At 66.9% G+C, this 113,956-nt stretch carries 104 protein-coding genes (2 of these 104 cut by a window edge); 32 read left to right on the plus strand and 72 right to left on the minus strand.

What is annotated here, in order from left to right:
* Both LOC60_RS03275 and LOC60_RS03280 read right to left on the minus strand, forming a co-directional pair.
* Nucleotides 1–1,192: the 5' portion of an MFS transporter gene (locus LOC60_RS03275; protein WP_230021954.1), read on the minus strand. 407 nt of this gene lie to the left of the window's left edge; 1,192 of the gene's 1,599 nt are visible here — the first part of the coding sequence; its start codon is at nt 1,190–1,192; its stop codon lies beyond the left edge, outside the window.
* A gap of 207 nt (nt 1,193–1,399) precedes the next feature.
* Complete coding sequence (locus LOC60_RS03280) at nt 1,400–2,179, minus strand: SGNH/GDSL hydrolase family protein (RefSeq protein ID WP_230021957.1); 780 nt, start codon at nt 2,177–2,179, stop codon at nt 1,400–1,402.
* 130 nt (nt 2,180–2,309) lie between these two features.
* Between LOC60_RS03280 and LOC60_RS03285 the strand changes: the two genes are divergently transcribed.
* On the plus strand, nt 2,310–3,272 hold the full coding sequence (locus tag LOC60_RS03285) for a diacylglycerol/lipid kinase family protein (protein WP_230021960.1): 963 nt from the start codon (nt 2,310–2,312) through the stop codon (nt 3,270–3,272).
* 87 nt (nt 3,273–3,359) lie between these two features.
* Here LOC60_RS03285 and LOC60_RS03290 read toward each other — a convergent pair whose 3' ends face one another.
* The 9 genes from LOC60_RS03290 to LOC60_RS03330 all read right to left on the minus strand — a co-directional run bounded on the left by LOC60_RS03290 (nt 3,360) and on the right by LOC60_RS03330 (nt 13,361).
* Nucleotides 3,360–4,355 (minus strand): M23 family metallopeptidase, encoded by a 996-nt coding sequence (locus LOC60_RS03290; RefSeq protein WP_230021962.1) that lies wholly within the window; start codon nt 4,353–4,355, stop codon nt 3,360–3,362.
* A 325-nt stretch (nt 4,356–4,680) separates the two neighbouring features.
* Complete coding sequence (locus LOC60_RS03295) at nt 4,681–5,766, minus strand: FecCD family ABC transporter permease (RefSeq protein ID WP_230021964.1); 1,086 nt, start codon at nt 5,764–5,766, stop codon at nt 4,681–4,683.
* Nucleotides 5,763–6,860: a FecCD family ABC transporter permease gene (locus LOC60_RS03300; protein WP_230021966.1), complete on the minus strand. Its 1,098-nt coding sequence runs from the start codon at nt 6,858–6,860 to the stop codon at nt 5,763–5,765. Before LOC60_RS03300 ends, LOC60_RS03295 begins: the two co-directional genes overlap by 4 nt.
* Nucleotides 6,844–7,869, minus strand: coding sequence for an iron-siderophore ABC transporter substrate-binding protein (locus tag LOC60_RS03305; RefSeq protein ID WP_230021968.1), 1,026 nt, complete (start codon nt 7,867–7,869; stop codon nt 6,844–6,846). Before LOC60_RS03305 ends, LOC60_RS03300 begins: the two co-directional genes overlap by 17 nt.
* A gap of 69 nt (nt 7,870–7,938) precedes the next feature.
* Complete coding sequence (locus LOC60_RS03310; RefSeq protein ID WP_442860365.1) at nt 7,939–9,045, minus strand: siderophore-interacting protein; 1,107 nt, start codon at nt 9,043–9,045, stop codon at nt 7,939–7,941.
* On the minus strand, nt 9,042–9,965 hold the full coding sequence (locus tag LOC60_RS03315; RefSeq protein ID WP_230021970.1) for an ABC transporter ATP-binding protein: 924 nt from the start codon (nt 9,963–9,965) through the stop codon (nt 9,042–9,044). Before LOC60_RS03315 ends, LOC60_RS03310 begins: the two co-directional genes overlap by 4 nt.
* 1 nt (nt 9,966) lies before the next feature.
* A complete protein-coding gene (locus LOC60_RS03320; protein WP_230022866.1) occupies nt 9,967–10,938 on the minus strand; it encodes a FecCD family ABC transporter permease in 972 nt (323 codons plus the stop codon).
* A 95-nt stretch (nt 10,939–11,033) separates the two neighbouring features.
* Complete coding sequence (locus tag LOC60_RS03325; RefSeq protein ID WP_442860372.1) at nt 11,034–12,092, minus strand: FecCD family ABC transporter permease; 1,059 nt, start codon at nt 12,090–12,092, stop codon at nt 11,034–11,036.
* A gap of 198 nt (nt 12,093–12,290) precedes the next feature.
* A complete protein-coding gene (locus LOC60_RS03330) occupies nt 12,291–13,361 on the minus strand; it encodes a glutathione S-transferase family protein (RefSeq protein ID WP_230021973.1) in 1,071 nt (356 codons plus the stop codon).
* Nucleotides 13,362–13,499: 138 nt separating this feature from the next.
* On the opposite strand from LOC60_RS03330, the gene LOC60_RS03335 reads away from it, so the two are divergent.
* A complete protein-coding gene (locus LOC60_RS03335) occupies nt 13,500–14,546 on the plus strand; it encodes an NAD-dependent epimerase/dehydratase family protein (RefSeq protein ID WP_230021976.1) in 1,047 nt (348 codons plus the stop codon).
* Between the two features lie 7 nt (nt 14,547–14,553).
* Here LOC60_RS03335 and LOC60_RS03340 read toward each other — a convergent pair whose 3' ends face one another.
* Nucleotides 14,554–15,528 (minus strand): NAD(P)/FAD-dependent oxidoreductase, encoded by a 975-nt coding sequence (locus tag LOC60_RS03340; protein WP_230021978.1) that lies wholly within the window; start codon nt 15,526–15,528, stop codon nt 14,554–14,556.
* 65 nt (nt 15,529–15,593) lie between these two features.
* On the opposite strand from LOC60_RS03340, the gene LOC60_RS03345 reads away from it, so the two are divergent.
* A complete protein-coding gene (locus LOC60_RS03345; protein WP_230021988.1) occupies nt 15,594–16,964 on the plus strand; it encodes an APC family permease in 1,371 nt (456 codons plus the stop codon).
* 107 nt (nt 16,965–17,071) lie between these two features.
* Here the strand turns inward: LOC60_RS03345 and LOC60_RS03350 are convergent, their stop codons facing one another.
* The 8 genes from LOC60_RS03350 to LOC60_RS03385 form a co-directional block, all read right to left on the minus strand.
* A complete protein-coding gene (locus LOC60_RS03350) occupies nt 17,072–18,145 on the minus strand; it encodes a YihY/virulence factor BrkB family protein (RefSeq protein ID WP_230021990.1) in 1,074 nt (357 codons plus the stop codon).
* A gap of 95 nt (nt 18,146–18,240) precedes the next feature.
* Nucleotides 18,241–18,552: a PRC-barrel domain-containing protein gene (locus LOC60_RS03355; RefSeq protein ID WP_230021992.1), complete on the minus strand. Its 312-nt coding sequence runs from the start codon at nt 18,550–18,552 to the stop codon at nt 18,241–18,243.
* A 108-nt stretch (nt 18,553–18,660) separates the two neighbouring features.
* The gene (locus LOC60_RS03360) at nt 18,661–19,884 is read right to left on the minus strand and encodes a mechanosensitive ion channel family protein (protein WP_230021995.1); all 1,224 of its coding nucleotides are present in this window, start codon (nt 19,882–19,884) and stop codon (nt 18,661–18,663) included.
* Between the two features lie 161 nt (nt 19,885–20,045).
* On the minus strand, nt 20,046–21,089 hold the full coding sequence (locus LOC60_RS03365) for an iron-siderophore ABC transporter substrate-binding protein (RefSeq protein ID WP_230021996.1): 1,044 nt from the start codon (nt 21,087–21,089) through the stop codon (nt 20,046–20,048).
* A 170-nt stretch (nt 21,090–21,259) separates the two neighbouring features.
* The gene (locus LOC60_RS03370; protein WP_230021998.1) at nt 21,260–22,498 is read right to left on the minus strand and encodes an NAD(P)/FAD-dependent oxidoreductase; all 1,239 of its coding nucleotides are present in this window, start codon (nt 22,496–22,498) and stop codon (nt 21,260–21,262) included.
* Complete coding sequence (locus LOC60_RS03375; protein WP_230022000.1) at nt 22,498–22,842, minus strand: bifunctional 3-phenylpropionate/cinnamic acid dioxygenase ferredoxin subunit; 345 nt, start codon at nt 22,840–22,842, stop codon at nt 22,498–22,500. Before LOC60_RS03375 ends, LOC60_RS03370 begins: the two co-directional genes overlap by 1 nt.
* A 54-nt stretch (nt 22,843–22,896) precedes the next feature.
* Nucleotides 22,897–23,388, minus strand: coding sequence for a MarR family winged helix-turn-helix transcriptional regulator (locus tag LOC60_RS03380; protein ID WP_230022002.1), 492 nt, complete (start codon nt 23,386–23,388; stop codon nt 22,897–22,899).
* A 109-nt stretch (nt 23,389–23,497) separates the two neighbouring features.
* A complete protein-coding gene (locus LOC60_RS03385; protein ID WP_230022004.1) occupies nt 23,498–24,127 on the minus strand; it encodes a TIGR03085 family metal-binding protein in 630 nt (209 codons plus the stop codon).
* A gap of 209 nt (nt 24,128–24,336) precedes the next feature.
* Here LOC60_RS03385 and LOC60_RS03390 point away from each other — a divergent pair, with 209 nt between their 5' ends.
* Nucleotides 24,337–26,307, plus strand: coding sequence for an acyl-CoA dehydrogenase family protein (locus LOC60_RS03390; protein WP_230022007.1), 1,971 nt, complete (start codon nt 24,337–24,339; stop codon nt 26,305–26,307).
* 9 nt (nt 26,308–26,316) lie between these two features.
* On the opposite strand, the gene LOC60_RS03395 is transcribed toward LOC60_RS03390, so the two are convergent.
* Entirely contained in the window at nt 26,317–26,928 is a 612-nt protein-coding gene (locus tag LOC60_RS03395; RefSeq protein WP_230022009.1) for a TetR/AcrR family transcriptional regulator, read from the minus strand.
* Between the two features lie 115 nt (nt 26,929–27,043).
* Between LOC60_RS03395 and LOC60_RS03400 the strand changes: the two genes are divergently transcribed.
* The 3 genes from LOC60_RS03400 to LOC60_RS03410 are packed head-to-tail and all read left to right on the plus strand — an operon-like array spanning nt 27,044 to nt 30,239.
* The gene (locus tag LOC60_RS03400) at nt 27,044–27,850 is read left to right on the plus strand and encodes an SDR family oxidoreductase (RefSeq protein ID WP_230022011.1); all 807 of its coding nucleotides are present in this window, start codon (nt 27,044–27,046) and stop codon (nt 27,848–27,850) included.
* 32 nt (nt 27,851–27,882) lie between these two features.
* Nucleotides 27,883–29,136: an acyl-CoA dehydrogenase family protein gene (locus LOC60_RS03405; RefSeq protein WP_230022013.1), complete on the plus strand. Its 1,254-nt coding sequence runs from the start codon at nt 27,883–27,885 to the stop codon at nt 29,134–29,136.
* A 5-nt stretch (nt 29,137–29,141) separates the two neighbouring features.
* Nucleotides 29,142–30,239, plus strand: a complete 1,098-nt coding sequence (locus LOC60_RS03410; RefSeq protein WP_230022015.1) for a phosphotransferase family protein — start codon at nt 29,142–29,144, stop codon at nt 30,237–30,239.
* A gap of 10 nt (nt 30,240–30,249) precedes the next feature.
* On the opposite strand, the gene LOC60_RS03415 is transcribed toward LOC60_RS03410, so the two are convergent.
* Complete coding sequence (locus LOC60_RS03415; protein ID WP_230022016.1) at nt 30,250–31,287, minus strand: NAD(P)-dependent alcohol dehydrogenase; 1,038 nt, start codon at nt 31,285–31,287, stop codon at nt 30,250–30,252.
* Nucleotides 31,288–31,408: 121 nt separating this feature from the next.
* Between LOC60_RS03415 and LOC60_RS03420 the strand changes: the two genes are divergently transcribed.
* Nucleotides 31,409–31,924 (plus strand): hypothetical protein, encoded by a 516-nt coding sequence (locus LOC60_RS03420; protein WP_230022018.1) that lies wholly within the window; start codon nt 31,409–31,411, stop codon nt 31,922–31,924.
* Here the strand turns inward: LOC60_RS03420 and LOC60_RS03425 are convergent.
* From LOC60_RS03425 to LOC60_RS03430, 3 genes are read right to left on the minus strand one after another with little or no spacing between them, the layout of a single operon-like run.
* Entirely contained in the window at nt 31,912–32,346 is a 435-nt protein-coding gene (locus tag LOC60_RS03425; protein WP_230022019.1) for a DUF5956 family protein, read from the minus strand. The two genes, LOC60_RS03420 and LOC60_RS03425, sit on opposite strands and share 13 nt — an antisense overlap.
* 23 nt (nt 32,347–32,369) lie before the next feature.
* Nucleotides 32,370–32,471 carry an MFS transporter small subunit gene (locus tag LOC60_RS16375; protein ID WP_442860366.1) on the minus strand — a complete coding sequence of 34 codons (102 nt, stop codon included), beginning with the start codon at nt 32,469–32,471 and terminating at the stop codon, nt 32,370–32,372.
* On the minus strand, nt 32,468–33,868 hold the full coding sequence (locus LOC60_RS03430; RefSeq protein WP_230022021.1) for an OFA family MFS transporter: 1,401 nt from the start codon (nt 33,866–33,868) through the stop codon (nt 32,468–32,470). Before LOC60_RS03430 ends, LOC60_RS16375 begins: the two co-directional genes overlap by 4 nt.
* Nucleotides 33,869–34,251: 383 nt before the next feature.
* Between LOC60_RS03430 and LOC60_RS03435 the strand changes: the two genes are divergently transcribed.
* Nucleotides 34,252–36,093: a hypothetical protein gene (locus LOC60_RS03435; RefSeq protein ID WP_230022023.1), complete on the plus strand. Its 1,842-nt coding sequence runs from the start codon at nt 34,252–34,254 to the stop codon at nt 36,091–36,093.
* Between the two features lie 119 nt (nt 36,094–36,212).
* Here LOC60_RS03435 and LOC60_RS03440 read toward each other — a convergent pair whose 3' ends face one another.
* From LOC60_RS03440 to LOC60_RS03455, 4 genes are all read right to left on the minus strand, one after another.
* Nucleotides 36,213–36,968: an IclR family transcriptional regulator gene (locus LOC60_RS03440; RefSeq protein WP_230022025.1), complete on the minus strand. Its 756-nt coding sequence runs from the start codon at nt 36,966–36,968 to the stop codon at nt 36,213–36,215.
* A gap of 80 nt (nt 36,969–37,048) precedes the next feature.
* The gene (locus tag LOC60_RS03445) at nt 37,049–37,678 is read right to left on the minus strand and encodes a dihydrofolate reductase family protein (protein WP_230022028.1); all 630 of its coding nucleotides are present in this window, start codon (nt 37,676–37,678) and stop codon (nt 37,049–37,051) included.
* Between the two features lie 91 nt (nt 37,679–37,769).
* Entirely contained in the window at nt 37,770–38,318 is a 549-nt protein-coding gene (locus LOC60_RS03450; protein WP_230022031.1) for a thioesterase family protein, read from the minus strand.
* A gap of 94 nt (nt 38,319–38,412) precedes the next feature.
* Nucleotides 38,413–39,516, minus strand: coding sequence for an NAD(P)-dependent alcohol dehydrogenase (locus LOC60_RS03455; protein WP_230022033.1), 1,104 nt, complete (start codon nt 39,514–39,516; stop codon nt 38,413–38,415).
* Nucleotides 39,517–39,661: 145 nt separating this feature from the next.
* Between LOC60_RS03455 and LOC60_RS03460 the strand changes: the two genes are divergently transcribed.
* Nucleotides 39,662–39,958: an EthD family reductase gene (locus tag LOC60_RS03460; protein WP_230022035.1), complete on the plus strand. Its 297-nt coding sequence runs from the start codon at nt 39,662–39,664 to the stop codon at nt 39,956–39,958.
* Here LOC60_RS03460 and LOC60_RS03465 read toward each other — a convergent pair.
* The 6 genes from LOC60_RS03465 to LOC60_RS03490 form a co-directional block, all read right to left on the minus strand.
* The gene (locus tag LOC60_RS03465) at nt 39,942–40,535 is read right to left on the minus strand and encodes a DUF3592 domain-containing protein (protein WP_230022038.1); all 594 of its coding nucleotides are present in this window, start codon (nt 40,533–40,535) and stop codon (nt 39,942–39,944) included. The two genes, LOC60_RS03460 and LOC60_RS03465, sit on opposite strands and share 17 nt — an antisense overlap.
* Before the next feature lie 114 nt (nt 40,536–40,649).
* A complete protein-coding gene (locus LOC60_RS03470; RefSeq protein ID WP_230022040.1) occupies nt 40,650–41,336 on the minus strand; it encodes a DUF6308 family protein in 687 nt (228 codons plus the stop codon).
* A 10-nt stretch (nt 41,337–41,346) separates the two neighbouring features.
* Nucleotides 41,347–42,348 carry a glycine betaine ABC transporter substrate-binding protein gene (locus LOC60_RS03475; protein WP_230022043.1) on the minus strand — a complete coding sequence of 334 codons (1,002 nt, stop codon included), beginning with the start codon at nt 42,346–42,348 and terminating at the stop codon, nt 41,347–41,349.
* Complete coding sequence (locus LOC60_RS03480) at nt 42,348–43,127, minus strand: ABC transporter permease (protein ID WP_442860367.1); 780 nt, start codon at nt 43,125–43,127, stop codon at nt 42,348–42,350. The genes LOC60_RS03475 and LOC60_RS03480 overlap by 1 nt, the downstream gene beginning before the upstream one ends.
* The gene (locus tag LOC60_RS03485) at nt 43,124–44,407 is read right to left on the minus strand and encodes an ATP-binding cassette domain-containing protein (RefSeq protein ID WP_230022046.1); all 1,284 of its coding nucleotides are present in this window, start codon (nt 44,405–44,407) and stop codon (nt 43,124–43,126) included. Before LOC60_RS03485 ends, LOC60_RS03480 begins: the two co-directional genes overlap by 4 nt.
* Entirely contained in the window at nt 44,400–45,041 is a 642-nt protein-coding gene (locus LOC60_RS03490) for an ABC transporter permease (RefSeq protein WP_230022048.1), read from the minus strand. The genes LOC60_RS03485 and LOC60_RS03490 overlap by 8 nt, the downstream gene beginning before the upstream one ends.
* A 1,018-nt stretch (nt 45,042–46,059) precedes the next feature.
* Between LOC60_RS03490 and LOC60_RS03495 the strand changes: the two genes are divergently transcribed.
* Together LOC60_RS03495 and LOC60_RS03500 are read left to right on the plus strand one after the other, a co-directional pair.
* Nucleotides 46,060–47,241 carry an acyl-CoA dehydrogenase family protein gene (locus tag LOC60_RS03495; protein ID WP_230022050.1) on the plus strand — a complete coding sequence of 394 codons (1,182 nt, stop codon included), beginning with the start codon at nt 46,060–46,062 and terminating at the stop codon, nt 47,239–47,241.
* A gap of 41 nt (nt 47,242–47,282) precedes the next feature.
* Nucleotides 47,283–47,936, plus strand: coding sequence for a nuclear transport factor 2 family protein (locus tag LOC60_RS03500; RefSeq protein WP_229950596.1), 654 nt, complete (start codon nt 47,283–47,285; stop codon nt 47,934–47,936).
* Nucleotides 47,937–48,000: 64 nt separating this feature from the next.
* Here LOC60_RS03500 and LOC60_RS03505 read toward each other — a convergent pair whose 3' ends face one another.
* The 14 genes from LOC60_RS03505 to LOC60_RS03570 all read right to left on the minus strand — a co-directional run bounded on the left by LOC60_RS03505 (nt 48,001) and on the right by LOC60_RS03570 (nt 62,675).
* Nucleotides 48,001–49,221 (minus strand): acetyl-CoA C-acetyltransferase, encoded by a 1,221-nt coding sequence (locus tag LOC60_RS03505; RefSeq protein ID WP_230022052.1) that lies wholly within the window; start codon nt 49,219–49,221, stop codon nt 48,001–48,003.
* A complete protein-coding gene (locus LOC60_RS03510) occupies nt 49,218–50,795 on the minus strand; it encodes a bifunctional 3-(3-hydroxy-phenyl)propionate/3-hydroxycinnamic acid hydroxylase (RefSeq protein WP_230022058.1) in 1,578 nt (525 codons plus the stop codon). The genes LOC60_RS03505 and LOC60_RS03510 overlap by 4 nt, the downstream gene beginning before the upstream one ends.
* Entirely contained in the window at nt 50,792–52,747 is a 1,956-nt protein-coding gene (locus LOC60_RS03515) for an acetoacetate--CoA ligase (RefSeq protein WP_230022060.1), read from the minus strand. The genes LOC60_RS03510 and LOC60_RS03515 overlap by 4 nt, the downstream gene beginning before the upstream one ends.
* On the minus strand, nt 52,744–53,595 hold the full coding sequence (locus tag LOC60_RS03520; RefSeq protein ID WP_230022063.1) for a fumarylacetoacetate hydrolase family protein: 852 nt from the start codon (nt 53,593–53,595) through the stop codon (nt 52,744–52,746). Before LOC60_RS03520 ends, LOC60_RS03515 begins: the two co-directional genes overlap by 4 nt.
* 3 nt (nt 53,596–53,598) lie before the next feature.
* The gene (locus LOC60_RS03525; protein WP_230022069.1) at nt 53,599–54,291 is read right to left on the minus strand and encodes a VOC family protein; all 693 of its coding nucleotides are present in this window, start codon (nt 54,289–54,291) and stop codon (nt 53,599–53,601) included.
* A gap of 74 nt (nt 54,292–54,365) precedes the next feature.
* Nucleotides 54,366–54,890 (minus strand): flavin reductase family protein, encoded by a 525-nt coding sequence (locus LOC60_RS03530; RefSeq protein WP_230022071.1) that lies wholly within the window; start codon nt 54,888–54,890, stop codon nt 54,366–54,368.
* A 40-nt stretch (nt 54,891–54,930) separates the two neighbouring features.
* The gene (locus LOC60_RS03535) at nt 54,931–55,584 is read right to left on the minus strand and encodes a nuclear transport factor 2 family protein (protein ID WP_230022073.1); all 654 of its coding nucleotides are present in this window, start codon (nt 55,582–55,584) and stop codon (nt 54,931–54,933) included.
* A gap of 41 nt (nt 55,585–55,625) precedes the next feature.
* Nucleotides 55,626–56,813, minus strand: a complete 1,188-nt coding sequence (locus tag LOC60_RS03540; protein WP_230022074.1) for an acyl-CoA dehydrogenase family protein — start codon at nt 56,811–56,813, stop codon at nt 55,626–55,628.
* A gap of 113 nt (nt 56,814–56,926) precedes the next feature.
* Nucleotides 56,927–58,447 (minus strand): MFS transporter, encoded by a 1,521-nt coding sequence (locus tag LOC60_RS03545; RefSeq protein ID WP_230022077.1) that lies wholly within the window; start codon nt 58,445–58,447, stop codon nt 56,927–56,929.
* A 92-nt stretch (nt 58,448–58,539) separates the two neighbouring features.
* Nucleotides 58,540–59,910, minus strand: a complete 1,371-nt coding sequence (locus LOC60_RS03550; RefSeq protein ID WP_230022080.1) for a hypothetical protein — start codon at nt 59,908–59,910, stop codon at nt 58,540–58,542.
* Between the two features lie 35 nt (nt 59,911–59,945).
* The gene (locus LOC60_RS03555) at nt 59,946–60,557 is read right to left on the minus strand and encodes an NADPH-dependent FMN reductase (RefSeq protein WP_230022083.1); all 612 of its coding nucleotides are present in this window, start codon (nt 60,555–60,557) and stop codon (nt 59,946–59,948) included.
* Between the two features lie 3 nt (nt 60,558–60,560).
* Nucleotides 60,561–61,082 carry a nuclear transport factor 2 family protein gene (locus LOC60_RS03560; RefSeq protein WP_230022086.1) on the minus strand — a complete coding sequence of 174 codons (522 nt, stop codon included), beginning with the start codon at nt 61,080–61,082 and terminating at the stop codon, nt 60,561–60,563.
* A 272-nt stretch (nt 61,083–61,354) separates the two neighbouring features.
* Entirely contained in the window at nt 61,355–61,951 is a 597-nt protein-coding gene (locus tag LOC60_RS03565) for a TetR/AcrR family transcriptional regulator (protein WP_230022089.1), read from the minus strand.
* A 25-nt stretch (nt 61,952–61,976) separates the two neighbouring features.
* The gene (locus LOC60_RS03570) at nt 61,977–62,675 is read right to left on the minus strand and encodes a TetR/AcrR family transcriptional regulator (protein ID WP_230022092.1); all 699 of its coding nucleotides are present in this window, start codon (nt 62,673–62,675) and stop codon (nt 61,977–61,979) included.
* A 154-nt stretch (nt 62,676–62,829) separates the two neighbouring features.
* On the opposite strand from LOC60_RS03570, the gene LOC60_RS03575 reads away from it, so the two are divergent.
* Nucleotides 62,830–64,149 (plus strand): acyl-CoA dehydrogenase family protein, encoded by a 1,320-nt coding sequence (locus LOC60_RS03575; RefSeq protein ID WP_230022095.1) that lies wholly within the window; start codon nt 62,830–62,832, stop codon nt 64,147–64,149.
* A 126-nt stretch (nt 64,150–64,275) separates the two neighbouring features.
* On the opposite strand, the gene LOC60_RS03580 is transcribed toward LOC60_RS03575, so the two are convergent.
* The 9 genes from LOC60_RS03580 to LOC60_RS03620 form a co-directional block, all read right to left on the minus strand.
* A complete protein-coding gene (locus tag LOC60_RS03580) occupies nt 64,276–65,052 on the minus strand; it encodes an ATP-binding cassette domain-containing protein (protein ID WP_230022097.1) in 777 nt (258 codons plus the stop codon).
* The gene (locus LOC60_RS03585; RefSeq protein ID WP_331460780.1) at nt 65,049–65,516 is read right to left on the minus strand and encodes an ABC transporter permease; all 468 of its coding nucleotides are present in this window, start codon (nt 65,514–65,516) and stop codon (nt 65,049–65,051) included. The genes LOC60_RS03580 and LOC60_RS03585 overlap by 4 nt, the downstream gene beginning before the upstream one ends.
* Complete coding sequence (locus LOC60_RS03590; RefSeq protein ID WP_230022099.1) at nt 65,425–66,069, minus strand: ABC transporter permease; 645 nt, start codon at nt 66,067–66,069, stop codon at nt 65,425–65,427. Before LOC60_RS03590 ends, LOC60_RS03585 begins: the two co-directional genes overlap by 92 nt.
* A gap of 29 nt (nt 66,070–66,098) precedes the next feature.
* Nucleotides 66,099–67,070, minus strand: coding sequence for a sugar ABC transporter substrate-binding protein (locus LOC60_RS03595; RefSeq protein WP_230022101.1), 972 nt, complete (start codon nt 67,068–67,070; stop codon nt 66,099–66,101).
* Between the two features lie 333 nt (nt 67,071–67,403).
* Nucleotides 67,404–68,099, minus strand: coding sequence for a DUF6308 family protein (locus LOC60_RS03600; protein WP_230022103.1), 696 nt, complete (start codon nt 68,097–68,099; stop codon nt 67,404–67,406).
* A gap of 133 nt (nt 68,100–68,232) precedes the next feature.
* Nucleotides 68,233–68,700 carry a hypothetical protein gene (locus tag LOC60_RS03605; RefSeq protein WP_230022104.1) on the minus strand — a complete coding sequence of 156 codons (468 nt, stop codon included), beginning with the start codon at nt 68,698–68,700 and terminating at the stop codon, nt 68,233–68,235.
* Between the two features lie 128 nt (nt 68,701–68,828).
* On the minus strand, nt 68,829–69,599 hold the full coding sequence (locus LOC60_RS03610) for a hypothetical protein (RefSeq protein WP_230022106.1): 771 nt from the start codon (nt 69,597–69,599) through the stop codon (nt 68,829–68,831).
* Nucleotides 69,600–70,103: 504 nt separating this feature from the next.
* Nucleotides 70,104–70,565, minus strand: a complete 462-nt coding sequence (locus LOC60_RS03615; protein ID WP_230022109.1) for a DoxX family protein — start codon at nt 70,563–70,565, stop codon at nt 70,104–70,106.
* A gap of 59 nt (nt 70,566–70,624) precedes the next feature.
* Complete coding sequence (locus tag LOC60_RS03620; protein ID WP_230022111.1) at nt 70,625–71,800, minus strand: M20 metallopeptidase family protein; 1,176 nt, start codon at nt 71,798–71,800, stop codon at nt 70,625–70,627.
* A 297-nt stretch (nt 71,801–72,097) separates the two neighbouring features.
* Here LOC60_RS03620 and LOC60_RS03625 point away from each other — a divergent pair, with 297 nt between their 5' ends.
* The 4 genes from LOC60_RS03625 to LOC60_RS03640 all read left to right on the plus strand — a co-directional run bounded on the left by LOC60_RS03625 (nt 72,098) and on the right by LOC60_RS03640 (nt 76,578).
* Complete coding sequence (locus LOC60_RS03625) at nt 72,098–73,501, plus strand: sensor histidine kinase (RefSeq protein ID WP_230022113.1); 1,404 nt, start codon at nt 72,098–72,100, stop codon at nt 73,499–73,501.
* Nucleotides 73,502–73,572: 71 nt separating this feature from the next.
* Nucleotides 73,573–74,364 carry a response regulator transcription factor gene (locus LOC60_RS03630; protein ID WP_230022115.1) on the plus strand — a complete coding sequence of 264 codons (792 nt, stop codon included), beginning with the start codon at nt 73,573–73,575 and terminating at the stop codon, nt 74,362–74,364.
* 106 nt (nt 74,365–74,470) lie between these two features.
* The gene (locus tag LOC60_RS03635; RefSeq protein WP_230022117.1) at nt 74,471–75,352 is read left to right on the plus strand and encodes an ABC transporter ATP-binding protein; all 882 of its coding nucleotides are present in this window, start codon (nt 74,471–74,473) and stop codon (nt 75,350–75,352) included.
* Nucleotides 75,349–76,578 carry an ABC transporter permease gene (locus LOC60_RS03640; protein WP_230022127.1) on the plus strand — a complete coding sequence of 410 codons (1,230 nt, stop codon included), beginning with the start codon at nt 75,349–75,351 and terminating at the stop codon, nt 76,576–76,578. The genes LOC60_RS03635 and LOC60_RS03640 overlap by 4 nt, the downstream gene beginning before the upstream one ends.
* A 67-nt stretch (nt 76,579–76,645) precedes the next feature.
* Here the strand turns inward: LOC60_RS03640 and LOC60_RS03645 are convergent, their stop codons facing one another.
* The 4 genes from LOC60_RS03645 to LOC60_RS03660 form a co-directional block, all read right to left on the minus strand.
* Nucleotides 76,646–78,232: an acyl-CoA synthetase gene (locus LOC60_RS03645; protein WP_230022134.1), complete on the minus strand. Its 1,587-nt coding sequence runs from the start codon at nt 78,230–78,232 to the stop codon at nt 76,646–76,648.
* 4 nt (nt 78,233–78,236) lie between these two features.
* On the minus strand, nt 78,237–79,250 hold the full coding sequence (locus tag LOC60_RS03650) for an ABC transporter substrate-binding protein (protein WP_230022136.1): 1,014 nt from the start codon (nt 79,248–79,250) through the stop codon (nt 78,237–78,239).
* A 231-nt stretch (nt 79,251–79,481) separates the two neighbouring features.
* A complete protein-coding gene (malQ, locus tag LOC60_RS03655; protein ID WP_230022138.1) occupies nt 79,482–81,644 on the minus strand; it encodes a 4-alpha-glucanotransferase in 2,163 nt (720 codons plus the stop codon).
* Nucleotides 81,645–81,707: 63 nt separating this feature from the next.
* Nucleotides 81,708–82,034, minus strand: a complete 327-nt coding sequence (locus LOC60_RS03660; RefSeq protein ID WP_230022140.1) for a DUF6221 family protein — start codon at nt 82,032–82,034, stop codon at nt 81,708–81,710.
* A 112-nt stretch (nt 82,035–82,146) separates the two neighbouring features.
* Here LOC60_RS03660 and LOC60_RS03665 point away from each other — a divergent pair, with 112 nt between their 5' ends.
* Nucleotides 82,147–82,380: a hypothetical protein gene (locus tag LOC60_RS03665; RefSeq protein ID WP_230022142.1), complete on the plus strand. Its 234-nt coding sequence runs from the start codon at nt 82,147–82,149 to the stop codon at nt 82,378–82,380.
* Between the two features lie 21 nt (nt 82,381–82,401).
* Here the strand turns inward: LOC60_RS03665 and LOC60_RS03670 are convergent, their stop codons facing one another.
* On the minus strand, nt 82,402–83,166 hold the full coding sequence (locus LOC60_RS03670) for an SDR family NAD(P)-dependent oxidoreductase (RefSeq protein WP_230022144.1): 765 nt from the start codon (nt 83,164–83,166) through the stop codon (nt 82,402–82,404).
* A gap of 152 nt (nt 83,167–83,318) precedes the next feature.
* Between LOC60_RS03670 and LOC60_RS03675 the strand changes: the two genes are divergently transcribed.
* Entirely contained in the window at nt 83,319–84,980 is a 1,662-nt protein-coding gene (locus tag LOC60_RS03675; protein ID WP_331460772.1) for an AMP-binding protein, read from the plus strand.
* Here the strand turns inward: LOC60_RS03675 and LOC60_RS03680 are convergent.
* Complete coding sequence (locus tag LOC60_RS03680; RefSeq protein WP_230022145.1) at nt 84,977–88,441, minus strand: bifunctional proline dehydrogenase/L-glutamate gamma-semialdehyde dehydrogenase; 3,465 nt, start codon at nt 88,439–88,441, stop codon at nt 84,977–84,979. The genes LOC60_RS03675 and LOC60_RS03680 overlap by 4 nt on opposite strands.
* A 138-nt stretch (nt 88,442–88,579) precedes the next feature.
* Between LOC60_RS03680 and LOC60_RS03685 the strand changes: the two genes are divergently transcribed.
* Nucleotides 88,580–89,509 (plus strand): LysR substrate-binding domain-containing protein, encoded by a 930-nt coding sequence (locus LOC60_RS03685; protein ID WP_230022147.1) that lies wholly within the window; start codon nt 88,580–88,582, stop codon nt 89,507–89,509.
* Between the two features lie 263 nt (nt 89,510–89,772).
* Here the strand turns inward: LOC60_RS03685 and LOC60_RS03690 are convergent, their stop codons facing one another.
* The 5 genes from LOC60_RS03690 to LOC60_RS03710 form a co-directional block, all read right to left on the minus strand.
* Nucleotides 89,773–90,600 (minus strand): hypothetical protein, encoded by an 828-nt coding sequence (locus tag LOC60_RS03690; protein WP_230022149.1) that lies wholly within the window; start codon nt 90,598–90,600, stop codon nt 89,773–89,775.
* 707 nt (nt 90,601–91,307) lie between these two features.
* A complete protein-coding gene (locus LOC60_RS03695) occupies nt 91,308–92,261 on the minus strand; it encodes a YsnF/AvaK domain-containing protein (RefSeq protein WP_230022151.1) in 954 nt (317 codons plus the stop codon).
* Nucleotides 92,262–92,480: 219 nt separating this feature from the next.
* Nucleotides 92,481–94,169 (minus strand): long-chain-fatty-acid--CoA ligase, encoded by a 1,689-nt coding sequence (locus LOC60_RS03700; RefSeq protein WP_230022154.1) that lies wholly within the window; start codon nt 94,167–94,169, stop codon nt 92,481–92,483.
* A gap of 81 nt (nt 94,170–94,250) precedes the next feature.
* Complete coding sequence (locus LOC60_RS03705; RefSeq protein WP_230022155.1) at nt 94,251–95,216, minus strand: ATP-grasp domain-containing protein; 966 nt, start codon at nt 95,214–95,216, stop codon at nt 94,251–94,253.
* Between the two features lie 117 nt (nt 95,217–95,333).
* The gene (locus LOC60_RS03710; protein WP_230022156.1) at nt 95,334–96,086 is read right to left on the minus strand and encodes an SDR family NAD(P)-dependent oxidoreductase; all 753 of its coding nucleotides are present in this window, start codon (nt 96,084–96,086) and stop codon (nt 95,334–95,336) included.
* Between the two features lie 134 nt (nt 96,087–96,220).
* Here LOC60_RS03710 and LOC60_RS03715 point away from each other — a divergent pair, with 134 nt between their 5' ends.
* The 3 genes from LOC60_RS03715 (at nt 96,221) to LOC60_RS03725 (ending at nt 99,197) form a co-directional block, all read left to right on the plus strand.
* Nucleotides 96,221–96,898 carry a phosphoribosyltransferase gene (locus LOC60_RS03715; RefSeq protein ID WP_230022157.1) on the plus strand — a complete coding sequence of 226 codons (678 nt, stop codon included), beginning with the start codon at nt 96,221–96,223 and terminating at the stop codon, nt 96,896–96,898.
* A 164-nt stretch (nt 96,899–97,062) separates the two neighbouring features.
* The gene (locus LOC60_RS03720) at nt 97,063–97,659 is read left to right on the plus strand and encodes an HdeD family acid-resistance protein (RefSeq protein ID WP_230022166.1); all 597 of its coding nucleotides are present in this window, start codon (nt 97,063–97,065) and stop codon (nt 97,657–97,659) included.
* Nucleotides 97,660–97,910: 251 nt separating this feature from the next.
* Complete coding sequence (locus tag LOC60_RS03725) at nt 97,911–99,197, plus strand: ammonium transporter (protein WP_230022168.1); 1,287 nt, start codon at nt 97,911–97,913, stop codon at nt 99,195–99,197.
* An 86-nt stretch (nt 99,198–99,283) separates the two neighbouring features.
* Here LOC60_RS03725 and LOC60_RS03730 read toward each other — a convergent pair whose 3' ends face one another.
* Nucleotides 99,284–101,077 (minus strand): thiamine pyrophosphate-requiring protein, encoded by a 1,794-nt coding sequence (locus LOC60_RS03730; RefSeq protein WP_230022171.1) that lies wholly within the window; start codon nt 101,075–101,077, stop codon nt 99,284–99,286.
* 200 nt (nt 101,078–101,277) lie between these two features.
* On the opposite strand from LOC60_RS03730, the gene LOC60_RS03735 reads away from it, so the two are divergent.
* The 9 genes from LOC60_RS03735 to LOC60_RS03775 all read left to right on the plus strand — a co-directional run bounded on the left by LOC60_RS03735 (nt 101,278) and on the right by LOC60_RS03775 (nt 111,694).
* The gene (locus tag LOC60_RS03735; RefSeq protein ID WP_230022173.1) at nt 101,278–102,288 is read left to right on the plus strand and encodes a helix-turn-helix domain-containing protein; all 1,011 of its coding nucleotides are present in this window, start codon (nt 101,278–101,280) and stop codon (nt 102,286–102,288) included.
* Nucleotides 102,289–102,436: 148 nt separating this feature from the next.
* Nucleotides 102,437–103,555, plus strand: coding sequence for a sugar ABC transporter substrate-binding protein (locus LOC60_RS03740; protein WP_230022175.1), 1,119 nt, complete (start codon nt 102,437–102,439; stop codon nt 103,553–103,555).
* Nucleotides 103,556–103,640: 85 nt separating this feature from the next.
* Nucleotides 103,641–105,200 (plus strand): sugar ABC transporter ATP-binding protein, encoded by a 1,560-nt coding sequence (locus LOC60_RS03745; RefSeq protein ID WP_230022177.1) that lies wholly within the window; start codon nt 103,641–103,643, stop codon nt 105,198–105,200.
* 45 nt (nt 105,201–105,245) lie between these two features.
* Complete coding sequence (locus LOC60_RS03750; protein ID WP_230022180.1) at nt 105,246–106,304, plus strand: ABC transporter permease; 1,059 nt, start codon at nt 105,246–105,248, stop codon at nt 106,302–106,304.
* An 85-nt stretch (nt 106,305–106,389) separates the two neighbouring features.
* Nucleotides 106,390–107,847, plus strand: a complete 1,458-nt coding sequence (locus tag LOC60_RS03755) for a benzaldehyde dehydrogenase (RefSeq protein WP_230022182.1) — start codon at nt 106,390–106,392, stop codon at nt 107,845–107,847.
* Between the two features lie 76 nt (nt 107,848–107,923).
* Nucleotides 107,924–108,466 carry a dihydrofolate reductase family protein gene (locus tag LOC60_RS03760; protein ID WP_230022184.1) on the plus strand — a complete coding sequence of 181 codons (543 nt, stop codon included), beginning with the start codon at nt 107,924–107,926 and terminating at the stop codon, nt 108,464–108,466.
* A 222-nt stretch (nt 108,467–108,688) separates the two neighbouring features.
* A complete protein-coding gene (locus LOC60_RS03765) occupies nt 108,689–109,504 on the plus strand; it encodes an alpha/beta fold hydrolase (RefSeq protein ID WP_230022185.1) in 816 nt (271 codons plus the stop codon).
* Nucleotides 109,505–109,511: 7 nt separating this feature from the next.
* On the plus strand, nt 109,512–111,074 hold the full coding sequence (locus LOC60_RS03770) for an ATP-binding protein (protein ID WP_230022186.1): 1,563 nt from the start codon (nt 109,512–109,514) through the stop codon (nt 111,072–111,074).
* A gap of 143 nt (nt 111,075–111,217) precedes the next feature.
* A complete protein-coding gene (locus LOC60_RS03775; protein ID WP_230022189.1) occupies nt 111,218–111,694 on the plus strand; it encodes a GtrA family protein in 477 nt (158 codons plus the stop codon).
* A 39-nt stretch (nt 111,695–111,733) separates the two neighbouring features.
* Here LOC60_RS03775 and LOC60_RS03780 read toward each other — a convergent pair whose 3' ends face one another.
* Both LOC60_RS03780 and LOC60_RS03785 read right to left on the minus strand, forming a co-directional pair.
* Nucleotides 111,734–113,113, minus strand: a complete 1,380-nt coding sequence (locus tag LOC60_RS03780; RefSeq protein ID WP_230022191.1) for an NAD-dependent succinate-semialdehyde dehydrogenase — start codon at nt 113,111–113,113, stop codon at nt 111,734–111,736.
* A 145-nt stretch (nt 113,114–113,258) separates the two neighbouring features.
* Nucleotides 113,259–113,956 carry the 3' portion of a trimeric intracellular cation channel family protein gene (locus LOC60_RS03785; RefSeq protein WP_230022192.1) on the minus strand. 67 nt of this gene lie beyond the right edge of the window, so 698 of the gene's 765 nt are visible here — the last part of the coding sequence; its start codon lies beyond the right edge, outside the window; the stop codon is at nt 113,259–113,261.

Here is a 113,956-nt window from a genome sequence, read left to right on the forward strand (position 1 = left end):
TGGCGGCCAGGTTACCCACATAGAAGGTCACCGGGACGGCGAGCAGCAGCAGGCCCAGCAGCGTAGTGGCAACCGGTCCCTGGTCAATCAGCACAAAGGCAGGAACAGCCAGCACGATGGTGGATCCCGCACCGATCCACAACACGGGGCGGCGGCCGATCCGGTCCGACAGCTTACCGGCGAGCGGAATGCACAGGGCCATCAGCACCAGGACGGGGATAGTCAGCAGGGTGCCGTGGACCGGGTCGTAGCCCTTGGAATCGGTCAGGTATGACGGCATGTAGGACGTAAGCGCGTAGCCCACCGTGTTGACGGCGGCCACGAGGACCATGGCCAGCACGATCGGGCGCCAGTAGGCACGGAAAATTCCCATGGTGCCGAGGGAACCGGTTTCGTCACCGGCCTTGGCGCTGGCTTCCTGGGCGTCCATCGTGGCCTGGAAAGCCGGGGACTCCTCGATTTTCAGCCGGAAGTAGATAGCGATGATGCCCAGCGGTCCCGCAATGAGGAAGGGAATGCGCCAGCCCCAGCCCAACATGTCGGACTCGGAGAGCAGCAGCTGCATCACCGAAACGACGGCGGCACCCAGGGCAAAGCCCATGTAGCTGCCCAGATCCAGGATGCTGGCCAGGAAGCCGCGCCGCTTGTCGGAGGCGTATTCCGAGACGAAGGTGGTGGCACCGGCGTACTCGCCGCCGGTAGAGAAGCCCTGCAGCAGCTTCATAAGCACCAGCAGGATCGGAGCCCAGATGCCGATGGTGTTGTAGCTGGGCAGCAGGCCGATGGCAAAAGTGGAAGCGGCCATCATGATCAGCGTGATGGCGAGGGTTTTCTGCCGGCCGATGCGGTCGCCGAGGCGTCCGAAGACGACGCCGCCCAGCGGGCGGGCGATGAAGGTGGCTGCGAAGACGCCGAGGCTGAAGAGCAGCTGCGCGTCCTTGTCGGCGTCGGACAAGAAGACGGCACCCATGGTGACGGCGAGGTAGCCGTACACACCGACGTCGAACCATTCCATGGTGTTGCCGACGACGGTTCCGCCGACGGCCTTCTTCATCATGGTTTTGTCGACGACGTTGACATCGTCCACCTCGAGGCGGCGGCGCCGCAGGTGGGGCCTGCGGATCTTACGGGCCGCCTGTGCGGACGGTGAATCCGGGGTTCCGGAAGCGTGGGGCGGTGCATCTTTCGACATGTGGGCCTTCCCTCGATAGACGTCGGCTGCTGGAGACAAAAGCAACCACCCGAGCACCACACGGTGCCGGGCGACATACAAGTTTAGGAAAGGCACGGCGCATCCACCGAATCGGGGAAGCGGATTTTCCGCGTCAGGGCAGGGACTAAGGCCGGTTTTGGTATATAAACACCGAACTTGCCGGGGGCGATGTGATTTACCGCACGCCTACTGCTGGGAGGGCAGGATCGGCTGCGTCAGCTCGGGATACCGGGGCTTGAGGTTGTCCCCGGAAGAAACGCCCCGGAGCCGGCGGCTCACCCACGGGCCGAGGTATTCGCGGGCCCACTGGGCATCCCGCCGAAGCTGTTCCACCCGGTTGCGGGCGGGCTGCTCCTCCAGTTCCGGGGTATCAATGGCATCGGTGCCGCGGAGCACTTCCAGCACCTTCTTGGCGGTAAGCATGTGTCCGGCCGGGGACATGTGCAGCCGGTCCACTGCCCAGTACCGCTCATCCTGGAGGTTTTTCATCCGCCAGTAGTCCACCAGCACGGCGTCGTTCTTCTCCACTGCCTCGCGCACCAGTTCGTTGTAGATGGCGGTGCGTCCGCGGGTGCGCCCGAAGACCGGGGAGTTGCCGGAATCGAATCCCGTGAAGACCAGCACCGCGGCACCGCTGGAGCACAGCTTGGCAATCCCGGCGTCGTAGGCGGCCACAATGGCGTCAATGTCCACCTTGGGACGCAGGATGTCGTTGCCGCCGGCATAGATGGTGACGAGGGTGGGTGACAGGGCGATGGCAGCATCCACCTGCTCGTTCAGGACCTGGTGCAGCTTCTTGCCGCGGATGGCGAGGTTCGCATACCCCCAGGAACTGTCGGCCAGCACCAGCTGCTCGGCCACGCGGTCCGCCCAGCCGCGCACGCCGTTGGGGCGGGACTCGTCCTCATCCCCCACGCCTTCCGTAAAAGAATCACCCAGGGCCACGTATCGCTGCTTAAAAGTCACCACCTCAGATTACAAGCTTCTTCGAACAGCCCGCGTTCAAACCGGCAGCCACCGCAGCCTCCGCAGATCCACCCGCCGGGCTAGACTCAGAGCCGGAACAAAAAGTTCGCATACTTACGATAAGGACACCATGACCAGCCCAGCCACCCAGCCGCGCCAACGTGCCGCCGTCATTGTGAACCCCATTAAGAAGACGGACTTTGACGTCCGGGTGCGGGTGGCTGAAATCTGCGCCGACGAAGGCTGGGACGAGCCGCTGTTCTTCGACACCGAGGAAGCGGATCCGGGACACTCCATGGCCCGCAAGGCCATGGAGGCCGGCGTCGACCTGGTGATTGCCGCCGGCGGCGACGGAACCGTACGCTGCGTTGCCGCTGAGCTGGCCGGCACCTCGTTCCCCATGGGCCTGCTGCCCCTGGGCACGGGCAACCTGCTGGCGCGGAACCTGGACATCGGCGTCGATGACCCGGAGCAGGCGGTCCGCGCCGCCCTGAACGGAACCGAGCGGCGCATCGACGTCGTCCACGTGACCGTTGACGAAGCAGTGGACAGCGACACCTTCCTGGTGATGGCCGGGCTGGGTTACGACGCCGGCATGATGGCGGATACCAAGGACACACTCAAGGACAAGATCGGCTGGCTGGCGTACGTTGACGCCGGCATCCGGAACCTTCCCGGCAAACCCGTGAAGACCACCATCTCGATCGACGGCGGCAAGCCGATCCACCGCCGGCTCCGCAGCGTCATGGGCGGAAACTGCGGCAAGATCACCGGCGGGCTGGAGATCTTCCCCGGCGCCCGCCTCGACGACGGCCTGCTGGACATCCTGACCCTGGCACCCAAGGGCAAGCTGGGCTGGGTTGGTGTGGTGACCGGTCTGCTGCGCCGCGGCAAGGGCAGCAGCACCGCCGTGGAGTACTACCAGTGCAAGCGGGCCGAGGTGTGGACCGAGTCCCCGCTGGACTTCGAAATGGACGGCGACCATCTGGGCAACGCCACCCACATCCTCTTCGAGATGGACGCGAACGCCCTGCGGATCCGGATGCCCCACGGCAAGAAGGACCCGGCGGTCCTCACCAACCCGGTGCCGTAGCCCTTTTCGGGGCCGCCTGCGGGCCGGCCGCTGTAGCGCGGCCGCCTGCGGGTCTGCCGGTTGCAGCGGCCGCTGTAGCGCGGCCGGTTACAGCCAGCCCATCGGGTCTTCGTAGTTCCCGTGGCGCAGCACCTCAAAGTGCAGGTGCGGTCCGGTGGAGGCGCCGGTGCTGCCGATTCCGCCGACCACGGCGCCGGCGTCCACCGGCTGACCCACACTCACATCGATGCTGTGGAGATGGTTGTAGGTGGTCTGCACGCCGTCCCCGTGGTCGACGACCACGCGCAGCCCTCCGCCGCCGGTGGTATGCCAGCCGGCCTCGGTGACGGTCCCGCCAAGCATGGCCTTCACGGGAGTCCCGGTCACCGCGCCGAAATCCGTTCCGGTGTGGAATTCCAGGGCCCCCGGCGCCAGCGGATTGTTCCGGTAGCCGAACGGAGATGTGAGCACCATGTCATCCACCGGCGAAACAGGTTCCTGGACCGGTTCGGGGACCGGCTCCGGAGCGGGTTCGGCGGCAGTTTCAGCGGCAGCCGGTTCGGCATCCGGTGCCGGCCCGGATGCCGCGGGCTCCGGGGCGCCGCCGTCGTCCGCCGAGCCGCCGTCGGGCGCGTCTCCGCCCTGGGCGCCGGCCACCTCGCTGACCACCACCTGGCGTTCAATCTGCAGGTCCGGGTCGACTGAGCCGGAGGTGCCGGTGATAAGCCCGCCGAGAGCGACGGCGGCGGCAACGGACAACGCGCCGCCCCGCCGGTTGGGGGTGTCGTGTTCTTCAATCCAGTTCCTGGTGGAGGCACCCAGCTCCCTGGTGCGGGAACCCAGGTCCCTGCCCGCCCTGCTGCCCAGCTCTGCAGCCCGGGCACGGAGTGTTCCGGCGTGCGTGCGCAGGTTCTCCGCGTGGACCCGCAGGCTTTCAGCGGAGGTGCGGAGATCAAGGGGTTTTCGGTCGGGTGCAGGCTCCCCCGAAGGGCGCCGTTCCACCCGCGCCACCGTCCAGTCCCGGGCATTGGCGAGTGCGCGGAGCCAGGCCGGGGAATCGGGGGCTTTCTTTGAACGTGCGGAGTCTAAAAAGTGCTCGGTCAACAGTCACCTCAGTGTGCGTTGGTCAAGGACTCTTCTGTGATTGGCGGACATTCTGCCGTCCGCTGTGTTCCGGGCCCGGGCAGCCTTCACCGGGTCCCTCGGATATTACGAGCCGAAGGAATCGACCATGCCCGCGGAACACTTCCGGTCCGCCGAACAGCACTCCGGCCCGTTTTTAATTTTAAGAACCGGCAGGGCCGCCGTCCGCTCTTTGTGGCCAATCCCAACTCCCCCGGTGACCTGCGACCGGCACCCCTGTGTCCGCCGTCTCGAACTCCCGGCGGTCACCGGGGGTGCTGCGCAGAGCAGCACCCGCTTACCCGGCTCAGAGCACGCCCTTCCGTGCCTCCCCGAACAACAGGTAACCCAGGTAGAGGCTACCCAGGGCCGCAGTGAAGATGCCCACGGGCAGGGCTGCACCAATGTCGATCTGCTGCACCGTGAAGTCGGACAGGGTCAGCACCAGTGCCCCCACCAGCGCCGGGGCAACAACCCCGGGCGAGGACACTCCGAGCAGGCGCAGGGCGATCTGCGGGGCAACCAGGGCCACGAAGGCCACGGGTCCGCAGACGCTGACAGCCACGGCTGCCATCACCACGGCCAGGAGGATGGCAATCGTGCGGGTACGGGCCACCCGGACGCCGAGCGCCTCGGCCATGTCATCGCCGAGCGACACCACGTTCAGCTGCCGCTGCAGTGCCGCGGCAGCCGGCAGCACCAGTACCAGCGCGACGCCGAGCGTCGCCACATGGGACCAGGAGCGGGACGCCAGGGATCCGTTGAGGTAGAAGGCCAGCGTCTGCGCCTGCTGTTCACCCACGGTCGTCATGGCCAGCGAGGTCAATGCCGTCGCTACGGCGGATACGCCGATCCCGGCCACAATCAGCTTCCCCGGACGCGCGAAGCCACGGCCCGTGCTGACCCAGACCAGGCCCACGGCGATGGCCCCGCCCAGGATCGCGGCGATCGGCACCGGTACGTAGCCCGGCCAAAGCGTGGTGGCGGCGGCGCCGGCAGCCGCTCCGCTGGTCAGTCCAACCACCTCGGGGCTTCCCAACGGGTTGCGGGTAACCGTCTGGAAAAGGGATCCGGCCACACCGAAGGCAATACCCGCGCCCACGGCGGTCAGGAAGCGCGGGCCGCGCAGCCGCTCGAGCACAAAGGAAGCGCTTCCCTCCGGTGGTGACACGGCGAGGCCGAACAACTCGCGCCAGGTCAGCCCCAGGTCCCCGGCGGTCAACGTGAACGCTCCCACCAGGAGTACTGCAGCTGTCAGAAGAAGGGAAACCAGGACGCTGCGCCCGCGGTACCGGAAGCTCACGCGCTTTCCCACACGGAAGGTCCGGGACCCGGACGCGGTGCGGAGACGGGACGCGGTGCGGAGACCGGACGCGGTGCGGGGACCGCTCATGCCACTGCCCGCATCCGGCGCACGGCCAGGATCAGCAGCGGTGCACCCAGCAGGGCGGTGATAACGCCGGTCAGCATCTCCCCCGGCTGTGCGACGAGCCGACCGGCAACGTCTGCGAACAACAGCAGCGCAGGACCGACGACGGCGCTCAGGACCAGCAGCCAGCGGTGATCCGGGCCGGTGAAGCTCCGCACGATATGCGGCACGGCAAGGCCGACAAAGCCAATGGGTCCGACGGCGGCCGTCGCCGACGCGCAGAGTACTGCGGCGGCAAGTGCACCGGTGATTTTGGTTGTCTGCGGCCGCAGGCCAAGCGAAGCTGCTGCCTCCTCCCCCAAGGCGAGGGCGTTCAGGGACCGGCTGGTGGCGAGGGCTGCAGCCAGCCCCACCAGGAAGAACGGAAGGACGTCATAGGCCTGCTCCATCGTCCTTCCACTGAGTGATCCCACGGCCCAGAACCGGTACATGGTGAACACATCGGGCCGGGTCAGGGCGATGGCCTGGATAAAGGACATCAGCACCGCGGAAATCACCGTGCCGGCCAGGACCAAACGCACGGGCGTCGAGCCGCGCCGCCCGGACGCCAGTACATACACCACCAGCACGGTGAGCAGGGCCCCCGGGAGGGCAACCCAGACATTCGCGCTGGTGGCACCAAGACCGAAAAAAGCCATCCCCGTAACCATGGCAGCGGCGGCACCGGCGTTCACGCCCAGGATCCCGGGATCGGCCAGGGGGTTCCGGGTCAGGCCCTGCATAATCACGCCGGCCACGGCCAGGGCGGCGCCCGCGATCAGGCCAAGGACGGTCCGCGGCACCCGGCTGGCCACGACGTCGTCGGCGTAGGTGCTGCCCGTGCCGGTGATTTCGGTCCACAGGGACGCTGCGACCTCCGTGGGGCCCAGTTGATGGGCGCCGACGGCCAGGCTGGTGACGACGGCGAGGAGCAGCACACCCAGCCCGGCGGCCAGCAGCGCCGTCCCGCGCCCGGCGCCCAGCAGCGGACGCCGAAGAGCGGCCGGTGCATCCGCACCGGCCGCTCCCTGGTGGCCGGCTTCCGCCGGAACCAGGCCCGAACTAGTCGACCTTGGCAACTGCTTCTTCGATCATCGGCTCAAACCGATCCAGTACCCACGGAACGCTGAGCGGCGTCAGGAAGCTGGACGCCATGCCGACCTGGCGGTCCAGGCTGCGCACCACGGAACCGCGTTCGACGGCCGGGATCTGCGCGAACAGCCGCTGCTCTTCGGTGCGCTGCTGTTCGGCTTCGTCGTTGTACCAGGTGAACAGCACGTCGACGTCGTCCAGTTTGCCCGCGCTCTCCAGTCCCAGATCCGAGGTGAAGCTTCCCTCGCTCGAGGGGATGTCCTGGACCTCGGGAGCCACGGTCATGCCCAGGGCGGTGAGGATGTCCACCCGCGCGTCGCCCTCGTTGTAGAGCACCAGGGAACCGGGTGCACCGCCGCCCCAGACGTAGGCGAAGGTCTTCCCGGCGAACTCGGGATGCTCCGCGGCGCTGTCCGCCAGGGCCTGTCCGATGCCGTCAACTGCGTCCTCGGCCGCATCGGGTTCGCCCAGGGCCTTGCCGATGAGCGAGATCTGGTCATCCCACTTGATGTTCCACGCCTGCTCGGGATAGGCCACGGTGGGGGCGAGGTCGTTGAGGATATCGAAGTCCTCCTGGGTGATGCCGGAGTTCGGGGCCAGGATCAGGTCCGGCTCCAGGGCAACAATGGCGTCAATGTCAATGTCGGTGCCTCCGGTGAAAGTAGCGGGGAAATCGTCTCCGCGCTCCTCGATGGCTTCGCTTACCCACGGGTAGTTGCCGTGCTCATCGTTGCCCCAGGTCACCTCTTCTACGCCCACCGGTGTGGTGCCCAGCGCGACGGCGGTGTCCGCCGAGCCCCAGCCGATGGTGACCACGCGTTCGGGCTTCTTCTCGATGACGGCCTCGCCCAGGGCGGAGTCGATGGTCACCGGGAATTGCTCCGACGCCGTTTCACCCGATTCGGGTGCCGTGCTGTCTGCGGCATCGCTGCCGCAGCCGCTCAGTGCCAGCAGGACCGCCGGCACCGCCAGCAGGGCGATCGGAGCTCTTTTCATGGTTTTTCCTCTCAGAAGGACCGGCCCGCCATCTGGCGGACCGGTCATAACAAAATCTATTCGCCGGAGCTAGGACAGCTCGGCGCGGCCCTTGCGCCAGTAGCCCATAAAGGCCACCTGCTTGCGGTCGATCCCGACGTCGCGCACCAGGTAGCGGCGCAGGCCGCGCACCACGGCCGCCTCGCCGGCAATCCATGCGTAGAACGGAAGGGCACCTGACGGGGCGTTCGGGTTCCGCGAGGCTTCCACCACTGCCGGATCCAGCCGCTGCGGGGTTTCCCACAGGATGGCCTCGTCCACGTTGACTTCCTCGGGTTCCCCAAGGGAGGGACTGGGACGGAACGGTGCGCCGTCGGCGGTCTCCACCGAGGCCCAGCCGGGAAGCGCCACGACCTGCCGCACCGCGGCGTCGAGCAGTTCGCCGTGCGGCCGGGAGCCGCGGGCCAGCCAGATCATCTGCACGCCGGAGCTGGTACGCACGTCCTGGCGGTCCCCGGTGGAAGGGATTTCCATCAGGGCGTGGCCGGTGACGTCTTCGGGCAGCGATTCCAGGATCGCGGTGATGGCGGGAACGGCGGTTTCGTCCCCGGCGAGCAGCACGTGCCGGGCCATGCCCGGACGCCATTCGATCCCTCCGTAGGATTCAGCGGTGACGCACTGGGCGGCGTTGGGGCCGATAATGCAGACCCGGTCCCCCGGCTCCGCGGAGGCGGCCCAGCTGGACGCCGGCCCTCCCTTGCCGTCCTCGTCGAAATGCATCACGAAATCGACGTCGATCTCCGGTTCCGGGCCGGAGCAGCGGGCTCCGCGGACGGTGTAGGTCCGCATGTAGCCGCGGGTCGCCGGATCCAGCTTCAGCCAGTCCTGGTACCAGCCGGCGCCGAGCGTGGAGAGGTCCGGCAACGGAAGGGAGGTGCCGGCGGCGTCGATGCAGGGCACAATCACCTTGATCCGCAGATCGTGGGTCTGTCCCTGGACGCCGAAGTCGGCGAGGCAGGGTCCGGCGAAGGTGACGCGCTGGAAGTTGGCACCCATCCGGACAATCCGTTTGACCTCAACGTCAAAGGACAGCACGGCACCGGCGCTGCGGCTCCGGCGCCCGGGACGGGCGGGGACGGCTGCTGCAGCTTCGGCGGACGCGGCCGTTGCCCCGTTGGCGGAACGGACGTGCGTCATGATGCGGCCTCCATGGGCTCGTTGATGCCGGAGGAGCGCTGGCCGTCTCCCGGATTGGGCAGGTAGCCCCGTGGCTGTTCCGGTTCGGGCGCGGGTTCCGGTTCCGGTTCCGCTTCCGCTTCCGGCTCGGCGCTGTGGTGGCGTCCGAGCGGGACCACCATCGGCGTACCGGAGACCGGATCCGGGATGACGCGGCTCGCCAGCCCGAAGACGCTGCCCACGAGTTCCTCGGTCACGACGTCGGCCGGGGCGCCTTCCGCGGCGATCTTCCCGTCCTTCATGGCCACCAGGTGGTCCGCGTAGCGGGCAGCCAGGTTCAGGTCATGCAGCACGATGGCCACGGTGGTGCCCGACCGTCGGTTGAGGTCGGTGATCAGGTCCAGGACCTCGATCTGGTGGGTGACGTCCAGGAAGGTGGTGGGTTCATCCAGCAGCAGGATGTCCGTCTCCTGTGCCAGGGCCATGGCAATCCAGACCCGCTGGCGCTGGCCTCCGGAAAGCTCATCGACGTTCCGGCCGGCCAGGTCCACCGTGTCCGTGGCGGCCAGCGCAGCGGCCACTGCGTCGTCGTCGGCGGCCGTCCACTGCCGGAACCAGCCCTGGTGCGGGTAGCGGCCACGGCCCACCAGGTCCGCCACGGTGATCCCCTCGGGTGCGGTGGGCGTCTGCGGCAGCAGCCCCAGCGTGCGGGCCACCTGCCGGCTGGGTACGGAGGAGATGTCTTTGCCGTTCAGGTAGACGGTGCCCCCGGAAGGCTTCAGCAGCCGGGCCAGTCCGCGCAGGAGGGTGGACTTTCCGCAGGCATTGGCGCCGACAATGATCGTGATTTTCCCGGCGGGCAGGGTGAGCGAGAGCGAGTCCACCACTTTGCGCTCGTCGTATCCGAGCTCCAGCTTTTCAGCGGAAAGCAGGTTCTCCATGTCAGCCTCCTTGGCCTACGCGGTTTGACGTGACCAGCAGCCACAAAAGAAAGGGTGCCCCGAGCGCACCGGTCACTACGCCCACGGGCAGGGTGACGTCGGGGATAAGGTTGGCGCCGACGAAATCCGCCGCCAGGACAATGCAGGCACCAACCAGGCCGGCAGTGAGCAGGGTGGCCTCCCCGTGCATCAGCCGGCGGGCGATGGGTCCGGAGAGGAACGCGATGAAGGCCACCGGGCCGGCGGCAGCGGTCGCGGCGGCGGCCAGGCCTACCGCCACGATGATCAGGGCCAGCCGGGCCGTTTCCACCCGGATGCCCAGGCCCGCGGCGGCGTCGTCGCCCAGTTCCAGTCCGCGCAGCGCCCGGGAGAGCACGGCAGCGGCGGGAAGCAGCACCAGCAGGAAGACGGCCAGGACGGCCGCACGGTCCCAGCTGCTGTTGTTCAGGGAACCGGTGAGCCACACGAGGGCTTCGGAGGCGGTGCGGATGTCCGTCCGGGTCAGCAGGAAGTTAACCAGTGCCTGCATTACTGCGGCAAAGCCGATGCCCACCAGCACCAGCCGGTATCCGGCCACGCCGCCGCGGCGGGAAAGCAGGTAGATGGCCAGCGCCACCAGCAGGGCGCCGATCAGGGCGACGACGGACACGGTGGTTCCGGCGGCGCCGAACAGCACGATGGCACACACCGCGCTGGCGCTGGCGCCGTAGCTGATGCCGATGATGTCCGGGCTGGCCAGGGGATTGCGCAGCAGCGTCTGGAACACGGCGCCGGCAATCCCGAAGCCCACCCCGATCAGGGTGCCGATGACGGCGCGGGGAAGCTTGCTCTCCATCAGGATGTAGCTGGCGCCGGGAATCCGTTCGCCGAAGAGGATCCGGAAGAAATCCGGAACGGTGAAGGTATAGGTCCCCAGCAACACGTACACCGCAAACAGCACCAGCACCGCGGCGGCCAGCAGCGCCGGCACCAGGACGCGGCGTCGTCGTCCCTGCTTCCGGGCGGCGCGGACGGCGTCTGCTGCTCCGGCGGGGGCGGCGCGGGGACCGCGGGTCTCGACCGCGGCGTTCACAGCTCGGCCAGCTTCCGCCGCCGCACGAGCCAAATGAAGACGGGAGCACCGATCACGGCTGTGGTGACACCCACGGGGATCTCCCCCGGCGGCAGCAGGACACGCCCCACAACATCCGCGGTGACCAGCAGTGCCGGGGCGAGGAACAGGGAGAAGGGCAGGATCCAGCGGTAATCCGGGCCGGTAAAACTGCGCACCACGTGCGGGATGACCAGGCCGATGAAGGCGATGGGTCCGGCGGCCGCGGTGGCGGCCCCGCACAGCAGCACCACGCCCAGCGCAGTGATCCCCCGGCTGAGCCCAACATGCTGGCCGAGGCCGCGGGCAACGTCGTCGCCCAGGCTCAGGCCGTTCAGGGCGCGGCCGGCGAAGACGCAGATCAGGGCACCGGCAGCCACGAACGGCAGCACCGCCGCAATGGTGTCCCAGTCGCGTCCGGACACGCTGCCCACCCGCCAGAACCGGAAGGTATCCAGGGTCTGCTGGCTGGAGACCAGCACGGCGCTGAGCAGGGACATCAGCCCGGCACTCAGCGCGGCGCCGGCCAGGGCCAGCTTGACGGGCGTGGCACCTTCCCGGCCGAGGCTCGCCACCAGATAAACGACGACGGCGGCCAGCGCAGCGCCCACCAGCGAGAACCAGACGTAGCCGCTAAGGTTGGTGACGCCGAAAATGTAGATGCCCAGGACCACGGCGAACGCGGCCCCGGCGTTGACGCCCAGGATGCCGGGATCCGCCAGCGGGTTCCGGGCCACACCCTGCATGGCCGCTCCGGCCAGCCCGAGGGCGGCACCGGCGACCAGGCCCAGGACCGTGCGGGGAATGCGGGACTGGACAACTGCGTGGTCCCCGTTGGCCGGATCGAAGGCGGTGAAGGCGTCCCAGATAACACCGGGCGCTACCGGCCGCGCACCGACGGCGACGGACGCTGCACAGGCTACGGCCAGGACCGCAATGGTCAGGAGGAGAAGTCCGGCACGCCGTCCGGGGCCGTGCTTTCCGGCGGTGCCGGGTCCGGAACCCGGCAGCGCGGAGCCGCTGCTCGCGGGGCCGATGCCGGCGTTGGGTGCTGCCGCCTCGGTGGAGGCCGGGGCCGCGCGGGAGCCTGCCTGTCGGAGAACGCCTGACGGGCGTGCGGCAACACTCACGTAGGCACCTCCCTTGGGCAACTGGCAATTTCTTAAGTAAGGCTAGCCTATGGTCCGTGCCTTTAAGAAACGTTTATGTTGCGTAATAGGGAGCCTGCCGCGGCATTAGCTTGCGGCGCCGTGTCCGGGAGCAACCCGCTCTGATTCCCGCACCGGTCCAGGCGCGGTTCCGTTCCCGAACGGCCTGCCGCCCAGCGCCTCACGGCCGTGCGCGGACAGCCAGTTGGACAGGTCCGGCCCCCTGGGGACAATCCCGGTGGGATTGATGTCCTCGTGCACAACGTAGTAGTGCGCCTTGATCTGCTCGAAGTCCACGGTGTCGCCGAAGCCGGGGGTCTGGAACAGGTCCCGGGCGTAGCCCCACAGGGCCGGCATCTCGGTGAGCTTGTTCCGGTTGCACTTGAAGTGGCCGTGGTAAACGGGATCGAACCGGACCAGGGTGGTGAACAGCCGGACGTCTGCCTCGGTAGTGGTGTCGCCAACCAGGTAGCGCTGCCGGGAAAGCCGGTCCTCCAGCCAGTCCATGGCCGTCCACAGCCGGTCATAGGCGGCGTTGTAGGCCTCCTGCGAGCCGGCGAATCCGCAGCGGTAGACACCGTTGTTCACCTCGGTGAAGATCCGCTTGTTGACCTGCTCCATTTCCTCCAGGTGCTCCGCTGGAAGCAGGTCCGGTGCGCCTTCGCGGTGGAAGTCCTTCCACTCGGTGGAGAAGTCCAGGGTGATCTGCGGGAAGTTGTTCGTCACCACGGCGCCGGTGGGAACGTCGACGATCGCCGGAACGGTGATCCCGCGCTTATAGCCGGGCACCCGCTTAAAGAAGGCCTCCTGCAGCCGCTCGATGCCCAGCACCGGGTCCCGTCCGTCCGGATCCAGGTCGAACGTCCAGCTGCGGGCGTCGTGGGTGGGTCCGGGCAGGCCCAGCGAGATGGCGTCCTCCAGGCCGAGCAGCCGCCGGACAATGATGGTCCGGTTGGCCCACGGGCAGGCGCGGGCTGCAACCAGCCGGTAGCGGCCGGCCTCCACCGGGTAGCCGTCGCGGCCGTCCCGGGTGATCCGGGTTTCGATGTAGTTCGTGTCCCGGGTGTATTCGGTTCCGCCGGTGACGTAGGAACCTTTGGTGCTGTGCGCAGAGCCGTTCGCGGAGCCGGTCACATGGGCTGTTCCTTCAGTGGTCATGCCAACCAGATTAGCGCGTTACGTTCCGCTGCGGCCGGTCCGGGAGGGCACCTCCGGACGGTCCGGGGCTGCCGGAAAACCGGGGCGGCGGTAAAGTCGATTCAACGCGGGCGGCAGTGCAACGGAAGGATCTGGACCATGCGAGTAGCGGTTATCGGAGCAACCGGAAATGTCGGGACGGCGGTCCTGCGCCGGCTTGCCCAGGCCCGCGACGAACGCGGCGACCTCGAGGTGGCCGGCATTGCCCGTCGGGTCCCGGACACCTCCGAGCCTCCCTACACCGGCGTGCAGTGGCACAGCATCGACGTCGGCGACGCAGGGAACGTGGACCGGCTGACCGAGGCCCTGCGCGGCGCCGATGCGGTCATCCACCTTGCCTGGCTGATCCAGCCCAACCGCGATGAGGCCGAGCTGCACCGGGTCAACGTCTCCGGTACGGAAAACGCCCTGGCCGCCGCGGCCGCCGCCGGGGTCCGGCAGTTTGTCTGCGCGTCCTCCGTGGGAGCGTACAGCCCGGCCCCGAAGGACCGGCTGACGGACGAGTCCTGGCCGGCCCGCGGCATTGCCAGCTCGCACTACAGCCGGCACAAGGGCGAACAGGAAGCCCTGCTCGACCGGTTTGAACTGGAGTACCCGGAAATTGCCGTGGCCCGGCTGCGGCCGGGACTCATCTTCTCGTCCGGAGCCGGAAGCGAAATCGGCGGCTATTTCGTGGGCCGGGTGATCCCCAAGTTCTTCCTGAACAAGCTGCGGCTTCCACTGATCCCGCTGCCCCGTGAGTTCGTTTTCCAGGCGGTCCACGCCGACGACATAGCCGACGCGTACTGGCGCGTGGTGGACCAGCGGGCCGAGGGTGCCTTCAACATTGCCGCCGATCCGATCATCACTCCCGAACTGCTGGCCGGGGTCCTGGGCGCAAAGCGGATCCTGAACGTGCCCGTGAAGCTGGTGCGCGCCGTCGTCGGGCTCACCTGGGCAGCCCATCTGCAGGCCACCGATCCCGGCTGGATCGACATGGCCGCCGGCGCGCCCGTCATGGACACCACCCGGGCGCGCGAAGAGCTGGGCTGGCAGCCGCGGCGCACGTCGCTGGAATCCCTGCGCTTTGTGCTGGACGGGATGAGCACGGGCGACGGCGTGGCCGGCTCGCCGCTGCTGGCACCCCGTAGCCGGACCCGCGCCTAGCCGGTAGCTAGACCGCTTCGCGCAGGTCCGCGGCGTCGACCATTCCTGCTTCCGGCGCTGAGGCCACCGCCCGTCCGAGATCCTCTTCGAGCAGCTTGGCGTTGACCACCACGGCCAGGCGGTACGCGTCTCCGGCGGCGGCGACAACCTGGGCGGAGGGATCGGTGGCATTGCCCACGGCCCAGATCCGCTCCTGGCTGGTGCGTCCGAGCTCGTTGGTGACAATGCAGCCGTCGTCATCCGTTTCCAGGTGTTCGGTCAGCCCGGCGTCCATCTCGGCGGCGGGCTCCAGGAACATGGCTTCGCAGGGGACGGTCTGCCCGTCGGCCAGCACCAGGGCCGCCAGGGCATCGTTCTCGACGCTCACCTCCGCCACCGGGCCCTCCACCACACGGATACCCATGGCGGCCAGGCCGGAGGCGTCCTCTTCGCTGAGGGTAATGTCCGAGTGCAGCACCAGCACCACATCCGGGGAGAAGGTGCGCACCAGCTGTGCCTGCTGGATGGAGGTTTCCCCGGTCCCCAGCACGGCAAGCTGCTTGTCCACTGTTTCGTAGCCGTGGCAGTAGGGGCACTGCAGCACGTCGCGGCCCCAGCGCGGACGCAGGCCCTCGATTTCCGGCAGGACGTCCCGCAGGCCGGTGGCGAGAATCAGCTGCCGGCCGCGGAACCCGCGGCCGTCGCCGGTTCGGACCGTACCGGAGGGTTCGACGGCGGCCACCGTGGCCTCCGCCAGTTCCACGCCGTAGCCGCGCACCTCGGCCCGGGCGAGTTCCAGCAGTTCGGCCGGCGGCATGCCGTCGCGGGTGGGGAAACCATGCACATGGCCGGCAGGAGCGTTGCGCGGGGACCCGGCGTCGAGCACCACCACCCGGCGGCGGGCCCGTCCCAGGACCAGCGCAGCGGTGAGGCCGGCTATGCCGCCGCCCACGATCACCACGTCGTACTCGGGCACAGGAAGGGAAGATTCAGAACTGGTCATACGTATTTTTTACAGGATCCGGGAGGAATCATCAGCATTCTTACTATCCTGCATAAACTTTTCCTATGGAAGAAACCACGCAGGGAAAGCCTGCCTCCAAACTCAAGCAGGGCATCACCGGCCCCATGCTCTATCTGTTCATTTTAGGAGACGTCCTCGGCGCCGGCATCTACGCGCTGGTGGGGGAAGTTTCGGGTGAAGTCGGCGGTGCCATCTGGGTTCCGCTGCTGGTCGCCCTCGTCCTCGCACTGCTGACGGCTGCCTCCTACGCCGAACTCGTGACGAAGTACCCCAGGGCGGGCGGTGCGGCAGTGTTCGCCCAGCGTGCCTTCAAGGTCCCGGCCATTTCCTTCCTGGTCGGCTTCGCCATGCTTGCCGCGGGCGTGACCAGCGCCGCGGGCCTGGCGCTGGCGTTCACCGGTGACTACCTCAGCCCGTTCCTGGACGTACCCTCGGTCCCGGCAGCCATCGTGTTCCTGCTGCTGGTGGCGCTGCTGAACGCCCGCGGCATTTCCGAGTCGGTGCGCAGCAACGTGGTCATGACCGTGATTGAACTCTCCGGCCTCGTACTGGTGATTGTGCTGGTAGGCCTGATGCTGGGCCAGGGCGAGGGCCACCCCGAGCAGATCACCGAGTTCCCGGTAGGCGTGAATCCAGGCACCGCCGTCCTTGGCGCGTCCGTCATTGCGTACTACTCCTTCGTCGGCTTCGAGGTTTCGGCCAACGTTGCCGAAGAGGTCCGCGACGTCCGCCGGGTCTACCCGAAGGCCATTTTCGGAGCCATGCTCACCGCCGGCCTGGTCTACGTCCTGATTGGGCTGGCCGCCTCGGTTGCCCTGCCCACCGCGGACCTGACGGGATCCTCCGGCCCGCTGCTCGACGTCGTCAGCGCCACCGGATTCGGCGTACCGGACTGGCTCTTCAGCCTGGTGGCCCTGGTCGCGGTGGCCAACGGCGCCCTGCTGACCATGATCATGTCCTCGCGGCTGACCTACGGCATGTCGGAGCAGGGTTTGCTCCCCGCCGTCTTCGGCCGCGTACTGCCCAACCGGAGGACTCCGTGGGTGGCCATCATCGCGACCACCGCCGTCGCCATGATCCTGACCCTGACCGGCGATCTGTCGGAGCTGGCCGAGACCGTGGTCCTGCTGCTGCTCTTCGTCTTCCTGAGCACCAACGTTGCAGTAATTGTGCTGCGCAAGGACAAGGTGGAGGAGAAGCACTTCAAGGCCCCCATCGTGGTGCCGTACCTCGCCATCGCGTCCTGCCTGCTGCTGCTGACCCAGCAGGACGGCACGGTCTGGCTGCGGGCCGGCGCCCTGATGCTTATCGGGCTGCTGCTGTTCGGAGCCCGGCTGCTGGCCAAGGGCAGGAACCTGGGCGACAAGGGACGCCGCGGCCGGAAGGCTCCGGAGAGCTCCGCACCGGAAAAGTAGGCGGCCGGCCGGACCGCTCCCCCGACCCTGCACCACCACGCAAAAGCGCCCCGGACCAAACGGTCCGGGGCGCTTTTAGGTTTGCACGGGTGATGCTGCGCTAGCGGTTACTCGTGCAGGTCGTCGTCGTAGTCCTTGCCGGCGTGCTGCTGGCGCAGCTTCCGGCCCTCGGCAATGTCCTTCTCTTCCTGCTCCTGGCGCTTCTCCGTCTGGCGGGTGTCGCGCGGGGGAAGCTGCACGGATTCCTCGGCCTGGATGCCTGCCTGCAGTTCGCGGCCGCGCTCCACCTCGGCGTCGAACTCTGCGCCGAAGAGCAGGGACACATTGGCCAGCCAGATCCACAGCAGCAGGACGATGACGCCGCCGATGGCGCCGTAGGTGGCGTTGTAGTTGCCGAAGTTCGCGACGTAGAAGCTGAAGCCAAGGGTCACGATCGCCAGGATCACGAGGGCGATCAGCGAGCCCATGCTCATCCAGCGGAACTTGGGCTGCTTGACGTTCGGGGTGGCGTAGTAGAGGACTGCGATGATCAGCACGGCGAAGATCACCATGACCGGCCACTTGGCGATGTTCCAGATGGTTACCGCTTCACTGCCCAGACCGATGACATTGCCGATCGCTTCGGCGATCGGGCCGGAAATCACCAGCATCAGCATCAGTGCGGCAGCCATCAGGACCAGCACCAGGGTCACGAGCAGCTGCGTGGGAAGCAGTTTCCAGGCGGGCCGGCCTTCCTCGACTTCGTAAATGCGGTTCAGGGAACGGCCAAACGCCTTCACGAAGCCGGAGGCGGACCAGAGGGCACCCAGGATACCGATAATCAGCGTGAGGCCGGCAGCGCTGGAGTTGGTCAGCTGCTCGATGGGTCCTTGAATGACCTCGGCCGCCTCTGCGGGCGCAAACTGCTTAACGAAGTCCAGCAGGGCATTGGTGGTGCTTTCGCCCTGCCCCACGACCCCCAGGATGGAGACCATGGCCAGCAGTGCCGGGAAGATCGCCAGGACTGTGTAGTAGGTCAGCGCCGCGGCCAGGTCGGTGCACTGGTCCTTGGAAAACTCCCGGACGGTCTTCTTGAGGATGTATTTCCAGCTGGGTTTGGAAACCTCGGTGGGTTTATCCGGCTTGCTGGCATCGTCCGGACTGGGTGCTGTCTCGGCTTTGCTGTTCGTTTCCTGCGCCACTGCGGCCTCCTGGGGATGAATGTTCTGATCCCCATGCTATTAGTAAGCGTTCTTAGCAACAAAGGGATACCGCTGATGCACCTGGGCCGAGCACCTCAGCGCAGGCTGTAGTAGTCCATCAGGATGCCCTCTTCCCGGGGGCTGAGCGGGTTTTCCGGGTTGGCGCCGGGTGAATGGGCCACCTGGTCCCTGGAATAATTCACGAAAATATCCTGCCCGTCCCGGCGGGCGCCCTCCAGCGGAACATAGTGTTCCTCGGGTTCGAACAGGCCCAGGTCAACCGTGATCCAGACAGGCTCCGCGGTGTTGCGGTCCAGGTGCACTTCGCCCACCAGGCCCAGCCGCTCGCCGTCGACGGCCCAGACGCTTGAGCCCTGGATTTCGTGGAGCACGTAGGCGTCAGCCATCTTTTCGTCCCTTCGCCGGGCCGGCCCATCTGCCGGGGCTTTTATTGCCGCCCGCCGCAGTGCCTGCTGTCAACACCCCGGGTGCACTGCGGCCGGGGAACGGCTCAGTCAGCGCGGATTGTCGTCGACGGCGTTTTCCTCCCGTTCGGCGAAGACCTCTTCACCGGGGCCGGAGAAGTTCACCCGGCGGTCCACGGCGTCGATGCTGCCGGTGAACAGCTGGGAGTCGCTGGTGTCCTCGCTGCGCGGAGCCGAAGCAGTGCGGGGTCCGCGGTGCACCTCACGGGCGGGCGGGCGGACTTCTTCCCAGCGCTGGCGGGGCAGGGCCTCCGGATGCCATTCCTGGAGATGGGTCACCATGGTTTCGCGGATGAGGCAGCGCAGGTCAAACAGTGTGCCGCTGTCCACGGCGCTGACGAGGATGCGGATCCGGACCAGGCCCTTCACCGCGTCCGTCACCTGCAGGACGCTGGTCCGCTGGTCCCACAGGTCGGTGTTGGCCAGGATCTCCTTCAGCAGCGTGCGCAGCTCCCCCACCGGGACCCGCCAGTCCAGGTCCAGTTCCACCGTGCCCAGGATGTCCGACCGGCGCCGGGTCCAGTTTTGGAACGGCGTGGTGGTGAAGTAGGTGGAGGGCAGGATCAGCCGCCGGTCATCCCAGATGTGGAGCACCACATAGGTCATGGTGATTTCCTCGATGGTGCCCCATTCGCCTTCCACCACAACGACGTCGTCCACGCGGATCGCGTCGGTGAAGGCCAGCTGCATCCCGGCAAAGACATTGGTCAGCGTCCCCTGCACGGCAAGGCCTGCCACGATGGACAGCACGCCGGCGGAGGCCAGGATGCCGGCGCCGAGGGCACGGACCTCGGGAATGGTCAGCAGCACGCAGGCCACGGCCAGGCTCACCAGGATGGCTATGCCCACCCGCCGGCCCAGGATGACCTGCGTCTTGAGGCGCCGGTACCTGCGGTTGTCGCGCGTATCGGTGCTGTACTTCGTGAGGATCATGGCCTCGATGACCAGCAGCACAACCACCGCAAGCCACGCCACGGCGGCGATCAGGCCCAGCACGAGCACATAGTCCACCGCCGGCAGCCAGGAGGCACCGGCTGCCGTGGCCCCGAGGGCAATCCTCGTGCCGATCAGCGCAAGCCCCAGCCGCAGCGGGTTCCGGGCCTTCACGGTGATCTCCCGGATGCCGGGGGTCCTGCGGAACGCCCGGTGGACCACCTCCCGCAGGATTCGGGCCAGGATCAGGGCGGCGCCCACGGCCACCAGCACGGCAAAGAGCGGTTTAAAGCCGGCGGCAAGGGATAACAGGTCTTCCATAGGTTCGATGATTGCAAACTGCCGTAGGCGGCTTCCAATCGGTGCGCCCCGTCGGGACCTCCCGCCGGGACCACCCGTGCGTTGATCCGCCCGGTTAAAGCAGCGGACACCCCGGAATGTTCCGGGGTGTCCGTTCCGCCTCCGGGGAGGTGGCTGTTTTCTTACGTCGCGTCGCCCGCAGCGGCCTCGGCGATCATCGGCACTACGTTGTCCAGGGCGTAGGGGATGCTGAGCACGTTGATGGCCGAGGTGGAGAAGACACGCGTGGGATCGGCGTCGGCTACGAGTCCCCCGTTCTTCACCGCCGGGATCTGGCCCAGCAGCGGATCCGAGGCGATGCTGTCCGCAACCTCTTCGCTGGCGACCCAGCTGACGAAGATGTCCGAGTCCAGCTGGTTGAGGTTCTCATCCGACCACGGGATGTAGAACTCGCCTTCCTTGGAGTTCTCCTCCACCACCGGTGCCTGCGTCAGGCCGAGCGATTCCATGAACTTGGGCCGGTTGTCCAGGGCTGTGTAAACGGAGTTCTCGGCGCCGGGCGCGAGGTTGCCGTAGATGAAGGTCTTACCTTCCAGCTCCGGGTATTCGGCAGCCTTGTCGGTGATGGCCTGCTCGGTGTCCGCAACCAGCTGCTCGGCTTCATCGCTCTTGCCCAGGGCTTCGCCGATCATGGTGGCGGTGTCCTGCCAGGACGTACCAAACGCAACTTCGGGGTAGGCCACCACGGGGGCAATCTTGCTCAGCTTGTCGTAATCCTCCTGGGACAGGCCCGAGTACGCAGCGAGGATCACGTCAGGGTTGGTGGCGGCGACGTCGTCAAAGGCAATGCCGTCGGTTTCCGCGTATTGCGCCGGAGCGTTCTCCGAACCGATGGGGGCATCCAGGTCTTCGAGCGCCTCGTCAATCCAGGGGGTGGTGCCCTGGTCATTGCCGCCGAACTCAATCAGCGGCATACCGACGGGAACCACGCCCAACGCCAGTGCCGTTTCGGCGTTTGCCCAGGAAACGGCGGCCACACGCTCGGGAACTCCCTCAATGGTGGTCTCACCGAAGGCATGCTCGATGGTCACCGGGAACTGGTCTTCCGCAGCTGCAGCGCTGCCGGAGGATTCGTTTTCCCCCGTGGCACCGGTGGAGCAGGCGGAAAGGGACAGAACAGCGACGGCGGCCGCAGCGGCAACGCGGCGCATCCGGGACAGGGCCATGTGGGGCTCCTTGGATCACATAAACGAACGGAACGGACCCGGCGGTTGCGGATCCAAAAGTAAGGTTAACCCAGCCCCCACCCAATTACGCAACGCAAACCTTGCGTAATCGACGGAGACCGACGGAACTGCCGCTGAAACCGCTGCCTCCGCGCCTTTATTTCCACTTTTCAGGGCTTGCCGCGCGCCAGCCTGCGCAGGTCCGTGCCGGGATCCCGCAGCAGTCCCGGATCGAGGATGCGGCCGGATTCGATGAGCTTCCGGGCAGCCCGAACGGCGGTTCCGCCGTCGACGGCGGCCACCCCGGCCAGGATCCCGTCCACACCGAGGCGGAAGGCCGTAAAGCCGGCACCGGGTTCACCGCGGAGTACGGTCCGCCCCGGTACGGCCATGCTGCCGGCCACTTCCAGGTGCACGCCGTAGCGGTCGGACCAGAACCAGTCCACCGCTTCGGCGGGAGGGTCGACGCCGAGCATCCCGGCCGCGGCTGCCTCACCCGTGCGGCGGGCCGCGTCCCAGTGCTCAAACCGGCGGCCGGGCACACCGTCCGGACCGATCCGGCGGGAGGAATCACCGGCGGCAAAAATGCGCGGATGCGAGGTACGGCCTGCCGCATCCACAAGCACTCCCCCGTCCACGGAAAGTCCTGCGGTCTCGGCGAGCGCCGTTTCGGGTTCACTGCCGGCCGCCACCAGGACGGCGGTACCCCGCAGCGTGCCGCCGTCCGCCAGCTCCACGAGCAGGGACTTCCCGGCCCCGGTGACCGCCGCCGCTGCACCCCGCACGTACTTTGTTCCATGCACGGCGTGGAGGTGATGCAGATAGCCCGCCATATCGACGCCCACGGCGGAGGCGGCCGGCAGCTCCGCGGGATCCACCAGGGTGACGGCGGCCCCTAATCCGCGGGCCGTTCCTGCCACTTCGGCGCCGATCAGTCCCGCCCCGAGGATAACCAGATGGGCGTCGGCATCCAGGTACGCCTGCAGGGCCTGGGCATCCCCGGCGCTGCGCAGGGTAAAGACGCCGGGCAGGTCCATGCCTGGCAGTGGCAGCCGGCGGGCGCGGGCACCGGTGGCAAGCAGGACGGCGTCGGCGGCCAGTTCCCGGCCCGAGGCCAGGGCGAGGACGGGAGCTTCGGTGCCGTTGCCGGCGTCGAGCTTATCCACGGTGTCGGCGATGACCGTGGTGCGGTTGTCTGCGTACCACTGGCCGGGGGCTAGCTGCAGGCGGAGCCGGTCCAGGGTTCCGGCGAGGAAGGCCTTGCTCAGCGGCGGCCGGTCATAGGGCAACCCGGCCGGGTCCACCAGCGACAGCTCACCGGCGTAACCGTGCCGGCGGAGTTCGCGGACGGCACTGAAACCGGCAATTCCGCCGCCCACCACGGCGATCGACGCGGGGGCAGCAACCATCAGGCGTCGAGCGGGCTCACGTTGGGGTATAGCCAGACGCCGCCGTCGCGCACGTCAACACGGTGCGCCTTGGTGTTGATAAGGGCCGGCAGGCACAGGGCTTCGCCGGTGCGGAGGCAGAACCGTGCCGAATGGATGGGGCATTCCACCTCGTCGCCCTCGATCCACCCGTCGGCAAGGGAAGCGTCCTCATGCGTGCAGGTGTCATTGAGCGCATAAAACCGCCCGTTGTCGCTGTGGAAGACGGCAATGTCGTCTGCCGTGCCCGCCGTCTCCGCATCCACCGTGAGGGCCTCGCCCTCATCTATCTCGTCGACATCGGCAACGCGAATACCCTCGCTCATGCCCTTCCTTCCCCGGCGCCAGGCCAAATAACGTGCTGCTCTTAGGTCAACACGTTACCCCGGCAGCGGAGGGACGAGCGGCCCCTCATGCTGTGCACCCGCCGGAGCCGGTCTGTGCGGGGCCTGCTGCTGCCTGCCGCGTTCCAGCGCGCGGATGAGCGTGATCAACTCCGACCGCAGCTCCGGGCCGATTCCGGCAGTGGACGTGTCCTGCTCCAGGTTTTCGGCGTCGGCGAGCAGTTTCTGCCCGCGCTCCGAGATGGCCATCCATCGTCCGGACCGGCCAACCGTCTCGCCGGGCACCTCCTCCACAAGGCCCTGAGCGACCATGCTCACCAGTGCCGTGCCCAGGGTCTGCGCGGTAACGCGCAGGCGCCGGGCCAGTTCCGCACGCCGCATGGGTCCGTCCGCCAGGAGGATCCGCAGCACGGTGACGCGTTCCTGGGTCAGCCCCACGGCACGCAGTTTGTTGTCTACTTCTCGTCTTACCAGTCTTGCAGCCGTTGAGAGCAGCCGCACGGGTTCCCAGTCCCCCTCGTTCTGCATCTTCCTGCTTCCCTGATACGTCATTGGTAGGCGGTCCTGCTCCGCTGAAACAATCAGTGTGCTTACTATTTCAACGCCAAAGAGGGGGTACTTGTCAAGCCGGGTCAAGTTAGCGGGCTGCCCACTGGCGGAACACGCGGACGGCGTCACCGCCGCCTTCGATGCTCACATTGGCCGCGGCACGCCGTCCCATGGCGTGCAGTGCGAGGTCCACCACGTCCCCGGAAACCAGCACCGACGGGCTGCCCTTCTTCACCCGGCGCCGGCCGGAACCGGGCAGGGCCAGCTCCACGCCCACGGGGCTGCCGCGGTATCCCATCCGCGCCATCAGGCCCAGCTGCTTCCACAGCGCCTGCTGCTCCCCGGCGGGAAGCACCCGCGGTGCTGCCATGACGCCTGCACGGCGGATGTCCTCGTGATGAATGACGTATTCCACCAGGTTCGCCGCATCCAGCCGGTACGGCGAGAACCGGGCCGGCCCGGCAGCGAACCGGTCCACCAGTGCGGCATACCCGTCCGGGGTGCCCGCGGCGTCGGCTTCGGCACCCAACTGCTTTTCCTGGCCGGGCTTGGGCCGGCGCACCGCATCGGCGGCGATCTTCCAGGGCGCGTGTTCCCGCAGCACCAGATGGGCCAGCAGCCGGCGCACGTCCCATCCTTCACACAGCGTCGGCGCCAGCGGATCGGCCTCCCGCAGCGTCCGGACCAATTCCGCGCGTTCCGTCTCCACCCATGCCATAACAATCTCCTTCACGTTGAACCTGCACCGGTTTTCCGCCTTTTCCAGGCGGCTCCCTCCGGCTTTGCGGCCTGCGGCCAACATTAGCCATCCAACCCCCTTTACCCCTACCTACTGACGCGTAGCATGGTCCCCACAGTGAGCCGAGGTTGCTACGCCGGTACCGGTATCGGCGTATGGCGGCGCGGCCGTGACCGAGGAGAAATCCCATGAGCACCACTGACATTCATGACGCCAGCCGGAACCGAAGCGCCCGCAGAATCAAAGAGCGCGTGGTAACCGAGCAGGACGCCCGCAACGCCACAGAAGCAGCCCGCGATACCGGGGAATCCCGCCCGAGTTTCGCCAAGGGAATCTATCTGGGAAATTACAATCTCGATCTGGTGGGCTCGCTGCCGCCGGCGGACCTCGATGAGGAGGCCCGCGCCCAGCTGTTCCTGGAAGCACTGACCGAGTACTGCCGGACCATGGACGGCCTGGCCATCGAGCGGACCGGCGTGATCCCGGATGAGAACCTGCGCGGACTCGCGGACCTGGGGGTATTCGGTATCAAGATCCCCCAGCACTACGGCGGGCTCGGGCTGTCCCTGCTGAACTACGGACGCGCGCTGATGATCCTGGGCACCGTGCACCCCAGCCTCGGGGCGCTGGTCTCCGCCCACCAGTCCATCGGCGTGCCGGAGCCGGTGAAGGTCTTCGGCAACGAGGCGCAGAAGGAGGAGTACCTGCCGCGCTGCGCCGCCGGGGCGGTGACCGCCTTCCTGCTCACCGAGCCCGACGTCGGTTCCGACCCGGCGCGGCTGCGCACCACGGCCATCCCCTCCGAAGACGGCAGCGAATACGTCATTGACGGCGTGAAGCTCTGGACCACCAACGGCGTGATTGCCGAACTGGTGGTGGTGATGGCCGCCGTTCCGCCGCACGGCGAACATAAAGGCGGCATCAGCGCATTCGTGGTGGAGATGTCCGCCCCGGGCATCACGGTGGAGAACCGCAATAACTTCATGGGCCTGCGCGGCATCGAGAACGGCGTCACCCGGTTCACCAACGTCCGCGTTCCGGCAGCCAACCGTTTGGGCCGCGAGGGCCAGGGCCTGAAGATCGCCCTGACGACGCTGAACACCGGGCGCCTCTCCATTCCGGCCATGTGCGCGGCCTCGGGGAAATGGTCGCTGAAGATTGCCCGCGGCTGGTCCGGCGCCCGGGAACAGTGGGGACGGCCGATCGGCCGGCACGAGGCCGTGGCCAAGAAGCTCGCCTTCATTGCGGCCACCAGCTTTGCCCTTGAGGCAGTCTTCGAACTCGCCGCCGAACTGGCCGACGCCGGCACCAAGGACATCCGCATCGAGGCGGCCCTGGCGAAGCTCTGGGCCAGTGAAATGGCCTACAACGTTGCCGACGAGCTGGTGCAGGTGCGCGGCGGACGCGGCTTCGAGACGGCCGATTCCCTCGCCGCCCGCGGTGAGCGGGCGGTCCCGGCGGAGCAGCAGCTGCGGGACCTGCGCATTAACCGGGTGTTTGAGGGCTCCACCGAGATCATGCACCTGTTCATTGCACGGGAAGCCGTGGATGCGCACCTTTCCGCGGCCGGGGACCTGGCGGTGGCGGATGCCCCGGTGGGCGCCAAGGCACGGGCGGCGCTGAAGGCCAGCGGCTTTTACGGCAAGTGGCTGCCGACCCTCGCGGCAGGCAAGGGCAACGTGCCCACGTCCTACGCCGAGTTCGGCCTGCTTGCCCGGCATCTGCGCTACGCCGAGCGGGCCTCGCGCCGGCTGGCCCGCTCCACCTTCCTCGGCATGGCGCGCTGGCAGGCCGGACTGGAACATCATCAGGTCTTCCTGGGCCGGATTGTGGATATCGGCGCGGAGATCTTCGCCATCTCGGCCTCGTGTGTCCGCGCCATGAAGATCCGGCGGGAGGATCCGGCCGAGGGTGAAAGCGCGTTGGAGCTCGCGGACGCCTTCAGCCGGCAGTCCCGGGTGCGGATCGAGTCCCTGTTCGACGGTCTCTGGAACAACTCCGACGCCGCCGACCGGCAGCTTTCCAAGGGAGTCCTGGACGGACGCTACACCTGGCAGGAGGACGGCGTACTGGACGGGTCCGAGGGCACCGGGCCGTGGATTTCCGAGAATGCCCTCGGCGACGCACCGAAGGAGAACCTGCACCGCCGGTACCGGTAGGTCCGGCGGTTAGGCCGCACCCACCGCGCCGCGGCAGATCTGCACGTAGCGCACCGCCAGTTCCTCCGGGCTGAGCGGGCCGCCGGCGCGATACCACTGGGCCACTCCGGTGCACATGGTGGTAACCGCCCGGCTGGCGTCCTTGGGATAGCCGGTGGCGAAGCGGCCGGTGCGGGCGGCTTCGGCGACGACGTCGTCGAGCAGTTTCTGCTGCCGGTCGCGGGCGGCGATATGCCCGGCCCGGGCGGGGCCTTCCAGGCTGCGGATCTCGCTGGCCGCGATGAAGGCGTGTTCCCAGCGGTAGGCGTGGACCAGGACCAGGCATTCGACCAGCAGGGCAAACCGTTCCTCGACGTCCCCGCCTGCCTCGGTGAGGGCGGCGGTGCTGCGCGCGTAGAGATCCGCCATGGCGGATTCGGCTATCCCCACCAGCAGCGCCTGCTTGGACGGGTAGTGGTGGTAGATGCCGGGCACCGACAGCCCGGCGCGGGTGGCGACGGTCCGGATGGTGGTGCCGTGGTAACCGTGCTCCACGAAGCAGTCCAGTGCGGCGCGCAGCAGCGGCGGCAGGGCCGGGACGGAGAAGTCCCGCCAGGCGGGCGGCATGCGGGCCTCGGTCATGGTGTCCCCTTTGAAGGTGGATATGTGACCCTTGACACTTTTCGGGGGCCTGCACCAGACTAACCATACCGAGCGGTCGCTCGGTAGAAGCTGGAAACGGAAGTTGGCGCCACACATGACGGAACAGACGCCGGAGCAGGCGCCGGAGCACGGCATAGCCAGGCCCCGTCTCGAAGGCAAAACCGCCGTTGTCACCGGCGCCAGCTGCGGCATCGGGCTGGCCATCGCCCGGCGGCTGGTCGCCGAAGGCGCGAAGGTCTGCATCACCGCCCGCAACATCGGGCCACTGAAGGAAGCCGCCGCCGAATTCCCGGAAGGCACGGTGCTGGCAATGGCCGGCAAGTCCGACGATCCGGAGCACCGTGCCGAGGTGCTGGACGCCGTCGCCCAGGCCTGGGGCCGGCTGGACATCCTCGTGAACAACGCCGGGGTGAACCCGGTGTACGGCCCGCTGAGCGAGCTGGACCCGGAGGCCGCCCGCCGCATCCTGGACGTCAACGTGCTCGGCACCCTCGCCTGGGTGTCGGCCGTCTGCGCCCACGAAGCCCTGGACTTCCGGGGCCGCGGCGGTTCGGTGCTGAACCTCTCCTCGGTCTCGGCGCAGACCCCCGCCGCCGGCATCGGCTTCTACGGCATCAGCAAGGCCGCCGTGGAACAGCTCACCCGCACCCTCGCCGTCGAGCTGGCCCCCACCGTGCGGGTGAACGCGCTGGCACCCGCCGTCGTCAAGACGCAGTTTGCGCGCGCCCTGTACGAGGGCCGCGAGGAGAAGGTCAGCTCCGCCTACCCGCTCAAGCGGCTCGGCACCCCGGAGGATGTCGCCGGGGCAGCCGCCTTCCTCGCGTCCGACGATGCCGCCTGGGTCACCGGGCAGATCATCAACCTCGACGGCGGCCTGCTGGTGGCCGGCGGCTCGGCCTGACCGTTTCCACCGCACCCCCTAAGGACACCTTCATGAGCACCCTTACGCCGGAGATCGAAGACCTGCGCCTGCGGACCCGCGAATTCATCCGCGGCACCGTGATGCCCGCCGAACCCCGGCCCGGCGCCGTCGTTCCGGATGCCCTGCTGGAGGACCTCCGCACAGCCGCCAAAGCCGCCGGCGTCTTCGCCCCGCACGCGCCCCGGGAATACGGCGGGCAGGGCGTTCCGCTGGAACACTGGTCCCCCATCTTCCAGGAGGCCGGCTATTCGCTGATCGGCCCCTCGGCACTGAACTGCATGGCCCCGGACGAGGGAAACATGCACATGCTGCACCTGATCGGCAGCGAGGAGCAGAAACGCCGCTACCTCGCCCCGCTCGTCGCCGGCGAGGCCCGCTCCTGCTTCGGCATGACCGAGCCGCACCCGGGCGCCGGATCGGACCCGGCCGCCCTGCGCAGCAGCGCCGCGAAGGTGGACGGCGGCTGGCTGATCAACGGGCACAAACGGTTCACCAGCGGCGCCAACAACGCCGCGTTCTGCATTGCCATGGTGCGCACGGACGCCGTGGACGGCGCCCCCGCCGGAGCCACCATGCTCCTGGTGGACATGGACGCCCCCGGGGTGCGGATCGGCGAGCAGCTGCACACCATGGACCGCGCGATCGGCGGCGGACATCCGCACGTGCACTTCGAGGACGTGTTTGTGCCCGACGGCGCCGTGCTCGGCGCACCCGGGGAGGGCTTCCGCTACGCGCAGGTCCGGCTCGGGCCGGCCCGGCTGACCCACTGCATGCGCTGGCTCGGCCTGGCCCGGCGGTCTCTGGACATTGCGCTGGACCGCACCAACCGGCGGGAAATCTTCGGCTCGGTGATGAACGAGCTCGGCCTGGCCCAGGAGATGATCGCCCAGTCCGTCATCGATATTGAAACCTCCGACGCGATCATCACCAAGACCGCCGCCCTGCTGGAGGCCGATGCCAGGGCCGGCTCGGCCCTGTCCTCGGTGGCCAAGGCGCACACCTCCGAGGCGGTGTACCGGGTGATCGACCGCAGCCTGCAGCTGTGCGGCGGCGACGGCGTCACCGACCGGCTGCCGCTGGCCTCCTACCTCAACGAGGTCCGTGCCTTCCGCATCTATGACGGCTCCAACGAGACGCACAAGTGGGCCATCGCCCGCCGCGCGTCCGCCGGCCGCCGCCGCGAGGTGGAGCGCGGCGCGCAGGATCTCGCCGATGTGTCCCGCCCGGCGAACGACGCCGGTTTCCCCGCCGAAGCGAAAGCCTGAACCCGATGCACACCACCGCCGACGGCGCCGAAGTTGTCGCCACCCGCTCCGATGCCGAAGCGCTTGCCTCTCCGCCGCTGCTGATCCTGGACGAGGTCACCGCGTTCTTCGACGCGCACGGCCTGGGGTCGGGGCCGCTGTCCTGGCAGCAGATCGGGGACGGGCAGTCCAACATCACCTACCGGATCCGGCGCGGAAACGAGGACTTCGTGCTGCGCCGCGGCCCGCGCCCGCCGCTGCCGCGCTCCACCCATGACATGGTCCGCGAGGCCCGGATCCAGCAGCTGCTGCGCGTCCAGGGTGTGCCGGTGCCGGAAATCCTGGCCGTGTGCGAAGACGAGTCGGTGCTCGGGGTGCCGTTCTACGTGATGGGTTTCCTCGACGGACTGGTCATCACCAAGACCATCCCGCCCGCCCTGTCCTCGAGGGAGGACCGGCGGGCCACCAGCGCCGCCGTCGTCGACACCCTGGTGCGTATCCATTCCGTGGACGTGAGCGGCGGGGACCTCGCCTCGTTCGGCAAGCCGGAGGGCTACCTGCAGCGTCAGGTGGCCCGGTTCTCCGGGTTGTGGGAGGTCAACACCATGCGCACCCTGCCCGAGGTGTCCCGGATCGGCAGCTGGCTGGCGGACAACGTCCCCGACAGCCAGGCCGCGGCTGTGCTGCACGGGGATTACCGGCCCGGAAACCTGATGTTCGCTCCGCACTCCCCCGCACGCGTTATTGCCGTTCTGGACTGGGAGATGTCCGCCGTCGGCGATCCGCTGGCGGACCTGGGGTACCTCACCGCCACCTATTCCGAACCCGGCAGCGCCGCCACCCCGCTGGAGCTGACCGGGGTGACCCGCAACCCGGGCTATTACACCCGGGCGGACATCATTGAGGCGTACCGCGAGCGGATGGACGTGGACCTGGAGGCCCTGCCCTGGTACCAGACCCTGGCGCTGTGGAAGGCGTCGATTTTCTGCGAGGCCATCTACACCCGCTGGCTCAAGGGCGAGCGCCCCAATGACAAGGTGTTCGGCCCGTCGCTGGAGGCCGGCGTGCCGCAGCTGTTGCGCGCTGCCGCCGGGTTCGCCGGGCTGGCGCCGGCACCGCTGTAGCTTCCGGCTGTTACGGCACAACGACGGCGCGGCCGAGGAGCTGGTTGTTCTTCAGCTTTTCATAGGCCGCCGGGGCTTCGTCCAGGCTGAACACCTCGGTGTGCACGTTGATGCCTTCGCCCCGCGCGAGGTCCAACACCTCGAACAGCTCCGACCGCGAGCCCCAGTACGGCGCCCGGATGGAGGTTTCCCACGCTGCGGTGGCGCTCAGGCCCACCGGCAGGGTGCCGGCGCCTACGCCCACCAGCACCTGGTCGCCCTGTGATCCCACCATCGCCTGGCCCAGGTCCAGCGTGGCCTGGTTGGTCACGAAGTCGAAGACGGCGTCCACGCCCCGCCCGCCGGTCAGGTCCCGGACCATGTCCACCGCGCCGGGCTCGGACGGGAAGGTGTAGTGCGCGCCGACATCGGTGGCCAGGTTCAGTTTCGCCTCGTCAATGTCCAGCGCCACCACGGTGGCCGCGGTCATGGCCCGCAGGATCTGCACGGCCACATGCCCCAGCCCGCCCACTCCGATGACGACGGCGGTCGCACCGGAGGGCAGCTTCTCCAGCGAGCCTTTGATCGCGTGGTACGGGGTGAGCCCGGCGTCGGTCAGGGACACGTTCTGCACCGGATCCAGGTCCCCGAGCGGGAGCAGATGCCGGGGGCTGTCCACAATCAGGTATTCAGCCATGGCCCCCGGCGCACCGAGCCCGGGCGGAACAATGCCGAATTTCGCGGCGTTGCGGCAGTAGTTTTCCCGGCCGCTGGAACACTCATAGCAAAGCCCGCAGCCCCAGGGCCCGTAGACGGCCATGGACGTACCTTCTTCGATGTACTGCACGCCGTCACCCACCCGGTCCACCACGCCGGCGCCCTCGTGCCCGAGTGTCAGGGGCAGCCCGTAAATGTACTCGTTCTCCGGCAGGCTCATGATGAATTCGTCGGAGTGGCAGACACCGGCAGCCGTCACCTTCAGGCGCACCTGCCCGGGTCCGGGTTCGGGGGTGTCGATCTCCACGACTTCGGGCGGCTGGCCGATGGTGCGGTATTGAAGGGCCTTCATGGCATGCTCCTGCTCTCCGCACCGGCGCGGATCCACGGCACGGGTGGATGGACTTTGCCCTTTAAGCGTTGCACCCGTGCCTAAGTTCCACAGCCCCTTAACGGCAGGTACGGTATGGGCCATGAAGAATCTTCCGCTCTCCCTCGCGCTCGCCGCTGCCGTCGGCGGTTTCACCCTGTCCCGGCCGGCCGACTGGTCCCCGAGGGTCCGCCGCGCCTACGTCCTTGGTTCCGGCGCAGCCGTGGGCACCGGCGTCGCGCTGGTACTCCGAAAAGGCAGACGAAAAGGCAGGGAGCTGGCTGCTGCCGGAACCGTTGACCTCGTCACCCCGTTCACGGCCGGGGCCGGGGGTGATTCCGCAACCGTGCCTTCCTACGTTGCCGCGCGCACGGCCGAGTCCCAGACGCGGAGGCCGGAAATTGCGATGACGGGTCTGGCTGCACTGATGGGGGTAACCGTCAGCGGGATCACGGCACTGACCCTGGTGCTGGATGAGGCTGTCGAAATGTGGCTGGTTCGGCGCGGGGTGGCCCGTCCCCGTCGCGTCATGGCAATGGCGATGGCACTCCATTCCCTCGTCATGGACCAGGTGATGGATTCGAAGGACGCCAAGAAGGCCGCCCATCAGTCTTCGTAGAGCCGGCGGACCGCTTCCGCGATGACCGGATAGGCACCCGTTATGTAGGCGGGGCCGTCGAAGTGGGGTATGCCTCCCACCTCATTGATAAGTTCGTTCAGCCGCTGCCAGAAGGCCTCGTCCGAGCTGATTCCCGTCGGTCTGGCCAGGAACCAGACGTATCCGGGCGGAATCGGAGGGATTCCCGCCCCCGCCAGATAGGCGTTGGTGAGTTCGTAGATCCATTCCTGGTCCTCGGCAGTCAGGACCTCCTGCGACTGCAGGGTTTCGTTGAGGGTGCCGAGCCTGCGGCAGGTGTGTTCCGGTCCCGCCGCCCAGCCCATCGTCAGGAACCAGCCGGTAAACGGAAGCTGCGTGTATCCGTCTACCGGCTGTTCCTGCGGCAGAACAGGGATTTCGTCCCAGCTGCCGGACGTGCTCATCCGTGCAGTCCGCTCAGACCGGTTCAGCCGAAGAGCGCAGCGGCCCGGGTCAGGGTCTGGAAGACTCCGTAGGCGAGCGGAACGCCCACCAGCAGCCAGCTAACCGTCAACTTTGCCTTCGTCATGAGTGGTCTCCTTGTCCCGCCTGGGCCGTGGCCGGCTTCGCGGATTGCGGTTCGTGGTATTTGGACGCCACCGGTGTCACCAGCAGGTTGGCGACGAAGCCCACCACCAGCAGCGCCACCATGGTCAGAAGCGCGGGCTGGTACGCCGCGGCAGTGAGTTCCCCGGGGGTGCCCTGGGAATCAAGGAATGAATTGACGATCAGCGGACCGGCGATGCCGGCGGCAGACCAGGCGGTGAGCAGCCGGCCGTGGATTGCTCCGACCTGGTACGTGCCGAAGAGATCCCGCAGGTAGGCCGGGGCCGTAGCGAATCCTCCACCGTAGAAGGAGAGGATGATGAACGCCAGCGCCACGTAGAGGAAGGTGGAACCGCCGCCGAAGAGGGACAGCAGGATGTACAAGGCGGCACCGAGGCCGAGGTAGACCATGTAGATGCGTTTGCGGCCCACCACGTCCGATGTTGCGGACCAGACAAAACGCCCGCCCATGTTTCCAATGGAAAGCAGGCCCACGAACCCACCTGCAACTGCGGCGGAAACCAGGGAGACGCCGTCGGGCTGGCGGAAGAAGTCCTGGATCATCGGGGCAGCCTGTTCCAGGATGCCGATGCCGGCGGTGACGTTGCAGAAGAGCACAACCCAGACCAGCCAGAACTGCTTTGTCTTGATGGCGTTGGCCGCGGAGACGTGGTTGGTGGTGACCATGGACTTGGCCTTGACCGTGGAGGGGTCGAAGCCCTCGGGTTTCCAGTCCGCCGCGGGCACCCGGATGCTCCATGCCCCGTAGAGCATGTACACCAGGTAGAGCGCGGCAAGGGTGAGGAACAGCTTGCCGACGGCGTCGCCGCTGGCCACCCAGCCCTCGGTGCCGGAATCCGGGTCAAAGAAACTCAGGAGGGCCGAGGACACCGGGCTGGCGATCAGCGCGCCGCCGCCGAAGCCCATGATGGCCATGCCGGTGGCAAGTCCGGGCCGGTCCGGGAACCATTTGATCAGGGTGGAGACCGGAGAAATATAGCCGATGCCCAGGCCGATTCCGCCGATGAAGCCGTAGCCCAGGTACAGCAGCCAGAGCTGTCCGGTGAAGATGCCCAGGGCACCGATCAGGAATCCGCCCACCCAGAACATGGCGGAGACGAACATCGCCTTGCGGGGTCCGTTGGCGTCCACCCAGGTGCCCATCACGGCGGCGGAGAGGCCCAGCATCACGATGGCGATGGAGAAAATGATGCCGATCTGGGTGAGGCTCGCATCGAAGTAATTCACCAGCGCCGTCTTGTAGACGCTGGTGGCGTACACCTGGCCGATGCACAGGTGCACGGCCAGTGCAGCCGGCGGGATCAGCCATCGATTAAATCCGGGCGGGGCGATGGTTCGTTCGCGGTCCAGCCAGCTCATACAGACTCCCTATTTAAGTAACGCAAAACTTGTCTGCTCTTAACGATGCCGGTCGTGAACTGGGTTACCACGGTCCGACACGCAGTTTCGCTAGGGCAGCAAAACATACCGCGCAACCTACCGGTCGGTAACTAATTTGGAAAAAGCCTTGCTTTGTTACTCACGGGTAGCTTAGATGTAACAGACATCACACTGGTTCCGCCCGGATGCGTCTCGTTGTTGCGACGGTTCCGGGTCACTTGCATCCGCGAAGGTAACGCCCACAGGCCTGTTACTCGCCGCTTAGTCAGTCTCATCCGTAAGAAGCAGAAGAAGGATATTCAATGACGAGTTCCACGTCCGGGCGCGCCTCCAGCCGCCCACACACACTTTTAACCGTACTTTTGGCGTTGTTCCTGGTCCTCCTCCTTGCCTTCTTCGTGCTCTTCACGGGCAAGGTTGCCAGCGGGGCATCGGAACTGAGCGACGGCGCCGAGCGCGCCTCCACCGGGGCGGGAGACCTGAAGGCCGGCGCCGAAAAGGCACAGACCGGCGCCAATGACCTCTCCGACGGCGCCAAGAAGGTCGACACCGGCGCCAACACCCTAGCCAACGGAATCGGCTCCGCCAAGGCCGGCGTGACCACCCTGAAGGAAGGCGCCACCACGCTGGATGAAGGAGCCGTCCAGCTTCTCACCGGCGCAGAGGCCGCCAACACCGGTGCCAACAAGCTTGCTGTCGGTGCCACGAATGCCCGTACCGGTGCCGGTACGCTGGCCGCCGGTGCCTACAGCGCTGCCGACGGCGCCAACCGGCTCAATGCCGGCGCCGGTGAATTGGCAGCAGGCATGGCCCAGCTGAATGACCCGAAGACGGGCGTTCCATTCCTGGCAGCTGGCGCACAGCAGTTGGCTAAGGGCACCGACGAGGCTGTAGTGGGCGTTGACGAACTCGACGCCGGCGCCCTTCGGCTCAAGAACGGCGCATTGGTTCTCCAAGCCGGCGTGAATCAGCTGGCAGCCAAGGATGCAGCGCCGGCACTCGCAGAGGGTGCCACCAACCTGAATAACGGAATCCAGCAGCTTGCTACTCTCAGGCCAACTCTCGTCAGCGGTGCCAATAAGCTCGCTGCCAGCGCTCCGACCGTTGCGGGCTCTGTCCAAGCCTTCCAAGGCGGCGTGAAGACCTTCGCCGGAGCAGCAGCACCGGCAGCCGATGCTGCCAAGGCGACATCGGGCGATATCTCCCGCCTTCGCGCCGACATTGCGGCAGGCACGCTCACTACTCAGCAGATTGCCGACCGCCTTGCCGCAATACAGGGTACGGCTGACCAAGCGGCCATCAACACCGCGACGGCCAAGGCGGGCTTTGAGGGTGCAACTGCTTTGTATTCGCCCGACGTCGCCGCGAAGTTCACCGAGTTCACCCAAGGCGCGACACAAATCGGAAGCGTCGCCGGAGCTCCTGCCTTCGCCGGGGGACTCGACCTGCTGGCGCAGGGAGCTCCTGCTCTGGCCGCGGGTGCAGAAAAGGTGAATGCAGGAATCACCCAGGTCAAGATAGGAATCGACGAAGGCAAGCGCACCGAGCTGGAACCCGGTCTGGTTCCCGGAACGACGAAGCTCTACGCGGGTACCCAGAAGTTGAAGGCCGGCTCCGCCGACCTGAACAAGGGTGCTTACCAGGTTGCGGGTGGTGCAGGCAAGGTCAAGGCCGGCGTCGACAAGCTCTCCGCAGGCGTGCAGACACTCCGCGCCGGTGCAGGCACGCTGGCCGACGGCAACGGCCAACTCGCCACCGGCGCAGGAACCCTCGCCACCGGCCTGGACACCCTGGAAACCGGCGCTTACACGCTGGCCGACGGCAACTACAAGATCTACGACGGCACCATCAGCCTCTCCGACGGCACCAGCCGCCTGGTCACCGGCACCGAGTCCCTGGACGAGGGCGTGGTGAAGCTCGACGAAGGCGGCAAGACGCTGACTGCCGGCACGAGCGACCTGAAGGAAGGCGCCGAGAAGCTGGCCGACGGCAATACCGAACTGGCCGAAGGCAGCAAGACCCTGGCCGACGGCAACGGCAAGATCTCCGAAGGTGCAGACACCATGCAGGCCAGCACCACGGCGCTGACCCCGGGCGAAATCTTCACCTCCCCGAAGATCCTGGCCGTGCTCATCCCGCTGCTGCTGCTGCTGGTTCCGATCGGCATGCTGATCGCCAGCACCCGCCGCGGCACCCAGCACTAGGGTCCGGGCAGCACACAGCTAGAGCGCACCGCATCACCTCGCATCACTAAGAAAAGGGCAGGTACCGCAACCGCGGCACCTGCCCTTTTCCGTGCCCGGGAAAAGTCCCGGGGACGGCCCTACCCGTTCAGCTCGACGGAGATCTTTTTCACGGCCTCGCGCAGCAGCGGCACCGCCCGGTCCGCGAAGCCCTCGTCCACGCGCGAGACCGGACCGGAGACGGACACCGCCGAGGGCGTGGGCGCGTTGGGAACGGTCATGGCGAAGCAGCGCACCCCGAGTTCCTGTTCCTGCTCGTCCACGGCGTAACCGCGTTCCCGGATGCGCGCCAGGTCCGCCAGGAGCGCCTCGACGCTGCCCAGGCTGTGCCCGGTGGGCGTGGGCATCCCCGCCCTGCCTACGATGCCGCGGACCTGTTCATCCGGCAGCTGCGCGAGGATCGCCTTGCCGACGCCGGTGTCATGGGTATGCGCCCGGCGGCCCACTTCAGTGAACATCCGCATGGAATGCCGTGACGGGACCTGGGCAACATAGACCACCATGTCGGCGTCGAGCACGGCCATGTTGGAGGTCTCCCCCAGATCGTCCACGAGGCCTTTGAGCTGCGGCATGGCCAGCGCACCCAGCTGCAGGTTGGCGCCTTCGCCGAGCCGGATCAGCTTCGGCCCGAGGGCGTAACGCCGGTTGGGCAGCTGCCGGGCGTAGCCCAGGCCCACGAGCGTGCGCAGCAGCCGGTGAATGGTGGGCAGGGGCAGGGCCGTGGAGGCGGCGAGTTCGCTCAGCGTGACCGCCCCGCCGGCGTCGGCAATCAGTTCCAGCAGTTCAAAGACGCGTTCCACGGACTGCACGCCGGATCCGGCGGCACGTTCAGCCATAGTTGACCCTCCCCGACAATTTGCCCCACTTTATCGCAGAGCGGAAACTTTCTTCCTTATTCGGGTCTGACTGCACGCCCTCAGACGGACATTCCGGAGCCGGCGTCGGATCCCGTGCCGGCCGGCAGCGCCGCGGGGTGCAGCGTCACGGAGATGGCTCCGGACCGCGTGGTCTGCGGCTGGGACACACTGTAGGAGGCGGCCTCACGGATGTCTTCGAACAGCCGCTTGCCCTGGCCCACCACCACCGGAAAGATCAGCAGGCGGTAGGCGTCCACCAGCCCGGCGGCCGCCAGGGCCTGGACCAGCTGGTAGCTTCCGTGCACCTGGACCTCGCCGCTGCGCCGGGACTTCAACCGTTCGACGCCGGCCACCAGGTCCCCCTGCAGCAGCCGCGTATTGTGCCAGGGCACCGTCGGCATAGTGGCGGAGACCAGATACTTCGGCAGTCCGTTCAGTACTGTGGCGAGAAAGTCCCCGGGATCGGTCACCGCCTCCCAGTAGGGCTGCATCATGTCGTACGTGTTGCGTCCCAGCAGCAGCGCATCCGCCATGGCGTACCACTGGGTGACAATCTGCTCCAGGTCCGGATCCGCATGCGGGGCCAGCCAGCCGCCTCCGGTGAAACCGCCGGACGGGTCCTCCTCGTTGCTGCCCGGAGCCTGCATCACGCCGTTCAACGTCAGGAAAGTGTTGACCGTCAGCTTCACCGAGCACCCCGTTCCTAGGTCCCCCTGCTTCTAGGTTCGGCCCGCTATCCGGGGGTGTCAACGGTCCCGGGTGCCGGGACGGAAAGTTCGCCTAGGCCCAGGTGTGCGGGGCGGGACGGCGGGTGCTCGGCAGCGCGACGGCGGCACGCCACTCGCTGATCCACTCCGGCAGTTCCAGGTCCGACGGCGGGACGGCACCTACGGCCTCGAAGATCTCCTCGTTGCTCACCGGGCCCTTCTTGGACACCAGGCGGGTGCAGATGACGGCGCTGGCATAGATCTCGCCGTCCGCCACCATGCGCTGCTCAATGTAGATGGCGCGTTCATCGAAGCCGATGACCCGGGTTTCAATGCTGTACTGCTGGTGCAGCTGCAGGGACTTGCGGAAGCTGATGGTTTCGTTGTTCGCCACCGGGCTCCAGCCGCGCTTTTTCATGATGTCCCAGACGCCGCTGCGGACCAGCAGGTCAAAGCGGCCCAGGTCCATCAGCGAGAAGTACATGCCGTTGTTCAGGTGCATGGCAAAGTCGATGTCCGTGACCAGGACCTTCATGGGCACGGAGGAGGTCTCGAAGAAACCAAGCTTGGGCCGGCGTCGGGCGCGGAAGAGAGTCAGGATGGTGCGCAGTATCAGGTGCATGGCCGCTATATTACCGCTCAGTAACATAGTGTCTAGTTGCGACGCGGGACTTTCTTCAGCGGGCACCGGTCCGAACCGCTACACCGCTGCCCCGTCAGCGCCACGGCTGGACCATGGCCTTGAGCGCGCCCGGCTCCTGCCCGGCGTCGAGCGCCTCCTGCACCTGGCCGAGCCCGAACTGATGGGTGACCAGCACGTCCAGATCCACCTTGCCCTCGGCGGCCAGCGCAATGGCCGTCGGCCAGGTGTTGGCGTAGCGGAAGACGCCGGTGAGCCAGATTTCCCGGTTCTGAATGACTCCGACCGGCAGTTCGACGTCCTCGGCGCCCATGCCCACCAGCACGGCCCGGCCGCCCGGTGCCACCGCCCGGATGCCGGCGCGGACGGCACGGGGCGCACCGGAGGCGTCGATGAACGCATCCACTCCCAGCCCGTCCACCGGATGGGAGGCGTGCAGGGTGTGGGTGGCTCCGTGCCGGGCCGCGAAGTCCAGCCGATCCTGCGCGATGTCGCTGATGTAGACGGCACTGGCCCCGAAGGCCCGGGCCACCTGGGCAATGATGACCCCGATGGGACCGGCACCGGCTACCAGCACCCGCTGGCCGGGTCCGATGCCGGCCTTCCGGCAGGCCCAGATGCCCACCGACAGCGGTTCCAGCAGGGCAGCGGCCTCGTCGGAGACGGTGTCGGGGACGGCGTGGGCGAAATCGGACTCGATCGCCACGTATTCGGCGAACGCGCCGTCGACCGGCGGGGTGGCATAGAAGGCCATGTCCGGGCAGAGGTTGTAGCGGCCCTGCTTGCACTGCTCGCAGCGGCGGCAGGGTTTCTGCGGCTCGATGGATACCCGCTGGCCGATCCGGGCCGGATCCACGGCGGCGCCGACGGCGGCAATGGTCCCCGACGCTTCGTGCCCGAGCACCAGCGGTTCCTCCACCACGAACTGCCCGATCCGTCCATGCCGGAAATAATGCACGTCGCTGCCGCACACGCCGACGGCGGCCACCCGGACCAGCACCTCGTTCGGTTCCAGCTGCGGAAGCGGGCGTTCGTCGACGGACAGCTGGGTGGGAACGGGATTGTCTGCATTTTCGATGTTGCCGATGCTGCCGGCCGGGACGCGCAGGACCGAGACGCGCATGGTGTCCGGAAGCCCCGGCGTCGGCGTTGAGGCGGCGGGACTGGTGAAAAGCGACATGGCGGTTCCTCTTCGTTGCGGGTCTGCGGGATGGATGCCTCCGGCGTACTGAGGACTCTAGCCCGGTGCGGATGCACGTGTCCTTAACCGGCACCGGACCGCAGCACCCTGTTTCGCCGTGGCCTGCCGCGCTACGTTGTCCGGCATGCACACCCTCGTTGTCCTGTTCGGCCATCCCCGGGATCCCGGCGCCTTCCGCCGGCACTACCGCAGCGTGCACCTGCCGCTCGTGCGCAACATTCCCGGGATCCGCGCGCTCCGGGCCTCGCAGGAGCTGGGCTCATCCGCGGGTACACCGCCGTATTTCGCGCTGTTTGAAGCCGATTTCGACGATGAGCCGGCCATGCAGGAGGCCCTGACCACGGCCGAGGGGCAGGCGGCCAACGCTGACATTCCCCATTTCGCCACCGGCGGGCTGACCGTGTTTACGTACCGGAACTAGTGGCGGCTTCCTCGGCTGCTGCAGGAGTACTTTCTGATGCTGCTGCCTTTCGTTTTTTCCTAAAGCCCCGTATCGCCGGGACCAGGAACATGGTGCTCATTAGTACAGCGCCCCCTCCGCGCAGTGACGCTCCGGAAAATGAGCGTTCGTCGCCCTCTACAACGGCTTTGCCGGGATGGGCAGGGTCGTAGAAAAGCGGCACTTTGCTGCCGACCATCTCCCAGTAGACGTCTGAAGTGGATCCTTCCTTCTTGCGGCGGTACCGCTCGCTATAACTCGTGGAATGGGTGCGTCCGCTTTCAACGTCGTACGCAACGGAGATGACTTTCCGCATGCTCCTCTTGCGCATCCGCTCGAAGTCCACCTCCGTGACGACGCCCTGGGTGCGCACCCCGTCGGCCATCAGACGGTGGTCCTCCCGTGCGTCCCCAAGGTCAATGACTCCGAAAACGATTCCCACGATCAGGAGAAAAGCGCCGATCATCAGGTTGGTCGCCGGATGCTCCTTAGCCGTGCCCTTCCGCCTGCCGCGTCGATTCGCTTTCCGCGGCTCGGCCGGATCAATCTCTGCTTGCATTACTAAAGCCCCCAGGCCAGTTGATTTGCTTCAAGCACCCTACCCCTGAATTTACGGCGGGAGCTGTCTTCTCCCCGCCGCCCTCCGTGAAGTCCGCGCCCTGCTCCTTCAGGCTCAGTCGCCGTCGCCCGGCGCGGACCGGAAACCGCGCCGCTTCGCGTCCATCCACAGCACCACGTCCATGGCGCGCAGGGTGGACACCCGCGCCGGCAGTGCCGCCCGGTCCTGGACGGCGTCCAGGCACCGGACCAGTTCCCGGTCATTGGCGGTCAGCAGTGCATGCCATTCCTCCCACTGTGTGAGGGAGCTGCCCGCCCCGATGCTGCGGGCCACCAGGGGATCCCAGATCGGAATCAGTTTCGGCCGCTTGCGGGCCAGCAGCTTGCTGGTTTTCGAGGCGCCCATCCTCCACTGGCCACCCCGGTAACCGCGGAAAATGTCCCAGAGCAGCCACGCCGGGCTTTCCTTACCGAGCACGTGAAAGTATTCGACGCCGGTGACATCCGCCAGTTCCAGGGTGACCGGGATCAGTTCCAGCAGCTCGCCGATCTCCGGCGCCTTGGTTTCGAGCAGGCCCACCACCGCCGGGCCCTTGACGTCCTCCCCCAGGAGCGCCAGCGCCACCAAATCATCGGCGGTGATCCGGTTGGCAGCCCCCGGGGAGTCCCCGCCGCCGGCCCAGGTGTCGAACCGTGCCCCGGTCCGCACGTGCCCCGAGGTCAGCTTCTGCGTGTAGTAGCGGCGCAGCAGGTCGGCGGCGTCGTCGACACGGCCGGCGTCGAGGATGGCTGGCAGCTGCACGGTGTCCACCTCACTCGGGAGCGGTGATCAGGCCCTTCTCAACCATCCAGTCGAACGCGACGTCGGCGGGTTCCTGGCCGTTGACATCCACGGCAAGGTTCATCTTGCGCAGTTCCTCGTCGGTAAGCAACGGAGATACCTGCGCGAAGATGTCCACCAGCTCGGGATACTCCTCCAGTGCCTCCGTGTTGAAGACCGGGGCCGCGTTGTAGGCGGGGAAGTAGGCGAGGTCGTCCTCGAGCACGGTCAGTTCGAGCGAATCGATCCGCCCGTCCGTGGCAAAGACCTCGCCGAAGTTGCACTCCCCGGCGTCGGTGGCCGAATACACGGCACCCGTGTCATAGATCCCCACGTTGGCGTCCGGCACGCCGTTCGGGGACCCGCGCGGGATGCCGTACTTCTCCAGCATCGGGTTCATGCCGTCAGGGCGGGAGTTGAATTCCGCCTCCAGGCAAAAGGTGCGTTCCCCCACCGGCAGGGCAGCGATGTCGGAGATGCTGTCCACCCCCAGCTTCTCGGCGGCTTCACTGCGGATGGCGAAGGCGTAGGTGTTGTTCAGCGGCGCCGGATCCCCCCAGGTGACGCCGTTGGCCAGGTCGGCGTCATGCACGGCCTGCCACTGTTCCTGCTTGTCGGGAATGCCTTCACTCTGGCCCAGGTAGGCGATCCACCCGGTGCCGGTGTATTCCCAGGTCATGCCTGCCTGCCCGGACAGCAGTAGCTCCCGCGCCGGCTGGCTGCCGGGCACGTTGGTCAGGTCGGTGACATCGAAACCGGCTACCTTGGTGGCCAGCACGGCGATCTTGCCCAGGATGAGCTGTTCGGTGAAGTTCTTGCTGGTGACGGTGAGTTTCGCGTCGTCGGGCAGTCCCTCGACCGGCTGGATCAGCCCGGGGTCCGCCTCCGGCACGTAGGAGGCGGCAGGCTGCAGTCCGCAGCCCGAAAGCAACAGTCCGACGGCGGCGGCACCGGTGGCGGCCAGACGGATCCGGATGTTCGGCTGCTTTTTCATCAGAGTCCCTTCGGCCGGGCGATGTGCTCGACCAGGCGGCCGATCCAGTCGACCACCAGGGCCAGCAGCGCCACCAGCAGGGCACCGGCAACCAGCACGGTGGTCAGGTTCAGGTTCACGCCGGTGGTGATGAGGATGCCCAGCCCTCCGCCGTTGACGAAGGTGGCCAGGGTGGCCGTGCCGACCAGGAGCACCAGGGCGGTCCGGACACCGGAGAGCATCACCGGTACCGCAAGCGGCAGCTCCAGCCGGAACAGCACCTGGGCGTTGCTCATGCCGACGCCGCGGCCGGCCTCCACGATGCGCGGGTCCACCTGCTGCAGGCCCACCATGGTGTTCCGCATGACCGGCAGCAGGGCGTAGACCACCAGGGCGCCGATGGCGGCCCAGAAGCCGAAGCCGACCCAGAAGGCCAGCAGCACCAGCAGCCCGATGGCAGGCGCGGCCTGGCCGATGTTGGCCACCGCCATGATCGGTCCGGTGAAGCGGCGCATCCGTCCACGCGTCAGCAGGACACCCAGCGGAATGGCGACCACCAGCACAATCACTGCGGATATGCCGGTGAGCAGCAGGTGCTGCACGGTGTAGTCCCAGAGGGCTGCGGGGTCCAGGGTGGTGCGCTCGGTGACGCTGAGCTCGGCGGTGGTCAGCCAGAGCATCAGCAGCCCGAAGGCCACCGCGATACCTGCCAGCTGCAGCAGCAGCGGGCGCCACGACGTCGGGCCGGCACCGGTTTCCGCTTCGGCCCGGGCCTGGGCGGCCGTGGGGACGGCGGTCATCGGGTGCCCTGGCCGGCGGCAGCACCGGCGTCATCCTTCACGGGGGCCTGGGCTTCGGTCCCGTTGCCGCGCTGGATGCCACCGCTGTTAATGCCCACCGGTGCGCTGGAGGAACCCAGCTGCGCGGCGTCGTTCGCTGCCGTGATCGCCTCCATCACGGTCTGGACGGTGACCGTTCCGAGGAATCTGTCGCGGGGTCCCGTGACAAGCGCGGCGCCGGTGCTGGAGACCAGCATGGTGTCCAGGGCGTCGTTGAGCGTGGACTGCTCGCTGATCACCGGAAGCTTGGGATCAACGATGTCGGTGTGCCGGTCCAGCCGGCTGAGCTGACGGCGGGAGAGCCACTGGATGGGCCGTTCGCGTTCGTCCAGGACCACGGCGTTCTGCTCGCCGGCGCCCTGCAACCGGGAAAGGGTATCGCTGGCCAGGCCGCCGATGTCCGCCGTGATCGGCCTCGTCAGCTCCACCTCGTTCACCCGGGTGAGGGTGAGCTGTTTCAGGCCGGCGCCGGAGCCGATGAAGTTTTCCACGAACTCGTTGGCGGGGTTGGCCAGGATGCGTTCCGGGGAGTCATACTGCACCAGCTGGGCGCCCTCATCGAAGATGGCGATCCAGTCCCCCAGCTTCACCGCTTCGTCGAAGTCATGGGTCACGCAGACGATGGTTTTGTGCAGTTCGGACTGGATGTGCAGCAGTTCGTCCTGCAGTCGCTGGCGGGTGATGGGGTCCACGGCGCCGAACGGTTCATCCATCAGCAGCACGGGCGGATCGGCGGCCAGCGCACGGGCCACCCCCACGCGCTGCTGCTGCCCGCCGGAAAGCTCCTTCGGGTAGCGGTCCCGGTAGAGGGCCGGGTCCAGGGAGACGAGTTCGAGCAGTTCGTCCACCCGGGCCTGGATGCGGTCCTTGTCCCAGTTGAGCATCTTGGGCACGACGGCGATGTTCGCCGCCACGGTCATGTGCGGAAAGAGGCCGCCGGCCTGGATGACGTAGCCGATGCCGCGGCGCAGCTGGTCGCCGTCGATCCCGGTGACGTCTTCGCCGTCGAGGATGATCCGCCCGCTGGTGGGCTCGATGAGCCGGTTGATCATTTTCAGCGTGGTGGTTTTGCCGCAGCCCGACGGGCCGACCAGCATCACGATGCTGCCCCGCGGGATTTCCATGGTCAATCCGCCGACCGCCGGTTTGTCCTGCCCGGGGTAGCGCTTGGTCACGTCTTCGAGCAGGATGCCGGTGGCGGTGGCTTGTGCGCCGGTGGAGGGGGAAACAGTCTCAGACACGGATACCTCGCGGGGTTGTGAGCCGGCCGAGGCCGACCAGGAGAAGGTCAAGGATCAGGGCCAGCAGGATGACGCCGACGACGCCGACCACCACGGACTCGAGGGAGTTGGCGCCGCCCAGGCGGGACAGGCCGGTGAAGATGAAGCCGCCCAGCCCCGGGCCGAGGGCGTAGGCCGCAATGGCGGCAATACCCATCACCATCTGGGCGGACACCCGGACACCGGCCAGGATGACCGGCCAGGCAAGCGGCAGTTCAATGCGCAGCAGCGTGCGCATCCGGCCCATGCCGACGCCGCGGGCGGATTCGACGACGGTCGGGGAAATCCCGGCCAGTCCCACCACGGCGTTACGCAGGATGGGCAGGGTGGCGTAGAAGGCCACCACGATCACTGCCGGCACGGCGCCGAACCCGAAGGGGGCGATCAGCAGGCCGATCAGGGCGAAGGACGGCAGCGTCAGTCCGACCGCGGAGACGCCGTTGGCCACTCCGCTGAGGGTTTTGCTGCGGTACACCAAGGCCGCGATGACCACGGCAATGACCGTGGCCAGGACCAGGCACTGGATCACTAGGCTGAAGTGCTGCCATCCGGCGAACAGGATCTGCTGATACCGGTCCGCTACGAATTCCCACACATCAAGACCTCTTAACTCTGGTTACGTATGCTTCTTGTCGCCGCCCGGGGTTTGGTGTCCGGGGTTTGGTATCCGGGCGAAAACTACCAAGCAACCTTACCGTTACCTCCTTCACATTAAGCGCCGAAATGGCCCCAACCGGAACAACGTGATGCTTTCGGAACGGTCCGGCGCGCGGTTTGCCTGCAGCTTTGCCGGGGTGCTGGCGGGGTGTTCCGGGGTGGGCTTTCGGGGCTGTCGCCTTCTGTACAGCTGATGCTGCTGCCTGGGAGGCCTCTGCCTCCGCCTTCTGTACAGCTGATGCTGTCTTGCGGAGTGCTATCGCGGACCGGCCCCGCCTTCTGTACAGCTGATGCTGCCTGGCGGGCCCCTGTCCCCGCCTTCTGTACAACTGATGCCGTCTGGCGGGCTTCTGCCTCCGCCTTCTGTACAGCTGATGCCGTCTAGGAGGCCTCCAGAGCGCATTTGCTGTACAGAAGGTGGCGACTTCGGGCCAGCTTGAGCAGGTTTTCCCACCCGCTGTGACTGTTGCGACTGCCGTTGTCCCAGCAGCAACAGCTGCACCACGGGCTGGACGCTCTGCCGGAATCGAGGGCTCCTGGGCAGTTCATAGTGCAGCAGATGCCCCCTCGCCGGTAACGTCCGGACCGGAATCTAGTGAGCAGATGACGGGCTTACCCGGAATCTACTGAGCAGATAACCGGGCTACCCGGAATCTAGTGAGCAGATGACGGGCTTACCCGGCGCCGATGAGCCCGTTATCTGCTCAGTAAACGCGATTCGGGGCTAAGCCCGGTCGGGGTTTGAGGCGCTCCGCCACCGCTGCCGCGCATCCACAGGGACCACGCCCATCGCCTGGAGCCGGGAAATCCGGCGGGAGGTCCCGCCTGCTCGGTATGCCGCTGGACGAAGATCAATGCCCAACACTCAGTGCCAGCCGATGATTGTGCACTACTGAACTGGTACGTACAGTATAGTTCCGGTTATCACGTCACCCACGAGAGGTATACCGATGTCGATGACGACAACGACCGCCCCCACAGCAAGCGAGCTCATCGCCCGCGCGGAAAAGCTGGTCCCGCTGTTGCGGGAGCGCGCATCCGAGGCCGAAAACCTCCGACGGCAGCCCGATGAGACCATCGAAGATTACAAATCAGCCGGGTTCTTCACAGCGATGGTGCCCGCCGAACATGGAGGCTCCGCACTCGGCCTCAGCGAGTTCGCCGACCTCGTCCGCGTCCTCTCGCGGGGTGACGCCTCTGCTGGCTGGATCGCCGCATTCCTCATCTCGCACTCAACCCTCCTCTATCGCTACGGCGCCGAGGCACAGGGCGAGTTCTTCGCGGAAAAACCGTACGGCCTGACCGTCGCAGCTGCGGGCCCGCCCGGAGCCGCAACCCCTGTGGAGGGCGGATATAACCTCTCCGGCACCTGGCGCTTCGGTTCCGGTGTTCTGCACGCCGAGTGGGCCGCGCTCAGTGCAATGTCCCCCGATGGCCCTCTCAGCGTTGTGGTACCCGTCAGTGAGACCGAGATTGTCGACACCTGGCACGTCCCCGGAATGAAGGCGACGGGCTCCAACGACATCAAGGTAGAGGGACTCTTCGTTCCCCGCCACCGCACGGTTCCCTTCCCCAAGTACTCGTCGGAGCACAACGAGGGTGCGGCACTGACTGAATACCCGCTCATCGGCTACCCCATGAACCGCACGCTCAACCTCATCCATTCCGCCGTCGCGATCGGCACCGCAGACGCAGCCCTCGAGCTGTTCGCGGCCGGTCTCGGTAAGCGGGTCCGGATGCAGACGCGGCAGAAGCAGATCGACGAACCGATCACCCGCCAGACCTACGGCAAGGCATGGGACCTCGTACAGGTCGCGGGTCTCCAGTTGCACGACGCACTTGCGCACACTGACCGGGTTTACGGCAGGCACTCGACCGGTCCCGCGACGCTCGCAGATCGCGCCCGCATCAATCTGGGGCTAACCGGATCCGGGCAGAAAGCTTTCCAGGCCATCGACCTAGTAGTACGGGCAGCCGGCGCCTCCATCTTCCGCACCGGGGACCCTCTGGAACGGATCGTCCGCGACACGCAGGTCATGCGCAACCACGCCGCAGTCGACTTCGAGACCATGGCATCGGTTGCCGGCGGAGCGCTGCTCGGTGTTGGCATCGGCGACTACGCCGAGCCCATGTTCTAAGTCGATCCGACCGACCTCCACCAACTGAAAAGGAAGACCGCATGACCGACATTGCTGCACTTGAACGCCGGATTTCCCGAACCGAGGCCTACATCGAGATCTCGAACATCATGGGAAGGATTGAATTCCTCCACTCCGCGTACGCGAACGAGCCGATTGTGCCCTACTTCAGCACACGGCCCGACACCGTGATCGAGCTCCCCTTCGGCCGCTACACCGGTTCCGACGCCGCGCAGCGCTGCTTCGTCGGCGCTCTCGATGAGGGCCTGCCGCCCCGCGACCTCAGCGGTGAGTACGTCGAGCACCTCTTGTCCACGCCCGTCATTGAGGTTGCCGATGACCTCGAAACGGCGAAGGCAGCGTGGATCACGCCGGGCGCCGAGGCGCACCACCTCGGTTGGGTTGAGGGCAATCCCCTCCACGGGTTCTGGTACTGGGGTCGCTACCATCTGGTCTTCCGCAAGGAGGACGGCGCCTGGAAGATCTGGAAGTACCGGAACTCCCTCACGTTCGTGGCCGACTACTACAAGAGCTTCACGGACGGCAGCCTCCCCCGTCCCCCCGCCCCGATCGGCAACGGCGGACCGGACAGCGCTCCGCGATTCCAGGTCGAGTACACCCCGTCGTGGGATCCCAAGGAACTCGTGCACGCGCCCGAGCCCTATGCCACGTTCGTCGACGAGGACGAGTTCTAGCCACGCAGGAACACCAAAAAGCGGCCGGGTGAACAATTCACCCGGCCGCTTTCCGTTCTGCCGATCAGCTGAGGCGTTCCAGCACGATTGCCATTCCCTGCCCGCCGCCCACGCACAGCGTGGCCATGCCAAGCGTCTTGTCCTCAGTCGACAGGCCGTTGATCAGCGTACCGATGAGGCGGGTACCGGTCGCACCGAACGGATGCCCGATGGCGATCGCCCCGCCGTGCGTGTTGAGCTGACGGTCCACGTCGATCCCGAGCTCCCTCGCAGAAGCAACGACCTGGACGGCGAATGCCTCATTGATCTCGATCAGGTCGAGGTCAGCGATGGTCAGGCCGGCCCGACGAAGCGCCCGCCGCGACGATTCCACTGGTCCGAGCCCCATGATCTCCGGCGACAGACCCGAGACAGCGGTAGAGACGATGCGTGCCAGTGGCTGCAGACCGTGCGCCTTCGCATACCGCCCGGAGACGACCACTGCGGCGGATGCACCGTCATTGAGCGGGCAGGCATTGCCGGCCGTGACCGTTCCGACGGGCGAGAACACGGGCTTAAGCTCGGCCAGGGCCTCCGCCGTGGTTCCCGGACGGAGCGAGTCATCCTGATCGAAGATCGACCCGTCCGACCGCACCACGGGAACGATCTCCCGCGCCAGGTAGCCGCTGGCCTGCGCTTCCCCCGCCAGACGCTGCGAGCGTGCAGCAAATGCGTCCTGCTCCGCGCGGCTGACGCCGGTCAGCCGCGCCACATACTCGGCCGTGTGACCCATTTGGATATAGGCGTCCGGCATCCCGCCGTCGGCGCGTGGGTCATGCCACGGCGCCCCCGACAGCATCGCCTGTGCCGTGCGTTCTGCAGCTGCGTCGAACGCGGCATTGCCCGCCCCGGCCGGCGGGGCCGCGTGGGATGTCGACTCGGTGCCTCCAACAAGGAACGCATCCCCTTCGCCGGCCTTAATGGCGTGGAAGGCCATCCGGGTGGTTTGGATCGAGGACGCGCAGAAGCGGTTCACGGTTGTGCCCGGCAGCGTGTCGTAGTTGAGCAGCGTTGCCACGACGCGGGCCATGTTGAACCCCTGTTCACCGTCGGGGGCCGCCGTGCCGAGCATCAGGTCGTCGACGTCGTCGATTGACAACCCAGGTACACGGTCGATGACGCCGGCGAAGACCTGGCGCGCGAGTTCATCGCCGCGCACATCGGCCAGACCGCCCTTGCGGGCACGGCCGATGGCGGTACGGGCGATGGAGACGATGACGGCGTCGTCGTCGGTAAGAGTGGTCATGCGGACTCCCGTAGCTGGGCCGATTCAAGGGCGGACATGAGGTGGATGGCGTCGTCGACGGTCTTTGCAGAGGCGAACCCGTGGAAGTCGGGACGGTAGACGACGGCCACGGCCGTATCGAAGACCTCACCGTATCGGCCGTCGACGTCACTGCCGCTGTGCCGGTTACGGGCCGCGGTATCGGGGGGCATGACCTCGATGACCTTGCACGGGAATCCGGCGGGTTTGGCCGCGCGGATACGCTCCGCTTCGTCCTCGCCCACCACGCGCCCGTCGACGAAGGCCACGAACTCACCCCAGGTAATTTGGTCTGCGGCTGTCTCGCTGCCGTCGAGGCCGCGCAACCGTCCCTGCACGCCGATTCGGCCGGCCACCGGATCGGCCCCGGGCGCACCGCCGGGGAAGAAGCCCGGCCCGAGGATCTCCGGCGGCATGGGGGGAAGTGCATTCCAGGGGAACGGCCCGGTACTGAGGAAGTGGGCGTCCCGCGCCTCGACCTTGGCGGGGTCGGTCTCGCAGATCATCCGCCCGAGTTCGAGTGACATCATCAGCGCATGCTGCACGTGTGCACCCCGCTCGCTCCCATAGGTGTCGAGCAGGCTGAGCGGCGCGAGCCCGCTGAGCACGTGGTCAATCTTCCACACGAGGTTCGCGACATCGCGGACCCCCGACACCATGCCCCGCCCGAAGAAAGGCGGCATCTGGTGCGCGGCGTCGCCGGCGACGAACACGCGCCCGCGGCTCCATTCGGTGACGCACCGCGCGTTGAACGTGTACATCGCCAGGCGCTCGAGGTCCGCGTTCTCGGGAGTGACCTCCCAGGGAGCGACGAGTCCCCAGGCGTTCTCCGTGCTGGTGAATGCCGCAGCGTCCTCGCCGGGCATCAGCATGAATTCGAAGCGACGCCGGCCAGGACCGCCGGAGACGACAGATGTCGGACGCAGGGGGTCGCAGATCTGGCCGTTCTCGGGCGTCCATTCACGCTCGGCCATCTGGAGATCCATCACCAGCCAGTCCGAACTGAAGTCCAGATCCGTCATCGCCAGACCGGCGAGTTCCCGCACGGCCGAGTTGGCGCCGTCGCATCCCACGAGGAACTTGGCCCGGACCGTGGCCCCGCCGGCAGGTCCGTCGATGACCGCCGACACCCCCTCGGCATCCTGGTCAAACCCGGTAAGAGCGGTTCCCCAGCGAATCTCGAGCCCTTCGGCCACCTCCTGGTGCCGCCGCAGCGCGGCTTCGAGGTCGGGCTGGGCGAACATCGTGGACTCCGGCCAGCCCTGCGGCCCGTCGAGGGGCGCCGGGAAGGTCAGCAGGAGCTTCCGATCGGCAGTCAGCCAGTCGTAGCTCAGGGCAGGCTCGCTGAACCTGGCCTGCTCCTCCGCATCCAGGCCTACTCCGGCCAGGAAGCGGTTGACGTCCGGGTCGTAGTGGACCGCCCGCGGCAGAGAATACGGTTCACGGTGCTGCTCAACGGCCAGCACCCGGTACCCGCGCTGTGCAAGGTAGAGGGAGGTCAGTTGCCCCACCACACCCTGTCCCACAACAAGCACATCGACATCGTTGTCGCTCATTTTGCTTCGATTCCGTTCTGTTCGTTGAACACTCGGGCACGCTGGACGAACCAGTCGACCGTGCCTGGGTTCTGCAGCGATCCGCGGTTGACCGCCTTGGCCTGGTCATACCCCAGGAACACCTTCTTCAAGGGCACCTCGATCCGCTTGCCGGAGTACGTGACGGGGATGCCCGGCGCTGCCTCGATCGCATCGGGAACATGCCGTGCCGTGGCCCGGGAGCGGATCGCGGTCCGGATCCGTGCCACCAGGTCGTCGCTGAGGTCGACGCCGTCGGCCAGTTCGACGAACAGCGGCATCCAGTACCGCCCGCCCGGCATTTCGATCCCCAGAACGACGCCGTTACGCACCTCGTCCAGAGTCTGCAGCGCGGCGTAGATCTCGGCGCTTCCGAGCCGCACGCCGTCGCGGTTGAGCGTCGCGTCGGATCTTCCGTGCACCACCACACCCCCGCGCGGGGTGCGGCTGATCCAGTCGCCGTGCGTCCAGACGGAGGGATCTGCCTCGAAGTACGCCGCGTGGTACTTGGCGCCATCCTCATCGCCCCAGAAGCGGACCGGCATCGACGGCATCGGCCCGGTCAGCACGAGCTCGCCCACTTCGTCGTCCGCCGCCTCGCGGCCGCCCTCGGCGCGGACCTGGACGGGAGTTCCCAGCGTCGGCCCCTGCAGTTCGCCGAGGTGCACGCGCTGCCAGGGGTTGCCCCCGATGAAACCGCTGCAGATATCGGTGCCGCCGGAATCGCTTGAGAGGTGGACATCGGCCTTGACCGCCGCGTGGACCCAGCGCCAGGTCGAGGGGGCGAGAACCGATCCCGTCGACATGATCGTGTCCAGGCACGAGAGGTCGTGACGATCCCCCGGGCGCAGCCCGGACTTCTCCACGAGGGCGAGATATGCGGCACCGGTCGCGAGCATCGTCGCCTGCGTCTGAGCAACGAGGGCGAACTGGCGGTCGGCATCCGGCCACATGGACGCACCGGGGAAAGTGACCACGGATGCCCCGACGCTGAGCGTGTTCGGAAGAGTGTTCCACACCATCCAGGAGGTGTTCGCGGCGGTGAAGTAGCGATCACCCGGACCGAGGTCGAACTGCAGCCCGATTCCCTTGGCGGATTCCAGCAGCATTCCGCCGTGTCCGTGCACGATCCCCTTCGGTATGCCGGTGGTTCCGGAGGAGAAGAGAACCCACAAGGGGTGGTCAAACGGGAGGCGCCGGTAGTCCGCGGGTGCAGGCGGCAAGGCATCGAGGCCGTCGAGGTACACGACGTCGGTCACCGTGGGCAGCGCGGAGCCGACCGAATCGACCAGTGGCCGGGAGTCGACCGCGCGGCCCTTGAACGTGTAGCCGGAGAAACCCAACAGCACGCGGGGCTCGAGCGGTGCGAGCCTGTCGACGATGGCGGGTTTAGCGAAGTCGGGTGAGCACACCGACCAGATGGCGCCGAGGGATGCGGTCGCGAGCATCGCAGCGATCGCCTCGGGGATATTCGGAAAGATACCCGCGACGACATCGCCCTGCTCGACGCCGAGGCCGCGGAGGCGGGCGGCGAGGGCCGCGACACGATCACGGAGACCGGCCCAGGTCCACTCGATGCGCCCGTCCTCGGCCAGTCCGACGATCGCCACCTCGTCCGACCTTGTGTCCGCATGCCGCAGGACATTCTCGGCATAGTTCAGCCGCGCCTGCGGGTACCAGACCGCACCGGGCATGCGGCGCTCCGCAAGGGCAGGTCCCACCAGCCCGTCGCCTATCAGGCCTGCATGCTCACGTACGAGATCCCAGAATGCCCCGGGCTCCTCGACCGACCACCGCCAGAAGGCAGGGTAGTCGTCGAGGAGCACGCCGTGGCGTTCCAGGGCCAGCTCACGGAGGGACCACAGCTGGGTCTGCCGGATACTCTCCTCGGTCGGAGCCCAGGTGACCTCGGGCGCCGCAGACGTCTCGGTCACGGTGCCGCGGTGAACTCGTTCGTAAACGAGCCGAAGCCGTCGAGGGTGCTGGTGAGGCGATAGCCCGGCCGCATCAGGATCCCGCGCGAGAGTCCCACACCCGCGGGCGTGCCCGTGAAGATGATGTCCCCGGGCAGCAGCGTCACGATCTGCGAGAGCCGGTGGATGCTCTCGTCAATCGGGAAGAAGAGCTGATCCGTGTCACCGTCCTGAAGGGTAATCGTCTCTTCGCCCGGGCGCTCGAGCACCGCGTGGAAGGAGATGGAGTCACGGTCCGGGAATTCGTCCGGGGTGACCACGAACGGTCCGAACGGTCCGAAATTCGGGAACGACTTGCCCATCGAGAACTGCGGTACGGGGGGACGGCGCTGCACCGTGCGTTCCGAGTAATCCTGCCCGACGGCGATGCCGGCCACGTGCTGCCACGCATCGGCCTTCGGGATCCTGCGGCCTCCCTTACCGATAACCACGACAATCTCGGTTTCGTAATCGACGTCGTCGCTCGGCAGTTCGACCTGCGCGTTGGGGGCTGCGAGGCAGGATTGGAACTTCGTGAAGACGATCAGGTCTTCAGGTGCCGGGATGTTCGCCTCCGCGGCGTGGTCCTTGTAGTTCACGCCGATGGCGAGCACCTGCGGAGGCCTCGGGACCGGGATGCCGAGATCGGCCGGTTCGAAGGGCACAGCCGCCGGCAGGGTCGCCGCCGCAGCCCAGGCAACGAAGTCACTCCAGCGCTCGTACACATCCATCGGGTCGGGCCCGAAAGCGCCGCCGGAGGCTTTCGCTACGTCGACTGCTCCCCCCTCGGTAACGAGGGAAGCGCGGCCGTTCAGGTTGGCGATGCGCATTTATCAGGCCTCCGCTGCGAGCGGGAAGGGAACTCCGCGCAGGAGCTCGGGGTTCGCCGCGATCTTCTCGGCCCAGCGGTCAGGGAATGACGGGTTGGGCACTTCGACGGCGGGACGGAACTCGCCGGCATACGCTCGGCGGTGGATCTCGTCGTGGTCCATCCCCGCCTCGCGTGCGGCAACCAGCTTGTCCGGGTCGAACTGCGGTCCGAGCTGGTCCTCCGCGAACTCGCGTGATGCCCACATCCACTCGCTCGACTTGCCCCAGTCATGGAAGTTGTCCACCTGGATCTCGATGCCGTTCCCGTCCGGGTCTGTGTAGTACATGGACATCGTCATGCCGTGGTCCATGTTGAAGGCGGGAAGGATGTCCTGGTCGCGCAGGCGGACGTAGTTGTCCAGCCACGAGTCGAAGTCGGGGTACTCGAACGCCGTGTGGTGGATCCCGGCCGAGTGGGGTTTGTCCACCGGCGGGACCGTGCCGGGGATCCGGAGAAGCGCGATGCGGTGGTTCGCCTCATCGTTGACCAGCCAGGCGGCGTTCTCCGAGTAGAAGATCGGCTGCAAGCCGCAGACTGCCTCGTAGAACTTCACCATGGGGTCGATCTCCATGGTCATGAAGGTCGCGTGGTGGAGCTTCGGGGCCCGGATAGGGCGCGGTTTCGGCGTGGTGGCGTAGACGGACTGGGACATCATTGTTCCTTTACTCGGCGGCTGCGCTGCAGCCGATTCATTGCTGTAATTACGGGTCGGTTTGGTAGGGACGGCCCTCAGGCCGCTGGCTCCACCGGAGTGAAGTGACCGAACCGGCGGTGCTGGTAAACGAGGCCGGCAACATCGAAGCTGTCCGCAGCACCGACGAGACCCGTCACGATCGTGTGATCCCCGGCCCGCACCAGGTCCACGACCTGGCACGCTGCCCACGACGCGATGCCGGCAATACGCGGCAATCCCTGATCCATCACCCAATTCACGCCAGCGAACCGATCGAGCCCACGCCTTGCGAAGGTCGAGGCGATCCCCGCCTGGTCGAAGGCGAGGACGTTGAGACCAAACCGCCCGGACCGCGTGATCAACTCGAGCAGGTCCGAGTCGTGTTGAAGCGACACGAGGACCATCGGCGGATCGAGCGACAACGACGCGAACGCACTGACCGTTGTCCCATGCGGGACACCGAGAGTGGTCGTCACGATGGAGACGGGCGTGGCGACGGCTCCCATAGCTGCACGGAATGCCTGCGGATCAACGGAAACTTCTGCGTGCGTATCCACCGGTACCTCCTCATTGAGATTCATAGTCGTACTGTACGGTGTAGTGCAGGTAAGCGCAATGGGTTTACTGCGGCGGCCCGGGGAACGTGTCGTACGGCTCCGGGGCGAACGGGAGCTCACGGGGGTCCCAGGCCGGTGAGTACGGCACCTGCCCGCGGGGCGGAGCATCCGGCCCGTTCTCGTCGTAGGGCGGCAGAGGCGGGATCAGCTGCGCAGCGGCATCCGTGAAGCTGGCGCTGTAGTCCGTGATGAAGGTGGCCGAGAGCCGGAAGTGCCAGAGCCGCCAGGCATCGTCTTCACGGACGAAATCCGCCGAGTAACGTCCCCAGTACCAAAGCGCCCGAAGCGGGTTGCCTTCAACCCAGCCGAGGTGATGCGCCTCGGCGCCCGGTGAGATCCATGCCGCCCGAGCGGTGCGCCCGTCCCGGGCAACTTCCACCACCGGAGTCGTGAGCAGGTGCTCAACGTACTCACCGGTCAGATCGCGCGAGGGCCCCTTCATGGGGGGCGGCGCCCACGCTCTCCGTGCGGCATCCCGCCCGGTGAACGTACCGAACGGCATCTCCACGACCAGGTCCTCTCGGTCCGCGAACAGCGGTGGAATCAGGTCGTCCCGGTAGGCCGAGTGGTAGAACGCATAGCGCCCCATGAGGTTTTCGATTTCATGAACAGCTTCGAGGCGCTCCAGTCGGCGGGTGATATCTGCGAGTTCGGACATGATGCCCTTTCGTAACGGAGGGGATGGAGGGGCGGTGTCGATTAAAAGAGGGGCTCGGGGAAGTCGCCGAGATCCTGCCCGAGGAGGACACCGCCGGCAACAGCGCTCATGGTCATGAAATCTGCGGACGCATGATTGCGGACGACCTGCACGTCCCTGCAGATGCGCTCCAGCGGGTCACCCGTGCGGAAGATAGAGGCCCCCGACGAGCGCACCACAAGGTCCACTGCAGCGAATGCCTTGGTGCCCGCCCCGGTGAGACCCAGGTTGATCACGGCGCGATTCTCAAGGCTTGCCTCCTGCGAGCGCTCAGGCCCGTAGATGGCAGCCGTCATTTCGAGTGCGTCCCTCATTTGCAGCTCTGCGACGTGCAGCAGGTCCCACGCGTGGGCGTATGCCGACCGCACGAGGGGCTCGTCCACGATTCGCTGCCCGGTCTGCATGCGGACACGCTTACCGGCATTTCCGCGGAACAGCTCCAAGGCCGCATCCGCGGTGCCGAGCGCAACTGCAGCCTGGATGACAGGCAGAATGCGGTTGACGGGGTACGCAGCGAGCGGGTAACCGGGGTGCAGCGCAGCAGCCCGTTCCGAGTCCGCGGAGAACAACGCGAACTCAATCGTTCGGTGCGCGGGAACGAAGACGTCCTGTGCCTCTACATCGTTGCTCCCGGTGCCCTTCATACCGGGGACCTGCCACGTGTCGATCACCGTCACGTCCTCGATGGGCACCGCCACCGAGAGCGGCCCGGTTGGAGAAAGGGCGCTGACCATCACCCATTGGGCGTGCATCACAGCGGAGGCGAAGCGCCAGCGACCGCTGACCAGGTAGCCGCCCTCGGTCGGCGCTGCCGTTCCGGGAGGGGTGGCCGCCGCTGCTGCCAGCGCGTACGTGCCGCCCTGGAAGAAGTCCGCCTGTGCCTGCACCCCGTAACGAGCGAGCAGGAGATTGTGGGCCATGAGGAACGCGCCGACCCACCCGGCCGACGCGTCGCCCCGGGACAGGGTCCGGACGATGTCCACGTACTCGATGAGGTCGATCTGGGAGCCGCCCAGCGTGGCCGGGAGCATCGCGCTGAATAGGCCTGCCCTTTCGAAGTCGGAGATCGTTTCGTCCGGGAGGCGGCGAAGCTCCTCGGTCTCGGCCGCACGCTCCCTCAGCAGGGGCACCAGTGCTTCGGCATTCGACAGGAGTTCGGCAGGGAGGGGGGCGGTAAGCAGAGGGGACATAACGGGGAACCTTTTCTTGGTGATGGGACGTGGGTGATAGAGAGAGTGGTGAGATGGCTGCTCGCGTCACGGATGCCGGCGGGTGTCCGCCAGGCGGGTGACGTAACGGGGACTCAGTCAGTAGGTCGGGGCTCGACCAGCGTTTTCTCGTCATGAACGGCAGGCCCCGTCCACGGGGCGGGGAACTTCGGCAGAAGGGCGGCGCACGCTACCGCGATGACCCCCAGCACAACGAGTACGAGCATCGGCGCGGCGTAGCTTCCCGTAGCTGCCTGAAGCGCACTGAAGAGGTACGGGGACGCCGCAAGCGCAACTCCCGTAACCGCGAGCGTCATGCCTTGGAGTGCCGCGAAGGACTTCATCCCGAAATACTTGGCGATCAGCGCCGGGCCCAGGGCCGACTCCACGCCCGCGATGATGCCGAGCAGTCCCATAGAGAGATAGACGAGCACCAGGGAACCACCGTTACCGAGTGCGAGCAGGAGACCTAGCGGTGCGCCGAGGAGAAGCAGCGCTACGACCCACGGGCGGCGTGTGCGGTCAAGAGTGGTACCCCCGGCAAGCAGTCCAATGATTGACGTGCTGGCGAGTACCGAAAGCGAGACCGAGACGGCGGCGGGATTGACACCGGACTGGCCGAAGAAATCCACTGCGTTCTGACGCATCGCGATCGGCCCGGTCCCAGCGAGGACGAGGAAGAGGATGAGTAGAATCCACGGTCGCGTCAAAATCGCCTTCCGGAACGGCACCCCGGGAAGAGAAGCGTCGACTGCCTTGGGCAGAGGAACGCGCGCAGTGACCTTGGGCTCGGAGATGAGCCAGAGCACGGTGGGGATTCCGATGACGGCGACCGCGATGGCGGTGACGAGGTAGGTGCCGTCCCAGCCAAGCCCCGCGAAGACCCCGGCGTCGACGGCAGGCATCGGCGCACCGCCCGTGTCACCAGGTGGAACCAGGCCGCCGCTTCCGGAGTCTGCGGGGGGCTCGGCGCCCGCCGGCGCCTCGCCTGCCGGGGGCACCCCACCTGTCCGGGGCGCGGCGTTCCCATTAATAAGCCACTGGAACAGAGGAGATGAGATCGCTGCGATCATGCCGGACGTCACGCCGACGAGGCCGAAACCAATACCACGATGCGCCGGGAACCACCCGGAGATGACTTTGAATACCACCCCCAGGCTCGCGCTGAAGCCACAGATGGCCGTGAGGGTAAGGAGCACACCGAGCAGCCATGGGGTGGTGCCGGCGACCGGAACCAAGGCCATAAAAACCGCATAGAGAATGATGGACGGCAAAGCGACCGTCCGGGCGCCGTGGCGGTCGACCCAGCGTCCGAGGAAGGGAAGGAACAATGGTCCGACGAGCAGCGGAATGCTGACGAACAGAAGTATCCCGTCCTGCGGCGGTGTACCTGTGCTCATCGCGTAGGCCGGAACAATAAAGGGGGTCATTGCAGCCAGGGCTGCAGGACTCACGGCGACCAGCAGGAGACTGCCGATCAGCGCCGCCTTGGCCCGGCCCGGGGCCTTCAGGAAGTCGACGGCGTATTGTCGAAAGCTGGTTTTCGCTGCGTCGTCGAGCAGGGGCACGGGCTGCGGAACGCTCGACGCCGGCACAACGGGATGATCTTTCTGCATCGGGACTCCTTGTGGTCGGTTGTCGCCGGCGTCGACCTTGACGCCTGCGCTTTCACCTGCTGGGGCACGAGGGCGAACCCCCGGGACACGACTTACGGGCGCGGGGGAACTGCCGGAGGACGCCCGCCCTTGGGCGCAGTGACGGGCGAACTTATCGCCGCCATCATCGGAAAAGGTGCAAGACCGAACATCGCCCGGCCATTGATCTCGGCCATCGGATCGATCCGGAACGCCCCATGCGTGGCCAGGACATGAATCTCCCGCACCGCGCGCTGGAGCGGGTTCGAGAGCGCAACCGCCGACGATCCCAGGGCGAGGAGGAGTCCGTCCACAGTATGAAGGCACTGGTGGATCAGGTGGACGAGGTCCATGGTGATCTCGGGCTCTTCCGACGGCAGATAGTCCTCTCCCGCGAGCGCCCGCCGATCGGCCTCGTCCATGTGCCGGGCGAGAACGGCGTCCGCCGCGTTGATGGCCGCACGCGCTTTGCCGGCGACCATCTGGATCGAGGCCATTTCCGACATAGTCGGGTAGGGCAGATTGAACGGCGGACGCTTCGCGGCCTGCGCCAGGAACGAGTCCAGTGCCCCCTGTGCGATCCCGATGGCCAAGGCGGCGAACGCGCCGCTGCTGCCGATCATCATCCCGAACGCTCCGTGCTTGAAGCCCAACCCCGAGTAGGCGCCTCGAAGTGAATCGCTCAGACGCGGAAGGTCAGCGGTGTGGACGACGCGGTAGTCGGGGACGAAGATCTCCTCGTCCGCCCGGATGCTGTTCGAATTCGTTGCCTGAAGCCCCATGACATGCCAGTCGTCGACGATCGTGTACTGGTCCCTGGACAGGACAGCCATTGCGCGTCGCCGCTCGCCGCTTGCCGGGTCGTCATACTCGAAACCAACGGAGCCCCAGGCAGCGTGCTTGCTGCCGCTGCCGAACGACCACTTGCCCTTCACCTGGTAGCCGCCGGCCACCTTGCGGCCGTCGCCGACCTTCGGAGCGAAGACGGTCGCACCGAACACGAGCGGACCGACCCATTCGTCGATTCCCGCAAGTACTTCGTCGCGGAGCTTCGCATCGAATCCAAGGATGTTCCGGGTCGCGCTCGAGACGATTACCAGCCAGGCGGCTGCCGCATCGCCCAGGCCGAGTGTCCGCACTACCTCCGCAGTGTCGCGAGCCCCGAGTGCGTAGCCGCCCAACTCTGTGGGGATCGTGATTTTGAAGGCACCGACCCGATTCACCGCCTCCAGGGTGGCAGGAGTCAGTGCGCCGAGCGCTTCCCCCTCGGCGGCCTGTTGGCGCAGCAACGGGAGGAGCTGGACAATCTCGTCCCGCATTCGGCGACCCTCATCACTCAGGTACGGCGACTCGGGAAACTTCGCCCTGGTGGCGGAAGGCCCGTCCGGCAGGATCGGCTCTCCGTTGGGGATACCTGCCGGCGGCAGTGTGCGTGATGTTGTCATCGAGGGATCCATTCTCTTCTTTGAGGCTTCCGTGATCAGGGGCGGGGCGCCGGGGAGCCCGACGGCATCGTCGGGGGCGGCGGGCCTTCGGCACGGAGCGGCCCCAGCGCATGCGTCCACCGCAGCAGTTCCGTCAGCATCGGTGCGACGGCACCCTGGGCGGAAGGCGGCGGCACGAAGTTGCCGGCCTCAAAGTTCTGCATAACAAGCGGCAGTACGACGCCGTCCGGCAGCGGCATCATGCGAACAGTCGTGACGATCTGTTTCATGACCTGGACTGCACGGAGACCTCCCGCGATGCCGCCGTAGCTGACGAAGGCGACGGGAGCATACGTCCACTCGCGCCCGAGGTAGTCGAAAGCATTCAGCAGGGCGGCCGACGGCCCGTAGTTGTACTCCGGTGAAACGAAGATGAACGCGTCCGCTTCCCTGATTTTCGCGGCCCACCGCTGCGTGTGCCCATGCTCGTAGCGTCCCAGGACAGGGTGGTGGCGTTCATCGAGGACGGGCAGTTCATACTCCGCGATGTCGACGAGCTCTACCTCGAATCTCCCATCCGCCACCGCTCGCTCGAAGGCCCACTGCGCTATGGGTCCGGCGAGGCGGCCGGGGCGAGTGCTGCCGACAATGATCTGCAGTTTGGGCATCGGTCAGTCCCCCAGCGGATCCTGGCCGGGGGCCGCTTTGCGGAAAGTGCTCCAATGCTCGGCAAGCTTGCCGTTGTGCACCCGAAAAACGGTGAGGATGTTCCAGTCGTAGGAGGCCTCCGGAATGACGGGATCGGGGACGACTTTTCGCATCATGAGGCACGCAACCTCGCCATCGAGGATGACGCCAACCACCGGCGGCGGGATCTCACCCACGACCGGCACATGCCGGAAATGTTCAATGAGCTTCTCGAGGCCGTTACCGGCGGCGTTCGGATCGTGCTGGACGTAGTCTTCGGCGGCGTATCTGGTCATGACCTCGACGACCTGTTCCTGCACCTTGTCGTCGCGGACCATGCGGGCCATGTCTGCTTCGAAGTCGATAAGCAGGCGCTTGACCGCTGTGCGTTCCGGCGAAGAATCGGCAGCGACCGCCGCCTTGAACTCCTCATTGTCGAGCCAGTTCTGATAAATCGCGGGATCACTGATCTCTGCGATTCCATTGATGACGGTAAATCCAGCCATGGTGCGGGTCCTCTCTGCAGCTGTCGGCGTCGCGTCAGGGGCAGACACCGCATCGAAACGCCATCGTTTCGATCAGCTCGAGGGCCACGCTACTGCCACGCCACAGGCAGCGCAACCCCCGTCACATTCGCAGCCTGCTCCCGGTGCAGGAGATCAGTGGGTTGGCCGGTCGGTTCCGGCATGGTTTTGCCGCCGATGACCCGTGCTCGTAGAGGGGTTGCCGCCGGAGCCGATGTGGCGCGTGGGCGACGTCGGGGCGAGAGCGTGAAGTGTCAGCGGTGCGAGAGCACCGGGAGCAGAATCGTGTCGACAAAGCCGGCCAAGTACTCGCGGTCCGGAAATGTCCCCTCCGCCAGGTGTTTGGCAAGCGGCATGGATAAGAACGCATGATGGCAGTACCGCCGAACGGTCGCATCGACGGAGATTTCCCGCCGCTCGACGGCGCGGTCGATGGCGCGGTCGAGCGGGGAACCCGCGGGAGCCGAGAGCTGCTCACGCATCGTCTCCGCGAGTGCCTCATCGCGCATCGACGCGTGGGCGAGGGCCGCGAGGAGCGTCATCTCGGATTCAGCCACATGGGCGATCTGCTCCATGACGGCGAGTAGATCGCCGCGTAACGTGCCGGTGTCTACATCGGCCGGCTCCCCCAGCTGGGAGTGTGAACGGAGGGCGGCCATCACCAGGCCCGGCTTGCCGTGCCACTGGCGATAGATCGTCGCCGTGCTGCATTTGGAGCGTTTCGCCACGGCGGGCATGGCCAGACCTTCATAACCGACCTCCTCGAGGAGGCCAAGGGTCTCGGCGAGGATCTCTGCCTCACGGTGCGGCGAGAGCCGGCTGTGCCGAGGCCGTTCAGCGGGATCGCTCACCGTCGCACCCTTTCTACAATCATCCCTAGCCCAGCGCCGGGCCCCACGGATAGTCGTAGCCGGGCTTCAGCACCAGGTCCTGCTCCCCCGCAATCGGACGCAGCCCGCGCAGGAAGACACGCACAATGTAGTCAACATGAGCTTCGAGCAGCTCGTCGGAGACGTCGAAGTCTGAGATCAGTGCATCGAACTCGATGCCGGACACCGTCATCCGCAGGAGCATTGAGGCGTGCGCCTCGGGCCGATCAACTTCGAAGCCGTGCTCGGAGCCATAATCAACGAGCAGCTGCGCGATGATGCTAATGATGTCCGAGACGTCAGGCATCGCAATGGTCGTGAACGCTGCCTGGATCTCGCGCCGCCGGTTGTGCTCAGCGATCATCACACGGAAGTACGCGATCGCCTGTGCACCCGTGCCGGCCCTGGTCGCCGCGACCAGCGCGCCCACCAGCCGATCCTCAGCGGACCCCTCTCCGGATCCGTCGCGCTGTCGAAGCTCGCGCAACCGCTGCCCGAGCTCCATGCTTCCATGCTGCAGGACAGCTTTGAAGAGCTCGAGCTTGTCCGCGAAGTGCGCATAGACCGTCGTCTTGGACACTCCTGCCCGAGCCGCCACCGCATCCATGGATGTGCCGTCATACCCATTGAGCAACAACAGTTCAACAGCGGCGTCGAGCACCGCGTCGCGCTTGCTGCGCCTGCCGCTTGGTTTTGCCCGTGGCATTCGGCTCTCCTCTGTTTACGCTCCGACTCGACTCGCACCTGCGAGTTGCCGCTCATCGCCATCTTATGCTCTGGACGGACCAGTACGGAAAGAGGGCATGGACAAGGGGCGCACTGATCCGTACAGTACAGGCCACCCAACGGACGGAGATAATATGACTGACACGATTCCCCAGCACTCTAACGAACTGAGTCCCGGGCTCCCCCCTGAGCGGTCGAGCCCCCTGGATGCACCGGCGTCGAGATATCTCAGTGCGGAGGGGAAACGGCTCGCCGACGGGGTGCGCGCCCTCCAGCACCGCATTCGGGAGCTCGCCCCCGAGGCCGAGCGCCGCGGCCGCCTCAGCACGGAGATTGTCGAGGCCTTTACTGAACTTGGTCTCTACCGCGCCTGTGCCCCCATCGAGTACGGCGGATCCGCTCTGGGCGCTCGTGACACCGCTGAGATTGCGCGGGCACTTGGACGAGGCGACGCCGCTGCAAGTTGGACCTTCTTCGTGGGCACCAGCCTCCGCATGGTCAGCACCTTCCCGAAGCCCTTGGTGGACGAGCTCTACAGCCGTCAGCAGGGCCACATCGGCCCCCTGGCCGCCGGGGGGTCGACGTTCGCCGCCGTGACGGGCAAGGCGGTCAGGGTGGAAGGGGGATGGAGCATCGAGGGGAAATGGACCTATGTATCGGGGAATCACGACGCCGCCTGGCTCTTCGGCGGTGCCGCCTGGGTCGATGGAGACCGCAGCGGTCATGCGCTTTTCATGATGGACCCGGCCGACGTTGAACCGATTGATGACTGGCATGTGGCCGGCATGATGGCATCCGACTCCAACTCCGTCACCACGAAGAAGCCGATGTTCGTGCCCGACCACCGCTTCATCGATATGGCAGAGTTCCCGATGCACCTGGACAGTGCGGCGGAACGGTTCGCGGGTCTTGCCTACCGGGCGAAGACCCGCGCATCCATGATGACCGCCACGGTATTGAACATGGCCACCCTGGTCGGCATGGCCGAGGGGGCCTTGGAGGTGTTCCAGGAGCTCGCGCCGAAACGGAAGCCGTTCAGCCCGCCGTATGACACGGTCGCCGAAATGGCGTCCAGCCAGGTTGCAGCCGGGAAGGCAAAGGCGCTTCTCGGCGTTGCGGGCGCGGCCGTACTCCAGTATGCGGACGAGATCGACCATCTCGCGGTTCGCGGGGAAGACTACACCGGCGATGAGGAAGCGCAGGGCTGCACGGATCTCGCCTTCGCCGGCCAGCTTGCGAAGGACGCAATCGACCTCCTCCTGCGCATCCTGGGTTCGTCGGGTATGGCACTGTCCAATCCGCTCCAGCGTTACTCGCGCGACGCCGGCGTCATACTCTCCCACGGCGCCATGCGTCTCGAATCGCTTGCGGAGATCAGTGGACGCCGCCTCCTCGGACAGCCCCCGTTCAAGATGTTCGCCGGTGGGCTGCAGGACAAGGGTGCGCAGAAGTAACCGGCGAAAGACGCTGAGGATCATGGGTGGAGCTTTCGTTCCACCCATGATCCTCTTTTCAGAGCTAGCCGTGAAAAAGGGGGAGGCAGAGGCGCTGGTCGCCCCGCCTCCCCCTCTGCGTGCAGCTCAGGAGGCCAGGATGCCCTCTTGGACGGAGGCTCCCGTGATCCAGCCGATGACGCTTTCCTTGTCGACTGACCCCGTCGCGGTGTCTGCCACCTTGCGCCCGCGGTTGAGGACGACGGTGCGGTCGGACACGGCGAAGGCGAGGGGAAGGTTATGGGTGACCACGACGATCGAGGTGCCGCGCGCAGCGAGGGCCTGGATGAGCTCCTCGACGAGTTCGGTCTGCTCGTGTCCGAGCGCAGCCGTCGGCTCATCCATGAGGAGGATGCCCTGTTCGGGCAAGCGGGCGCTGGCGCGCGCAATGGCGATTACCTGGCGCTGTCCACCGGACAGCATCTCGACGGGGCGAGTCACCGGCGCCGTCCGGATTCCCAGCTCGTCGAGTTCGCGCTCCGACTCGCGCCGCATCGCCTTGTGGTCGAGAAAGCCGAGCCATCCGAGAGGACCTCGCATGAGTTGCTCCCGGCCCAGGGTGAGGTTCCCGGCAATATCCATCGCCTCCACCAGTGCGAGATCCTGATACACCATCTGGACCCCTGCCCCGGAAGCATCCCGCGGCGACTTGAAATCCACCGGGCGCCCGTGCACCAGGATCTGCCCGGAACTGGGGCTATGCGCACCCGACATGACCTTCAGAAGCGTCGACTTGCCGGCACCGTTGTCGCCCAACAGCGCGACGACCTCGCCTGGCCGGACAGCCAGGGACACTCGCTCCAGGGCGCGCGCATATCCGTAGTGAACAGAGATGTCCTTCAGTTCCAATGCGGCGTCGCTCATCGTGTTCCTCTTTTCGCGCCGTCGTCGCCGCTGGCGAGAAGGAGCTTTGACGTTGTGTTTGTCGTCCACATGTTGAGGCCGAGACCGCCGACCAGCAGCACGCCCGTGACCACGGAAGACCAGTCCGCCGGCACCTTCGCCAGCAGCAGTCCGGCGGAGATCGTCGCTACCACGATCACGCCGAGGCCGACTCGAGGGAGGCTCCCCCGCCCACCGACGAACGGCACCCCCGCAAGCGCAACAGCTGTCATTGCGGTGAAGACGGTGCCCACGCTGGCGCTCGGGACCGCGGTCGTGATGTAGGCCGCCGTCACGATTCCTCCGAGGGCTGCGCACAGACCCGAGATCGCGAAGCCGAGGATGCGGTACCAGTTAACCGCGATGCCGACGCGACGGGCGGCCTCGGCGCTGCCGCCAACGGCCAGCAGACGTGTCCCCCCCGCGGGTGAACTTGAGGAACACAGTGAGGATAATGAAGAGGACCACCGCGATGTACACCGGTGCGGGTATGCCGAAGTATGTCCGCGTTCCCATGAACACCAGCTGGGTGAGCCCCGAGATGTTGTAACTGCCGGCGATCAGGAGCGATGCACCGCTGAGCACGCTGAGCATGGCGATGGTGACGATGAGGGGATTGAACCCCCGGAGTACGACCACGGCGTTGACAAGACCCACGACGAGTCCCACCAGCAAGCCGCACATGATCGCCGCCCCCACCGGCAGCCCCTCCTGAAGGAGGCGCCCGGTGACGACGCCGGCCAATGCGGCTGTGCCAGGCACCGAGAGGTCCAGCACTCCCGTCATGATCCCCACAGCGACACCCGCGGCGAAGATGCTCGCGATCGCTGCCGCGTTCAATATCGAGATAGCGGTGGGGAGGGTGAGGAAGTACGGTGCCCCCCAGAACGCGAAGACGATGATGATCGCGATGAAGAGTGCCAGGAGGCCTTGGTCACGGATCAGGAGCAGCCCGCGGATCTTCCAGGGCAGGGCGTTATTCGGCGAGAGCTGACTCACCGTGTCGGCCCGGGTAACAAGCGCCATATTCAGTTACCGCCCGTGGCCTTAACCGGAGTCTCGATGATCCCGCCCTGGGAGGTGGGGTCAGAGATCAGGCGAATGAGGTCTGCTCCGGCCTCGTCAACGGCGCTGGAGTAGTCCCAGCTGACGACCGCCGTGATGTCTCCGGCCTCCTGCGCGGCCACGGCCGCGTCACCGCCGCCGCCGGCCACGATGCAGGCCGGAGTCTTGTTGGCAGCCTTGAAGGCACCCGCCGCACCGAGCGCGGTCTCGTCGCTCGCCGCAATGATGACGTTCGCATCGGGGTTGGCGATGAGGAGCTGCGAGACGGTGGTCTGTGCACTCGAAATATCCGCAGCCTCGCCGGTTGCGACGATGGGGACGTCCGGGGCTCCGGCTGCAAAGGAATCCTCGATGGCACCGATGACCTGCTCTGTGCCGCCGGCGGCATCAGGCGGCATCAGGAACAGCGCCTCGCGCCCTTCGCCGTCAACGGCGCACGTCGCTGCGGTGTCGCCGATCATCGTCCCGTACTTCATGAAGTCCGGCTCGTCGAACGCGATTCCCGGCTGAGGTCCCTCTAATCCGACCGACATGGGCGGACCCTCCACGACCACGGGAATCTTCGCCGCCTGCAGCGCCGCGATGCTCTGAGCGGCGGTCTCAGGCGCCACGGGCATGATCCACGCCCCCACGATGCTGCGCGTGTCGATGGCCTGCTGGATCTGCTGGGCCTGCTTCACCGCGTCGAAGCCCGCGTCCTGGATGGTGACGGTGTACCCCTCACCCTCGAAGTACTCGACCACGCCGTCGGCTAGCGCAGCGACGACGTCGATCTGGGAGGACGGAGTGAAGAAGGCAATCTCTCCCTTCGACTCCGCGCCGGCGGAGCCGGCGGGCTTGGCAGCCGCTTCCTCGGATGCGGCACATCCGGGTAGGGTCAACAGGCTGACCGCGAGCGCGGTGCCTGCGATTGCGAGGGAGCGAGTATTCTTCATTGAATCTCCTTGTGCACGGGGCAGCATTGCCTGCGAAAGACACCAGACATTATCGGTTTCTGCACTGTACCGACCAGTAGCCTAATGCGCAATACCCCCGGCGGCGCCCAAGCCTCTTCTCCTTGGAACCCGACGGTTCCTGGATGGAGTTTGCCTGGCCCGGAGGACGTACTGGATGGTTTCATGGCAGTCACGCTGCGCGCAGCTGATGCTGCCCGCGTGCGGTTCGGGCATAATTCGTGCAGTAGATGGCCCCTCTTCGGTCTCCAGGCGGCATCTACTGAGCAGATAACGGGGCTACCCAGCAACCGGTGAGCAGATACATGTTCAGGGTTAAGCCTCTTCGTCTTCGCCGGTCGGGGGCTGGGGAGCTCCGCCACCGGTGCCGTGCATCCACAGCACCACGTCCATGGCGCGGAGCCGTGAAACGGGGTGGGGCAGTTCAGCGCGGCGCTGGATTTCGTCGAGGTGGAGGGCGAGCGCCGCGTTGTCCTTCGTGAGCGCCGCGTGCCAGTCATCCCACTGGGTCAGGGAGCCCTTCAGCTTCGTTTCGCTCTTCACCACCGAGTCCCAGATCGGGATCAGGCGGGGACGCTTGCGGGCCAGCAGCTTGCTCGCCTTGGTCGAGCCAATCCCCCATCCTCCGTCTTCCTTGCCGCGGAGAATATCCCAGAGCTTCCATGCCGGGCTCTCTTCGCCGAGGACCTTCTCCACCTCGTCGCGATTGAGGGCCGTTAGGTCCAGATCAGCCGGGATCTGGGCAAGCAGCGCGGTAATGTCGTCCCGGCGCGTCTCAAGGATGCCGATCGAAGCCCTCGGGGAAAAGCGGACCGAAAGGAACGACGCCGCCAGCATGTCATCGGCCGTGATGGTGTTGACGACGTCGGGTGCGTCTCCACCACCGGCCCAGGTGTCGAAGCGGGATCCGGTGCGCACCCTGCCCTTGGAACCGCGTTCGGTGTAGTAGTTCTTGAGCAGCGTGACCGCGTTTTCGGTCTGCTTTTCGGTGAGTATTTCCGGAATGTGCATGTGTCGGTCCCCCAATAGTTCGCACGGGCAGCGAGCGCTCCCCAGTTCCGTCGATAGTACAGAAAGCGTCCCCTCCGAAGCCCGGAGGGGACGTTTGCGGCATACCCCAAGCGGCGGCGCTGCCCGTGGCGGGCTACTTTTCGGCGGGCGCCATAATCTCCAGGACCACATTCGATCCGGAGTCCGGGTGGTAACTCCAGGAGGCGGAAATGCCGTCCCACTCCGAGCTTTGCCGCCCGTCCAAGGCCCTCGTGTTGTCCATCCGACTGCCGACGCTATCGGGCATGCCGGTTCGGCGGAGAACACACTGAATGTCCGCGTAGTCCGCGCCCTCGGCGTAGTAGTCCTCCCCTTCGCTGTTCATCGTGAGGCTTTGGCCCCCGTCACCGAGCTCTATGCCTGTGGCACCCTCTAGGGCGCACTCGCTCACCGCATCAACCAGAGCGGTGGAAGGCTGGGGCGACCCGGACAGGTCAATCTGCGCGAGCAGGAGCCCCGCACCCAGACCAACGACCAGCCCGGCACCGGCGAACAACACGTAGTTCCGCCGGGACGGGGGCAACTGGACCGTAGGCGGGTACGGCGCCATACCGAACGGCATTGCCGCAGGAGGCAGAGGAAGCGGCCCGGACTGCGCTGGCGGAGCCGGAGGCATCGGCGGCAAGGAGTTCAGCCGGGCACTATCCCCGCCATCAGCAGGGTCCTGAGACGTTGCAGATTCATTCATCATTACTGCTTCACCCACTTGCCGCAGTTGCTGGACTTGAAGTCCTGTCCCTCGGCGAGAGTGACAGTGGGCCGGCCACCGCCGGGGATGTCGTTCTGCAGGATGTCGTCACCGTTGGAACCGCTTCGGTAGATACCCCAGTAACAACGGGAGCCGACGTCGGCCGCGGTTGTGTAGGTACCCGGCGAGACGTTGCTGCCCACGGTCCAGGTTCCGTCGCTAATGGTGTTGGCTGCCTTCTGCTTCTCCGCGGAGGTGACAGCGGATTCGCGCTTTTTCACGTCCGCCTCGGACTTCGCGACGGCGTCCTCCCGCTCCCCCACCTTTTTCTCCCGTTCGTACATGCCGCTGGAGAGCTTGTCATAGTCCTCCTTCATCGTGCTGTAATCGTCCTGGGACTTCTCGAGCATCGACTGGCGCTGCGCCGATTCTTCCGAGAGCGCGATGTATTCCTCGCTCCGGGTCGGGTCGGTCAGGAAATGTCCGCCGACGGCGCCGCCGGCCAGCAGTACGACGCCGGCGGCCGCCAGCCAGATCCGTGCGGCTTTACGCTTTGTCGCCTGCCGGTCCGTTTGGGGCTTATCCGTCCGGGTCCGTTCGGCAGCCTTGCGACGGTCTCCCCGCTTCTGCGGGCCCATGGCCGGCGCAGCTTCGGCTGCGGTCTCCGGGGCGGGCGGTGGAGGCGGAAGCATCGGGCCGGGAACCGGTGCGGTCTCCTCCGGCTGCTTATCTGCGGGAATCGGAGGGACGGACTGTCCGGAGTGCTGCTGCATTCGCTGTTTCATTTCTTCGGTGCGGATCTAGGCTGGAGTGCACACCGGTGCCGCAGGCGCGACGGCTCCCGGGTGCACGCCCCTATATACAGTCGGCAGCCAAATCCCATCCGTAAGGGGAGGGCTCCCACCGCTCCGCATCCCATGGCCTGCGGTTCACTCCGGGATCCGCCCTGATCCCCGATGGAACTGCGGGACGGCTGCAGTTGTCACACTGCGAACCGGGGCGCCACTGCTTGAAATGTCCGGATAGAAACTCCGGGCCGGTTCTTAGTGCAGTACATGTCCTCTAGCGGGCCGGCAGCCAGCATCTACTGCACTATGAACGGGCAGGCCACCGTCGGTTGGACAGATCCAGGGGGCTACCCGGCATCCGGTGAGCAGATAACGGGCTTATCCGCCGCGGATAAGCCCGTTATCTGCTCAGTAAGCAGGCGAAAGCGCAGGCCCGGGAGAAGAAACTGCGGGCCAGTGCGTCCCCCGCTGACCCTGCGCCTGACCGGGTTATCCCTTCTTAGTTCCCGCCCGCAGCGCCTTCCACGCCCCAGTGGACCACAGCGCCCACAGCACCAGCGGCGGCTGGAAGAACAACCGCACCAGGCGGGCCCGGTCCGAATCCAGGCCGAACGCGTCCGTGTGCGTGACGTACTGGGAAATGTTGCCCGGGAAAATCGCGATGAAAAACGCAGCCGCGGCCAGGCCCACCGGCACCCGCCGCTTCGGCAGCAGGATCAGCGCCGCGCCCAGGCTGATCTCGGCCACGCCGGAGAGCAGCACCACGGCATCCTCGTTCAGCGGTACCCAGCCCGGCACCTGCGCCTGGAATTCCTGCCGGGCGAAGGTCAGGTGCGAGGTGCCGGCGAAGGCCAGGAACGTCCCGAGCCCGACGGCGGCAGCGCGCCGGGGTTTCGACGTCGGCGGCGCGGGGCGGGCGGCAAGGGCAAGGACCTTCTCAACGGCAGACATGCTCCCGACGCTAACACCCCCGCACCGGCCGGGGCAGGGGTGCGGGAAGGGACGGCCACCTAGGTGAGCCGGTTGTAGGCCAGCTGCGCCAGGGCGGCGGCCTGGTCCCCCAGCACCGAGTCGTCAAAAACCACCCGCGGCGAATGGTTCCAGGCGGCGGTGACCGGATTGACCTCCGGCGGCGTCGCCCCGAGGAAGAGGAAGGTGCCGGGGACCTCGTTTAGCACCAGCGAGAAGTCCTCCGAGCCCATCAGCGGATCCCGGGATTCGAGCACCCGGTCCTCGCCGAAGATCTGCCGCAGCCCGGTGACGGCCTCCCGGGTCCGGTCAGCGTCGTTGCGGGTGACCGGGTAGCGGAGGGTGAAGTCCACCTCCGCACTGCAGCCGTGCGCGCCGGCAATGCCCTCGGCAAGCGCCTTGGACTCCACGATCACCCGATCCAGGGATTCCTCGGACAGGGTGCGGACCGAGGCGCCGAGACTGGCGGTATCGGGAATGACATTGATCGCTTCCCCTGCGGAAAGCTGGGTCACGGTGAGCACGATCGGGTCGAACGCGGAGAACCGGCGGGTGGCCATGGTCTGCAGCGCCGTGGCGATTTCGGTGAGGGCCGGAACCGGGTCGATGGCCGTCTGCGGCTGTGAGCTGTGCCCGCCGGAGCCCTTCACCGTGATCCGCAGTTCGTTCGCACCGGCCATCAGCGTGCCGGGCTTGGTGCGGAAGACTCCCAGCGGTCCGGGCCGCACGTGGATGCCGTAGGCGGCTACGGGACGTTCCCCGGCGGCGTCGAGCACTCCCTCGTCAATCATCAGGCTCGCGCCGTCGTGACCCTCCTCCCCCGGCTGGAACATAAAGATCACGTTGCCGGCGAGATCCTGCTGCTGGGCGCAGAGCAGGCGGGCGGCGCCGACCAGGCCGGCGACGTGCAGGTCATGGCCGCAGGCGTGCATGGCGCCGTTGGTGGAGGCATAGTCCAGATCGGTCAGCTCGTTCACCGGCAGCGCATCCATATCCCCGCGCAGCAGGACGGTGGGCCCGGGTTCGGCCCCGCGGAGCACGGCGACCACGGAGGTGGTCTTCACTCCCAGGGTGATGTCCAGGTCCAGCCCCTCGAGGGCGGCGAGGACCTTTTCCTGGGTCCGGGGTAGGTTGATTCCGGTCTCCGGATCAAGGTGCAGCTCCCGCCGCAGGGCCACCAGTTCAGGCAGGATCGCCTGTGCTTCCTGTACAAACATGCTTTGAGTCCCGTCATCCACACTGATGGCCGGCAGCCGGTAGCGGCCGCCGCTATCTACGCAGTAAAGCACTCCTTTCGCTCCAGCACAGCGGGCACGGGCCCAACCACGCCGGTTCCGGTACGACGACGGCGGCCGGCGGGGCTCCCATGGGTAGTTCGACCCATGGACGGATCGACGCTCTTGGTCCGCTTCGGCCGTGTATGTCACCGGGAAATCCACTTACCGGATCCGCCGTAGGTCGTTCATCCCTGCGGCGGAGTCCCCGCCGGCAGTCCAGCTCCTAGACTGGGCACCATGATCGAGACCATGGCCTTCGACACGGCCGGCGCCGGCGCGGAACGGCCCGCACGGGCCCAGCCAGGCCGGCTTACCCGGCTTCCCTGGCGCACCGGTGAAGACTGGGAACGCCCGGGGCCCACCCGCGACCAGCAGCGCCATGACCTCATCGGCACCATCATCCTGTTGCTGGTCTCCGCGTTCATCCTGGAGGTGAGCCGCGGGATCGGCGCCCTGGCCGGGGAAACCCAGCCCGCCTGGTTCCAGCACCTGGCCATGGCCCTGATCATTCTGCCCCTGGTAGTGCGCCGCCGTTACCCGGTAGCCGTGATGCTGGTGTGCAGCGCCGCGTTCCTGGGCCTGGGACTGCTGGTGCCCATGGTCGCCACTCAGATGACCTTCCAGGCCGCCTATTTCGCCTCGCTCTATACCGCGGTGGCCTGGGCGAAGGACCGCAGGATGCTCTGGCTCGGCACCACCGTAGTCATTGCCGTGATGGCGCTGTGGGTCATCCTTTCCTTTACCGTTTCCAACGCCTACGACGGCATGCTGGAACGGGTCATGGAGGGCGATGACTCCTACCGCGGATTCCTGCCCCCGCTGGTCTCCCTGGCCCTCTATAACCTGGCCATTAACGCCGCCTTCTTCGGCGGCGCCATTATGTTCGGCATGAGCGCCTGGCGCAGCGCACACCAGCGCGAGCTGCTGATCAAGCAGTCCGCCCAGCTGGAAGTCCAGGCGACGGAACTGGCCCGGCAGGCGGTGCTGGATGAGCGGCTGCGCATCGCCCGGGAGCTGCACGACGTCGTCGCGCACCACATCGCGGTGATCGGAGTCCAGGCCGGCGCGGCGCGGCGCGTGCTGGAGAAAAAACCCGAGGCAACCGCGGGCGCCCTGCAGACCATCGAGGCATCCTCCCGTGAAGCGGTGGAACAGATGCGGTCCCTCCTCGGCGTACTGCGTGCCGGGGAGGAACCGGGGGCGGAGTCCGACGGCGGTGCGCGGCGGGCTCCGGAGCCCGGTCTGGCGGACCTGCCCGCATTGGTGGCTGAGCACGAGCAGCTGGGCCTGTCGGTGTCCTTCCACCGGTCCGGGGATGTTCCCGGTGCCCTGGACCGGGTTCCCGCACCAATGGGCCTCTCGATTTACCGCACCGTTCAGGAGTCCCTGGCGAACGTCCGGCGGCACTCGACCGCCGGGGCCGCCGTCGTTGCCCTGCGCACCGGCACCACCGGGGCGGGACAGGCCTGGGTGGAAGTGGAAACCGTAGATGATGGCCGGCCGCGGACCGGCAGCACCGCCGGTTCCGGGTTCGGCATCCGAGGCATCCGCGAGCGTGCCGACCTGCACGGCGGCACCGCGGAAATCGGCCCGCGGTCCGGCGGCGGCTGGCGCGTCCGGGTCCGTTTTCCGGTGCGCTGACCGCTACCGTGGTTGCCGAAGGCTGCATTCTGCGGCCTTCAGAACTCCTCCGAAAGGGAGAAACGTAAGCAATGGAACCGATCCGGGTCCTGCTGGCCGATGACCAGGCCCTGCTGCGGGCAGGCTTTGCCATGATGCTCTCCGTCGAGGATGAAATCGAGGTGGTGGGCCAGGCCGCCAACGGTGCCGAAGCGGTGGAGTTCGCCGCAGCACATCCCGTGGACATCATCCTTATGGACGTGCAGATGCCGGTCCTGGACGGGATCCGCGCCACCGAGCAGGTAGTGCAGGCCGGCACCGCGAAGGTCATCATCCTCACCACCTTTGAACGTGACGACTACCTATTTGACGCCATCAGCGCCGGCGCCAGCGGCTTCCTGCTCAAGAACTCCGATCCGGATGACCTGGTGGCCGCGGTCCACGCCGTCGCGGGCGGCCATGCCCTGCTGGCACCGGAGATGACGGTCAGGGTGATCGAGCGCTTCGCCCGGCAGCTACACGCCGAGGCTGCCGGTTCCGGCGCCCGCCCGGCTGCGGCCCCGGCCGCTGCCCCAGCCGGAACTGCTGCGGCCCCGGCCGCGCCCTCCGCCCCGGGGACAACGCCGCCGTCGTCGGCCGGTTCCGAGGAACAGCGCAACCTGCTGGACTCGCTGACCGCACGCGAGCGCGAAGTGCTGGTGAACGTGGCCGCCGGCCGGAGCAATGCCGAGATCGCCGCGGGCATGTTCGTGGCCGAAGCCACCGTGAAAACCCACGTATCCAACCTGCTGGCCAAGATCCAGGTCCGCGACCGGGTACAGGCAGTGGTGTTCGCCTACGAGTCCGGCCTCATCCTCCCGGGGGACAAACCCGCCGCCGGCTGACCCGAACAGGCTCCATCCCGCGGCCGATCCGCTTTGCTGCCTAGCTGCCTAGACTCGATCCAGAAGTCCATCACTAGGCCCGGCCCTTCCGGGAAAGGAGCAGCACATGCTGCAGGTCCGCAACCTCACCCGTCGTTTCGGGGACAAAACCGCCGTCGACGACGTCACATTCGATATTCCGTCCGGCGGCATGACCGGCTTCGTGGGCGCGAACGGCGCCGGCAAGACCACCACCATGCGCATGATCATGGGCGTCCTGACCGCCACCTCCGGCGAGGTGCTGCTGGACGGCTCCCCCGTGACCGCCGCGCAGCGTGCACAGTTCGGGTACATGCCCGAAGAACGCGGCCTCTACCCCAAGCAGCCCATCATCGACCAGCTGGTCTACCTCGGCCAGCTGCACCGGATGCGCCAGTCATCGGCCCGCCGCGAGGCACTGGAACTGCTGGACCGGTTTCGTTTGGCGGACCGCAGCAAGGACAAGCTCGAATCGCTCTCCCTGGGCAACCAGCAGCGCGTGCAGATTGCCGCCTCTCTGCTGCACCGGCCCACCGTCCTGATCCTGGACGAGCCGTTTTCCGGACTGGATCCCATCGCCGTCGATTCCATGGTGGAGCTGCTGCGCGAGCGGACCTCCGCCGGTGTCCCGGTGCTCTTCTCCAGCCATCAGCTGGACCTGGTGGACCGGCTCTGTGACAACCTGGTGGTCTTGCAGACCGGCCGCCTGATGGCCGCGGGCAGCGGCGACGAACTGCGCGCCTCGGCACCCCGCCGCCACCGCATCATGGTCTCCCCCGACGCCGGCTGGCTGCGTGAGGAAACCGGAGTCACCGTCATCGACGTCGCCGGTCCGTCGGCGCTTGTGGAGTTCGACGACGACGCACACGCCCAGCGCACCCTGACCGCAGCACTCACCCGCGGCACGGTGCAGGAATTCTCCCCCATCCGCCCCTCCCTGAGCGACATCTACCGTGAGGTGACAGCATGAGCACCGAAACCCGCACCCCCGTAGCCAAGCCCGGACAGGACCCCGAAGCCCCGGATACGACGCCGGCCTGGGCAATCGTGACGCTGCGCGAAGTCATGGTCAAAATGCGCGACCGCACGTACCTGCTGTCCACTCTGGTGACCCTGCTGCTGATCGCGGGCAGCGTCCTCTTCAACGCCTACATGTCCGCGCGCGGCTCGGACCACACGGTGGCCGTGGCCGACTCCGCCGCCACTGAGATCATCGCCGCAGCGGACGCCGCCGGTTCCGAGAATGACGGAAATACGTCCTTCGAAGCCGTAACGGCCGACTCCCCGGACGCCGCCCTGCAGCTAGTCCGCGATGAGGAGGCCGACGCCGCCCTGCTTCAGGACGAGGACGGCAGCTGGACCCTGACCGGGAAGGACGAGATCGATTCCGGTCTGCGCGGCCCGGTCTCCGAGGCCCTGACCGGCTATGTCATCAGCACCAATGCCGCCGCAGCCGGCACCACGGCCGCGGAACTGACCGCTGGCAGCGAACTGGGCGAAGCCCTGCTGGAAGGTGACACCGAGCAGGCCGGGATTGCCGCCGTCGTCGGCTTCGCGTTCAGCTTCCTCTTCTACATGGCCACGATCCTCTTCGGCATGGCCATCGCGACCTCCGTGCTCGAGGAGAAGCAGAACCGGGTGGTGGAGATCCTGGCCACCGCCATCCCCATCCGCCAGCTCCTCTACGGCAAGGTGATCGGCAACACCATCCTGGCCGTGGTCCAGCTGGCACTGTACGGCGGAGTGGCCCTGCTGGCGCTGAACGTGACGGGGACGGCGGACATGGTCGGTTCCATCATTCCGGTGTCCGGCTGGTTCCTGGTCTTCTTCCTGATCGGGTTCCTGATCCTGGCCGCCGGCTGGGCGATGCTCGGAGCCATGGCGAGCCGTTCCGAGGACCTGAACAGCAGCTCCACCCCGGTGATGGCGGTCATTTTCGCCGCGCTGTTCGCCGGTATGTTCGCCAAGGGGCAGCTACTGGTCATCGCCTCGTTCGTGCCCGTCATTTCCTCCGTGGCCATGCCCATCCGGATGCTGAACTCGAACGTGCCGCTGTGGCAGACCTTCGCGGCGCTGGCCATCGCGCTGGCCGCGGCCTACATCCTGCTGAACTTCGCCGCCAAGATCTACCGGCGCGCCGTTCTGCAGAGCGGCGGCTCGCTGACCCTGCGCAAGGCCATGAAGCTGGAGCAGTAGGCCCGGCGGGAGAATCACGGCGGCAGGCGGGGAGCATCGGCTCCCCGCCTGTTTCATTGCGCTGCCGTCAGTCCCGGTATTGCCGGCGCAGCTCGGCCTTGCGGATCTTCCCGCTCGCCGTCCGGGGAAAGTCCTCCACCATTGTCACGGTGCGCGGCACTTTGTACCGGGCCAGGCGGCCGAAGAGGTGTTCCTGCACTTCTTCGGCCGTCAGCGCGTATCCCTCCCGCAGGCTGATGACCGCGCGGGGAACTTCGCCCCACCTGCTGTCCGGCACCCCGACCACCGCAACGGCAGCCACGGCCTCCAGCTCCGCGATAACCTGCTCGACCTCGGCCGGATAAATGTTCTCCCCGCCGGAAATGATCATGTCCTTGAGCCGGTCGGAAATGAACAGGTACCCGTCGTCGTCGAAATAGCCCATGTCCCCTGACCGGAACCATGCGTCCTCCGCATAGGCTTCCGCAGTGGCGTCGGGCCGGTTCCAATAGGAGCGGATGACGTTCGGGCCGGAAATCTGGATCTCCCCCACCTCTCCCGCCGGGAGCACCCCGCCGTCCGGACCCGTGATCCGAACGTCCGTGAAGAAGTGCGGCAATCCGGCGGAACCGGCCTTTTCCCGGGACCGGGCGGCGGGAAGCGCCGTGGCACCCGGGGCGGTTTCAGTCATTCCGTAGCCGTTGGAGAAGGACAGTCCGCGGGCTTCATAGGCTTCCAGGACCCGCAGGGGCACTGCGGATCCGCCGCAGGTGATGGTGGTCAGCGAGCTGATGTCCCGCTTGGCCCAGTCCGGGTGTTCACACAGCATCTGGTACGTGGTGGGCACGCCGCTGATGTAGGTGGCGCCATACTGTTCAATCGCGGCAAGCGTGCGGCCCGGTTCGAACCTGGTTTCCAGCACCACCGTTCCGCCCTTGAGGAGCACCGGAAGGACGCCCATGTCCAGGGAAGCGACATGGAACATCGGGGAGATCATCAGTGCGACCTCCGTCCCGGACACGTCATAGTCCACCAGCACGTTGTAGCAGTTCCAGGCCAGGTTGGCGTGGGACAGCAGGGCGCCTTTGGGCCGTCCGGTGGTGCCGGAGGTGTAGAGGATCATCGCCCCGTCCTCTCCCCCGACTGGCAGGTCCAGCCGGTCCGGAGACGCCCCGGCGATCACGGCGTCGAAGTCGGACACCTGTCCTCCATCCGATCCCGCCGCCTCGTCCGCCGCCGGATTGACGGCCGGCGCGGCGCCGTCGGCCACCGCGGCGCCGTCGGCCACCTCCAGCCGCACCGTCACCGAGGTGCCGGCTGACCCCAGCTGCGCCAGCCGGGCGAGCGCACCGGTGTACACCAGTACAGAGCTGCCCGAATCCTGCAGCGCAAACTGGATTTCGGGCGGCGCCAGGCGGGTGTTCAACGGAACGAAGACGGCCCCCAGCGTTCCGGCGGCGAAAAACGTCTCCAGGAAGGCAGGATGGTTATCCCCGAGGAAAGCCACCCGGGAGCCGTGGTCCACACCGGCGGCACGCAGTGCCTGTGCCAGCCGGTTGATCCGCTCGTCCAGCTCCGTGTAGCTGATGCCCCGGCCTTGGAAAATCAGTGCCGTCCGGCCGGCGGACTTCAGGCGCCGGCGGTGTATCCAGGATCCCAGCCCCTGATTCTCCATGGCGCTACTGCACCGTCATGGCATCGACGTCCGGTTCCTTTGCCACAAACTCGTACTTCAGCATGAGGGCGCCCAAGTCATCCAGCTCGTCGCTTCGAAGGTCGCCGTCGAACTCCTCCATCCTCAGGTTCTCGGCGACTGCCGCGTCCATCCCCATGAACGCCGGAAGGGTGGCGCGGACGTCGTCGACGTTGGCCTGCGCAGAGGTGAGCGTTTCGGTGACGGCCTCCTTGAACGCCGTGACGGTCTCCTCATTTTCCTCCGCATACCGGCCGGAGGTAAACGTGACCATCGTGGGCATCCCGGGGATCGCTTCCTGGTTCGGATAGCCGACCAGCACGTAGTCGGGATTGGCCAGGGCGCGGCTCAGGAATGGCTCAGGCAGCCAGACCGCGTCCGTATTGCCTCGCTCGAGCGCGGCTTCCATATCCTGGAACGGCAGCTCGTTGAAGTTGATCTGCTCGGGATCGGCGCCGGCCATGGCGGCGCTTTCCATGATGGTGAGATCGCCCTGGGTGTTGACCGCGTTGACGGTGGTGGTTTTGCCTTCCAGATCGGCGAAGGACGTGATCCCGGAGTCCGCGCGGGCCACCACACCGTTGATGTCGTCGTCTTCGGCGAGGGAATTGGAGTATCCGGACACGATCTTCATATCCAGGCCCTTGTCCTTGGCCACCATGACCGACAGCGGGTTACCCACCGCAAAGTGGATGTCGCCGGTGGAGACTGCGGGCAGCATGGCTGCCCCGCCGGTGCCGCGCTGGAGCTCGATCTCCAGCCCGTGCTTCTCGAAAATGCCTTCATCTATGCCGTACTGCATGGCCGAGGACGGCGCGATGGACAACACCCCCACCACTACCTGCTGAAGTTCACCGCTGCCGGAGCTTTCGCTGCCCGACGGCGACGACTCGGCGTCGGATCCGGAGGTCGAACCGCCGGAGCAGCCGGTCAGTGCCAGTGCCAGCAGAACTCCGCCCGTGGCAGCGGTGGACAGTTTCCTGGTGATTGTGTTCCTCATGACCTACCTCTTCATTGTGGTGGTAAGAGTGGTGCCGCCCGTGACGGCGGCTTGCTCCATGTCACCCCGGATGGTTGAGAGAGTCAACAGTATTGGTTCCGGCCGGCAGGCCTTGGGTCGCGCACAAAAAAACGGTGCGGCGGTCCGCACAGCAGACCACCGCACCGGCGCTTGATCCTCGACCGCCGCAACGCCCGAAGGCGCGGGCGGGGCCGGGGGCGGGGTACAGCCCTAGATCCCCTTCTGCATCAGGGCGGCCAGCGACCGGAACCTTTCGTTCTGCTCCAGGTCGTCCAGCAGCACCGCCTCGCCGTCGGGACCGCTGAGCGGGATCCGCCAGTTCGGATACTCGTCCGCGGTCCCCGGCTGGTTCTGGGTCTTTTTCTCGCCCACCAGGTCGGCCAGTGCCACGCCGAGAAGCACCGAGGGGGTCTGCAGGATGAATTCGTGCAGCGCCTCCACGGTCCGCTGCACTTCCTCGCCGTGCATCCGGCCCGCCACCTGGTCAGAGGCGGACTTAGGCAGCAGCCCGCGCTGCCGGAGCGCATCCAGGACGGCTTCCTGCGCCTCGCTGTCCGCCTTCCGCTCTTCCTCCACCGGCCGGTTGAGCAGGCCGAGGGACTCGCGCAGGTTCACGTGTTCTCCGGCCAGGTAGCCTGCGGTCGGCGGGAGGTCATGGGTGTTGACGCTGGTCAGTGCGCCCACCCGGTATTCCCCGGGATCGCGGGGGCCGTCCTCGGTCTGCTCGAACCACAGGATGGAGGTGCCCAGCACACCGCGCTCCCCGAGGTACTCCTGGACCCACGGCTCAAACACGCCCAGGTCCTCGCCGATGACGACGGCGCCGGCCCGCTGGGCCTCCAGCGCCAGGATGCCGATCATCGCCTCGTGGTCGTAGTAGACGTACGCGCCCTCGCCCGGCGACGCGGCGTCCTGCGGGATCCACCAGAGCCGGAAGAGGCCCAGGATGTGGTCCACCCGGATGCCGCCGGCATGCCGGAGGATGGTGCGGATCATGTCCCGGTAGGCAGCGTAGCCGGACTCGGCCAGCCGTCCGGGGTGCCACGGCGGCTGGCTCCAGTCCTGGCCGCGCTGGTTGAACATGTCCGGCGGAGCGCCCACGGAGATGCCGGAGGTCAGCACGTCGCGGAGCATCCAGGCATCGGCACCGCTGGGGTGCACGCCCACGGCAAGGTCATGGATGACACCGATCCCCATGCCCGCCTTCCTGGCCGCCAACTGCACGGCCTCGAGCTGCTCGTCGCAGATCCACTGCAGCCACTTGAAGAAGTCGATCCGTTCCTGCAGCCGCGGCAGCTGCCGGATGACATAGTCGCTGTCCGGCCCGGTGGCCTCGGCCCACTCCGGAGCGCCGGGGGCCAGTTCCTCGGCCAGGGCGCACCAGCGGGCGAAGTTCTCCAGGCCCTCCCCGGCGTCGGCCTTGAAGGCGTCGAACTGCTTCTGCCGGCTCGGGCTGCGCTCCACTTGGTAGACGTCCTGCAGCACCCGCAGCTTGGCGGCATAGCTGGCGTCGCGGTCCAGTTCCGCCGCGGAGGTATTGGCCGGGTACAGGGAACGGCCCGCCTCCTCGGCGGCCTGCCGCTGTCCATCGGTCAGGTACGCGTATTCGGGCACGGCCTCCACCCGGATGTACAGGGGGTTGAAGAACCGCCGGGTGGTGGGCAGGTACGGGGACGGTTCAATCGGCGGAACCGGTTCCGCGGCGTGCAGCGGGTTGATCAGGACAAACCCGGCGTCGTAATCAGTGCCGGCGACGGCGGCAAGGTCCGCCAGGTCGGTCAGGTCACCGATCCCCCAGGACCGGGAGGAACGGACCGAGTAAAGCTGGGCCTGCACGCCCCAGGACCGGCTGGCCTCCAGCGCGTCCGCAGTGTCGAGCCGGTCCGGGGTGACCACCAGCACGGCGCTGGAGGAGGCGTCGCCGCTTGTCACTTCCAGCCGGTGCCAGCCCAGTTCCAGCCCTTCAGGCAGGGGAACCAGGGTGCGGGCCACGGCGGCGCCGTCCACTTCCCGTTCCTCTTCGGGCGTGGACGGCCAGTCGAGTTCCAGCTCCGAGCCGTCTTCCAGCCGGAGGGTCAGCTGCGCGGTGCTGCCCGGCGGCAGATGGACCGGAATGCTCCCGGGCTTGCCCTGGCGGACGACGGCGGTGGGCGGCAGCGGCCGCTTCCAGGCGGCGGTCCTGGACTCCTCGAGGGACCGCTCCAGGTCTTCTTCCGATTCGACGGCCAGGCCCAGGGCAGACAGGACGCTGCGCAGGGTGGAGTCGGAAACCTGCTGTTCGGAACCGTCCCATCCGGTGAAAGTGGTGGCTACCTTGTGAAAGTCGGCAAGCTGGCGGAGAAGATCCGGTGGGGGTGTTGGCTTTTCACTCATAAAACCAATCTATGGCCCGCAGGCAGCGGAACGCATCTTCAGCGTCGGGGAGCGGCCGCAGCGCTAGGGGCGTTCCTGCGTCAGCCGCCAGTTGTCCTGGAAATCCGGGTGGTCCTCGTGCACCGCAGCGAGGGCGGAGAGTGCCAGCCGCGTCCATTCCAGTTCCTCGCGGAACGGGAGATCGTCGTCCGGATCCACCACCATGCGCGACAGGGCATGGCGGCGGGCGCCCCCGATGATCTCGATGAGCATAAGCTTCGTTTCGCATTCCTTCAGCAGCCGCTCTTCGTACCAGCGGTCTGAGAGCGAAACGTCGGAGGATGCGAGTAGTTTGCGGGCCTCGGAGATGTCTTCCTGGAAACGGGTGACCAGGAAATCGACGATATCCATGGCCGAATCCTACCCGGCGCCCTGCCCGCCGGTCAGGGGTCCATGCGCGAACGGGAATATTTAATGGCCATGCGCTGGTTAGTGTAAGTATCAACTAAACAGGAGATGCCTTTTGCCGGTAGCTAATGCCCACTCCCACCAGACGACGACGCATGCCAGGCGCGTGCGCAGCATCCGTTCCCTCCGCCGCGGAGACATTGTTGAAGCCCGCAGCGGCGGCACCACCTATTTCCGCGGTGAAGTCCAGGACACCGCACCCGGCCTGTCCACAGTGTGGATCCGCGACGAGTCCACCGGTCTGCGGACCGCGGCCAGCATGGACGATTTCACCCTCTGGAAAGAGTAGTTCCCCCGCTCCCGCTTCGGATCAACGGTCGATCAGGGCGCCGGCACTGATGTTCAGTGTCGCCGCAGTCATGCTGGCCGCCCGGTCCGAGGCCGCGAAGGCCGCTGCGTAGCCGACGTCGTCCAGGGTGGCGGCGCGGCCCAGCATGGTGGATTTAGTTATGGCGTCGGCGATTTCGCCGGCGCCTTCCATGTTTTCCGGCAGGGTTTCCGGAATCCCGCCGCTGCGCAGGGTCAGCACCCGGATTCCGTAGGCGCCCAGTTCGCTGGACAGCTGGCGGCGCATGGCCTCCATCGCTTCAAACGCCGTCAGCAGTCCGCCCAGGAACACACCCGGCACCGGGTCGCCCGAGCCGCCGAACACCAGGACCACCCCGGAACGCTGCCGCATCATGTGCCGTGCGGCAGCCTGCGAGGTCAGGAAAAACGCCTGGACGGCGGTGGAGACCGGACGCAGATAGTCCTCCACCGCCATTTCGACCATGGGTGTTCCCTGCGCGTCGCCGTGCTGGATCACGTTCATGGAGATGTCCAGGCTGCCGGCGGCGGCCACCACGTCGTCGGCATGTTGGTTCACCGCCCGCTCATTGGTGGCATCCAGCAGGGCCGTTTCCACCGTTCCGCCGGCATGCCGGATCCGATCCGCCACGGCTTCGAGCGGCTCCGGCGTGCGGCCGGCGAGGAATACCCTCGCCCCTTCCCGAGAAAAGGCCTCCGCCACGGCCCCGCCGATGCCTCCACCGCCGCCGTAAATCACCGCGTTCTTCCCAATCAGCAGCTGCTCCATGGTCCCGCCTCCCGGTTAGCCTGCCTGCCCTGCCGGTCCCGGCCCGGCCCCGGCCCGACGGCTTTCGATCCCCATCATGGGCCGCTGCCCGGTGAGGACACAATGTCCCCGGCTCGCCGACGTCGGCCTAGCATGGAGACTACGGTCGCGAAGTGACCCACGGCACATCTGATGGAACGGAGCCGCACAAGATGTTCAATGCCCTCACTATCCAGGAACCGGTGGCGCCTGCCGCACTGCTGTGCGACCGGCATCCCGTCGACGCTGTTGCCTTCACCGTCATCGAGCAGGACCTTTCCGCCACCGACCTCACCTACGGTGAACTGCGGGAGGGCTCCGAGCGGGCAGCAGCGGCATTCGCCCGGCTGGGTGTGCGCCGGGGAGACCGCGTGGCCACCCTGATGGGCAAGAGCGGCGACCTCGTGACGGTGCTGCTGGGTCTGTGGCGGCTGGGGGCGGTCCATGTGCCGCTGTTCACCGCGTTTGCCACGCCTGCCATTTCCGTACGCCTGTCCTCCAGCGGAGCCCGGCTGGTGGTGGCCGATGGAAACCAGCTGGACAAGGTCCTGCCCCTGGTCCCGGAGCTGGGCCTGACGGTCCTCGCCGCCGGGCCGGATGCCGCGGATGCGGCGGGCGCTGAAGGCCCAGACTGGACGCAGCTGCTCGCTGCGGAGCAGCCCGGCATGCCGGCGGCCGTCCTGGACCCGGAGGACCTGCTCGTGGAAATCTTCACCTCGGGCACCACGGGCGCACCGAAGGGGGTGCCGGTGCCGGTGAAGGCGCTTGAGGCGTTTACCGCCTACTTCCACTACGGACTGGATGTGCAGGCGGAGGACGTGTTCTGGAATGCGGCCGATCCGGGCTGGGCCTACGGCCTGTACTACGGGATCCTCGCCCCGCTGGCGGCAGGACGCCGGAACCTTCTGCTGCGCGGCAGTTTCAGCGCGAAGCTGTGCTGGCAGGTACTGGAGCGCTTCGGCGTCACGAACTTCGCGGCCGCGCCCACCATCTTCCGCTCGCTTCGCGCCGAGGCGCCCGACGGCGTCGGCCCCCTGGCGCTGCAGCGTGCCTCCAGTGCGGGCGAGCCCCTGGACGCGGAAACCATCGGCTGGGCCACCCGCTGCCTGGGCACCCCCGTGCGGGACCATTACGGGCAGACGGAAATGGGGATGTGCATTGTGAACGGCTGGGAGGAATCGGTGTCCCGGGAGATCCGGCCCGGCTCAATGGGGCATGCCCTGCCCGGCTACCGCACCGAAGTCCTGGCACTGGAAGAGGACTCCGCGGCCGCACCGGGAGAGAAGGGGCGGGTGGCCATTGATGTTCCGGCCAGCCCGCTGATGTGGTTCAGCGGGTACACGGACAATCCGGAGAAAACCGCGGAGCGCTACAGCAGCGACGGCCGCTGGTATTACACCGGCGACACCGGCTCGCGCGATGCCGACGGCTACACCTATTTCTCCGCCCGGGATGACGATGTGATCATCATGGCCGGCTACCGGATCGGCCCGTTCGAGGTTGAATCCGTCCTGGCCACGCACCCCGAGGTGGCCGAGAGCGCCGTGATCGGCGTGCCGGACGAGCTGCGCGGGGAACGGCTCGAGGCGTACGTGGTGCTCCGCTCCGGCGAGGGCTCCCCCGAGCTGGCGGCGGAACTGCAGCAGCTGGTGAAGACCCAGTATGCGGCCCATGCGTATCCGCGGGCCGTGCACTTTGTGGATGAGCTGCCGAAAACGCCGAGCGGGAAGCTGCAGCGTTTCCTGCTGCGTGCCTCCCGCCCGGCGTCGGAATCCGAACCCCCGGTGAATGCCTAGATCAGCGCGTCCGAAAGGAAGTTCGGCGTTCCGAAGCGGTGCGCGGTGATGCTGACGGCCTGCTCGTGCAGGAACGGCAGCAGCTCCAGGCGGCCGGATTCGGTGACGGGCTGGGCGTAGACGGCAATATCCGGGCTGCCGCCGGTGGCCTCGGCCAGGGCCGGGACGGATCCGCCGATCAGCCGGACCCGCCCGGAGGCCAGCGAGGCAGCCGAGGCCAGCCACGCGGCGTCGTCCTGAACCCGGAACTGAAGTCCGAGCTCCGTCAGGACGGCGCGCAGGCCGGCGGGGAGGTCGACGGCGGCGGACACGGTGACAGTCGATCCCGCGGTCAGCGCTGCGGCGAGGACCCGGACCAGCAAGGCTGCGGGCTGTCCCTCCGAGAGGCGGACGGTGACGGGAACGGGCACGTACCGGAACACGTTGCGCTCGGCGGACAGGGCGGACACGTCCTTGGCGGTGCCGAATTCGCCGTTCCAGGCCCGCGCGTCGCTGTTCGCGGCACGGCGGAGGAAGGCGGCGTCGTCGGCGGTGAAGACGGAGCCTGCCGATTCCGCCGCGGCCACCAGCCGTGCAGCCGGGGCTGCGGCGGGCAGTTCAACGGCTGCCTCGGAGTTGCCGTTCACGGCTTCCCAGTTTCCCAGGCCGATCAGGTAGTTCGGGCCGCCGGCCTTGGTGCCCGCGCCGACGGCGGACTTCTTCCAGCCGCCGAAGGACTGGCGGCGGACGATCGCGCCGGTGATGCCGCGGTTCACGTACAGGTTGCCCGCCTGAATGCGGTTCAGCCAGACGTCCATTTCCGCCGGTTCGAGGGAATGCAGCCCGGCGGTCAGGCCGTAGTCGATGTCATTGGCCATGTCGATGGCCTCTTCGAGGGTGGCTGCGGTCATAACGCCCAGGATCGGGCCGAAGTATTCCGTGAGGTGGTATTCCGAGCCGCGGCGGACACCGGTGCGGATGCCCGGGCTCCACAGCCGGCCGCTGTCGTCGAGCTGTTCGGGCTGCAGCAGCCAGGTTTCCCCTTCGCCGAGTTCGGTGAGGCCCCGAAGCAACTTGCCGGCGGCGGGTTCGATAACCGGACCCATCTGCGTGGTGGGATCCTCGGGGTAGCCGACCTTCAGCGACTGCACGGCATCCACGAGCTGGTTCCGGAAGCGCGGCGACTTCGCCACCGAGCCGACGAGGATCACGAGCGACGCGGCGGAGCACTTCTGCCCGGCGTGGCCGAAGGCGGAGGCGGCGACGTCGCGGGCGGCGAGGTCGAAGTCTGCGCTGGGCGTGACGATCACGGTGTTTTTGCCCGAGGTTTCGGCCAGCAGCGGCAGGTCGGAGCGGAAGGAGCGGAACAGTTCGGCGGTTTCGTAGCCGCCGGTCAGGATTACCCGGTCCACGGCCGGGTTGGAAATCAGCTGGCGGCCGAGTTCCTTTTCACCCAGCTGGACGAGCTGCAGGACGTCGCGGGGGACGCCGGCTTCCCAGAGCGCTTCCACCATAACCGCGCCGCTGCGGGCGGACTGGCGGGCGGGCTTGATAACGACGGCGGACCCGGCGGCCAGCGCGGCGAGGGTCGAACCGGCGGGAATGGCGACCGGGAAGTTCCACGGCGGGGTGACCACGGTCAGGCGGGACGGGACGAAGCGGGCGCCCTCCACGGTGTCGAGTTCGCGGGCGAGCTCGGCGTAAAAGTGCGCAAAGTCGATGGCCTCGGACACTTCCGGGTCCGACTGGTCCAGGGTCTTGCCGGTCTCGGCGGCCATAACCTCCATCAGGTCGGCACGGCGCGCCTCAAGGACTTCGCCGGCCCGGTGCAGGACCTCGGCGCGGTCGGCACCGCTGAGCGCGCCCCACGCCTTGCCCTTGGTGACGGCGGTGTTGATGACGGCGTCGAGCTCCGCCTCGTTTCGAACGGCAGCCGCTGCGACGGCGGCCTTGCCCAGTTCGGAACCGGGGACGCGGGCGAGGATGCCCCGGCCCCAGGCCTGGTTGGCCGGCAGCGACGGGTCGCTGTCCGGGGTGTTGTCGAAGCTGTCCGTGGCAGCGGCCGCGGCGGGGCGGTTACGGTCCTGCACGCGGTGCGGGGCGGGCACGGAGGTGTCCAGGTTCTCCAGCGAGGCCAGGAAGCGCAGCTTTTCACGTTCGAATAGCACCTCGTTGTCGGCCAGTTCAAACACGGCGGACATAAAGTTCTCCGAGCTGGCGCCTTCCTCCAGCCGGCGGATCAGGTAGGCGATGGCGACGTCGAACTCCGCCGGGTGCACCACCGGGGTGTAGAGCAGCAGGCTGCCGACGTCGCGGCGCACCACCTCGGCCTGGCCGGCTGCCATGCCCAGCAGCATTTCGAATTCGATGCCGTCCCGCACCCCGCGTTCCCCGGCCAGCAGCCAGGCGAACGCGACGTCGAACAGGTTGTGTCCGGCAACGCCGATCCGCACGTTCTTAATGCGGTCCGGGTGCAGGGCGTAGTTGATGACGCGCTTGTAGTTGGTGTCGCTGTCCGCCTTGGTGTGCCAGGTGGCCAGCGGCCAGCCGTGCAGGGAGGCTTCCACCTGTTCCATGGGCAGGTTGGCGCCCTTGACCACGCGGACCTTGATGGCGGCGCCGCCGTCGGCGCGGCGCTTGGCGGCGAATTCCTGCAGCCGCATCATGGCCGAGAGGGCGTCCGGGAGGTAGGCCTGGAGCACGATGCCGGCTTCCAGATCCCGGAATTCGGACTGCGAGAGGATTCCGGTGAAGACCGCCATGGTCATCTCCAGGTCCTTGTATTCCTCCATGTCCAGGTTGATGAACTTCTTCACCGGGGACTGTGCGGCACGGCGGAAGAGCGGGGTCAGGGACTCAATGACGTGCTGCACGGCTTCGTTGAACGCCCACGGGGAGTGCGGGGCCACGGTGGAGGAAACCTTGATGGAGACGTAGTCGACGTCGTCGCGGGCCAGGAGGGTGTGGGTGCCTTCCAGCCGGCGGGCGGCCTCGTGCTGGCCCAGGACGGCCTCGCCGAGGAGGTTCATGTTCAGCCGGGTGTTGTCCTTGCGGATACCGGCAATGGCCTTGCCAAGCTTGGCGTCGGTGGCGTCCACGATCAGGTGGCCAACCATTTCGCGCAGCACCTTGCGGGCGGCCGGAATGACCACCTGCGGGACCGCGGGGCCCAGGATGCCGCCGGCGCGCACTGCCGCACGCATGTACCAGGGCAGGAACCCGGGCACGCGGGGGGCCAGGGCGGCGAGGTTGCGGGCGGCGACGCGGATGTCTTCGGGACGTACGACGCCGTCGACGAAGCCCACGGTGAAGGCGAGGCCGTCCGGGTCCTTCAGGACACCGGCCAGCTGGGCGGCGGAGGCGTCCACGGGGACGGCTGCGGCCTCGGTCAGCCAGCGGCGGACGAGGGCTACGGACTGCTCGGCCAGCTCGGCGCTGGGGGCGGCGTCGGCGGTGGCGCGGTCCTCAAAGGTATCGGTCATGAGTTGGTGCTCTTTTCACAAGTGGTTATCCCCCCGGGGTACTGACCCAGTATCCGCCTGTTGTTCAATTAGATAAAGCGAACATTTCCGACCGGTACAGGTCGGCTTTCCTTAACAATCCGAGAGGTCTGCCCCCCCATGCTCGATATCCGCCGTCTGCGGCTGCTGCGGGAACTCAAGGTCAGGGGCACGCTGGCGTCCGTCGCGACCGCCCTGAATTTCAGCCCGTCCTCGGTGTCGCAGCAGCTGGCCCTGCTGGAAAAAGAGGTGGGGGTTCCGCTCCTGCGCAAAACCGGACGCCGGGTCACGCTCACGCCGCAGGCCGAAATCCTGGTGGACCATGCCGCGGGGATCCTGGACGCCATGGAACGGGCCGAAGCCGACCTGGCCGAGTCCCTGACCACCGTGACGGGAACGGTGCGAGTGGCTGTCTTCCAGTCCGCGGCACTGGCCCTGATGCCGGATGCCCTCACCATTCTGGGACGGGACTATCCCGAAGTGCGGATCGAGATGACCCAGCGCGAACCCGAAACCGCCCTATATGAAACCTGGGCGCGGGATTTCGACCTGGTGATCGCCGAACAGTACCCTGGGCATGCCGCGCCCCGGTATCCCGGGCTGGACCGCGTGCAGCTGACGACCGATGCCATCCATCTGGCGGTTCCCGGCGGGGAGCCGGGCGGCGGGACGGTTCCCGGCGGGGAGCCGGGCGGCGGGGAGATCCGCTCGCTGGCGGATACCGCTTCCCGCGCCTGGGTGATGGAGCCCCGCGGCGCAGCCTCGCGGCACTGGGCCGAACAGGCGTGCCGGCGTGCCGGGTTCGAGCCGGATGTCCGCTACGAAACGGCGGACCTGCAGGCGCAGATCCGGCTGATCGAGTCCGGGAACGCCGTCGGCCTGATGCCGGAACTGGTGTGGACCGGGCGGACGCCCACGGTGCGGCTGCTGGCTTTGCCGGGCAGGCCGCGCCGAACCATTTTCACGTCGGCCCGGGAGGCCGGAAGCCAGCGCCCGGCCATTCTCGCGTGCCGGGAAGTCCTCGAGCGGACGGCCCGTCTGGTGGCGTAGGTGCTGCTCTGTGCCGGTGTTCCTCGGTGGGATTCTGCTGCCGGTCGGGGATTCTGCTGCCGGTCGGGGAGTCTGCTGCCGGTCGGGGAAATCCCTCCGCTGCGCCGTGGCAGCGTTTTCCCAAACCGGCAGCGTTTTCCCAGATCGGAGGGTTTGCAGAAGCTTCCGGGCGCAGAATCCCAGCCGGGGGCTGTTGATGTTCTTGCTGCGACCCCTCCCCCCTCCTTCGGGGAAGCCCCGCGGCGAAGGTTGGCCAGAGCCGTCTACTGCGGTTCCTCAGCGCCGGGGTTCACTCCGGACCAGCTGGCAGCGCCCCCGGAACCGGGAAAGACGGTTGCCTTCATGGCCCGGTCCCCGGCCACGCCGCCCGGAACGTAGTAGGCCGACAGATCAGGAACGTTGGGGTCATACGGCGCATAAAGTCCCGGCGCCAGTGCAACCATCAGCCTGTCAACGAGCCTGCCGTCGAACCACGCGGCCACCCGATAGTCCACCGAGGCGGCGTTCACGACCAGTGGGTAGCCCGGGAACGCGGCGCTGGCCTCGCCCGCCTTAGACGGGTCAGGAGCAGCGGGTGCGGCCCCGGCGTCGCCAACGGTGGCCTCATAGGGCGCGCACTGGGCGAGGATCTCCGAAACGGCGTTTCTCCAGGCATAGATATCGAATATCGGGGCGGCACCGGAGCCCTCGGTCAGCGGTATGACGCTTCCAATCGGTGCTGACAACTCCTTGAGCATGGTGTCCACGTCCTCCGGGGCACTGTCGGCAATGCCGTGGACTTCCGTGTAAAGCGCGCTTGCGCCCGTACCGTCGGAGCCCTCGAAGCCGAAGGTTGAACCGTTGTCTTTCACAAAGTAGATGGCCCGGTAAAGGGGGCCGTTGCCGTCGGTCCCGAGGAGCTTGCGGCAGGTTTGCTCTGCCGAGTCCAGAGCTACCGTTTCGGCGGTTGAGCCGGCAGGGGCCGGGGCGGATGGATTCGCGGTAGTGGAAGCGGAGGCAGGGGCGGAGGCCGCTACAGGCTCCGTTGCTTCGGAGCTACAGCCGGTGACGAGCAGCAGGGCAAGGGCCGGAATGGCGGCTGTTTTTCGCATGGTTCCCCCGGGAAACGTAGACAGTTGCCCTAACCTAGCACCTGCACCGGATCAACGAGGCTTCCGGTGCCGCTGCTTTTCCGGCGAGCGCCCGGGCTACTCGGAGCCGCTGCTTTTCCTCGAGTGTCCGGGCTACCCGGTGCCGCTGCTTTTCCGGCGAGCGCCCGGGCTACTCGGTGCCTCTGCTTTTCCTCGGTGGAATTCTGTGCCGGTTTGGGAAATCCCTTCGCTGCCATTTTGGGATTCTGCTGCCGGTTTGGGAAATCCCTCCGCTGCGCAGTGGCAGCGTTTTCCCAAACCGGCAGTTTTTTCCCATAGGAGGGTTTTGCAGAAGCTTCCGGGCGCGGAATCCCCAGCCGGTGGGGCGGGCCCAGGCTGTCGGGTAGGATCAGCCGGTTCGCTTATAGTGCCCGGCCCTGGACCTGTCCCGGACCGGCAGCGGACAGGCTATCCCACCCATTGGTGCCGCTGTGGCTCAAGTGGTCCCGCCAACAACATGAGCACCATTCAGTGGGACCCTGTGCTGTCCATCCGGACGCTTCCCCGTCCGGTAGCGATCTACTGAGCAGATCCGGGATGCCCATCCGCTCAGAAACCCCGGGCCGGCACGTCACCAGCACCCCGCCGTGCACAGCACAACGGCGGACCCCGGAAGCCCGGGACCCGCCGTCGTGCGTTGAAGGGGTCGTGCGTTGAAGGGTTAGGACCTAGCGGCCGCTACCGGACCCGGACCCCGAGGACCCGGACCCCGAACCCGAGGACCCCGACCCGCCGGACTTCTTCCCGCGGGAGGAAGAGTCATTGACGTCCGTGTCGATCTGCTCCTTGCGGACCTCTTCGGAGACGCTCTCGGTGCCGGTCACCGTCTCGGTGTCCAGGCGAACGCGCTCCACCGGCTCGGTGTGCTTCGACACCACAGCCTCTTCGGCATGGAGCGTCACTTCGTGCTCGTCTTCGCTGAGCTCGGCACCGGACAGGGCATCCCCCGCATTGGCATCCGTAATGGGCTCACGCTCGATCCGCACTTCCTCGTGGCTGACCGGTACCTGCTTGGTGACGGTCTCCGTCACGATGTATTTGCGCAGCCGGGCCTTGCCCACCGCACGGTTCTCGGTTCCGACGTTGATGCGCTCCTCCGAACGGGTCATGGCATCATCCGAGCCTGACCCCGAGCCCGACCCGGAGCCCGAGCCCGAACCGGAAGACGAGGAAAGGTTGGACGTGCCCGTGCCGGACGAGGTGCCGGCAGTCCGGCTGTCCGAAACCGTGCCGCTGCTCAGGCCACTGTCCCGCGTCTCGGTAATGGTGTCGGTTTCCGACACGGATTCCGAAGAACCGTCGTCGTAGCTGAAGCCGTAATACCGGTAGAGCGTGACTTCCTCGTCGGGGCTGATCGAACCGTCGCTTTCAATATGCGGCGCGTTCTTGACCTCTTCCTTGGAGTAGGGCACCAGGACGTCCGAGCCCTCAACGGATGCCTCGCTGAGGGGGATAAACGTTTCCGACGTGCCGAAGAGGCCGGTGTTCACGGTGACCCATGCCGGCTCGTCGGTCTGGTCGTCCAGATAGAAGGTACCTACGGAACCGATGCGGTCACCGTTAGGGCCAACTACACTGCCCGAACCGCTCATGAGTCCTTCGACCTGCTGATTCGTGATCATCTTGTTCTCCTCGCGACAGCGAATCCGCCGCGTCGGTTGACCGGCGGTAATTCACCACTGGCCTGATCGGAGACAGAGGACAAGGCGGTCGGTTATCCGCCTGCGGCTCCGGGCCGGCTGGTTGACTGGTGAGGCACCTGGCATGCATACCAAGCCCACTTACAATTCCAGCCCCCTGCCTCCGGACCCGTCAATAGGTACTTACTGCGAGGAGGGGAACTACGCGTCCTGCAGCAGCTTGTCCCGCACCTGGCGGCGCAGCACCTTGCCCAGCATGGACTTGGGCAGTTCCTCAATAACCACGATCTTCCGCGGCACCTTGTAGGGCGTGAGCCGTTCGCGGCAGTAGGCGCGCAGTGCGGCCTCGTCGAGTTCGGCACCTTCCTGGAGCACGACGGCGGCCACCACCTGCTCGCCGCCGTCGGCCCGGGGCAGGCCCACCACGGCGGCGTCGAGGATGTGCTGGTGGGTGCGCAGCACGTCCTCAACCTCCGACGGCGAGACGTTGAAGCCGCCGGTGATGATCAGTTCCTTGCGGCGGTCCACCACCTTCACGAAGCCGTCCTCGTCCACGGTGACGATGTCCCCGGAGCGCAGCCAACCGCCGTCGAGCAGTACCTCGGCAGTGCCCTCGGGGTTGTTCCAGTACCCGGCGAAGACCTGCGGCCCCCGGATGAGCAGCTCGCCGGCGTTACCGGGTTCGACGTCGTTCTCCGGGTTTTCCGGATCGACAACGCGCATCTCAGTGCTCGGGAACGGAACGCCGATGGTGCCGTTGCGGCGCGACTCGGCGAAGGGGTTGCCCAGGGCCACCGGGGAGGATTCGGTCAATCCGTAGCCTTCCACCAGCAGGCCGCCGGAGACCTCTTCCCACAGTTTCACTGTTGCCGCCGGCAGGGTCATGGCGCCGGAAATGGCGTAGCGGATGGTGGAGAGGTCCACGCCGCGCTTCTTGGACTCGTTCGCGGTCTTTTCGTAAATCGGCGGGACAGCGCAGAACACGGTGGGCTTGGACTTCTTGGCGGCGGCCAGCACCAGGTCCACATCGAACTTGGGGAACAACACGAGCCGCGACCCGGTGAGGACCGAGAAGGTCAGGTACAGGGTGAGGCCGAAGGCGTGGAACATCGGCAGGACGCCGTAAATGACTTCCTTGCCTTCCTGCGCGCCGTGCATCCAGGCCTTGCCCTGCAGCGCGTTGGACCGCAGGTTGTAATGCGTCAGCATCACGCCCTTGGGCAGCCCCGTGGTGCCGGAGGTGTACTGCAGCGCCGCCAGGTCGGTCACCTGCGGACGCGGGTGCTCCGGGGCCAGCGGTGCGGAGTCCAGCAGTTCCTCCCAGGACATGGTGTGCTCGGTCTTGGCGGTCAGGCCCTCGCGGGTGCGCCGCAGGGAGGGGACCGGAAGGGCCAGCGCCATCCGCTTGATGCGCGGCATGGCCTTGGTGATGTTCACGGCCACGATGGTTTCCACGGCCACGTCGCCGGGGAAGTCCTGCACCTTCTCCACTGCCTTGTCCCAGACAATGGCCACCTTGGCGCCGTGGTTCTCGAACTGGTGCCGCAGCTCGCGCTCGGTGTACAGCGGGTTGTGGCCGACGACGACGGCGCCCAGCCGGAGCACGGCGTAGAACGCGATGAGGTACTGCGGGCAGTTGGGCAGGATGATTGCCACCCGGTGGCCCTTCCGCACGCCCAGCTTCCGCAGGCCTTCGGCGGCCCGGTTGATCCGGTCCCCCAGGTCCCGATACGTGGTTTCGGCGCCGAAGAACTCCAGGGCCACCTTGCTGCCGAACCGCTCCACTGCCTCTTCCATCATGGCGGTGAGGGATTCGGTGGGCAGCTCAATCTCCGCAGGAACGCCGGGCTGGTAGTTCTTGACCCAATACGGTTCCAGGGCAGCGGACATGGAGGTCTCCTTCAGGTTGGGCTATATCACGACTATATCGAGGCCGCGGCCCTGTGGATAAAAAAGTTGTGCCGCACCACGCTATCCCACGGCCGGCGCCAGGGACGCCAGATACCGGGCCAGGGCGCGGGGCGCGGACTGCGGCGCAACGGCCTCCACGGCGGCGTTGTAGTTCGTGTTGGTGTTCACGTCGTAGGTGAGCAGGCGGCCGTCGGCGGCCTCGATGAACTCAATGCCGCAGACCTCCAGCCGGTTGCGGCGGGCGAACTCCAGGTACTTGCCGATCACGGGATGATCGAAATCCTCGCGCAGGCTGAACAGCTGGGTGTCCGCGTCCGGGGCAATGGTGGCGCCCGGCGGCATGATCGGCTTGCCGGTGGACGGGTCGATGGCGCAGGCATCAGCGGGGCAGAGCTGGAAGCCGCCGCGGGCCGTATCCGCCTTGATGGCGTAGATGAATTCCCCGCCGACAATCTCCGCACGGGTGATAAACGGCTCGGCCGCCTGGATGTACTCCTGGATGAGGGTGATGCCGTCCGCCGGCTCCTCGAAGTCCTCCGACGCCACGTAATCCGCCAGTTCCCCGTGGGATTCGAACTTCCGCACCCCGAGCCCCTTGCCGCCCTGGTTGTGCTTGGTGATGAACGGGGCGGGGAACTCCTTGGCCGCGGCGAGGATCTGGTGGCGTCCGACGGCGGCCACGGTGCGCGGGGTGTCGATGCCCGCGGCCCGCAGCGCGGTCAGCTGGTCCACCTTGCTCATTTCCAGTTCCAGCACGCGCCGGCCGTTGACCGTGCGCCGGCCGTGCGCCTCCAGCCAGGACAGCACCGCCCGGGCGTAGTCCTTGGACAGCCCGTGGTCCCGGGTATGCGAGGACGCACTGATCCTGGACCAGAAAATCCCCTCCGGCGGCACCGAATCCAGGTCCAGGACGCCGTCGGTCAGCAGCCACTCCTCCACGTGCACACCCTCGGCCTCGAAGGCACGGGCAAACGGCGGGAACCATTCGGGGTTCTCATGCAGGGCATAGACCGTGGGGGTGCTCATGGGACTCGCTTTCGCCGGTTTCGTCGACGGCCCCGGGAAGGGCCGGCGTGCACAGCAACCCTAGGCCCGACGGCGGGGCGCCGCCAGCTTCCGTGACGCCCGACGTCGGCCGCTCCCCTACCGCCCGCGGCCCGCCAGCCGCGCCACGAGGGCCTGCGGTGCCCGGTTGCCCACCGTGGCCAGCACCCGGTACCGCTTGGACGGAATGGAGATGCCCCTGCCTGCAAACGCATCCGCCAGGGCTTCGCGCACCACCCGGTCCGCATTGAGCCACATCCACTTGGGGTAGAGGCTCTTGTCCATTTCCATCCGGGCATGGAAATCCGTGTGCACAAAGCCCGGGCACACGGCGGTCACGGTGATCCCGCGGTCCCGGTAATAGAGGTTGGCCCAGCGGCTGAAGTTGATCACCCAGGCCTTGGCTGCGCTGTAGGTTCCCCGGGGAATGAAGCCCGCTACCGAGGCCACGTTGATGATCCGCCCGCCGCCGCGGGACAGCATCGCGTTCAACGCAGTGTGGCTCAGCTGCAGCGGTGCCTCCACCAGCACCTTCAGGTGGTCAACCTCCGCCTGCAGCTCGTTGCGGGCAAAGTCGTTCTTCAATCCGTATCCGGCGTTGTTGACCAGGAGTCCGACGTCGGGTTTCTGCACCCGGCGGGCGACCGCCGCGACGCCTTCGTCGGTGGCGAGGTCGGCCGCGATCCACTCGGTTTTCACCGAGTAGTCCCGGGCCAGCTCCGTTGCGGTGGTTTCCAGCCGTTCGGTATTCCGCCCGGTGAGCACCAGGTTGTAGCCCCGCTGCGCCAGTTGGCGGGCAAACTCCGCGCCGATCCCCGAGGTGGCTCCTGTGATTACTGCTGTCTGCGTCATACGGCCACCTTTCTATGCCGCGGCAGGTTTGGCAACGCGGCCGGTTGTGCGGACCCCTTGCCGGTGGGTGCGGCGGTCCCTAGCTTGGGAGGAACACCGAGTTCCATTCCGCCCCACCGGATCCGACCCTTCCCATGTTCTTCTCCGCCTCTGTTCCCTCCGCCGGCTGGGTGGACCGCGCCGACGCCGGCCGGACCCTCGCCGTCGGGCTGGCCGGTTACTCGGGTACCCCGGGCCTGCTGATCCTGGGTTTGCCCCGCGGCGGGGTTCCCGTGGCAGCCGTGGTGGCCCGCGCATTGTCCGCACCGTTGGACGTGGTGGTGGTGCGCAAGATCGGCTATCCGGAGCAGCCGGAACTGGCCGCCGGCGCAGTGGCGGGCATCGCGGGGACGGTCTGCGTTGTCCGCAACGAGGAGGTGCTCCGTTATTGGCGCAGCCGCAGCCCGGACGCTGACGCCCGGTTCGCCGCCGCCGCCGAGCAGGAGCTTGCCGAGGTCCGGCGCCGGGAGGAAGTGTTCCGGCCGGGGACACCGGCGCGGCCCATCACCGGCGGGACGGTCATTGTGGTGGATGACGGGCTGGCCACCGGCGCGACCATGCGCGCAGCCCTCGGCGCGGTCCGGCAACTGGAGCCGGCCCGCCTGGTGGCCGCCGCGCCGGTGGCGTGCGGCAGTGCGGCGGAACTCCTCATCCCGCCTGCCGACGACGTCGTTGTGCCCTGGGCGCACAGCGGGCTGGACGCCGTGGGGCTGGCCTACCGCAGGTTCGGCCAGACCACCGATGCCGAGGTGCGGACCCTGCTGGGCGTATAGCCAGGAAGGGGCCGCCGGACGTGCAGGCCCGCCCGCCGGAAGGATCCATGCCGGGCTTGCCGGTTCCGCTGCCGTTCCCTAGAGAAGCAGGGCATCCGCGGCGGATACTGGGAGAACCGGTGTCCCGCCGGGCCGATGGGGGAATCTCTCTGGAGGTCTTGAGAATGTCCGCATCAGGCAGCGCTTTCCATCAAGAGGGCGGGTTCGCACTGGACGCCCTGAACCTGGCTAAGTCCGCTGTTCGCGGCATCCGCCTCGGACTGGGGATCACCGGGCTGGTTTCAGTGGTTCTGGGACTGCTGATCCTGTTCTGGCCGGGAGCCACGCTCGAGGTGCTGGCGGTCCTTTTCGGCCTGTACTTCGTCATTGCCGGCGCGGTCCGTATCCTGCTCGGCGTTTTCACCGGGCTGGGCGCAGGATTGAAGATCCTTAATATCCTGGTGGGCCTGGCCCTGCTGGTGGTGGGGGTCATTGCCATCCGCAACCCTTTGGAAACCCTGACCGCGCTTGGGCTGGTGATCGGGATCGCCTGGATAGTGGAGGGTGTGATGGCCCTGGCCGAGTCCGACCGCGGCGGGTCCCGCTGGTTCGCCATTGTCCTGGGCATCCTCAGCATTCTTGCCGGGATAGTGGTGCTCTTCATTCCGCTGGAGTCCCTCGCCGTCCTGGTGATTTACGGCGGCATCTTCCTGGTGGTCCTGGGCGCCGTCCAGATTATCCGCGCGTTCGCCTTCGGCCGCGGCATGCCCCGGACGGCCTAGGGACCCCCGCCCGCGGCCGCCGGGCACCGCCAGGCATGCACATCCAGAAAGCTCCCAGCAGACGTCCAGTTCCCGTTAACGCAGCCCTAACCTGTTGGCGCTCCCGGCCGTAACATGCCGGCCCCACGCTTAAAGCAGCGCCGCGGATACCGGGTGCCGGCCAGCTTCGGGGGGCTGACCCCTCCATATTCTCCGCCCGGCTGCGTCGGCAGAGGCAGAAACGGGCGCACAACCCGAACGGGAGTACCTCCATGGACTCTGGAAACACGGCCTGGCTGCTGGCCAGTTCCGCATTGGTCTGCCTGATGATCCCCGGGATCGCCTTCTTCTACGGCGGCATGGTGGGCTCACGGCGGATCCTGAACATGATGATGATGTGCTTCGGCGGGGCCAGCCTCGTGGCCGTCCTCTGGGTGCTTTACGGCTATTCCGCAGCGTTCGGTGACTCGCTGGGCGGGGTGGGCCTGCTGGGCGATCCGCTGGAATACCTCGGCCTCTCCGCACTCCTTGCCGAAGATCCCGCCGCGTCCATTCCGGTGGCCCTGTTTGCCGCCTTCCAACTGATGTTCGCCTGTGTCACCACCGCCCTGGTTGCCGGGTCCGCCGCCGGACGGATGAAGTTCGGCGCCTGGATGGTCTTCGCCGGCCTCTGGGCCACGCTGGTCTACTTCCCGGTAGCGCACTGGGTCTTCGCTTTCGACAACGCAGAGGGCACCGTGGCCGGCGGCTGGATTGCCAACCAGCTGGGCGCCATCGACTTCGCCGGAGGCACTGCAGTGCACCTGAACGCAGGCGTTGCCGCCCTGGCCCTGGCACTGGTCCTGGGCCGCAGCAAGGGCTGGCCCAACTCGCACGGCCAGCCGCACAGCCGGCCGCTGATCCTGCTGGGAGCAAGCCTGCTGTGGATCGGGTGGTACGGATTCAACGCCGGCTCCGCCCTCAGCGCCGGCCACTCCGCCGCCGTCGTCTTCCTTAATACGGCAGTCGCGGCAGCTGCCGGCATGCTCGGCTGGATGCTCATGGAACGCCTGCGGCTGGGGCGCTCCTCAAGCCTGGGTGCGGCGTCGGGCCTGATCGCCGCACTGGTGGCCATCACCCCCGCCTGTGGGGCGGTCAGTCCCCTGGGCGCCGTCGCCATCGGCGTGATTGCCGGGCTGGTCTGCTCGCTGGCCATCGAACTGAAGTTCCGCCTTGGCTTCGATGACTCGCTGGACGTGGTGGCGGTACACGCCGTCGGCGGCCTGCTGGGCACCCTCCTGATTGGCCTGTTCGCCACCGAGGCAGCACCCAACGGGGTGAGCGGCCTCTTCTACGGCGGCGGCTTCTCCCTGCTCGGCACCCAGGCAATCGCCTGCGGAGCCGTACTCGTCTACTCCTTCGTGGTGACCTGGCTGATTGCCAAAGTGCTGCAGCTGACCATCGGCCTGCGCATCCCCGAAGAGAGCGAACTTCGAGGCATCGACCTGATGGCCCACTCCGAATCCGCCTACCTGAATGATGAAGAACCCGTGGAGCTCGGCGCACCGACCCGCACCTAGGTCCGGGGCACCGAAAGCCGGAACGGGCGTACCCTCCGCGGGTGCGCCCGTTCCGTCGTCCCGGGCCTGCTCCCGGACCGGGCTGCTCAGAGATCCCGGTACAGCCCTTCTTCCTGCTCCAGGTACACGTCCAGCATCCGGCGCGCATGTTCGCCCGCGGCACCCTCCTGCGCCAGGCCGTCCTTCATGGTCTCGGCCTGGACGGCACCGCTGGGGAAGGGCGGCAGCAGCGGCACCGCAGGATCGGTGACCACCTCAATCAGGAACGGACGTTTGGCGGCGAGCGCCACGTCCCAGGCCTCGCCCAGCAGTTCCGGATCCTCCACCCGGATGCTCTCCAGCCCCAGCAGCTTGGCGTACTCGGCATACTTGAAGTCCGGCAGCGACTGGCTGTCCTCGAACCGCGGATCCCCCTCCATCTCGCGCTGTTCCCAGGTGACCTCCGCCAGTTCGCGGTTGTTCAGCACGCAGAGAACAAACCGCGGATCCTCCCACTTCCGCCAGAGCCGGCTCAGGGTAATCAGTTCCGTCACTCCGGCCATCTGCATGGCGCCGTCTCCGGAGAGCGCCACCACCGGACGGTCCGGATACGCCAGCTTCGCGGCCAGGCCGTAGGGGACGGCGCAGCCCATGCTGGCCAGCGTGCTGGACAGGTGCGCGGGCACGCCCTCCGGAAGGTGCAGGTGCCGCGCGTACCAGTACACGGAACTGCCGACGTCGACCGCCACCTGGGCGTTGTCCGGCAGGCGCAGGTTCAGCTCGTACACCACACGCTCCGGGTTCACCGGGTCGGCGGGCGTCATGGCCCGAACCCGGGCCAGCTCGTGCCAGCGGCGGACGCTTTCCTGGACCCGCTGCCGCCAGGGCGCATCCGGCCGGGCGTCCAGCAGCGGAATCAAGGCGTCGAGGGTGGCTACGGTGTCTCCCGTGATGCCGACCTCCACCGGGTAACGGTTGCCGATCGCGGAAGCGTCCCGGTCAATCTGCACCCCCCGCGCGGTTCCAGGCTTTGGGTAGAACTCCGTCCACGGGTCGCTGGACCCGATGATCAGCAGGGTGTCGCAGTTATCCATGACATAGCCGGCGGAACTGGTGCCCAGATGCCCCATGGTTCCGGCGGAGAGCGGCAGTGTTTCATCCACGTACGGTTTGCCGAGCAGGCTGGTGGTGATGCCCGCACCGATCTTCTCGGCCAGGGCGCGAACCTGGGCGCGGGCGTCCCGGGCGCCCTGCCCGACCAGCAGGGCCACGCGCTCGCCAGCGTTGATCAGTTCCGCGGCGGCCCGGATATCCGCTTCCGCCGGTGAGGTCCGCGCGGGACTGAACACCGGGACGGTGTTGAGGATGCCGTGCTCCTGTTCCAGTTCCGGCGCCGGTGCCTGCTGCACGTCATGCGGAATGATGACGACCGCCGGAGTGCCGGTGGCCAGCGCCTTCTTGAACGCCCGGTCCAGCACCAGCGGGACCTGCTCGGGGGAATTGATCTGCTGGCGGAACGCCGAGGCGACGTCCCGGGTCAGGTTCATCAGGTCCACTTCCTGCATATAGGAGGAGCCCAGCACACTCCGGGACTGCTGGCCCACAATGGCCACCACGGGGGCTCCGTCCAGCCGGGCGTCATACAGGCCGTTGAGCAGATGGATGGCACCGGGACCCTGGGTGGACATCATCACGCCTACCCCGCCGGTGTATTTGGCATGTCCCACAGCCATGAAGGCGGCGTTTTCCTCGTGCCGGACCTGAATGAACTCGGGGTCGCCGCTGCGGCGCATCGCGCCCAGGACGGTATTGATGCCGTCTCCGCTGTAGCCGAACACCCGGTCCACGTTCCAGGCCTGCAGGCGTTCGACAATCAAATCCGCTACGAGCCGCTCGCTCATGGAAGCCTCCTATGCTCAGCATGCTTATGGTGTTGCCCCACTATTGCATTTGGTTCCCGGTGCGGAAAACCCCAAGGCGGGCGGATCATGGCCCGGTGCTGTGCTGAATCCACTGGTGGTGACAGGGATCACCTTTCGCGTACCCTTGGATGCACTGCCCTGGTCCCGTGACGAAGATGCCCCGATTGGAGGTGCCGGCCGTGCCCGCTCCTGCCCCGAAGAAGAAGGATTCCGCACCCGCCGGCCCAACCCCCGAAGGCGAGCGCCGGACAAGCCGGTTCTCCACCGCCCAGGCCCCTCTGCGCCAGCGGCTGGACCTGTGGGAGGAATACAACGAGCAGGCACTGTTCGGACTGCGCTGCAGTACCCTCTCCGAGCGAAGCCTGCTGGCCACGCAGACCAATCTGGTACTTCCCCGGATCCGCCTGACCCACATCAGCGGCAATGACCACGTGATCGAACGCGCGCCGGAGAATATCCGCAGGAATCCGGTTGACGCCGTGATGCTCTGCCTGCTGATGGAGGGGGAGGCGTTCTTCTACCACGACGCCGGCTGCGAAACCCTGGTGGCCGGTGAAGCCGTTGTCTATGACGCGAACCGCCCCTTTATGTACGGCTTTTCCACGGACATGCGGCAGGTCATTGTCGAGGTGCCGCGCGCGGTACTGCGGGAACAGTCCGCCCGCGAGGATTACTTCCGGCCGCGGGTGCTCCGCATCGCCGGGTCGCCCGCAGCCACGCACGCGAAAACCACCGCCAACGCCGTCCTGGGCGCCTTCCGGGACCCGGTCGGAGACATGGATGAGCTGGAGCGGAACGTGCTGGAAATGTTCTCCATCATTACCGGTGAGCCCGGGGCTTCCCCGTCTGTCGCCTATCTCGCAGCCTCCCGTGATTTCATCCAGGCGCATCTGGGCGAGCCGGACCTCTCGATGCCCCGGGTAGCCCGGGCCGTGGGGATCAGTGAACGCCACCTGACCCGGGTTTTCGCGGAGGCTGGAACCAGCCCGGCAAAGTATGTGCTGGAGAACCGGCTGGCACGTGCCCATGAACTGCTGGCCGATCCCACCCACAGCGCCACCCCCATTACAGAGTTGGCGGCTTCAGTCGGCTTCGTCTCCGCCGCGCACTTCTCCCGCGCCTTCCGCCAGCAGTACGGCTGCACACCCCGGGACGCGCGTGGTTCATTGGCATTGCGCCAAGCAGACTAGGCCGGCAGGCCGCCGTCGGGCCGCCGTCGGGGATTGCCGGATCCGGACATCCCCTTACCTGTTCCGGACAACTGCTTCGCAGCGCGCGGCCCCCCGGCAACAGTGAGAGCTACATCACATCACGTGTCATCCCGAAAGGCTCCGGCCCATGAAAACCCCTTCCCGCCTCCTCGGCCTGCTCGCCGTCCCGGCGCTGGCCCTGTCCCTCGCTGCCTGCGGAGGTTCCGACGACGCCGGCACGCCGGGCACCGCCGAAACCTCATCCTCGTCCGTAGATACTGCGGCGCTCGAGACCATGCTTACCGACTTCCAGAAACCCCTCGAAGAAGAGGTGCCCACGGAGTCCCCGGCCATCGCCAAGGACAAGAGCATCGTCGTCATCCCCTGCACCTATTCCTCGGAAGCCTGCGCCCGTGGCGCAGATGCCGCCATGGAAGCGGCCGAATCCCTCGGCTGGGAGACCCGCATGATCGACCCGGCCGGAAACCCGGAAAAGGCCCGGCAGGCCATCGACCAGGCAATCCAGCTCGATGCCGACGGCATCATCTTCACCGCCGCCGTCGGGGACCAGATCGACGCCTCGCTGACGAAGGCACGCGACGCCGGCATTTTCCTGGTCAACAGCATGTCCCCCGCCGATGACCGCTTCGACGTCGAGGTTGTCCCGGACGAGGACGTTTCGGGCAAGATGATGGCCGCGGCCATCGCCCAGGACAGCGGCGGAGACGCGAAGATCCTGGTCACCACCGACCCGGCGTTCCCCTCCATCACCACCCGCACCGCCGCTTTCGAGAAGTGGCTGCCCGAGTTCTGCGCCGGCTGCGAGATTGTCGAAACGATCGAAACGCAGATGTCCCAGCTGCAGTCCGGACTGCCGCCGCAGATCCAGGCGACCCTGACCGCCAACCCCGACATCGACTACATCTGGACCCACACCGGTGCCGCCGTCGTGTCGACGCAGGCCACTGTGGAGCGCAGCACCAACGGCGACAAGATCAAGATGGTTTCGTATGACGGGAACTCCGCCAACCTGGACCTGATCAAGGACGGCAAGAGCCAGTTCGCCGATGTCATCAAGCCGATGGAGCACACCGGCTACCTGTCCGTCCATGAGATGAACAAACTGTTCGCCAACGGCGCGAACGGCCACCAGATCATCGAAATGCCCAAGCGGATGGTGCTGCAGGAGACCCTGCCCGAGCTGCCGTGGACGGGTGACACCAATTGGAAGTCATCCTTCACGGCCTTGTGGGAGAACGCGGGCTAGATCCGTCGGAACCCACGCGGCCGGCCCGGGAAACCGGGCCGGCCGTATACCGCTTTCCCCGCACCCCCCATCTTCAGGAGTACCCATGGAGCACACCGCTGCCCTGAGCATCCGCGGCATCAGCAAGACCTTTACCGGACAACGGGCCCTCGACGACGTCAGCCTCGATATCCAGACCGGCAAAGTCACCGCGCTGCTGGGAATGAACGGTTCCGGAAAGTCCACGCTGATCAAGATCCTGGCCGGAGTCTATGCACCTGATCCGGGCGGGAGCCTGGCCGTCCGCGGCAAGGATCTGGGACTGCCCCTCACGCCCTCCGCCGCACACGCCGCGGGCCTGCGGTTCCTTCACCAGGATCTGGGACTCGTGGACGCACTGACCATCGCCGACAACTTCGCTCTCTCCGACGGTTTCTTCGCCCGCAGCTCCTTGTCCCCGGTGAAGCTCCGGAAGGAACACGCCCACGTGGCGGCCACCTTGGAACTTTTGGGGATTGACGAACACCCCGGCCGGCTGGTCGCGGACCTTACCCCCTCGACCCGCACCATGGTGGGCATTGCCCGGGCCTTCCAGCACCGTTCCGGAAACGGAGGCGACGCCGGACCCGCCGACGTTGACGCGCTCCGCCGGAACATCCTCGTCCTGGACGAACCCACGGCTTCGCTGCCGGCGCACGAGGCAGACCGCGTGCTGGCTCTGCTGGACATGCTGCGCAGCCACGGCGGAACCGCTGTCTACGTGAGCCACCGGATCGAGGAGGTCCGGCGCATCGCGGACAACGTTGCCGTACTGCGCGACGGCCGGCTCGTCGCCGATGAGCCGCTGGGCGAGCGGGATGCCGCGGCCATCGTTTCCCTGGTCATCGGCCGCGAGCTGGAGGCCCCCGCCATCCGCAGCGCCGAGGAACGCGAAGGCCCGGTGCTGCTGAGTACCCGCGGCCTCAGCGGCCCCCGGCTGGACGGCCTTGACCTCGACGTGCACGCCGGCGAGATCGTGGGGGTAACCGGGCTGATCGGCTGCGGCCGCAGCGAGCTGGTCCGCCTGATTGCAGGCGCCCAGCAGCCGGCGGCCGGATCCATGACCCTCGCCGGCAAACCCTATGCACCGGATTCCGCAGCGGCCGCAATCGCTGCCGGGGTGGCCTGCGTTCCGCAGAACCGCCGCCGGGACGGTGTTGTCCTGGATCTGGGCGTCGGGGAAAACCTGACCCTCGGACGCCTGGGCCGCTACACCCGCGGACCGGTCGTAAACCGTGCTGCGGAAAAGGCTGCCGCCGAGGACCTTTCCCGCCGTTTCCTCGTCAAGGCCGCATCCCTCGCCGCACCCGTGCGCAGCCTGTCCGGCGGAAACCAGCAGAAAGTGGTTGTGGCACGCGCGGCAAGCGGCTCACCGCTGGTGCTGCTGCTCGACGAGCCCTCCCAGGGGGTGGATGCCCTGGCCCGCCAGGAAATCAGCCGGCTGCTGAAGGAACTCGCCGACGACGGCGTCGCCATCCTGGTGGCCAGCACCGACTACGACGACTTCGTTGGCCTGGCCGACCGGGTTGTGGTCCTGGACCGGGGCCGGATCGCCAGGGAGCTTTCGGGGACGGATGTCACCGAGGACGGGATCGCTCTCGCCTGCCAGACCGGCGCACCGGCCTAAGCCGCACCCCCACCACCTACGCAACCCCCGCAAGGAGCCCCTACAGTGAACCTCCGCCTCAACCCCGGCGTCTTAATGAAGAACTACGGCATCGTGGTCTTCCTGGTATTGATGATCGCCGTCTTCTCAATGCTTATGCCGGATACCTTCGCGACGTCCGGCAACTTCCGCCAGATCCTCGCCGACCAGGCGGTGCCGGGCATCCTCGCGTTGGCCGTAATCCTGCCGCTGGCCGCCGGCGAGTTCGACCTCTCGGTCGGCGCCAACCTCGGCATCTGCACCATCACCGGAATTGTCCTGGCCGGAAACGGGCTGCCGCTGCCGCTGATCCTGCTTGCCACACTCGCCCTCGGCATGCTGATCGGCGCGGTCAACGCGTTCATGACCATCGTCGTCGGCGTCAACGCCTTTATTGCGACCCTGGGCATGGCCACCATCCTGGCCGGCCTGAACCTGCTGCTGACCAATTCCACGCTGATCACCCACTCCTCCGACGCGTTCTCGTCCCTGACCGGGGTCCGCCTTCCCGGCGGCCTGCAGATAGTCGTGTGCTACTTCCTGGTCGCGGCCCTCGCTCTCTGGTTCATTCTGGAACGCACTCCGTTTGGCCGGTATCTGCGGGCCACCGGTTTGGGCCGTGACGCCGCCGAGCTCTCCGGCGTCCGGACCAAGCGATACCTGGCAGCGGCCTTCATCGGGGCCGGGCTGCTCGGCGGGCTTGCCGGCACGCTGCAGGCCTCCCGCGCAGGGAACGCGACGCCGGACCTTGGCCCGGAGTTCCTGCTGCCGGCCTACGCCGCTGCTTTCCTGGGTGCCACTGCCATCCGTGCCGGCTATTTCAACGTCTGGGGCACCGTCACGGGCGTGTACCTGCTTGCCGTCGGGGCCAACGGGCTGGTGATCCTGGGCGCCAAGACCTGGGTGACCAACGTCTTCAACGGCGTGGCATTGCTTATAGCTGTCTCGGCCGCCACGCTGGTGCAGCGCCGCAAGACGCGGGCGCTGCGTCCGGCGTCCGACCCCGCCGCAACTGCGCCTGCACAGACCCCCGATGATCCTCCCAAGGCAGCCGGCCGCGGCCAGGGCGCTTCCGCCCCTGCCTGAATCCGGCTCCGTCCGTAGCGATCCGCTGCAGCCCACCCACCGCACACAACTTCCGCCTTTCCCCCCTCTGCACTTAGGAGCAGCCATGACACTCCTCGCCACTTCCGCCTGGCACGGAAAAATCCACACCGATTCCTGGACGGCCGGGTCAGCCGGTGTGCTCGACGTCGTCGAACCCGCCACGGGGCGCGTCCTCGGTTCCGTTGGTGCGGCTAACCGCGCCGATGCCCTCGCCGCCGCTACCCGGGCAGCTGCCGCGCAGCGCGCATGGACCCGGACCAAGCCGGAAGAACGCGCCGCCGTCCTGCGCCGGGCCGGGATGCTTTTCGAGGAGCACGCCAAGGAGATCCAGGGATGGATCATCCGGGAGGCCGGTGGGATCGAAGCCAAGGCCGCACTGGAGACACACATTGCCGCCAACGAATGCTTCGAAGCCGCAGCGCTTCCGGCGCACCCGGCCGGGGATGTGCTGACCAGCAACGAGGACCGCTGGTCCTTCGCGCGGCGACGTGCCGCCGGCGTCGTCTCGGTGATCTCCCCGTTCAACTTTCCCCTGATCCTCTCGATCCGGTCCGTGGCCCCTGCCCTGGCCCTCGGCAACGCCGTCCTGCTGAAGCCGGACCCCCGCACCAGCATCTCCGGCGGCGTGTCCATCATGCGCATCTTCGAGCTGGCCGGCCTTCCCGCGGGCGTCCTGCAGCTGCTGCCCGGTGGTGCCGACGTCGGGCAGGCCCTTGTCGAGGCGCCGGAGGTCCGGATCATCTCCTTCACCGGCTCCACGGCGGCCGGACGCAAGGTCGGTGAGACCGCGGGCCGCCTGCTCAAGCGCGCCCACCTGGAGCTCGGCGGCAACAACGCCCTGATTGTGCTGCCCGGGGCGGACCTGGACATGGCCGCATCGGCCGGAGCCTTCGGTTCGTTCATGCATCAGGGACAGATCTGCATGACGACCGGACGCCATTTGGTCCACGAATCCCTCCTTGACGAGTACGTTGACAAGCTCGCGGCCAAAGCCGGAGCCCTGCCCGTCGGGGACCCCAGCACCGGCAAGGTTGCCCTGGGCCCCATCATCGACGAGCGCCAGCGCGACAACATCGACCGGCTGGTGCGGGCGGCCAAGGACGCCGGCGCCCGAGTCGCTGCGGGCGGAACCTACGAGGGCCTCTTCTACCGGCCCACCGTCCTGACCGGGCTAACCCCGGACAACCCCGCCTGGTCCAACGAGATTTTCGGCCCGGTGGCCCCCGTGATGGGCTTCTCCACCATCGACGAGGCGGTCGAGCTGGCCAATGCCTCCGAGTACGGGCTTTCGGTGGGCGTGCTGGGTGAAGTGGGGATGGCCATGGAGGTGGCGGACCGGATGATCTCGGGCAAGGTGCACATTAACGAGCAGACTGTCTCCGACGAAGCGAATTCCCCGTTCGGCGGTATGGGCGCCTCGGGAACGGGGTCCCGCTTCGGCGGAGCGGCTGCCAACATTGAAGCCTTTACCGAAACACAGTGGCTGACCATGCGTCCGGAAATCGCCGGCTACCCCTTCTGATCCGAATCGCTGTTCCAACCTGCTGCGGGGCGTCCGGCCCTACAGGCGCCCCGCAGCAGGCAGCTATCCTCATTCCATGCCAAAGGTCATCTATTACGTTGCCTCCTCCCTGGACGGTTTTATCGCTACCGAGGACAACCGCCTGGATTGGCTGCTCCAGTTCGGTTTCGAAGCCTTCCAGGACGATTACAACCGGTTTATGGCCGACGTCGGCGCCGTCGTGATGGGCGCGGAAACCTACCGCTGGCTCCGGGCGGAGCAGCCGGAAAGCTGGGAGTATTCCCAGCCGTGCTGGGTGCTCACCCACCGGGAGGAACCCGCTCCGCCCTCGGGGGATGTCCGGTTCTTCTCCGGTGAAGTCCACGAAGTCCTTGGGCACGCCCGGGACGCGGCGGGAGGACGGAACGTCTGGGTGGTGGGCGGCGGCAACGTGGCGGCCCAGTTCGCCGAAGCCGGCCTGCTGGATGAGCTGTGGGTGACCTACATGCCGGTGGCGCTGGGCAGCGGACGGCGGCTGCTGCCGGTGTCCGGACCTACGGCGCCCATGCACCTGATTGCCGCCACGCAGTTCGACGGCGGCGCCACCGGGCTCCGCTACGCCGTATCGACAGGACGGTAGTTACCGTTTATCGGGCAATAAACCGTAACTATTCAACATTCGATTCGTGCCTGCGCACTAGACCGAATGACCGTTTTCCCGGCATTCCCTTCCTGCCCGCCACTCGCATTTGTGCATATGGCCCGGCTGGCCGTCTAAGCGGTATTAGACCTGTAATGTTTGCTGTGACTCCGCTCATGGTGTTGCGGCAGTGAATTAGACGAAAAGCAGGCATACAGGTAAATGAAGACTGATATCCGGACCCGGAACAATATCCGCGTCCTGGGACGGGCGGACGGACCGGTACTGCTTCTCGCCCATGGCTTTGGTTGCGACCAGGGCATGTGGTCCCGCGTACTGCCCCGCTTCACCGACGAATACAAAGTGGTTCTCTTCGACCATGTGGGTGCCGGCAGTTCCGACCTGGCCGCCTATTCCCCTCAGAAGTACGCCACCCTCGACGGATACGTAGCCGATGTCCTGGAGATGTGCGAAGAGCTGGACCTGCGCAATGTGACCTTCATCGGCCACAGCGTCAGCGCCATGATGGCCATTGCGGCCGGGGCCACCGCGGCCGAGCGCCTTGCCCGGATCATCCTGGTTGCGCCGTCGCCCAGCTACATGGATTATCCCGAGGACGGCTACGAAGGCGGCTTCAGCCGTGCGGACCTGGATGAGCTGCTCGCATCCCTGGACACCAACTACCTTGTCTGGGCCGCCACCATGGCGCCGGCGATCATGGGCAACCCGGCAGCTCCGGCTTTGGGCGCCGAACTTGAAGGTAGTTTCTGCCGGGTCAATCCGGGCATTGCCCGGCAGTTTGCCCGCGTGGCCTTCCTGACCGACGTCCGCAGCCTGCTGCCCCTGGTCTCAGTCCCCGCACTCATCATGCAGGCGTCGGCTGACCTGCTGGCCCCGGACCATGTGGGCCGCTACCTGCTGGAACACCTCCCGCAGGGCACGTTGGTACAGATGAAGGCCACCGGCCACCTCCCCCATGTCAGCGCCCCGCAGGAGACCGCGGATATCATCCTCGCCTACCTGCAACAGTCAAAGTAGGAGCATCGTGGACCTGGATTTCCGGCTCGATTACCGCGCCCTCTCCCAGAGCGCGCCTGCAGGGTATTTCATCACCCTGACCGACGGTACGGTGGTGGACGCCAACGGCACGGCGCAAAAATGGATGGGCAAGGCCTTGGAGGAGCTCCGCGGCACCAGCTTTTTGAAGCTGCTGCCCGTGGGGGACCGGATTGTCTACACCACCCACGCGATGCCGCAGCTGGAATTGAACGCGGCGTTCGCCGAACTCGCCGTCGACCTCCTGGGACCCGAAGGGCAGCGCATCCCGGTCCTGCTCTCCGCCACGCGCTCCCCCGCTGCCGACGGACGGCCGGCCCTTGACCAGGTGGTTGCGTTCTACGCACACGAGCGGCGGTTGTATGAGCGGGACCTCATTTCGGCCCTCCGCACCGCCGAGGACGCCGAGGCCGCCCGTGCCGAGGCTGAAGCCAGCCTCACCGCCCAGGCAGTGGTGCTGCAGGAAAAGGATGTGGTGCTGCAGGCTTCGCTGATGGAAAGCCTGCGCAAGGAATCCATGCTGGAGACCATCCTGAATACGATCCGCGTGGGCGTGGCGGTCATTGATGAGGACGGCCGCCGCATCCTGACCAACTCCCGCCAGCAGCTCCACGAGCGCCTGGCTGCCCCCTCCTTCACCAAACGTCCCACCGAGGACGAAATGTTTATTTTCGGACCGGACCGCACCACTCCGGTCCCCAGGGACCAGCGCCCGGTGCACCGCGCAGCCCAGGGCCACTCCTTCTCGGACCAGCTTGTCTGGTACGGGAACGGCGAGGAACAAAAGGCGCTGAGTGTTTCGGCCCGATCCGTCAAGGGCGACGACGACGCCTTCCGCGGCTCCGTGATCGCCTACAGCGACGTCACCGGCCTGGTGAACGCCGTGGCGGCGAAGGACGACTTCGTGGCCAATGTGTCCCATGAGCTGCGCACCCCGTTGACTTCGATCATGGGCTACCTGGAACTGGCACTCGATGAAGAAGACGCCATCCCCGCCTACGTTGCGTCATCGCTGAAGGTGGCTCAGCGGAATTCCGAGAAGCTCCTGCACCTGGTCTCGGACCTGCTGACTGCCGCGGCCGGGTCCGCCAATGTTCAGCAGGAAGTCACCGATCTCAGCGAACTGGTCCGCGCCGGCATCACCTCCGCCGCGCCCCGCGCCGAAATCAACGCGGTGTCCATTGTCGCCGAGGTCCCCGAGACCCTGCCGGCCATGGTGGATCCCAAGCGCATCTCCCAGGTGCTGGACAACCTGCTTTCCAACGCGGTGAAGTACTCGCCCGACGGCGGACGGGTGACGGTCAGGGCGTGGCGCGGCGACGACGGGTCCACCGTTCTTCAGGTGGCGGACTCCGGGATCGGCATGACCGAGGCCGAACAGGCGGAGGTCTTCACCAAGTTCTTCCGCTCCGGCACCGCGCGCCGGGCGCAGATCCCCGGCGTCGGGCTGGGCCTGGTTATCACCAAACGCATTGTGGAAGAACACGGCGGCAACATCGCGATGGAAAGCGAGGCCGGCAAGGGCACTGTCTTTACGGTCACACTGCCCTGATCCGGCTTGCATCGGCTCCGATTTTGAGGCCGAATGCGCTTTGTGCCATCATCCGAAAGGTAAAAGTCCTTCCCCGCGTGCGCGCACCCGGCGAGGGCAGGAAGCTGCGTCCCGCAGCAATGCGTTGAATGGATTTTTCGGTAATGGCAGAAACCAGCAAGGTGCGCGCAATCGTTCGCCGTCTGGGCTCGTTTTCAGCAGTCGGCGCCGTCGCCTTCGTGGTTGATGTAGGCCTGTTTAATATTCTCTCTGCCACTTTGGTTCCGGACAGCCCGATCGTCGCCAAGACCATCTCCGTACTGGCGGCCACCACTGTTTCGTGGCTGGGCAGCCGGTACCTGACTTTCCGGAAGCTGCGCACCCGGAGCATCCGCAGTGAAACGCTGCTTTTCGCCCTGACCAATCTCGTGGGGCTGTTGATTTCCACGGGCTGCCTGTATATCTCCCACTACGTGCTGGGTTTCCGCAGCACCTTTGCGGACAACGTTTCAGGCAACGTGGTGGGCATCGCCCTGGGCAATATTTTCCGCTACTTCGCGTACCGGTACGTGGTGTTTAACGGGCCCAGCGACCGCGCGGGGCAACCGGAAACGGAACCGGAAAGCACCCACGCGGCCTAGCGCCGCTACTTCTTCTGCGCTGCTCTTTTTATTGCGCCGCTACCTCTTCTGCGGGGTGCGGATCAGCTTCTTGTTGACGAACTCGGCCATCCCGAAACGGCCCAGCTCGCGGCCCACGCCGGAGCGCTTGACGCCGCCGAAGGGCAGGTCCTCCTGCGTGCCGGAGGTGCCGTTGATCCAGACCATGCCGCTTTCCAGCTGGTCGGCTACGTTCAGGGCGCGGTTTTCGTCGGTGCTGAACACTGCTCCGCCAAGGCCGAACGGGGAGTTGTTGGCCAGTTCAATGGCTTCTTCCTCGCTGGAGACCTTGTAGATGACGGCCGCGGGACCGAACAGCTCTTCGGAGAACGCCCGCATTTCGGGCGTGACGCCGGTCAGGACGGTGGGCTGCACGTAGGCGCCCGGGCCGTCGATCAGGCTGCCGCCGGTGTGCAGGGTGGCACCCTTGTCCACGGCGTCGCGGATCTGCTCCACCAGGCCGTCGGCAGCGGCCTGCGTGGAGAGCGGGCCGAACCGGGTTTCCGGCTGCAGCGGGTCCCCGGGCTCAATCGCTGCCATCCGGGCGGTGAACTTCTCCACGAAATCGTCGTAGAGGTCCTCCATCACGATGAAGCGCTTGGCGGCGTTGCATGCCTGCCCGCCGTTGCCCATCCGGCCGAGGACTCCGGCCTTGACCGTGGCATCGAGGTCCTCAGTGTCCAGGACGATGAACGGATCGCTGCCGCCCAGTTCAAGCACGTACTTCTTCAGGTTCCGGCCGGCCACCTCGGCGACGGCGGATCCCGCACGCTCGGAACCGGTCAGGGAAACACCCTGGATGCGCGGATCAGCGATGATGTCGGCGGCCTGCTCGTTCGTGGCGAACAGGTTGACGTAGGCACCCTCGGGCACTCCGGCGTCGGCGAAGATCTGCGCCATAGCCAAAGCGGACTGCGGGCAGTTGTTGGCATGCTTGAGCAGCACGGTGTTGCCCAGCATCAGGTTCGGACCGGCGAAGCGGGCCACCTGGTAATACGGGTAGTTCCAAGGCATGATGCCCAGCAGGGCACCTACGGGCTCGGTGCGGACCACGGCGTTGCCGCCGCCCTTGACGTCGAGCTGCTCGTCCGCCATGAAGCCCGGGCCCTGGGTGGCGTAGTACTCGTAGATGTTGGCGGAGAGGGCAACCTCGCTCTGCGCCTCCCGCAGCGGCTTGCCCATTTCCAGGGCAATCAGCTTGGCGAGCTCGTCGGCGCGCTCCCGGTACAGTTCCGCAACGCGGGTGATGACCTTGGTACGGTTTTCCACAGGCTCGTTCCGCCAGCTGGCGAAGGCCCCGTGGGCTGCGGTGACAGCCTGGTTGATTTCGGCGTCGGTGGATTCAGCGAATTCCTGAAGGGTTTCTCCGGTGGCTGGATTTACGCTCTTGTAAGCACTCATATTTTCAACGCTACTCCCGTAAATCGGGTCTGCAAAAGCCGGAATTTACGGGACTAAATCCGCGTCAGCGCTTGTTGTAGGGCAGCCGCGGACGTTTTTCCGGAAGGCCGCCGGGAAGGGCGCAGACAGCCCGATTGCCGGTGCGTCAACGCCGCAGGCGCGGTTTCCAGAACCTGGGCCGCGGCCAGCCCTGGCCCGAGCTGCGGCGATCCTCCGTGCGGGGGCGCCGGCTGAGCCGGACACTGAACTCCCCCGGCCCGGGCAGCCGCCACCCGCGGCGGCGGGCCACTGTGCACAGCACGGCGCAGGTGCCGATGGCCACGCCCATGCCCACGTTCTGCAGGCCCAGCTGATAGAGGATCACCATTTCGACGGCGGCCACGAGGGCACCCGTGGCGTACAGGGTGTTGCCGCCGAAGATGGCCGGCACCCGGCCCACCACGATGTCGCGGATCATGCCGCCGCCCACGGCTGTGACAACACCGATCAGGATGGCCGGGAGCCATTCGAGCCCCAGTCCCAGCGCCTTGGCCGTACCGGTGGCGGCCCAGCAGCCCAGCGCGAAGGCGTCGATCACAATAAGGAACCGGTTGGCCCACTTGCCCTTGAGCTCAATGGCATAGGCAATGACCGCCCCGGCGATTGCCGCAAAGAGATAGGCGGGGTTTGTCAGCGCTACGGGGGTGCCGGCCTGCAGAAGGGTGTCACGCAGCACGCCGCCGCCCAGCGCCGAGGTCAGCGCGAGGACCAGGAAGCCCACCGGGTCCATCCGCAGCTGCCGCGCCACGGCGCCGCCGAGGACTCCGTTCGCCAGCACACCGGCGAGGTCGACGGCGTCGAACA

This window comes from Arthrobacter sp. zg-Y769 (assembly GCF_020907405.1).
GTDB lineage: Bacteria > Actinomycetota > Actinomycetes > Actinomycetales > Micrococcaceae > Arthrobacter_B.

Coding starts and splice junctions, on each gene's coding strand:
- LOC60_RS03630 (WP_230022115.1), top strand. CDS start 73,573: ATGGAACCGATCCGGGTCCTGCTGGCCGATGACCAGGCCCTGCTGCGG.
- malQ (WP_230022138.1), bottom strand. CDS start 81,644: ATGAGTGAAAAGCCAACACCCCCACCGGATCTTCTCCGCCAGCTTGCC.
- LOC60_RS03575 (WP_230022095.1), top strand. CDS start 62,830: ATGACTGACACGATTCCCCAGCACTCTAACGAACTGAGTCCCGGGCTC.
- LOC60_RS03540 (WP_230022074.1), bottom strand. CDS start 56,813: ATGTCCCCTCTGCTTACCGCCCCCCTCCCTGCCGAACTCCTGTCGAAT.
- LOC60_RS03600 (WP_230022103.1), bottom strand. CDS start 68,099: ATGCACATTCCGGAAATACTCACCGAAAAGCAGACCGAAAACGCGGTC.
- LOC60_RS03455 (WP_230022033.1), bottom strand. CDS start 39,516: ATGTCGCTTTTCACCAGTCCCGCCGCCTCAACGCCGACGCCGGGGCTT.
- LOC60_RS03550 (WP_230022080.1), bottom strand. CDS start 59,910: ATGACAACATCACGCACACTGCCGCCGGCAGGTATCCCCAACGGAGAG.
- LOC60_RS03605 (WP_230022104.1), bottom strand. CDS start 68,700: ATGCCGTTCGGTATGGCGCCGTACCCGCCTACGGTCCAGTTGCCCCCG.
- LOC60_RS03365 (WP_230021996.1), bottom strand. CDS start 21,089: ATGGCCCTGTCCCGGATGCGCCGCGTTGCCGCTGCGGCCGCCGTCGCT.
- LOC60_RS03690 (WP_230022149.1), bottom strand. CDS start 90,600: ATGCGAAAAACAGCCGCCATTCCGGCCCTTGCCCTGCTGCTCGTCACC.
- LOC60_RS03420 (WP_230022018.1), top strand. CDS start 31,409: ATGAAGAATCTTCCGCTCTCCCTCGCGCTCGCCGCTGCCGTCGGCGGT.
- LOC60_RS03310 (WP_442860365.1), bottom strand. CDS start 9,045: ATGACGCACGTCCGTTCCGCCAACGGGGCAACGGCCGCGTCCGCCGAA.
- LOC60_RS03500 (WP_229950596.1), top strand. CDS start 47,283: ATGACCGACATTGCTGCACTTGAACGCCGGATTTCCCGAACCGAGGCC.
- LOC60_RS03465 (WP_230022038.1), bottom strand. CDS start 40,535: ATGCAAGCAGAGATTGATCCGGCCGAGCCGCGGAAAGCGAATCGACGC.
- LOC60_RS03560 (WP_230022086.1), bottom strand. CDS start 61,082: ATGGCTGGATTTACCGTCATCAATGGAATCGCAGAGATCAGTGATCCC.
- LOC60_RS03480 (WP_442860367.1), bottom strand. CDS start 43,127: ATGACCGCCGTCCCCACGGCCGCCCAGGCCCGGGCCGAAGCGGAAACC.
- LOC60_RS03520 (WP_230022063.1), bottom strand. CDS start 53,595: ATGCGCATCGCCAACCTGAACGGCCGCGCTTCCCTCGTTACCGAGGGG.
- LOC60_RS03715 (WP_230022157.1), top strand. CDS start 96,221: ATGTTCTTCTCCGCCTCTGTTCCCTCCGCCGGCTGGGTGGACCGCGCC.
- LOC60_RS03545 (WP_230022077.1), bottom strand. CDS start 58,447: ATGCAGAAAGATCATCCCGTTGTGCCGGCGTCGAGCGTTCCGCAGCCC.
- LOC60_RS03725 (WP_230022168.1), top strand. CDS start 97,911: ATGGACTCTGGAAACACGGCCTGGCTGCTGGCCAGTTCCGCATTGGTC.
- LOC60_RS03430 (WP_230022021.1), bottom strand. CDS start 33,868: ATGAGCTGGCTGGACCGCGAACGAACCATCGCCCCGCCCGGATTTAAT.
- LOC60_RS03495 (WP_230022050.1), top strand. CDS start 46,060: ATGACGACAACGACCGCCCCCACAGCAAGCGAGCTCATCGCCCGCGCG.
- LOC60_RS03475 (WP_230022043.1), bottom strand. CDS start 42,348: ATGAAAAAGCAGCCGAACATCCGGATCCGTCTGGCCGCCACCGGTGCC.
- LOC60_RS03405 (WP_230022013.1), top strand. CDS start 27,883: ATGAGCACCCTTACGCCGGAGATCGAAGACCTGCGCCTGCGGACCCGC.
- LOC60_RS03425 (WP_230022019.1), bottom strand. CDS start 32,346: ATGAGCACGTCCGGCAGCTGGGACGAAATCCCTGTTCTGCCGCAGGAA.
- LOC60_RS03370 (WP_230021998.1), bottom strand. CDS start 22,498: ATGGTTGCTGCCCCCGCGTCGATCGCCGTGGTGGGCGGCGGAATTGCC.
- LOC60_RS03720 (WP_230022166.1), top strand. CDS start 97,063: ATGTCCGCATCAGGCAGCGCTTTCCATCAAGAGGGCGGGTTCGCACTG.
- LOC60_RS03285 (WP_230021960.1), top strand. CDS start 2,310: ATGACCAGCCCAGCCACCCAGCCGCGCCAACGTGCCGCCGTCATTGTG.
- LOC60_RS03645 (WP_230022134.1), bottom strand. CDS start 78,232: ATGGAGAATCAGGGGCTGGGATCCTGGATACACCGCCGGCGCCTGAAG.
- LOC60_RS03640 (WP_230022127.1), top strand. CDS start 75,349: ATGAGCACCGAAACCCGCACCCCCGTAGCCAAGCCCGGACAGGACCCC.
- LOC60_RS03395 (WP_230022009.1), bottom strand. CDS start 26,928: ATGACCGAGGCCCGCATGCCGCCCGCCTGGCGGGACTTCTCCGTCCCG.
- LOC60_RS03380 (WP_230022002.1), bottom strand. CDS start 23,388: ATGCAGAACGAGGGGGACTGGGAACCCGTGCGGCTGCTCTCAACGGCT.
- LOC60_RS03680 (WP_230022145.1), bottom strand. CDS start 88,441: ATGACCGATACCTTTGAGGACCGCGCCACCGCCGACGCCGCCCCCAGC.
- LOC60_RS03650 (WP_230022136.1), bottom strand. CDS start 79,250: ATGAGGAACACAATCACCAGGAAACTGTCCACCGCTGCCACGGGCGGA.
- LOC60_RS03450 (WP_230022031.1), bottom strand. CDS start 38,318: ATGCACCTGATACTGCGCACCATCCTGACTCTCTTCCGCGCCCGACGC.
- LOC60_RS03410 (WP_230022015.1), top strand. CDS start 29,142: ATGCACACCACCGCCGACGGCGCCGAAGTTGTCGCCACCCGCTCCGAT.
- LOC60_RS03570 (WP_230022092.1), bottom strand. CDS start 62,675: ATGCCACGGGCAAAACCAAGCGGCAGGCGCAGCAAGCGCGACGCGGTG.
- LOC60_RS03440 (WP_230022025.1), bottom strand. CDS start 36,968: ATGGCTGAACGTGCCGCCGGATCCGGCGTGCAGTCCGTGGAACGCGTC.
- LOC60_RS03315 (WP_230021970.1), bottom strand. CDS start 9,965: ATGGAGAACCTGCTTTCCGCTGAAAAGCTGGAGCTCGGATACGACGAG.
- LOC60_RS03340 (WP_230021978.1), bottom strand. CDS start 15,528: ATGACCAGTTCTGAATCTTCCCTTCCTGTGCCCGAGTACGACGTGGTG.
- LOC60_RS03580 (WP_230022097.1), bottom strand. CDS start 65,052: ATGAGCGACGCCGCATTGGAACTGAAGGACATCTCTGTTCACTACGGA.
- LOC60_RS03345 (WP_230021988.1), top strand. CDS start 15,594: ATGGAAGAAACCACGCAGGGAAAGCCTGCCTCCAAACTCAAGCAGGGC.
- LOC60_RS03760 (WP_230022184.1), top strand. CDS start 107,924: ATGCCAAAGGTCATCTATTACGTTGCCTCCTCCCTGGACGGTTTTATC.
- LOC60_RS03695 (WP_230022151.1), bottom strand. CDS start 92,261: ATGATCACGAATCAGCAGGTCGAAGGACTCATGAGCGGTTCGGGCAGT.
- LOC60_RS16375 (WP_442860366.1), bottom strand. CDS start 32,471: ATGACGAAGGCAAAGTTGACGGTTAGCTGGCTGCTGGTGGGCGTTCCG.
- LOC60_RS03755 (WP_230022182.1), top strand. CDS start 106,390: ATGACACTCCTCGCCACTTCCGCCTGGCACGGAAAAATCCACACCGAT.
- LOC60_RS03740 (WP_230022175.1), top strand. CDS start 102,437: ATGAAAACCCCTTCCCGCCTCCTCGGCCTGCTCGCCGTCCCGGCGCTG.
- LOC60_RS03375 (WP_230022000.1), bottom strand. CDS start 22,842: ATGAGCGAGGGTATTCGCGTTGCCGATGTCGACGAGATAGATGAGGGC.
- LOC60_RS03355 (WP_230021992.1), bottom strand. CDS start 18,552: ATGGCTGACGCCTACGTGCTCCACGAAATCCAGGGCTCAAGCGTCTGG.
- LOC60_RS03700 (WP_230022154.1), bottom strand. CDS start 94,169: ATGTCCGCTGCCCTGGAACCGTATTGGGTCAAGAACTACCAGCCCGGC.
- LOC60_RS03615 (WP_230022109.1), bottom strand. CDS start 70,565: ATGTCTGCCGTTGAGAAGGTCCTTGCCCTTGCCGCCCGCCCCGCGCCG.
- LOC60_RS03360 (WP_230021995.1), bottom strand. CDS start 19,884: ATGGAAGACCTGTTATCCCTTGCCGCCGGCTTTAAACCGCTCTTTGCC.
- LOC60_RS03400 (WP_230022011.1), top strand. CDS start 27,044: ATGACGGAACAGACGCCGGAGCAGGCGCCGGAGCACGGCATAGCCAGG.
- LOC60_RS03775 (WP_230022189.1), top strand. CDS start 111,218: ATGGCAGAAACCAGCAAGGTGCGCGCAATCGTTCGCCGTCTGGGCTCG.
- LOC60_RS03595 (WP_230022101.1), bottom strand. CDS start 67,070: ATGAAGAATACTCGCTCCCTCGCAATCGCAGGCACCGCGCTCGCGGTC.
- LOC60_RS03530 (WP_230022071.1), bottom strand. CDS start 54,890: ATGAATCTCAATGAGGAGGTACCGGTGGATACGCACGCAGAAGTTTCC.
- LOC60_RS03620 (WP_230022111.1), bottom strand. CDS start 71,800: ATGTTTGTACAGGAAGCACAGGCGATCCTGCCTGAACTGGTGGCCCTG.
- LOC60_RS03415 (WP_230022016.1), bottom strand. CDS start 31,287: ATGAAGGCCCTTCAATACCGCACCATCGGCCAGCCGCCCGAAGTCGTG.
- LOC60_RS03510 (WP_230022058.1), bottom strand. CDS start 50,795: ATGAGCGACAACGATGTCGATGTGCTTGTTGTGGGACAGGGTGTGGTG.
- LOC60_RS03305 (WP_230021968.1), bottom strand. CDS start 7,869: ATGAAAAGAGCTCCGATCGCCCTGCTGGCGGTGCCGGCGGTCCTGCTG.
- LOC60_RS03670 (WP_230022144.1), bottom strand. CDS start 83,166: ATGGAGCAGCTGCTGATTGGGAAGAACGCGGTGATTTACGGCGGCGGT.
- LOC60_RS03385 (WP_230022004.1), bottom strand. CDS start 24,127: ATGGCATGGGTGGAGACGGAACGCGCGGAATTGGTCCGGACGCTGCGG.
- LOC60_RS03660 (WP_230022140.1), bottom strand. CDS start 82,034: ATGGATATCGTCGATTTCCTGGTCACCCGTTTCCAGGAAGACATCTCC.
- LOC60_RS03765 (WP_230022185.1), top strand. CDS start 108,689: ATGAAGACTGATATCCGGACCCGGAACAATATCCGCGTCCTGGGACGG.
- LOC60_RS03555 (WP_230022083.1), bottom strand. CDS start 60,557: ATGCCCAAACTGCAGATCATTGTCGGCAGCACTCGCCCCGGCCGCCTC.
- LOC60_RS03390 (WP_230022007.1), top strand. CDS start 24,337: ATGAGCACCACTGACATTCATGACGCCAGCCGGAACCGAAGCGCCCGC.
- LOC60_RS03685 (WP_230022147.1), top strand. CDS start 88,580: ATGCTCGATATCCGCCGTCTGCGGCTGCTGCGGGAACTCAAGGTCAGG.
- LOC60_RS03710 (WP_230022156.1), bottom strand. CDS start 96,086: ATGACGCAGACAGCAGTAATCACAGGAGCCACCTCGGGGATCGGCGCG.
- LOC60_RS03625 (WP_230022113.1), top strand. CDS start 72,098: ATGATCGAGACCATGGCCTTCGACACGGCCGGCGCCGGCGCGGAACGG.
- LOC60_RS03535 (WP_230022073.1), bottom strand. CDS start 55,584: ATGTCCGAACTCGCAGATATCACCCGCCGACTGGAGCGCCTCGAAGCT.
- LOC60_RS03705 (WP_230022155.1), bottom strand. CDS start 95,216: ATGAGCACCCCCACGGTCTATGCCCTGCATGAGAACCCCGAATGGTTC.
- LOC60_RS03460 (WP_230022035.1), top strand. CDS start 39,662: ATGCACACCCTCGTTGTCCTGTTCGGCCATCCCCGGGATCCCGGCGCC.
- LOC60_RS03610 (WP_230022106.1), bottom strand. CDS start 69,599: ATGCAGCAGCACTCCGGACAGTCCGTCCCTCCGATTCCCGCAGATAAG.
- LOC60_RS03780 (WP_230022191.1), bottom strand. CDS start 113,113: ATGAGTGCTTACAAGAGCGTAAATCCAGCCACCGGAGAAACCCTTCAG.
- LOC60_RS03525 (WP_230022069.1), bottom strand. CDS start 54,291: ATGATGTCCCAGTCCGTCTACGCCACCACGCCGAAACCGCGCCCTATC.
- LOC60_RS03730 (WP_230022171.1), bottom strand. CDS start 101,077: ATGAGCGAGCGGCTCGTAGCGGATTTGATTGTCGAACGCCTGCAGGCC.
- LOC60_RS03745 (WP_230022177.1), top strand. CDS start 103,641: ATGGAGCACACCGCTGCCCTGAGCATCCGCGGCATCAGCAAGACCTTT.
- LOC60_RS03335 (WP_230021976.1), top strand. CDS start 13,500: ATGCGAGTAGCGGTTATCGGAGCAACCGGAAATGTCGGGACGGCGGTC.
- LOC60_RS03295 (WP_230021964.1), bottom strand. CDS start 5,766: ATGAGCGGTCCCCGCACCGCGTCCGGTCTCCGCACCGCGTCCCGTCTC.
- LOC60_RS03505 (WP_230022052.1), bottom strand. CDS start 49,221: ATGACCACTCTTACCGACGACGACGCCGTCATCGTCTCCATCGCCCGT.
- LOC60_RS03635 (WP_230022117.1), top strand. CDS start 74,471: ATGCTGCAGGTCCGCAACCTCACCCGTCGTTTCGGGGACAAAACCGCC.
- LOC60_RS03330 (WP_230021973.1), bottom strand. CDS start 13,361: ATGACCACTGAAGGAACAGCCCATGTGACCGGCTCCGCGAACGGCTCT.